The sequence below is a fragment of the Mycobacterium sp. GA-1285 genome (genome assembly GCF_001499905.1).
GTDB lineage: Bacteria > Actinomycetota > Actinomycetes > Mycobacteriales > Mycobacteriaceae > Mycobacterium.
The window spans coordinates 1-115343 of sequence record NZ_LQIS01000005.1 but is presented as its reverse complement, the minus strand read 5'-3'; the positions used below and the strand labels follow the sequence as shown (position 1 = coordinate 115343).

Annotated in this window: 100 protein-coding genes and 3 pseudogenes (1 of these 103 running past the window's edge); 66 read left to right on the top strand and 37 right to left on the bottom strand. The window is 65.3% G+C overall.

Annotation, left to right across the window (positions count from 1 at the left end; translation table 11 throughout):
- Both AU193_RS04705 and AU193_RS04700 read right to left on the bottom strand, forming a co-directional pair.
- Positions 1-206 carry the 5' end (the start) of a nitroreductase family protein gene (locus tag AU193_RS04705; protein WP_064421192.1) on the bottom strand. 409 nt of this gene lie to the left of the window's left edge, so 206 of the gene's 615 nt are visible here — the first part of the coding sequence; its start codon is at positions 204-206; its stop codon lies beyond the left edge, outside the window.
- Positions 207-244: 38 nt separating this feature from the next.
- Positions 245-1327: a hypothetical protein gene (locus AU193_RS04700; RefSeq protein WP_064421191.1), complete on the bottom strand. Its 1083-nt coding sequence runs from the start codon at positions 1325-1327 to the stop codon at positions 245-247.
- A gap of 122 nt (positions 1328-1449) precedes the next feature.
- Between AU193_RS04700 and AU193_RS04695 the strand changes: the two genes are divergently transcribed.
- On the top strand, positions 1450-2358 hold the full coding sequence (locus tag AU193_RS04695; RefSeq protein ID WP_064421235.1) for an enoyl-CoA hydratase: 909 nt from the start codon (positions 1450-1452) through the stop codon (positions 2356-2358).
- An 8-nt stretch (positions 2359-2366) separates the two neighbouring features.
- Here AU193_RS04695 and AU193_RS04690 read toward each other — a convergent pair whose 3' ends face one another.
- On the bottom strand, positions 2367-3377 hold the full coding sequence (locus AU193_RS04690; protein WP_064421190.1) for an acyl-CoA dehydrogenase: 1011 nt from the start codon (positions 3375-3377) through the stop codon (positions 2367-2369).
- Positions 3378-3477: 100 nt separating this feature from the next.
- Here AU193_RS04690 and AU193_RS04685 point away from each other — a divergent pair, with 100 nt between their 5' ends.
- The gene (locus AU193_RS04685) at positions 3478-4638 is read left to right on the top strand and encodes an acyl-CoA dehydrogenase family protein (protein WP_064421189.1); all 1161 of its coding nucleotides are present in this window, start codon (positions 3478-3480) and stop codon (positions 4636-4638) included.
- Here the strand turns inward: AU193_RS04685 and AU193_RS04680 are convergent.
- Entirely contained in the window at positions 4627-5400 is a 774-nt protein-coding gene (locus AU193_RS04680; protein WP_064421188.1) for a TetR/AcrR family transcriptional regulator, read from the bottom strand. The two genes, AU193_RS04685 and AU193_RS04680, sit on opposite strands and share 12 nt — an antisense overlap.
- 183 nt (positions 5401-5583) lie before the next feature.
- Between AU193_RS04680 and AU193_RS04675 the strand changes: the two genes are divergently transcribed.
- On the top strand, positions 5584-6771 hold the full coding sequence (locus AU193_RS04675) for an amidohydrolase family protein (RefSeq protein WP_064421187.1): 1188 nt from the start codon (positions 5584-5586) through the stop codon (positions 6769-6771).
- A 91-nt stretch (positions 6772-6862) separates the two neighbouring features.
- Here AU193_RS04675 and AU193_RS04670 read toward each other — a convergent pair whose 3' ends face one another.
- Genes AU193_RS04670 through AU193_RS04655 form a run of 4 tightly spaced genes read right to left on the bottom strand, consistent with a single transcriptional unit; the run spans position 6863 to position 10770 of the window.
- On the bottom strand, positions 6863-7687 hold the full coding sequence (locus tag AU193_RS04670) for an enoyl-CoA hydratase/isomerase family protein (protein WP_064421186.1): 825 nt from the start codon (positions 7685-7687) through the stop codon (positions 6863-6865).
- Position 7688: 1 nt separating this feature from the next.
- A complete protein-coding gene (locus AU193_RS04665; protein WP_064421185.1) occupies positions 7689-8762 on the bottom strand; it encodes a hydroxyacid dehydrogenase in 1074 nt (357 codons plus the stop codon).
- Positions 8759-9874 carry a TauD/TfdA family dioxygenase gene (locus AU193_RS04660; protein ID WP_064421184.1) on the bottom strand — a complete coding sequence of 372 codons (1116 nt, stop codon included), beginning with the start codon at positions 9872-9874 and terminating at the stop codon, positions 8759-8761. The genes AU193_RS04665 and AU193_RS04660 overlap by 4 nt, the downstream gene beginning before the upstream one ends.
- Positions 9875-9906: 32 nt before the next feature.
- A complete protein-coding gene (locus tag AU193_RS04655) occupies positions 9907-10770 on the bottom strand; it encodes an HpcH/HpaI aldolase/citrate lyase family protein (protein WP_172798215.1) in 864 nt (287 codons plus the stop codon).
- A 5-nt stretch (positions 10771-10775) separates the two neighbouring features.
- Here AU193_RS04655 and AU193_RS04650 point away from each other — a divergent pair, with 5 nt between their 5' ends.
- Both AU193_RS04650 and AU193_RS04645 read left to right on the top strand, forming a co-directional pair.
- Positions 10776-11921, top strand: coding sequence for an acetyl-CoA acetyltransferase (locus AU193_RS04650; RefSeq protein WP_064421182.1), 1146 nt, complete (start codon positions 10776-10778; stop codon positions 11919-11921).
- Positions 11921-12325, top strand: coding sequence for a Zn-ribbon domain-containing OB-fold protein (locus AU193_RS04645; protein WP_064421181.1), 405 nt, complete (start codon positions 11921-11923; stop codon positions 12323-12325). Before AU193_RS04650 ends, AU193_RS04645 begins: the two co-directional genes overlap by 1 nt.
- A gap of 73 nt (positions 12326-12398) precedes the next feature.
- Here the strand turns inward: AU193_RS04645 and AU193_RS04640 are convergent, their stop codons facing one another.
- Positions 12399-13958 carry a class I adenylate-forming enzyme family protein gene (locus AU193_RS04640; protein WP_064421180.1) on the bottom strand — a complete coding sequence of 520 codons (1560 nt, stop codon included), beginning with the start codon at positions 13956-13958 and terminating at the stop codon, positions 12399-12401.
- 55 nt (positions 13959-14013) lie between these two features.
- Between AU193_RS04640 and AU193_RS04635 the strand changes: the two genes are divergently transcribed.
- Positions 14014-14913 (top strand): SDR family NAD(P)-dependent oxidoreductase, encoded by a 900-nt coding sequence (locus tag AU193_RS04635; protein WP_064421179.1) that lies wholly within the window; start codon positions 14014-14016, stop codon positions 14911-14913.
- 3 nt (positions 14914-14916) lie between these two features.
- Here AU193_RS04635 and AU193_RS04630 read toward each other — a convergent pair whose 3' ends face one another.
- Positions 14917-15726 carry an enoyl-CoA hydratase/isomerase family protein gene (locus AU193_RS04630; protein ID WP_371259144.1) on the bottom strand — a complete coding sequence of 270 codons (810 nt, stop codon included), beginning with the start codon at positions 15724-15726 and terminating at the stop codon, positions 14917-14919.
- A 113-nt stretch (positions 15727-15839) separates the two neighbouring features.
- Between AU193_RS04630 and AU193_RS04625 the strand changes: the two genes are divergently transcribed.
- From AU193_RS04625 to AU193_RS04575, 12 genes are all read left to right on the top strand, one after another.
- Positions 15840-17099, top strand: a complete 1260-nt coding sequence (locus AU193_RS04625; protein WP_253867618.1) for a hypothetical protein — start codon at positions 15840-15842, stop codon at positions 17097-17099.
- Positions 17100-17106: 7 nt separating this feature from the next.
- Positions 17107-17913 (top strand): enoyl-CoA hydratase/isomerase family protein, encoded by an 807-nt coding sequence (locus tag AU193_RS04620; protein ID WP_064421176.1) that lies wholly within the window; start codon positions 17107-17109, stop codon positions 17911-17913.
- A gap of 7 nt (positions 17914-17920) precedes the next feature.
- On the top strand, positions 17921-19168 hold the full coding sequence (locus tag AU193_RS04615; RefSeq protein WP_064421175.1) for an acyl-CoA dehydrogenase family protein: 1248 nt from the start codon (positions 17921-17923) through the stop codon (positions 19166-19168).
- Positions 19165-19977, top strand: a complete 813-nt coding sequence (locus AU193_RS04610) for an enoyl-CoA hydratase/isomerase family protein (RefSeq protein WP_064421174.1) — start codon at positions 19165-19167, stop codon at positions 19975-19977. The genes AU193_RS04615 and AU193_RS04610 overlap by 4 nt, the downstream gene beginning before the upstream one ends.
- The gene (locus tag AU193_RS04605) at positions 19974-20774 is read left to right on the top strand and encodes an enoyl-CoA hydratase/isomerase family protein (RefSeq protein ID WP_064421173.1); all 801 of its coding nucleotides are present in this window, start codon (positions 19974-19976) and stop codon (positions 20772-20774) included. The genes AU193_RS04610 and AU193_RS04605 overlap by 4 nt, the downstream gene beginning before the upstream one ends.
- Positions 20771-22216, top strand: coding sequence for a class I adenylate-forming enzyme family protein (locus AU193_RS04600; protein ID WP_064421172.1), 1446 nt, complete (start codon positions 20771-20773; stop codon positions 22214-22216). The genes AU193_RS04605 and AU193_RS04600 overlap by 4 nt, the downstream gene beginning before the upstream one ends.
- A gap of 69 nt (positions 22217-22285) precedes the next feature.
- Positions 22286-22435, top strand: coding sequence for a hypothetical protein (locus tag AU193_RS23055; protein WP_156425120.1), 150 nt, complete (start codon positions 22286-22288; stop codon positions 22433-22435).
- 179 nt (positions 22436-22614) lie between these two features.
- Positions 22615-23274 carry a hypothetical protein gene (locus AU193_RS04595; RefSeq protein WP_064421171.1) on the top strand — a complete coding sequence of 220 codons (660 nt, stop codon included), beginning with the start codon at positions 22615-22617 and terminating at the stop codon, positions 23272-23274.
- Positions 23275-23313: 39 nt separating this feature from the next.
- A complete protein-coding gene (locus AU193_RS04590) occupies positions 23314-23718 on the top strand; it encodes a hypothetical protein (RefSeq protein ID WP_156425124.1) in 405 nt (134 codons plus the stop codon).
- A gap of 1 nt (position 23719) precedes the next feature.
- A complete protein-coding gene (locus AU193_RS04585) occupies positions 23720-24316 on the top strand; it encodes an SDR family oxidoreductase (RefSeq protein WP_064421170.1) in 597 nt (198 codons plus the stop codon).
- Complete coding sequence (locus AU193_RS04580) at positions 24313-25071, top strand: SDR family NAD(P)-dependent oxidoreductase (protein ID WP_064421169.1); 759 nt, start codon at positions 24313-24315, stop codon at positions 25069-25071. Before AU193_RS04585 ends, AU193_RS04580 begins: the two co-directional genes overlap by 4 nt.
- A gap of 194 nt (positions 25072-25265) precedes the next feature.
- Positions 25266-26399: an amidohydrolase family protein gene (locus AU193_RS04575; RefSeq protein WP_082682839.1), complete on the top strand. Its 1134-nt coding sequence runs from the start codon at positions 25266-25268 to the stop codon at positions 26397-26399.
- On the opposite strand, the gene AU193_RS04570 is transcribed toward AU193_RS04575, so the two are convergent.
- From AU193_RS04570 to AU193_RS04555, 4 genes are read right to left on the bottom strand one after another with little or no spacing between them, the layout of a single operon-like run.
- Positions 26396-27994, bottom strand: a complete 1599-nt coding sequence (locus AU193_RS04570) for a class I adenylate-forming enzyme family protein (protein WP_253867614.1) — start codon at positions 27992-27994, stop codon at positions 26396-26398. The two genes, AU193_RS04575 and AU193_RS04570, sit on opposite strands and share 4 nt — an antisense overlap.
- On the bottom strand, positions 27970-29169 hold the full coding sequence (locus tag AU193_RS04565; protein WP_064421167.1) for an acyl-CoA dehydrogenase family protein: 1200 nt from the start codon (positions 29167-29169) through the stop codon (positions 27970-27972). The genes AU193_RS04570 and AU193_RS04565 overlap by 25 nt, the downstream gene beginning before the upstream one ends.
- Positions 29166-30140 (bottom strand): acyl-CoA dehydrogenase family protein, encoded by a 975-nt coding sequence (locus AU193_RS04560; RefSeq protein WP_064421166.1) that lies wholly within the window; start codon positions 30138-30140, stop codon positions 29166-29168. The genes AU193_RS04565 and AU193_RS04560 overlap by 4 nt, the downstream gene beginning before the upstream one ends.
- A gap of 6 nt (positions 30141-30146) precedes the next feature.
- A complete protein-coding gene (locus AU193_RS04555; RefSeq protein ID WP_064421165.1) occupies positions 30147-31340 on the bottom strand; it encodes an amidohydrolase family protein in 1194 nt (397 codons plus the stop codon).
- Between the two features lie 244 nt (positions 31341-31584).
- Here AU193_RS04555 and AU193_RS04550 point away from each other — a divergent pair, with 244 nt between their 5' ends.
- The 5 genes from AU193_RS04550 (at position 31585) to AU193_RS04530 (ending at position 36064) form a co-directional block, all read left to right on the top strand.
- Positions 31585-32721 (top strand): acyl-CoA dehydrogenase family protein, encoded by a 1137-nt coding sequence (locus tag AU193_RS04550; protein WP_064421164.1) that lies wholly within the window; start codon positions 31585-31587, stop codon positions 32719-32721.
- Complete coding sequence (locus tag AU193_RS04545) at positions 32718-33617, top strand: TIGR03619 family F420-dependent LLM class oxidoreductase (RefSeq protein WP_064421163.1); 900 nt, start codon at positions 32718-32720, stop codon at positions 33615-33617. The genes AU193_RS04550 and AU193_RS04545 overlap by 4 nt, the downstream gene beginning before the upstream one ends.
- Positions 33618-33672: 55 nt before the next feature.
- Positions 33673-34308, top strand: coding sequence for an isochorismatase family protein (locus tag AU193_RS04540; protein WP_064421162.1), 636 nt, complete (start codon positions 33673-33675; stop codon positions 34306-34308).
- A gap of 89 nt (positions 34309-34397) precedes the next feature.
- Entirely contained in the window at positions 34398-35594 is a 1197-nt protein-coding gene (locus AU193_RS04535; RefSeq protein ID WP_064421161.1) for an amidohydrolase family protein, read from the top strand.
- The gene (locus AU193_RS04530) at positions 35591-36064 is read left to right on the top strand and encodes a MaoC family dehydratase (RefSeq protein WP_064421160.1); all 474 of its coding nucleotides are present in this window, start codon (positions 35591-35593) and stop codon (positions 36062-36064) included. The genes AU193_RS04535 and AU193_RS04530 overlap by 4 nt, the downstream gene beginning before the upstream one ends.
- 64 nt (positions 36065-36128) lie before the next feature.
- On the opposite strand, the gene AU193_RS04525 is transcribed toward AU193_RS04530, so the two are convergent.
- Both AU193_RS04525 and AU193_RS04520 read right to left on the bottom strand, forming a co-directional pair.
- Positions 36129-38495 carry a CaiB/BaiF CoA-transferase family protein gene (locus AU193_RS04525; RefSeq protein WP_064421159.1) on the bottom strand — a complete coding sequence of 789 codons (2367 nt, stop codon included), beginning with the start codon at positions 38493-38495 and terminating at the stop codon, positions 36129-36131.
- A gap of 88 nt (positions 38496-38583) precedes the next feature.
- Complete coding sequence (locus tag AU193_RS04520; RefSeq protein ID WP_064421158.1) at positions 38584-40041, bottom strand: aldehyde dehydrogenase family protein; 1458 nt, start codon at positions 40039-40041, stop codon at positions 38584-38586.
- A 275-nt stretch (positions 40042-40316) separates the two neighbouring features.
- On the opposite strand from AU193_RS04520, the gene AU193_RS04515 reads away from it, so the two are divergent.
- The 9 genes from AU193_RS04515 (at position 40317) to AU193_RS04475 (ending at position 47692) form a co-directional block, all read left to right on the top strand.
- On the top strand, positions 40317-41489 hold the full coding sequence (locus AU193_RS04515; protein ID WP_064421232.1) for a cytochrome P450: 1173 nt from the start codon (positions 40317-40319) through the stop codon (positions 41487-41489).
- Positions 41489-42670, top strand: a complete 1182-nt coding sequence (locus tag AU193_RS04510) for an acyl-CoA dehydrogenase family protein (protein WP_064421157.1) — start codon at positions 41489-41491, stop codon at positions 42668-42670. The genes AU193_RS04515 and AU193_RS04510 overlap by 1 nt, the downstream gene beginning before the upstream one ends.
- Positions 42671-42685: 15 nt before the next feature.
- On the top strand, positions 42686-43240 hold the full coding sequence (locus AU193_RS04505) for a MaoC family dehydratase N-terminal domain-containing protein (RefSeq protein WP_064421156.1): 555 nt from the start codon (positions 42686-42688) through the stop codon (positions 43238-43240).
- 3 nt (positions 43241-43243) lie between these two features.
- Positions 43244-43657 (top strand): Zn-ribbon domain-containing OB-fold protein, encoded by a 414-nt coding sequence (locus AU193_RS04500; RefSeq protein ID WP_064421155.1) that lies wholly within the window; start codon positions 43244-43246, stop codon positions 43655-43657.
- Positions 43658-43672: 15 nt separating this feature from the next.
- Positions 43673-44785, top strand: coding sequence for an acyl-CoA dehydrogenase family protein (locus tag AU193_RS04495; RefSeq protein ID WP_064421154.1), 1113 nt, complete (start codon positions 43673-43675; stop codon positions 44783-44785).
- Complete coding sequence (locus AU193_RS04490; RefSeq protein ID WP_064421153.1) at positions 44782-45231, top strand: MaoC family dehydratase; 450 nt, start codon at positions 44782-44784, stop codon at positions 45229-45231. Before AU193_RS04495 ends, AU193_RS04490 begins: the two co-directional genes overlap by 4 nt.
- Positions 45228-46397 (top strand): lipid-transfer protein, encoded by a 1170-nt coding sequence (locus AU193_RS04485; protein ID WP_064421152.1) that lies wholly within the window; start codon positions 45228-45230, stop codon positions 46395-46397. Before AU193_RS04490 ends, AU193_RS04485 begins: the two co-directional genes overlap by 4 nt.
- 29 nt (positions 46398-46426) lie before the next feature.
- On the top strand, positions 46427-47029 hold the full coding sequence (locus AU193_RS04480; protein ID WP_064421151.1) for a TetR/AcrR family transcriptional regulator: 603 nt from the start codon (positions 46427-46429) through the stop codon (positions 47027-47029).
- A gap of 99 nt (positions 47030-47128) precedes the next feature.
- Entirely contained in the window at positions 47129-47692 is a 564-nt protein-coding gene (locus AU193_RS04475; RefSeq protein WP_064421150.1) for a hypothetical protein, read from the top strand.
- A 9-nt stretch (positions 47693-47701) separates the two neighbouring features.
- On the opposite strand, the gene AU193_RS04470 is transcribed toward AU193_RS04475, so the two are convergent.
- From AU193_RS04470 to AU193_RS04460, 3 genes are all read right to left on the bottom strand, one after another.
- Positions 47702-48931: a cytochrome P450 gene (locus AU193_RS04470; protein ID WP_064421149.1), complete on the bottom strand. Its 1230-nt coding sequence runs from the start codon at positions 48929-48931 to the stop codon at positions 47702-47704.
- The gene (locus AU193_RS04465; RefSeq protein ID WP_064421148.1) at positions 48928-50148 is read right to left on the bottom strand and encodes a CaiB/BaiF CoA-transferase family protein; all 1221 of its coding nucleotides are present in this window, start codon (positions 50146-50148) and stop codon (positions 48928-48930) included. The genes AU193_RS04470 and AU193_RS04465 overlap by 4 nt, the downstream gene beginning before the upstream one ends.
- A 73-nt stretch (positions 50149-50221) precedes the next feature.
- The gene (locus AU193_RS04460) at positions 50222-50752 is read right to left on the bottom strand and encodes a nuclear transport factor 2 family protein (protein WP_064421231.1); all 531 of its coding nucleotides are present in this window, start codon (positions 50750-50752) and stop codon (positions 50222-50224) included.
- A gap of 136 nt (positions 50753-50888) precedes the next feature.
- Between AU193_RS04460 and AU193_RS04455 the strand changes: the two genes are divergently transcribed.
- Complete coding sequence (locus tag AU193_RS04455) at positions 50889-52496, top strand: class I adenylate-forming enzyme family protein (protein ID WP_064421147.1); 1608 nt, start codon at positions 50889-50891, stop codon at positions 52494-52496.
- Positions 52497-52499: 3 nt separating this feature from the next.
- Here the strand turns inward: AU193_RS04455 and AU193_RS04450 are convergent, their stop codons facing one another.
- The gene (locus AU193_RS04450; RefSeq protein WP_253867612.1) at positions 52500-52889 is read right to left on the bottom strand and encodes a hypothetical protein; all 390 of its coding nucleotides are present in this window, start codon (positions 52887-52889) and stop codon (positions 52500-52502) included.
- A gap of 107 nt (positions 52890-52996) precedes the next feature.
- Here AU193_RS04450 and AU193_RS04445 point away from each other — a divergent pair, with 107 nt between their 5' ends.
- Both AU193_RS04445 and AU193_RS04440 read left to right on the top strand, forming a co-directional pair.
- On the top strand, positions 52997-53785 hold the full coding sequence (locus AU193_RS04445) for an SDR family NAD(P)-dependent oxidoreductase (RefSeq protein ID WP_064421145.1): 789 nt from the start codon (positions 52997-52999) through the stop codon (positions 53783-53785).
- Between the two features lie 19 nt (positions 53786-53804).
- A complete protein-coding gene (locus AU193_RS04440; RefSeq protein ID WP_371259141.1) occupies positions 53805-54884 on the top strand; it encodes a dihydrodipicolinate reductase in 1080 nt (359 codons plus the stop codon).
- Here AU193_RS04440 and AU193_RS04435 read toward each other — a convergent pair.
- A pseudogene (locus AU193_RS04435) lies at positions 54881-55662 on the bottom strand (SDR family NAD(P)-dependent oxidoreductase). The gene AU193_RS04440 and the pseudogene AU193_RS04435 overlap by 4 nt on opposite strands.
- 89 nt (positions 55663-55751) lie before the next feature.
- On the opposite strand from AU193_RS04435, the gene AU193_RS04430 reads away from it, so the two are divergent.
- A complete protein-coding gene (locus AU193_RS04430) occupies positions 55752-56564 on the top strand; it encodes a mycofactocin-coupled SDR family oxidoreductase (RefSeq protein WP_064421143.1) in 813 nt (270 codons plus the stop codon).
- On the opposite strand, the gene AU193_RS04425 is transcribed toward AU193_RS04430, so the two are convergent.
- The 3 genes from AU193_RS04425 to AU193_RS04415 form a co-directional block, all read right to left on the bottom strand.
- Positions 56561-57658 carry a dihydrodipicolinate reductase gene (locus AU193_RS04425; protein ID WP_172798212.1) on the bottom strand — a complete coding sequence of 366 codons (1098 nt, stop codon included), beginning with the start codon at positions 57656-57658 and terminating at the stop codon, positions 56561-56563. The genes AU193_RS04430 and AU193_RS04425 overlap by 4 nt on opposite strands.
- A gap of 63 nt (positions 57659-57721) precedes the next feature.
- Positions 57722-58786, bottom strand: coding sequence for a spirocyclase AveC family protein (locus AU193_RS04420; protein WP_064421142.1), 1065 nt, complete (start codon positions 58784-58786; stop codon positions 57722-57724).
- Position 58787: 1 nt separating this feature from the next.
- Entirely contained in the window at positions 58788-59984 is a 1197-nt protein-coding gene (locus tag AU193_RS04415; RefSeq protein ID WP_156425118.1) for a cytochrome P450, read from the bottom strand.
- Between the two features lie 186 nt (positions 59985-60170).
- On the opposite strand from AU193_RS04415, the gene AU193_RS04410 reads away from it, so the two are divergent.
- The 4 genes and pseudogenes from AU193_RS04410 (at position 60171) to AU193_RS04400 (ending at position 62366) form a co-directional block, all read left to right on the top strand.
- The gene (locus AU193_RS04410; RefSeq protein WP_064421141.1) at positions 60171-60812 is read left to right on the top strand and encodes a hypothetical protein; all 642 of its coding nucleotides are present in this window, start codon (positions 60171-60173) and stop codon (positions 60810-60812) included.
- Positions 60812-61006, top strand: coding sequence for a bacterioferritin-associated ferredoxin (locus AU193_RS22720; RefSeq protein ID WP_082682837.1), 195 nt, complete (start codon positions 60812-60814; stop codon positions 61004-61006). Before AU193_RS04410 ends, AU193_RS22720 begins: the two co-directional genes overlap by 1 nt.
- Complete coding sequence (locus AU193_RS04405; protein WP_064421140.1) at positions 61003-61761, top strand: SDR family oxidoreductase; 759 nt, start codon at positions 61003-61005, stop codon at positions 61759-61761. Before AU193_RS22720 ends, AU193_RS04405 begins: the two co-directional genes overlap by 4 nt.
- A 13-nt stretch (positions 61762-61774) precedes the next feature.
- Positions 61775-62366 (top strand): annotated as a pseudogene (locus tag AU193_RS04400) (SDR family NAD(P)-dependent oxidoreductase).
- 22 nt (positions 62367-62388) lie between these two features.
- Here the strand turns inward: AU193_RS04400 and AU193_RS04395 are convergent.
- Entirely contained in the window at positions 62389-63231 is an 843-nt protein-coding gene (locus AU193_RS04395; protein ID WP_064421139.1) for an SDR family oxidoreductase, read from the bottom strand.
- Positions 63232-63389: 158 nt separating this feature from the next.
- Here AU193_RS04395 and AU193_RS04390 point away from each other — a divergent pair, with 158 nt between their 5' ends.
- Entirely contained in the window at positions 63390-64412 is a 1023-nt protein-coding gene (locus AU193_RS04390) for a hypothetical protein (protein WP_064421227.1), read from the top strand.
- On the opposite strand, the gene AU193_RS04385 is transcribed toward AU193_RS04390, so the two are convergent.
- Both AU193_RS04385 and AU193_RS04380 read right to left on the bottom strand, forming a co-directional pair.
- The gene (locus tag AU193_RS04385; RefSeq protein WP_064421138.1) at positions 64405-65460 is read right to left on the bottom strand and encodes a hypothetical protein; all 1056 of its coding nucleotides are present in this window, start codon (positions 65458-65460) and stop codon (positions 64405-64407) included. The genes AU193_RS04390 and AU193_RS04385 overlap by 8 nt on opposite strands.
- A 12-nt stretch (positions 65461-65472) precedes the next feature.
- On the bottom strand, positions 65473-66711 hold the full coding sequence (locus tag AU193_RS04380; RefSeq protein WP_064421137.1) for a cytochrome P450: 1239 nt from the start codon (positions 66709-66711) through the stop codon (positions 65473-65475).
- A 115-nt stretch (positions 66712-66826) separates the two neighbouring features.
- Between AU193_RS04380 and AU193_RS04375 the strand changes: the two genes are divergently transcribed.
- Positions 66827-67915 (top strand): dihydrodipicolinate synthase, encoded by a 1089-nt coding sequence (locus AU193_RS04375; protein ID WP_064421136.1) that lies wholly within the window; start codon positions 66827-66829, stop codon positions 67913-67915.
- A gap of 39 nt (positions 67916-67954) precedes the next feature.
- Here AU193_RS04375 and AU193_RS04370 read toward each other — a convergent pair whose 3' ends face one another.
- Positions 67955-69100, bottom strand: a complete 1146-nt coding sequence (locus tag AU193_RS04370; protein WP_064421135.1) for an ABC transporter substrate-binding protein — start codon at positions 69098-69100, stop codon at positions 67955-67957.
- Positions 69101-69141: 41 nt separating this feature from the next.
- Between AU193_RS04370 and AU193_RS04365 the strand changes: the two genes are divergently transcribed.
- From AU193_RS04365 to AU193_RS04295, 15 genes and pseudogenes are all read left to right on the top strand, one after another.
- Positions 69142-69774: a TetR/AcrR family transcriptional regulator gene (locus AU193_RS04365; protein WP_064421226.1), complete on the top strand. Its 633-nt coding sequence runs from the start codon at positions 69142-69144 to the stop codon at positions 69772-69774.
- Positions 69775-69893: 119 nt separating this feature from the next.
- Positions 69894-70682: an SDR family oxidoreductase gene (locus AU193_RS04360; protein ID WP_064421134.1), complete on the top strand. Its 789-nt coding sequence runs from the start codon at positions 69894-69896 to the stop codon at positions 70680-70682.
- A 27-nt stretch (positions 70683-70709) separates the two neighbouring features.
- A complete protein-coding gene (locus tag AU193_RS04355) occupies positions 70710-72164 on the top strand; it encodes an aldehyde dehydrogenase family protein (RefSeq protein WP_064421225.1) in 1455 nt (484 codons plus the stop codon).
- Entirely contained in the window at positions 72165-73325 is a 1161-nt protein-coding gene (locus tag AU193_RS04350; RefSeq protein ID WP_064421133.1) for an NDMA-dependent alcohol dehydrogenase, read from the top strand. It abuts the gene before it with no gap.
- Positions 73326-73464: 139 nt separating this feature from the next.
- The gene (locus AU193_RS04345) at positions 73465-75123 is read left to right on the top strand and encodes a PP2C family protein-serine/threonine phosphatase (protein WP_253867610.1); all 1659 of its coding nucleotides are present in this window, start codon (positions 73465-73467) and stop codon (positions 75121-75123) included.
- Positions 75120-76271: a B12-binding domain-containing protein gene (locus tag AU193_RS04340; RefSeq protein ID WP_082682835.1), complete on the top strand. Its 1152-nt coding sequence runs from the start codon at positions 75120-75122 to the stop codon at positions 76269-76271. Before AU193_RS04345 ends, AU193_RS04340 begins: the two co-directional genes overlap by 4 nt.
- A gap of 5 nt (positions 76272-76276) precedes the next feature.
- The gene (locus tag AU193_RS04335) at positions 76277-77092 is read left to right on the top strand and encodes an MOSC domain-containing protein (RefSeq protein WP_064421132.1); all 816 of its coding nucleotides are present in this window, start codon (positions 76277-76279) and stop codon (positions 77090-77092) included.
- A gap of 33 nt (positions 77093-77125) precedes the next feature.
- Positions 77126-77935, top strand: a complete 810-nt coding sequence (locus tag AU193_RS04330; protein ID WP_064421131.1) for an SDR family oxidoreductase — start codon at positions 77126-77128, stop codon at positions 77933-77935.
- 60 nt (positions 77936-77995) lie between these two features.
- The gene (locus tag AU193_RS04325) at positions 77996-78913 is read left to right on the top strand and encodes an ABC transporter substrate-binding protein (RefSeq protein WP_064421130.1); all 918 of its coding nucleotides are present in this window, start codon (positions 77996-77998) and stop codon (positions 78911-78913) included.
- Between the two features lie 12 nt (positions 78914-78925).
- A complete protein-coding gene (locus tag AU193_RS04320) occupies positions 78926-79627 on the top strand; it encodes a queuosine precursor transporter (RefSeq protein WP_064421129.1) in 702 nt (233 codons plus the stop codon).
- Between the two features lie 75 nt (positions 79628-79702).
- A complete protein-coding gene (locus tag AU193_RS04315; protein ID WP_064421128.1) occupies positions 79703-80392 on the top strand; it encodes an allophanate hydrolase subunit 1 in 690 nt (229 codons plus the stop codon).
- A pseudogene (locus AU193_RS04310) lies at positions 80389-81290 on the top strand (5-oxoprolinase/urea amidolyase family protein). Before AU193_RS04315 ends, AU193_RS04310 begins: the two are co-directional and overlap by 4 nt.
- Before the next feature lie 9 nt (positions 81291-81299).
- The gene (locus AU193_RS04305) at positions 81300-81881 is read left to right on the top strand and encodes a GNAT family N-acetyltransferase (protein ID WP_082682834.1); all 582 of its coding nucleotides are present in this window, start codon (positions 81300-81302) and stop codon (positions 81879-81881) included.
- 186 nt (positions 81882-82067) lie between these two features.
- Positions 82068-83216, top strand: a complete 1149-nt coding sequence (locus AU193_RS04300) for a uroporphyrinogen-III synthase (protein WP_064421126.1) — start codon at positions 82068-82070, stop codon at positions 83214-83216.
- Positions 83213-83893 (top strand): sirohydrochlorin chelatase, encoded by a 681-nt coding sequence (locus AU193_RS04295; RefSeq protein WP_064421125.1) that lies wholly within the window; start codon positions 83213-83215, stop codon positions 83891-83893. The genes AU193_RS04300 and AU193_RS04295 overlap by 4 nt, the downstream gene beginning before the upstream one ends.
- Before the next feature lie 86 nt (positions 83894-83979).
- Here AU193_RS04295 and nirD read toward each other — a convergent pair whose 3' ends face one another.
- Complete coding sequence (gene nirD, locus AU193_RS04290; RefSeq protein ID WP_064421124.1) at positions 83980-84327, bottom strand: nitrite reductase small subunit NirD; 348 nt, start codon at positions 84325-84327, stop codon at positions 83980-83982.
- Positions 84324-86891, bottom strand: a complete 2568-nt coding sequence (nirB, locus tag AU193_RS04285; protein WP_064421123.1) for a nitrite reductase large subunit NirB — start codon at positions 86889-86891, stop codon at positions 84324-84326. The genes nirD and nirB overlap by 4 nt, the downstream gene beginning before the upstream one ends.
- Before the next feature lie 212 nt (positions 86892-87103).
- Here nirB and AU193_RS04280 point away from each other — a divergent pair, with 212 nt between their 5' ends.
- Entirely contained in the window at positions 87104-87538 is a 435-nt protein-coding gene (locus AU193_RS04280; protein WP_064421122.1) for an Hsp20/alpha crystallin family protein, read from the top strand.
- Positions 87539-87568: 30 nt separating this feature from the next.
- Here AU193_RS04280 and AU193_RS04275 read toward each other — a convergent pair whose 3' ends face one another.
- Entirely contained in the window at positions 87569-87877 is a 309-nt protein-coding gene (locus tag AU193_RS04275) for a hypothetical protein (RefSeq protein ID WP_064421121.1), read from the bottom strand.
- Positions 87878-87904: 27 nt separating this feature from the next.
- Positions 87905-88663 (bottom strand): isocitrate lyase/phosphoenolpyruvate mutase family protein, encoded by a 759-nt coding sequence (locus AU193_RS04270; RefSeq protein ID WP_064421120.1) that lies wholly within the window; start codon positions 88661-88663, stop codon positions 87905-87907.
- 111 nt (positions 88664-88774) lie between these two features.
- Between AU193_RS04270 and AU193_RS04265 the strand changes: the two genes are divergently transcribed.
- From AU193_RS04265 to AU193_RS23315, 5 genes are all read left to right on the top strand, one after another.
- Positions 88775-89068: a hypothetical protein gene (locus tag AU193_RS04265; RefSeq protein WP_064349304.1), complete on the top strand. Its 294-nt coding sequence runs from the start codon at positions 88775-88777 to the stop codon at positions 89066-89068.
- 45 nt (positions 89069-89113) lie between these two features.
- Complete coding sequence (locus tag AU193_RS04260; protein ID WP_064421119.1) at positions 89114-89953, top strand: hypothetical protein; 840 nt, start codon at positions 89114-89116, stop codon at positions 89951-89953.
- Between the two features lie 33 nt (positions 89954-89986).
- Positions 89987-91936 (top strand): fumarate reductase/succinate dehydrogenase flavoprotein subunit, encoded by a 1950-nt coding sequence (locus AU193_RS04255; protein WP_064421118.1) that lies wholly within the window; start codon positions 89987-89989, stop codon positions 91934-91936.
- Positions 91933-92685, top strand: a complete 753-nt coding sequence (locus AU193_RS04250; protein ID WP_064421117.1) for a succinate dehydrogenase/fumarate reductase iron-sulfur subunit — start codon at positions 91933-91935, stop codon at positions 92683-92685. The genes AU193_RS04255 and AU193_RS04250 overlap by 4 nt, the downstream gene beginning before the upstream one ends.
- A gap of 178 nt (positions 92686-92863) precedes the next feature.
- Entirely contained in the window at positions 92864-93025 is a 162-nt protein-coding gene (locus tag AU193_RS23315) for a hypothetical protein (RefSeq protein WP_172798211.1), read from the top strand.
- A 51-nt stretch (positions 93026-93076) separates the two neighbouring features.
- Here the strand turns inward: AU193_RS23315 and AU193_RS04245 are convergent, their stop codons facing one another.
- Entirely contained in the window at positions 93077-93565 is a 489-nt protein-coding gene (locus AU193_RS04245) for a flavin reductase family protein (protein ID WP_064421116.1), read from the bottom strand.
- Between the two features lie 165 nt (positions 93566-93730).
- On the opposite strand from AU193_RS04245, the gene AU193_RS04240 reads away from it, so the two are divergent.
- Positions 93731-94405, top strand: coding sequence for a GAP family protein (locus AU193_RS04240; RefSeq protein ID WP_064421115.1), 675 nt, complete (start codon positions 93731-93733; stop codon positions 94403-94405).
- A gap of 13 nt (positions 94406-94418) precedes the next feature.
- Here AU193_RS04240 and pe read toward each other — a convergent pair whose 3' ends face one another.
- The 4 genes from pe to AU193_RS04220 form a co-directional block, all read right to left on the bottom strand.
- The gene (gene pe / locus AU193_RS04235) at positions 94419-95561 is read right to left on the bottom strand and encodes an acyltransferase PE (protein ID WP_156425116.1); all 1143 of its coding nucleotides are present in this window, start codon (positions 95559-95561) and stop codon (positions 94419-94421) included.
- 63 nt (positions 95562-95624) lie between these two features.
- Positions 95625-97364 carry an AMP-binding protein gene (locus AU193_RS04230; protein ID WP_082682833.1) on the bottom strand — a complete coding sequence of 580 codons (1740 nt, stop codon included), beginning with the start codon at positions 97362-97364 and terminating at the stop codon, positions 95625-95627.
- Between the two features lie 58 nt (positions 97365-97422).
- Complete coding sequence (locus AU193_RS04225; protein WP_064421113.1) at positions 97423-100431, bottom strand: RND family transporter; 3009 nt, start codon at positions 100429-100431, stop codon at positions 97423-97425.
- A gap of 27 nt (positions 100432-100458) precedes the next feature.
- A complete protein-coding gene (locus AU193_RS04220; RefSeq protein WP_064421221.1) occupies positions 100459-101880 on the bottom strand; it encodes a condensation domain-containing protein in 1422 nt (473 codons plus the stop codon).
- A 219-nt stretch (positions 101881-102099) separates the two neighbouring features.
- On the opposite strand from AU193_RS04220, the gene AU193_RS04215 reads away from it, so the two are divergent.
- Both AU193_RS04215 and AU193_RS04210 read left to right on the top strand, forming a co-directional pair.
- The gene (locus AU193_RS04215) at positions 102100-113133 is read left to right on the top strand and encodes a type I polyketide synthase (RefSeq protein WP_064421112.1); all 11034 of its coding nucleotides are present in this window, start codon (positions 102100-102102) and stop codon (positions 113131-113133) included.
- A gap of 291 nt (positions 113134-113424) precedes the next feature.
- The gene (locus AU193_RS04210) at positions 113425-115260 is read left to right on the top strand and encodes an acyl-CoA dehydrogenase (RefSeq protein WP_064421111.1); all 1836 of its coding nucleotides are present in this window, start codon (positions 113425-113427) and stop codon (positions 115258-115260) included.
- The last annotated feature ends 83 nt before the right edge of the window (positions 115261-115343 follow it).

The window sequence follows — 115343 nt, the reverse complement described above, 5'->3', positions numbered from 1 at the left end:
CCGTAGAACTGCTGGAGTTCCCGCCATGTCCGGTGGGCGGCGGCGGTCACGAGTGCGCGCGCCCGTTCCGAGCGCAACACCACGAACCGCCACGGCTGTTGATTGGCGCCCGACGGCGCCCAACTGGCTGCCTGTAGACACTTCTCCAGCGTGAGGTCGTCGACCGGTTCGTCGCGATACCGCCGTACCGCAGACGCCGTCTCCATCACGGTCCAAATGTCGGACGAGGTGACAGGTCCCCGGCTCATGACACGGTGCCGGGTAGGAAACCTCGCCATGTCCCGCCGCGCACGGGCCCGGTGATCAGTGGCAGGTCCAGTGTCGACAACGCTCCGGGCGGGGCGGCGATCACGGCCGGGATGGCGTTGAGTTCACGCATCACGGTCGCGTACGTCAAGCCACGCATGTTGTTGCCGCGCCCGTGCATTTCGATGTCCACGGTGTACGTGGGAAGCCCGTCGACGATGACGCGGTAGCCACCGTGCGGCGACGGGTGACGCGGCCAGTCCGGGGCCGAACCCTCGCCCATGCGCGTGATGTGTTCGAGCACGACACGTTCCTCGCCGTCCACCATGCCCGCCAGCTTGAACCTCATCCCACCCATGGTGCCTGGCTCGATCCACCCGGAGGCGACCTCGTAACGCTCGGTGGCCAACCACTTGTCGATCGTCGTGTCGACCCGGTCGAGCGGCAGGCCGACGCCGTCGGCGACGAGATGGACCGTCGGCGCCCAAAGAGCTGCGAGCCGCTCGGTCTCGAACAGCGGAGCCGGATGGTCGGGCGGATGACCGAAACCCATGAAGTCGAACATGATGTCAGGCTGGTTGATCGGGCCGTAGTCGAGAATCTCCTGCATGGTGATGGTGTCGACGCGGCTGCTGAAGCCCGTCATCGTCAGCGCGATGACGTCGTTGGCCCACCCCGGGTCCACACCGCTGTTGAAGAAGGTGGTACCGCCCGCCTCGCACGCCGCGGCGATCAGGTCGGCGGTCTGCTTGTCCGCCGCCGGTGGGTAACACATCGGAACCAACGACGTACACACGACATTCTTGCCCGCGCGCAGGCAGCGGGCGATGTCCTCCGCGGCATCCGCATACCGGTAGTCACCCGACGCGAAATAGGCGACCGCGTCGGCGTCGAGCGACAGCGCCGCCTCGACGTCACGGGTCGCGATGACACCGGTTTCGGGCATGCCGCACAGATCGCCCGCGTCCTTGCCGTCCTTGGTTTCGGCGTGCACAACCACGCCCGCGAGATCCAGGCCGGGATGGGCGATCAACGCGCGCAGCGCACCGACACCCACCTGGCCTGGTCCCCAGAGGATCACCCGCGGGTTACGTTGGCAGTCCGACATGTGGCCCCTTCCCGACCGACCCTCACCATCCGTGAGAACATAGCTTCTCAAATATTGATATCACCATTGCCACGATGGAAGAACCGGAGGACACGATGAGCGATTACCAGTTTCTGAAGTGGGAGACATTCGACGAGGGCGAGATCGTGCGGATCTCGCTGAACCGTCCAGAGCAGCGCAACGCGCAGAACCGCGGAATGCTCGTCGAACTCGACGAGGCATTCGCCCGCGCCGAAGCCGACGACACCGTCCGGGTGGTCATCCTCGCGGGTGAGGGACCGATGTTCTCCTCCGGCCACGACATCGGTTCCAAGCAGGCGCGCGCCGAGTTCATGCCGGGACCGGGCCAACATCCGACGGCGGCGATCAACGGTGGCACACGGGAGGGCGCCGAGAAGATCATGCTGCAGGAATGGCACTACTTCTTCCAGAACAACCTGCGCTGGCGCAACCTGCGCAAGATCACGATCGCGCAGGTGCACGGCGATGTGTTCTCGGCGGGCCTGATGCTGATCTGGGCGTGCGACCTGATCGTGGGCAGCGAAGAGGTATGGTTCGCCGACGTGGTGGGCACCCGGTTGGGGATGTGCGGCATGGAGTACTTCGGCCACCCGTGGGAGTTCGGTCCCCGTCGCACCAAGGAGTTGATGCTGACCGGCGACGCCATCGACATCGAGGAGGCATACCGCCTGGGGATGGTGAGCAAGATCTTCAAGCGCGACGAATTAGCCGATCGCACACTGGAAATGGCGCGACGGATCGCCACGGTACCGACGATGGCGGCGCTGCTCATCAAGGAATCGGTCAATCAGTCGGTGGACAACATGGGCTTCTACAACGCCCTGCAGTCGTGTTTCACGTTGCACCAGCTGAACCATTCACACTGGGTCGGCGTCCGCGACGACAAGCGTGCGACCGCCGGTGAGGAACAGGGCGTGCCGAACTGGCGGACCGCTCCCCCGATCGTGTTGTCGGTCAAGGACCGGGTGCGGGCCGAAGCCTGACTCGATGTTCAGCCGGTGACGGGTCCGTAGCGGGCGTCGGCGACGCGGTCCAGGGCGACCGCCGGCTCGCCGTACACCATGGCCCAGCCGCGGACCCGCCGGTAGTACAGCTGGATGTCGCCTTCCATGCCGAAGCCGTAGCCCCCGTGGATGTGCAGGCTGCGATAGGTGGCATCGCGCGCTGTCTCATAGGCGAATGCGAAGGCCATCGCGGCGAGCTCGGTCACGCGATGTGCTTCGTCGGCGAACGCGCATGCCGCTTTGAAGGACAACAGGCGCGCACCGTCGGTCGCCGTGGCGCTGTCGGCGAGCGGGTGGGACACGGCCTGAAAGGCGCCTATCGGGGTGCCGAACGCATGCCGCTGCTTGGCGTAGTCGACGCCGATCTCGACGGCCTTCGCGGCGGCGCCCACCAGAGCCGCGGCGGTGAGGGTGAGCCACAGGTCGACCGCGCCGGAGAACAGCGAGTTAGCGCGCTCGCCTTCGGCGAGGACGGTCGCGTCGTTCTGCATGCTCACGTCGGCCAGCGGTAAGGACCCGAGGTTCTGTACCGGGTTGCGGTTCTGAGTCGACAGCGCGAGGAGACGCCCGCCGACCAGCGCCACCACGGTGTCGGCCACCGCCCCGCCGGGCACGAGTTGCAGAACGTCGCCGTCACAGGCCCGTGGTGCGAAGCTGACGAGTTCGTCGCCCTTCATGGCCGCCCGCAACAGGTCACCGCCGTCACAGGCGGCCAGCAGCCTGGCAGCGATCTGCGCCTCGATCACCGGAGCCGATGCGACCGCCCGCCCGTACTGCTCGGCGATGAGGGCCAGCTCCACCTCGGAAGCTCCCCAGCCACCGTCGGATTCGTCGACGGCCATCTCGACGATGCCGGTCTGGACGAGTGCCTCCCACAGCTTCGGATCGAAGCCGAGAGGTTCGGCCGCCCGCACCCGCTGCGACGTCGACTCGCGGGCATACATCGCTGCGAAGGAGTCGACGAGTTGTCGCTGCTCGCAGGACAGGTTCAGGTCCACCTGGGATCCTTCACATGCGAATATGGTTACTCTCAGTTTTGAGAGTAACATTATCGGCCACGTTGGCCGCACGGGCTTCGCGACAGATTGGTTACCGCTCATGCACTTTCAGTCCGACGCCGCCACCGAAGTGTTCCGCGACGGCGTGCGCGAGCATCTCGGCGACGTGCTGACCCCGGATTTCGAGGAACGGCTCTACCGCGGCGGTGTCGCCCACGACGACGGCTTCGCCAAAGGACTGGTCGCCAAGGGTTACTTCGCTCCGGGTTGGCCTGCGGACTTCGGCGGACAGGATCGCAACGCCTGGGAAGAGCAGGCGCTCAACGAGGAGCTCATGCGGGCGGATGCACCCGTATACCTCTCCGAGACCACACGAATGGTCGCGTCGATCATCCGGCAGATCGGGACACCCGCGATGAAAGAACGCATCCTCGCCGGCGCCCTGAACGGCGACCTGACGATCGCGCTCGGCTTCACCGAACCGGAATGCGGGTCCGATGTGGCCGCGGCAACCACCAGGGCCGTCCGAGACGGTGACGGGTGGGTCATCAACGGGTCCAAGATGTTCACCACGAACGGGCACATCGCCGACTACGTCTTCCTGCTGGCGCGGACGAGCCCTGACAAGCCGAAGCACAAGGGCCTCACGATGTTTCTCGTGCCGACCAACTGTGACGGCTTCGAAGCGCAAGCGGTGTGGACGTTGTCCGGTGAGCGCACCAACATCACCTTCTACAGCGACGTGCACATCGGGGACGAATGGCGCATCGGCGATGTCGACGCCGGATGGCAGGTGCTCGGCCTGTCGCTGCAGGATGAGCATGCGTCGGGATGGGGCCCGCACATCGCCCGACTCCTGCACCACGCCGAAGAATGGGCGTCCAGCGCACCTGTGCACGGTGGGGTCCCGCCGATCACGAAAACAGATGTGCGGCGGCGGATCGCGCGGGTGGCGATGGAGCTCGAGGTGTCGATGCTGTTACAGCGCCGGTGCGTCTGGATGACCGAGAACGGTCAGACGCCGCTCGCCGAGGGGCCGATGTCGAAGGTGTTCTCCACCGAGGCGCTGGTCCGCGCGAGCCAGGACATCGTCGAGCTCGTCGGACCCGATGCGATGCGGGCCTTCTTCGAGCCGACGGCACCGCAGCGCGGCCGCTTCGAACACCTCATGCGTTTCTCGTTGGGGACCACGATCTATGCGGGCACCAGTGAAGTCCAGCGCACCATCATCGCCCAGCGTGGGCTCGGACTACCCCGTTAAATCCTTGGGCTTGCGGCTGGTCCGCCGCCGCGGCGCCGCCTTTTTGGGGGCATTCGCCGGCGGGGTCAACGCCTGCAGGCACCATGCCCACAGCTGATCCTCGGTGAGTTCAGCGCCCTTGACCCCCAGGTGGAACACACCGATCTGGGCGAGCGCGATGAGCGTCGAGTTCAGCAGGGTGGTGAGTTGGGCGGGTGTCAGATCCGTGCGAACCAACCCCGCGCGGGAGCACGACGTGAGGATCTTGGTGAGCAGCTTCTGATGCGGCTCCCAGATCTTGGCGAAGTCGGCGGGCCGTTCAATTTCCAGGCTCAGGTTGTAGATCGTCATCACGCGTCCGCCGATGGCTTCCGACGACTCCGCGCGCGAGAGGAAACCACGACAGAAGGCTTCGAGCTGTTCCATCGGACCGTCCGCGGCCGCGACCTCGTGCCGGATCGCTTCGATGAACTGGCTGGTGGCATTCTCGTAGAGGGCCAGCAGCAGTTCTTCCTTACCCGCGAAATGCTGGTAGAAGGCGCGCAGGCTGAGATTCGAACGGTCGATGAGCGTTTGGATCGTGAAGTCGGCCCGACCGGATTCCTCGACCAGCTCGAGGGCCGTTGCCAAGAACCTCGAGCTGCGGGCGAGTGCACGTGCGCGCGCTTGGCTGAGTCGCCGTTCGATCGTTCGCTCCTGCCAGCTGCCCGGCATCTCGACGTCGGCCTCGACGAGTTCCAGATCGGCTTCCGAGTCGCGGGCGCTCCGCTTCTTAGCAGTCATGATCCCCTGAGAATACGCGTTCCCCTCACCCGATTGCGATTTGTGCGCGTTCTGTTGCGCTGAGCGGTTCCGAAACGCACACAAGCCGCGGGGACGACGAGCTGGTGCGGTACTCTTGGAAACGATCATTCTCGCTTTGCGGGAATGGGTGTTGTCGTAAGCCGTCCCCGAAGGAGTGCAGCGTTGAGCGCAGACATCCTGATCGTCTCGCCGGACGACCATCTGGTGGAACCGGCCGACCTGTGGACCAGCCGGCTGCCCGAACGCTACCGGGGCGTCGGACCGCGGATCGTCCGGCACCGCGGACGGATGGACCCGTCGGTCACCTCCGATGTCGCGTTCATCGAGGACGAGGCCGGCCGCGACGCCGACATCTGGCACTACGAGGATTCGATCATCCCGATCCCCCTCATCAGCGCCGCTGCCGGTTACGAACTCGACGAGCTGTCCACCGACCCGATCACCTACGACGAGATGCGTCCGGGCTGCTACCGACCCGCGGACCGGCTCGCCGACATGGACCTCGCCGGTATCGAGGCCTCCGCCTGCTTCCCCAACACGCTCGTCCGGTTCTGCGGCCAGCGGTTCCTCTACGGCAAGGACAAAGACCTCGCATTGCTCTGTGTCCAGGCCTACAACGACTTCCAGATCGACGAATGGGCGGGCGGCTCGAACGGCCGGCTCATCCCGCTGGGCATCATTCCGCTGTGGGACGTCGACCTGGCCGTCAACGAGGTGCAGCGCGTGGCCGCCAAAGGTATGCCCGCGGTGTGTTTCTCGGAACTGCCTGCGCGACTGGACCTGCCGTCCATCCACAGCGGTTACTGGGATCCGTTCTTCGCCGCATGCGAGAGCAACGATGTCGGCATCATGCTGCACATCGGATCGAGTTCGTCGCTGACGAAGTCCTCACCCGACTCGCCGCACGTCGTCACAAGTGCACTGATGGCGGTCAACTGCACCATCGCCCTGGTCGACTGGCTGTTCTCGGGCAAGCTGAGGCAATTCCCGAAACTCAAGATCGCGTTCGCCGAGGCGCAAGCGGGATGGATCCCCTATTACCTGCAGCGCGTCGACGAGGTATGGGAGGACCGGCGGGCATGGGGCGGAATCCACCCGCTGCTGACCGAGCCGCCGAGCACCCAGGTGCCCGGTCGCGTGTGGTTCTCGACGTTCGGTGATCCGGTCGCGTTCCGAATCCTGGATCTGGTCGGTGAGGACCAGCTGATGTTCGAGACCGACTACCCGCACAACGATACGAACTGGCCCAACAGCATGGACGTCGCGAACAAGGCGACGGAGGGTCTCGACGAGGAGACCAAGCGCAAAGTGTTGTCCACCAACGCGAAGAACTTTTTCGGGCTCGCGTAACGGACGCCTTTCCGCCCGACGGTGCGGTTTCATACCCGACACGCCGCTGCGACCGTATGAGATCGCACAGTCGGCGCTATCCGGGAACGGGCTACCGCGCTTGCCAGTCGGGCTTGCGCTTCTCGAGGAAGGCGCGTGGGCCTTCGATGGCGTCCTTGGTCAGGGCCACCTTCATGCGGTAGTTCTCGGCGAGCAGCTCGGCTTCGTAGATCGGCAGCGTCAAACCCTTGCGCACTGCCATCCGCGAACCCCGAACCGCAAGGGGAGCATTGGAATTCACGATCTCGGCGACCTCCCACGCCCGGTCCATGAGTGTCTCGTGGGCCACCACTTCGGTGAACACACCGAGATCGTAGGCGCGCTGCGCGTCGAGTCGTTCGTGCTTACCCATCAGGATCAGCCGCATGGCCACGGGGAGCGGCAGGATCCGGGCCAGCCGAACCCCCTCGCGACCTGAGGTGACCCCGATGCTCACGTGCGGGTCCATCAGCGTCGCACGTTCGGACGCGATGGTGATGTCGGCCGTCGTGACGAGATCCATACCCGCACCACACGCGATGCCGTTGACCGCACAGATGATCGGCTTGGTCATCTGCAGCCACGGGGGTGTGGCCTCCTGCGGTGCATCCCATTGCCGCATGGAGCTGAGAATGGGTTCGCCTTGGTTGTCGATTCCGGCCGCATTCTCCATGTCGTGGTCGGCCGCCTTGTTGACATCGGCCCCCACGCACAACGCCCGGCCGGCACCGGTGATGATGACGGTCCAAATAGCTTGTGAGCGTTCGATTTCGGAATACACTTCGGCGAGTTCCGCGATCATCTCGTCGTTGATCGCGTTGAGCACCTCGGGCCGGTTCAGCGTCACACAAGCGGTGTGACCGGAAACCTCGAACGTGATGGTGTCGTAATCGGTCATCTCACTCCACTGCCGCAGTGTCACGGGCGGTCGGCCGAATCCCCAGGATCTCTTCGAACCTGTCGCAGTATCGCGGCCACACCTCCGGGTTGAGTAACCGCGGCGGCATCCGCCCGGCGAGAATCGTCTGCCACTGGGTCGCGGTGGCCACCGCGATGTCGCGAGCCGCCTCGACGGTGATCCCCGCGACATGCGGAGTGGCGACCACATTGTCGAGCCGCAGCAGCGGGTTGTCGTGTCTCGGCGGTTCCTCGTGGAACACGTCGAGCCCCGCACCGGCGATCGCCCCGCCGACCAGGGCGTCGTGCAGGGCTCGTTCGTCATGCACAGGGCCGCGTGCGGTGGTGATGAAATACGCCGACGGCTTCATCGCGGCGAATTCCTTACGGCCGAACAATCCTCGTGTCTCGGCGGTCAACGGGCACGTGACCTGAACGAAGTCGGACCTCTCGACCAGTTCGGCAAGCTCGACGCGGGTCGCGCCCCTGGCGCGGGCGGTCGCGTCCTCGACGTAGGGGTCGAAGACCAGGACGTCCATCCCGAACGGAGCGCACAACTCCACGAGCCGTCCACCGATGGCGCCCAGCCCGACGACGCCGAGCGTCTTCCCGAACAACTGAGTGCCCCGCAACGTCAATCGGTCCTCGAGCTGACCGGTGCGCAGCGCCCGGTCCGCGGCGGTGATCTTCTTGGCCAGGTCGAGCATGAGGCCGAGCGCATGTTCGGCCACCGCCTCGGCGCCGGGACCGGAGTTGTTGCACACAGCGATTCCCGCGCGGGTACACGCCTCGACGTCGATCACGTCATACCCCGCCCCCGCCGAGCACACGGCCAGCAGCTCTGGACAGCGATCCACCAGTGCCTGCCCCGCCAGCCACTGCGCACCGTCGTCGATGGATGCGATGTCGCTCCGGGTGGCGACCTGATATCCGTGCGCGGATTCCAATGCTGCCCAGGCCTTGTCGTCAGACCCCTGGAGGTCGAGCTCGACGAGGTCGATGTCGCCCCCCGCCAGGATGTCTCCTGCGACCGGATCGGTCCATCTCTCGTAGACCAGTCTCGGACGGGTTGTCATCGTGTGATTTTGGGCTTCGCTTGAGCCGCCTTGAACATGTCGGCCAATTCGGCGTTGACGTTCTTGTAGTCATTGCGGGCGATCGAGCCGTCGCGTCCCGGAACGGGGTCATAACCCAGGCGCAGATCTTTGTTCTCCATGTGAAAGTACTCGCGCCCGACCGGTAGGCGGCGATCCTCGCGTGGCACTTCCATCCACGCCCGCAGGAAGCAGCGCGCCTTCTTCGGATCGGTGCTGCTGACGAAGTCGGAGCGCGAGTGACACATCGCGAAGTTGTTGGCGACGGCCGCCTCACCGGACTCGAGGCGGAACTCGACCTGTTGTTCGACCAGGATGGTGCGCAACAACTCGATGGCCTCGTTCTGTTCGGGGGTGAACTCGCGACCGAGTGTGTGCATCGCAGGCAGGATGCTGCTGTAGGTGAAGTTGATGCAGATACGACCGTCGACCTGGGAGAAGACCGGCACGTCGTAAGGGGTCACATCCGGTTGGTCGTCGGGTTGCTCGCTGCGCCGGTGGTGCGGGAAGCCCTGGTAGAGCACGGGAAGCAGGTCGGGCCGCTCGCTGAGGATCCGGTTGTGCGCCGCAGGGCCGCTGGCGAACTGGCTTTCGCCACCCTGCGCCGCGGGATACACGCACAGCAGCGACAGGATGTCTGCCGCGTCGTTGTGCATCGCGAGTTCGGCCCTGGACTTGGTGCCCCGGGCCGGCTGTACGCCGTTGGGCAGCACCTCCTCCTGCACGCGCACCATGCGGTGGCCGAAGGAGTTGTTCGACACCAGGTATCCGAGATGCGTGCAGAACGCCCAGTAGATGCGCTCCAGCTCTTCGATCGAATGCTGCTCGACGGGGAACCCACGCACACACGCCAGACCCCTGCCGAACATCAGCTCCCGATACAGCCGCGCGAGATCCTCGTCGAGATCGGGATGCCGGGCGTCCTCGGGCGTGATCTCGTCGCGGTCCTTGTGGCTGGTCTTGGCCAGAACGGATTCCAGCGCCGCCACATTGCGCGACGACAGGTCGAAGGCGAAGTCCTCCTTGCTGGTGAAGTCGGCACCTGTCCATGCCATCGGGTCGGTGACTTGCTCGGTGTAGATCGCGGTGGGCATCCGTCCTCCTGTTGCCGTGACGAGGCTCTCGGTTATCGGCTCGCCGCGCGCCTCTCGAGGTCACGCAGAGCGTGCGCACGGGCGGTGGCGGCCTCGATCATCATCCCGACGTCGGTACCCGCCGAGATGAATCGCAGTCCCAGCCCTGCAAAGCGTTCCAGCAGGTCAACGGACTTGATTCCCGCCACTCCCAGCGCCACGCCGTGTGCACGACAGGCCGCTGCGACAGAGTCTACTGCACGGTGGAAATGCTCATTCTCATATTGCCCGTGGATACCCATCTCGGCCGTCAGGTCGCTGGGTCCCAGCAACACCATGTCGACCCCATCGACGGCCGCGATCTCGTCGGATGCCGCGACCGCGTCGGGGGTTTCGATCATCACCGCCACCACGGTGTGTCGCTCGAGCGTCTCCGTGAGTTCGCTTGCCGGACACGGAACGTAACCGCTCACCGCGTTGGGTCCGGAGATGGACCGATGCCCGACCGGCGGGAATCGAGCGGCGTCTACGACGGCCCGCGCCTCCTGTGCCGAGTTCACGTGCGGGACAATCACTCCCACCGCACCAGCGTCGAGAACACGGGCGATTACGGTCGGGTCGTGCGACGGTACCCGCACCAGACCGGAGATGCCGGCGCCGAGCGCGGCGACACACAGCATTCCCGCCGTTTCGAGCGAGCACGAGGTGTGCTCGAGATCGACGTAGACGGCGTCGTATCCGCAGGCCGCCGCGACCGCCGGGACGTCGGGCGTGCGGGCGTTCAGCAGTGCGAGACACAACACCAGGCGATCACCCCTCAGGGCATCGCGCAGCGCTCCGGGCACCCACCCACGGTAACCGAGCGAGAACGCGGATTCCACCGTGCCGTTAATGCCATTATCGCCTGTGATAACCATTACGTATGTTCGGGAACCGGGTCGCGGTGGTCGGCGCCGCCCTGTCCGATTGCGGGCGGGTGCCCGACAAGACGGCGATGGCGCTGATGGCGCAGGCCGCGCGACGCGCGGTCGCGGACGCCGGCCTCACGAAGGACGACATCGACGGATTCGGCGCGCACGGGACGTTGTTGCCACCTGTCGAGGTGAGCGAGTACCTGGGTCTGCGACCGACGTGGGTCGATGCCACCAACGTCGGCGGATCGTCGTGGGAGGTGATGGCAGGGCATGCCGCCGCGGCGATCGCGGCGGGTGAGATCGACGTCGTCCTGCTGACCTACGGATCGACCGCACGCTCCGACGTCAAGCGCCGGGTGCGGGCGTCGGCCGCAGCGCTGGGCACCGGTGGCGCGATGCAGTTCGAAGCCCCGTACGGGGCCACGCTGATCGCCAAGTACGCCATGGCGGCCAGGCGCCACATGATCGAGTACGGCACGACCGAGGAACAACTGGCCGAGGTCGCCGTCGCCGCGCACGAGTGGGCTGCGATGAACGAGAACGCCTTTGAGCGTGGCCGGATCACCGCCGCGGATGTCGCCTCGGCACCGATGCTTGCCGACCCGTTCACGTCCAAGCACGTGTGTTTGCGGACCGACGGAGGCGGTGCGGTCGTGCTCGCCGGCGAGCGATTCGCGAAGGACTGTGCGAAGGAACCGGTCTGGATCCTCGGCGCGGCCGACGCCGCGTCGCACGTGAGCATGAGCCAATGGCCCGACTTCACGACATCGGCGGCCGCACAATCGGGTCCGCGCGCGTTCGCGCAGGCCGCGGTGACCCCGGCCGACATCGACGTGTGCCAGCTCTACGACTCGTTCACCTCGACCGTCCTGCTGACCGTCGAGGATCTCGGGTTCTGCGCCAAGGGCGAGGGTGGTCCGTTCATCGGCTCCGGTGCGCTTCGTCCCGGCGGCGCACTGCCCACCAACACCGACGGCGGCGGGCTGGCGTCCTGCCATCCGGGTATGCGCGGCATGTTCCTGATGGTCGAGGCTGTTCGGCAACTGCGCGGCGAGTGCGGTGAACGACAGGTCGAGGGCGCTCGCTTGGCATGTGTGCACGCAATGGGCGGCTTCTTCACCCACAGCGCGACGATGATCCTCGGGAGGCAGTGATGCAGTCGCCCAGCGGCCCTGACCGACCGACCATCGACAGCGACAGCGAGGCTTGGTGGGCGGCGGTTCAGGACGGCAGGCTGATGCTCAACGGATGCGGCTCCTGCGGTCGAAGCTCCCTGTACGTCCGCCCGTTCTGCCCGCACTGCTGGAGCGAGGATGTGATTCTGGTCCCGGCCAGCGGACGCTCACGCCTCTACACCTGGAGCGTGGTCCACCAGAACGCCGCGCCTTTCGACACGCGGCTGCCCTACATCGTCGCCATGGTCGACCTTGCGGAAGGCCCCCGGCTGATGACGGAGCTCGTCGACTGCCCTGTCGAAAGCCTCCGTGCCGGAATGGAACTCGAGCTCGACTTCCGCGAGGCCGACGACGGATTCGTCGTACCGATTTTCCGACCCTGATCCTCCGCGAAATTGCATTCCGGCAGGAAAAGTTCGAGTAAATGTCTGCTGGAACGCAATTTCGCGGAACGTGTTACGCAAGGCGGTCGGCAAGGACCCGCGGGCGACCCTTCGAACGCGCGTCGAGCGTGTTGCGTTGCACTTTGCCGTTGGCGTTCAGCGGCAGGGGCTCGTCCCAGAACACCAACTCCTCGGGCAGCTTGTACTTCGGCAGGCCCTCCCCGACCAGAGCGTCCGCCACGCCGGCAAGCGACATCTCGACGCCATCGTCGAGCACCATGGCCACGGCCAACCGTTCGCCGGTGGTCGGGTCGGCGACGGAGTAGGCCGCGCACTCTCGCACACCGGGAATCCGTGCCACCGCCTCCTCGACCTCGGCCGCCGGAATTTTCATGCCGTTGCGGATGACGATGTCCTTGATGCGGCCGACGACGCGCACCCGGTCACCGTTGACTTCGGCCACGTCACCGGTTCGAAACCACTCACCGTCGAACGCGCCGACGTCGTCGTCGGTGTCCGTGTAACCCAGGAATGCATGCGGGCCCTTGATGCAACACTCGGTCGGGTCCCCCACCGACCCGACGCGAACCTCGACGTCCTGCAGCGCCACACCGTCATCCGCGTGCCGAACCGCCCTGCTCTCCGCGCGTAGACCCGACGTGCTGACCGGCACCTCCGACGATCCGTACGCCCGCATCACGACGATCCCGAAGTCGTCCTCGACCCGTTCCACGATGCGCCGGTCGAGCATCGTGCCACCGAGATACACCGCCCGCAAAGGTACGACGCTCCCCCGGGCGACCGCCTCGTCGAGCAGTCGGTCGAGCAGCCGGTCCGGTCCGCCGTACCACGTTGCGCCGGAGGACAACAGAAGATCACACGTGGTGGCGGGATCCCAACGATCTTCGAGCACCACCGGCACGGCGAGCATGGGACCGATGAACAGCGCCTGCAGCACACCGGTCACCGAGCCGAGCGGACTGATGAGGAAGATGCGGTCATCCCGGCCGAGGCCAGCGGCGGCGATGTAGTTGGCCGATGCCTTGGCAAGCGTGCTCAGCGAATGGATGACGCCCTTAGGCCGAGAGGTCGTGCCGGACGTGTAGAGGACGAAGGACGGCTCGTCGGCAGGCCGCGTGGGCCGCAAGGGTGTCGGCGGGTCCGAGGCGGGGGAGGTGTCGACCCAGGCACAGGCGTCACGCAAAGGCGCCTCGGCCGCGGGCGGCCAGTCGGGAGCCACGCCGTACCGAACCCCAGTGCGGGCCACGATGTCGGTGACCTGTGTCGCGCCTGCGGTGTGCGGCACGAGCAGTACCACCGCGTCGACGCGGATCGCCGCGTGTACGGCAACGACCGAGCCGATGTCGTTTCCGACCACGACCACGACGGGCGTCGCCGCGCCGACACCGGCGTCCCGAAGTGCACAGGACGCCTGATCGACCCGTTCATCCAGTGCTGCGTAGGTGATTTCGGTGTCGTGATCGATGAGCGCGGGCCGTGTGGGGCACCGCTGGGCGGCCTCACGTACGACGTCGAGTGGCCGGTCCGACCAGATGCCCGCCGCACGGTATCGAGGCCTGAGGTGGCCCGCTCGTTGTTTTGCGTGGCCCAGCAGCTCGGTGGCCGCGCTCATGGTGTCCTCCGATGCAAATGCAGATTCTCGTCCCCGTAAATGTAACCTCTCATCCATGGCGTCAGCTCATTACTCTTCGCACCAGCGCTCATCGACCCTGACTTTCGATGATCAGGTTGCCGTCGTCACCGGCGCGGGCGGAGGGCTCGGCCGCTGTCACGCACTCGAACTCGCCCGCCGAGGTGCCCGCGTCGTGGTCAACGATCTCGGTACCGCCGTCGACGGAGAAGGCGCTTCGATATCGGCGGCGCAAGCGGTCGTCGACGAGATCACCGCAGCGGGCGGCACGGCGATCGCCAACGGCGACTCCGTCGCGACCGAGGACGGTGGTGCGGCGATCGTCGCTGCGGCGATGGAGGCCTTCGGACGCCTGGACATCCTCGTCAACAACGCGGGCATTCTGCGCGACGCGGCGTTCAAGAACATGACCGCCGAACAGGTGGACGCGGTGATATCCGTCCACCTGTCCGGCGCCTTCAACGTGACGCGCGCCGCCTGGCCCGTCATGCGCGAGCAGAACTACGGGAGAATCGTTCAAACGACCTCCGGCACCGGACTGTTCGGAAACTTCGGGCAGGCCAACTATGGCGCCGCGAAGATGGGACTGGTCGGGATGATGCATGTGCTGGCCATCGAGGGTGCGCGAAACGGCATAGCCGTCAACGCCGTCGCTCCGATCGCTCGGACCCGGATGACCGAGGACATCATGGGCGAGGCAGGCAAGGCGATGGACCCGGAGTTGGTGACGCCCGTGGTCGTCTATCTGTCCCACCGGAACTGTGATCGCACCGCTCACATCTATTCGGTGGGCGCGGGCAGGGTGTCGCGGGTGTTCATCGGTGTCACCAAGGGTATCGAGAACCGCTCACTCACACCTGAATTCGTGGCCGAGTCGATCGACGAGATCGACGACAGCACGACCTTCACCATTCGCGGCGGCCCTGCCAACGGGTGAGCGTCAGCGGCCCTGGAAGATCGGCGGGCGGCGCTCGGCGAACGACCGCAAACCTTCCTGCAGGTCGGCGGTCCACGACACCACCTCCTGCGCCCAAGCCTCTTGTTCGAAGGCCCGGTCGCGGCCCGACTCCGACGACACGGACAGCAGGCGTTTGGTCAGTGCCAACATGACAGTGGGGCCTGCGGCCAGGCGACGGGCCAGTTCCTCGGCGACCGCGTCGGTCTCCTCCGGCGCGACCACGCGGTTCGCCAAGGTGAGTCGCTCGCAGGTCGCGGCGTCGACGGGTTCTCCGAGCATCAGGAGTTCGGTGGCCTTGCGCAATCCGACGATCCTGGTCAGAAGGTGTATCGCGCCCGAATCCGGCAGTATGCCGCGGTGTACGAATGCCTCCACCAGGCGTGCCTCGGTCGACATGACGACCAGATCGCAGGCGAGCACCAGGCTGGCGCCGGCACCCGCCGCGGCACCCTTGACCGCGGCGACGACCGGCTTGTCGCAATCGAGCACAGCCGAGACCAATCGCTGATAACCCTTCTGCAACATCAAGGCGACGTCCCCGGGCCTCTTCTCCGTGGCGGGCGCTGCCGATTGCGGGCCCAAACCCGCACCCGAGCAGAAGTGCCGGTCACCCGTCGCTCGCAGCAACACGCTACGCACGGACGGATCATCGCCGGCCTTCTCGAACGCTTCGGTGAGAGCGTCACGTGCCAACGGAGACAACGAGTTTGCAGAATCCGCGCGATCGATGGTGATCCGGCATACACCGTCAGATCCGACCGCGCTGTCGATGCCCGACTGCTCTTGAGCCAACTCGCTCACCCCTGCGTTAACGACGTTTCCGTTTTTCGGGTATCTTAATTTCCGCGGACGGTCCCACCGACGTTATGTGCCGAACTGAGGAGGCCCGAACTGAGGAGGCATGCGTGACCCAGTCCTCGGCAACGGGCCATATCACGGATGAGGGTCTGGCCAGGTTACGCGCCCGCATCGGCGTCGCCGTCCCGCACACCCAACCGCCGCATTACCGTCGGCCAAACGAAGACACGTTCCGGATCGTCGCGGAAAGCTACGGCGACGCCAACCCGCTGTGGTCCGAGCCCGAATACGCGACGAAATCGGTCTGGGGTGAACCGATCGCGCCGCCCGCACTGATCGGCGGCGACACCCTGATCGGCGAGGACGAGGTCACCGAACTCTCCGAGCATGATCGGGAACTGACGACCGGTGACCCGCTGCGCGGCGTCCACGCTTTCTATGCTGCCTCGTCGCGCGAGTGGTGGGCGCCGCTGCGGGCGAACCGCCGGATTTTCCGGCGCAACGCCCTTGTCGCCGCACTGGACAAGAGCAGCGAGTTCGCCGCCCGCGCTGTGCACGAATGGTCGGCGCAGGTATTCCAGGACGAGGGCGGGGTCCTCCTCGGCGGCCAGTACCGCAACATGATCCGCACCGAGCGCAGCAAGGCCAGGGGACGCAAGAAGTACGAGGCCGTGGAGCTCAAGACGTGGAGCGCCGACGAGATCGCCGAGATCGACGCGCGGTACGCACGCGAGGCACCCCGGGGCACCGAACCGCGGTGGTGGGAGGACATCGCAGAGGGAGACGAAATCGGCCCGCTCACCAAGGGTCCGCTCACCGTCACCGACATGGTGTGCTGGCACGTCGGCATGGGCATGGGCATGTACGGGGTGCGGCCCCTGCGACTGGCCTGGCGCAACAGGCAACGGATTCCGCGGTTCTACACACTCAACGAGCACGGTGTCCCCGACGTCCAACAGCGCGTGCACTGGGACCCGGGCGCCGCGCGCAACGCGGGCAACCCGACGACATTCGACTACGGGCGCATGCGCGAGACGTGGCTCATCCATCTGTGCACCGACTGGATGGGTGACGACGGCTGGCTGTGGAAGCTGGATTGCGAGTTCCGGTTGTTCAACTACGTCGGCGATCTGCACACCATCACCGGCACCGTCACCCGCAAGTACCTCGCCGACGGTGAACGCCCAGCGGTCGACCTGAATCTCGCGGCGACCAATCATCGCGGCCAGGTGACGACGCCGGGACACGCCACCATTCTGCTGCCCAGCAGAAGGCACGGCCCCATACGCCTGCCGGAACCACCCGGCGGGGCAACCAACCTCGCCGATCTGTTGACGGTCGTCTCAGACCGGTTCGCCGAGCGTTGAGCCAGCAGTGACGTACTCGAGCGTTCCCGGACTTCGGGCCGAACAACAGGGGCCGGTTCTGCGGCTGACCCTGGACCGGCCTCAACGTCGAAACGCGGTCGATGACACCATGCTCGACGCGATGATCGGGCACCTGGTCCGCTCCGGAACCGATGAATCGGTCCGTGTCATCCGGGTCGACGCCGAAGGTCCGGACTTCTGCGCCGGCTCCGATCTGGTGGCCAACAACGCCAAGTCGGAACGCAAACCCCGCGTGGGAAGCACGCAGCGACGGCTACCCAACAAAGCCAACAGGCTCATTGCCTTGCTGCTCGAGACTCAGGTGCCTGTCGTCGCTGTGGTTCGCGGCTGGGCTGCCGGATTGGGTTTCCACATCGCCTTGGCGTCGGACTTCTGCGTCGCGGCCGAAAATGCCGTGTTCTGGGAACCGTTCATGGCGCGCGGCTTCACGCCCGACAGCGGTGCGGCCTGGCTGCTGCCACGACTCGTCGGGATGGTCCGCACGCGCCAGCTGTTGATGCTCGGCGAGGAACTGCCCGGGACCACCGCAGCGCAGTGGGGCATCATCCACGGCTCCTACCCCGACGCCGAACTCGAGGATGCGGCAAAGGGCCTCGTCGATCGATTGAGTGCGGCGCCGACGGTGGCGCTCGGACTCACCAAGTGGCTGCTGCACAGCGGCAACGGCCTGGATCTCGATCGTCATCTTCAGAATGAGGCGATGGCACTCGAATTATCCATTCGCAGCGATGATTTCAAGGAGGGTCTGGCCGCCTTCCGGGACAAGCGACGCGCAAAATTCAAGGGTCGTTGAGGCGGACATGACACCACTGCCGATCACCGCCGAGACCACCGCCGACGACGCCGTCGCGGTGGTTCGGCAGTGGGTCGAGGCAGAGGTGCCGTCCGAGTGGCGAGCGGCGGCGGTCGAGGGGTCCGCCGCGTTGCGGGCCGTGCGCACGCCACAGGATTACCGGGACTGGTATCCGGCCTTCGCCCGCTCCGGTCTCGTGGCACCGACTTGGCGACCCGAACACGGCGGTCTCGGAATCGGGAACGACGTCGCTCGCGCCATCGAGAGCGTGCTCGCACCACTACGGCTGACCCGCCTCAATCCGTTGGGCCTGAACAACGCTGCCGCGGCGCTGTTCAGCCACGGAACCGAAGAGCAACGGCGGCGCTTTCTGCCGCCCATCGTCCGCAACGAGGAGAAGTGGTGTCAGCTGTTCAGCGAACCCGGGGCCGGCTCGGACCTCGCCTCGCTGGCGACCCGGGCGGTGCGCGACGGAGACCACTGGGTGATCTCCGGACAGAAGGTGTGGACGACCTGGGCAGATGAAGCGGACTTCGCGATCCTGCTGGCCCGTACGGACCCCGATCAGCCGAAACACAAAGGCATCACGTACTTTCTGCTCGACATGCGCCAACCCGGCGTCGACGTGCGGCCGCTGCGCCAGATCACCGGCGAGGCGGAGTTCAACGAAGTCTTCCTCGACGGCGCGCGCGTGCCCGACGCTCATCGGGTGGGAGACGTCAACGACGGATGGCGGGTCAGCGCGTCGACCTTGTCGAGCGAGCGCCAGATGGTCTCGGGCTCCGGATCCGGCGGCATGGGCCGGCTCGGGGGGTCCAGCGCGGAACGGCTGATCTCACTGGCCAAGGAAACGGGTCGGTGGGACGACCCCGTGGTACGCAACAAGATCATGCGGCTCTGGGCTCAAGAGCAGATCCGCGGATGGACCAACGCGCGTGTGCGCGCGGCGCTCTCGGCCGGTCAGTCTCCCGGCGCGGCTTCCTCGATCGGCAAAGTCCACCAAGCCACGCTCAACCAGCAGATCCAGGACCTGATGGTCGACCTGTTGGGCACCGCGGCGGTGGCGTGGGCCGCGACCGACGATCCGGACGCGATGCCTCGCGAAGTGCACGGCATGATGCGCAGCCTCGCCAACGGCACCGAGGGCGGTACGACCGATATCAACAAGAACATCCTCGGTGAGCGTGTACTCGGTCTACCCAAGGAGCCCGACCCGTGGAAAGGCAAGCCCTGGCGAGAGATTCCACGCTCGTGACCGAATATGCGCGGTTGATCGTCGACAGCTCCGACGGCATCGGGTGGCTCGTGCTGAATCGGCCCGAGGCCGGCAATGCGTTCGACGCGTTGATGCTGGACGAACTAGAGGCCGCGTGGGCAGAGCTGGACGCGGATCCCGATGTGCGCGTCATCGTCAACGCCGCGAACGGCAAGGCGTTCTGCACCGGAATGGACGTGGTGCAGGTCGCCCACGACAAGCAGGCCATGCGGCGTCATTCGCGCCGCACACGTGACGCGGAGCTGAAGATCTCCTCGTGGCATTGCGGAGTGTGGAAGCCGGTGATCGCGGCGGTGAACGGGGTGTGCGCGGGCGGTGGTCTGCATCTGGTGGCCGACGCGGACATCGTGATCGCTGCGGAGGCGGCGTCGTTCGTCGACCCGCACGTCTCGGTGGGGCAGGCGGTCGCGTACGAGGCGATCACCCTCCTGCGTAAGTCACCGATGGAGGCCATCACCCGAATGACGTTGAGCGGCAATGGCGAGCGGATCTCGGTGCAGCGCGCATACGAATTGGGCATCGTCTCACAGGTCGTGCCCGCCGACCGGCTCCGTGCTGAGGCCGACCAGCTCGCCGCGGCGATCGCGACCAACTCGCCCACCGCGATGCGGGCGACCAAGAAGGCGTTGTGGCACTCGCTGGAAGTCGGCCTCTCCGAGGCCAAGGCGGCGGCAACAGAGGAGATCTGGCGGTTGCGGGACCACCCCGACCATGCCGAGGGAGTGCGGGCGTGGCGGGAGAAGCGTCCAGCGCAGTGGCAACGGCTCGAATCGGTGGAGGCTTCGTGACGTATCAGCGGCTGATCGTCGAGCGCCGAGGGCCGGTCGGCTGGATCGTCAACAACCGGCCCGAGCGACTCAACGCCTACGACGCGGTGATGCGCGAAGAGTTTCCCCAGGCGTGGGCCGAACTGGACGCCGACCCCGATGTGCGGGTGATCGTGCACACCGGCAACGGCAGGGCTTTTCAGGTCGGCGCCGACGTCGACGATCTCGACGGTGAAGGCGTGCAGCAATACCGGGAAGCCATGCAGACGTTGGACTTGAAGCTGACCGGCTGGCACTGCAATGTCGGGAAGCCCGTCATCACCGCGGTCAACGGGGTATGCGCCGGTGGCGGCCTGCACTGGATCGCCGACGCCGACATCGTCATCGCGGCATCGGATGCCACATTCGTCGACCCGCACGTATCCATCGGTCAGGTCAGCGCCCTGGAGACGATCGCGCTGATGCGAAAGATGCCCGCCGAGGCGGTACTACGGATGGCTCTGGTCGGCAGCCACGAGCGGCTCAGTGCCCAGCGGGCATACGAACTGGGCATGATCAGCCAGATCGCCGATCCGCCCGACACACTGCGCGATGCCGCGCAGGAATTGGCGGAGAAGATCGCCAGGAACTCACCCGCCGCGATGCGGGCCACCAAACGCGCCCTGTGGGGCGCGCTCGAGCACGGCCTCACCGACGCATGCCGGGAGGGGGCCAAGCACCTGACGTCGATATGGGGTCACCCCGACCAGGACGAGGGGCCAAAGGCGTTCGCCGACAAGCGGACCCCGAACTGGCTGCCACTGGAGTCGGACCCGTGAGCCTCGGCGACCTACTGGCCGGTCTTCCCGACACCGCGGTACACACGCTTGCCGTCGACGTGTCACGCGCGGACCTGATCGCCAGTGCCGACCGGCTCGGCGGTGTGCTGACGGAGGCCGGGTTGACGACCGGTCAGGTGGTCGCGGCGATGTTGCCCAACGACGCCACGACTGTCGCCGCGCTGTTCGGTGTCTGGCGTTCCGGCGGTGTCTACACACCGCTCAATCCCAGGGCGGCCGACACGGAGGTGACCGCCCAGCTCGAAACCCTCGAGCCGGTGGCGGTGATCACGACACCCGAGCTGGCCCAACGCTTCTCGACGGTCGCGTTGCCGGTCATCACCGGGGCGGATTTGGCGTGGTCACTCACCGGGCGCTCCAACTCGGCCAACGAGGCGCGGCGATACGACGCCGATGTGGCGCTGCTGCAGTTCACCTCGGGGACGACCGGACCGCCGAAACCCGTGCCGCTGCGCCACTCGACCGTGCTGGACCTGATCGACCGGCTGCTCGAGAAGCTCCGTGGGACGAAACGTGCCCCTCGCGGCACGGCGCCGATGCCCAACCTCGTGCCGCTGTCGTTGTCCCTGTGGGCCGGTATCTACCAGGTGCTGTTCGCTTTTCGCGCGGGCTCCGGTGTCGTGTTGATGGACCGGTTCTCGCCCGCGGACTTCGCGGCGCTGGTGAAGCGCCACCAACTGCGTTCCACGGTCTTACCGCCCGCTGCGTTGACCATGGTGCTCCACGACGAATCGGTCACGGATCTGTCGCCGCTCAAGATCGTCCGGTCCATCACCGCACCCCTGTCACCGGTTCACGCGGCCCGATTCCGGGACAAGTTCGGTGTGCTCGTGCTGAACTCCTACGGTCAAACCGAACTCGGTGGCGAAGTCGTCGGCTGGTCGGCCGCCGATGCCCGTGAATGGGGTGAGACGAAGCTCGGTTCCGTCGGACGTCCGCTTCCGGGCATCGACGTCACGATCGTCGACGACGAGGTGATGGTCCGCACGCCGACGACGGCTGCCCGCAGGATCGACCCCGCGTTCCTCGACCGGCTCACCGACGAGGGGTGGTTCCACACCGGCGACCTCGGTTGGTTCGACGAGGACGGATTCCTGTGGCTCGACGGGCGCGTGTCGGACATGATCAACCGCGGCGGGCTCAAGGTGTTTCCCGGGACCGTCGAGGAGGTGCTGCTGGCCGCCGACGGTGTGCGGGAAGCCGCGGTGGTGGGGGTTCCCGACGAGCGCCTCGGCGAGGTGCCATGGGCCTTCGTCGTGCGCGGCGACGGCGGGCTCAGCGAGGAAAAGCTGATCGCGTGGTGTCGCGAACGACTGACGCCCTATCGGGTCCCCGTGCGGGTGGTGTTCGTCGAGCGGCTACCGCGCAACGACGTCGGCAAGGTCCTCAAACGGGAACTTCTCAGCCTCGCCGACGCGTGAACCGAAGCCGTCACGACCGGCCCACATCCGCGTCGTGAGTGGAAATAGTTCTTCTCGTTTATGAGAGCGGTGATAATCTCGTTCGGCATCGAGCTTTTCGCGGAGATGAAGGGGCCGGCGGTGTGGCAGGAAATGGTGCGACTGACTCTGACCTGGGTCGTGATGTGCGGACTCGTCGCGTTCTTCTACTGGATGTTGGGCAACATCGGCACGTTCTGACCACGCGAGGTTAGGAGAGTCATGCAGGATCAGGATCGACGGCGTAAGCGGGGCTTGATCGCGTTTCAGATCTTCATCTACGGCGTGCTGATCACGATGTTCGCGATTCAGGTTCAGATGTTCTTTACCAGGGACTGGTAGCGCCGATGACGTCTACGACGCCGAGCCGGTCGCTCACCATGGGTGAGCACGAGGAACAGACGCGTGCGGCCCAGCGACGCGCCGATCGATGGTGTATCGCCGGCACCGCGCTCATGGGCACCCTGGTCCTCGGGATCATCGGACTACCCGTGTTCTGCCGCGGCATCTATCTGCTACGCAAGGCCCAGCGCGAAGGGTTGTCGGTCCGGCCGATGATGGTGACGCTCATCGGATACGTCATCATCCTCGACGCCGCGCTCAACAGCATCGGCTGGGCTCTGGACCTGTTCGCGAACCACGCCCTGATCACCCGCACGGTCTTCACCGCGTGGGGCAATCTCATCGACGCGGGCTACTTCTGGCATTACAACGAACTCTGGATCGGCGGTGCCGGCGCACCCGGGGAGAAAGCGTGGGTGATGGTGTGCGTGCTGATCGCCTTCCCCATGCGAATCGCGGCCGCGATCGCGCTGCTGCAGATGAAGCGCTGGGGCCATCAGTGGACGATCGTAACGTGCTGGTTCGGAATCATCGTGTGGACCGGCTACATCTTCAACATGACGATGTACGCCGACGTCCGCTACACGGCGGTCGGACTGCCGGTGTTCGGGTGGTGGGCGTTCAACATCTTCTACATCACGCCCTTCCTTGCTATCCCGTACCTGCACACCGTCAATCGCGAGATCTTCTCCGACTAGAACGGCAGCCGAGAAAGGACCATCGTGACCAACTCCGCTGTGGAGCCGAAGGATTCGGCCGAGTCGCTACCGCTGGGCACCACACCCACCTGGGCCCGAATGCACAAGTGGCTCAAGCGCGGCCTGTTCGTCTGCCTGTTCGGCCTGGTCATCGAGGGGTCGCTGACCGTGCCGGTGATGGCGATCTGGTACGGGTGGCCGACGTTGTCACTGAACCAAATCTGCAGCGAACTTCTCAAGGTGCGTTTCTCCGATGACAACCTGGAGTGCCAACAGCCCTATCCGATAGGCGGCCCACCGTTCGGCGGAGCACCTGAAGCGGCCGGCCAGCAGACCGCTCGCGACGAGTGGGGCATCCAGCCCAAGCCCAGGTACGAAAGCATCGGGTTCCGCGAATTGGTCAGAATCCACGAAGAACGCGTGGCATCTGCGCCGAGCCGGTGACGTGACCTCCTCCACCGTGGTGACGGGTCTGTCCGGCACGCTATTGAACACGCTCGCAACGACACTCGATGCAGTCACCGTGGCTCCGGGAGGCCAGCTACCGACGGATGTAGAGAGTGTGGTCATCATCGCCGATCCCTGCCCGCAGCCGGCTGACGTTATAGCTGTGAGCGGTGACGATTGGCATCGTCTCGTCGACGCAGCGATGTGGCGCACGCTCACGGCGCTACAACGGGCACGGTCGGCCTTCTCCGACGGCAAGGGGCGAATCGTCGTCGTCGTTCCGACGATCGGGATGGCAGGCGCTCCGGGGCTGTTGGCGTACACCACCGCGGTCGAGGGCATCCGGGCGATGGTGAAATCCGCTGCCCGGCAGTGGGCTTCACAGGGTGTCGCAGCCAACCTCGTCGCCGTGCCGCTGTCCATGTTCTCCGACGACGCGGCTGCGGCCGGCCATCTGACCGTCGCGGCCGTCACGGACGAATCGACACTGATGCATACCGTTGCTGAGTCGGTGAAATTCCTGCTGCGGCCGGACCTCGATCACCTCGCCGGAGAGACGATCGTCGCCGACGGCGGATCGGTGATGCTGCCGTGAACCTCACCGGCTTGACCGCGATGGTCACCGGCGCCGGGGGCGGGGTGGGCCGCGGCATCGCGCTGGCACTGGCTTCGGAGGGAGCCCACGTCGTCGTCGCCACCCGGTCAGAGACCGGACAGGCGGTCGTCGCCGAGATCGCCGCACGAGGTCATCACGCGACGTGGGCGCGCTGCGACGTGACCGACTCTCACTCGGTCGCCGAGGCCGTCGACCTCGCCGTGACGACCACCGGACGGCTCGACGCGGTGGTGCACAACGCCACGAGCAACCTCTCCAGCCAACCGCACCAGTTGACCGACGTCGACCGCGCGCTCTGGACCGACCACTTCGCAGTGTCGCTGGGCGGTGCCCACCACTGCGCCGTTGCGGCGTTCCCTGTGCTCAAGGAGGGTGGCGGAACCTTCCTCGTGATGACCTCGCCGGCGGGCATGGAAGGCAGTGCGACGCTGCCGCTCTACGCCACGATGAAGGGGGCGCTGCGCGGCTTCGCCAAGAGCCTGGCGCGGGAGTGGGCGCCCTACGGCATCACGGTCAATATCGTTTCGCCCCTAGCCTATTCACCCGCCATGACCGCGGCCATCGAGGCCGAACCGGCCATGGAGGAGCGGCTCGCGCGCCGAATCCCGCTGGGCCGCATCGGTGACCCCGAGCGCGATATCGGTGCCGCCGTCGCCTTCTTGGTCGGCCCGCAGGCGCGCTACGTCACGGGTCAAACGTTGGGCATCGACGGAGGCCACTACACCAGCCTCTAGTCGTTGAGTCGGGACTCGAAACTGAAGCTGTGAACGATTTCTCCCGCAGTTTGCTGCAGAACTTCAGTTTCGGCGCCGTGAGAATCGCACTTCTCTTTGTACGATAATGCCGTTACCGTGACGTGGTGGCACAGTGCGAGAGGAGTCGACGGGTGATCGACAAACAGTACGAGGTGTGGGATGCCGACAACCACATGTACGAAACCATCGACGCCTACACGCGCTACCTGCCAGAGAAATACTCGGGAGCACTGAAGTTCGTCGACATCAACGGCCGCAAGAAACTACAGATCCTCGGTGTCATCACCGAGACCATCCCCAACCCGACTTACGAAGTGATCCCGACTCCCGGCGCCTGGGCTGACTACTTCCGGGGCGTGAACCCTGAAGGCAAGACGCTGCGGGAACTGGCCGCGCCCATCAAATGTCCCGACGAGTTCCGCCGTCCCGACCTTCGGCTGGCGTTGATGGACCGCCAGGGCGTCGACGGTGCCGTGATGTTCCCGACCACGGCCGGCATGCTCGAGGAACGCACGAAGTCGGATACCGAACTCACCCACGCGATTACGCACGCGTTCAACCGTTGGCTGCTCGAAGACTGGACGTTCAACTACGAGAACAGGATTTTTCCCGTGCCGGCCATCTCGCTCAACGACCCCGCACTGGGAGTGAAGGAGCTCGAATGGTGCCTGGAGAGCGGCGCGAGGACGGTACTGATCCGTCCGGCCCCGGTCCCGCGCGAAGACGGCACCTCGCGCTCGGCAGCGCTGCCCGAGTTCGATGACTTCTGGCGACTGGTCGAGTCTTCGGGAATCTCGGTTCAGATGCACAATTCGGATTCCGGCTATGAGCGCTACGTCGATGACTGGGAGGACCCAGCGGAGTTCAACGGATTCGCGCTGAGCAAGCTACGGGGTTTCATCTACGAGGAGAGCCGCAACATCTTCGACACCCTCGCTGCCTTCATCGCTCACGGCGTGTTCGAACGCTTTCCGGGGGTACGCATCGGGGTGGTCGAGAACGGGGGCTCCTGGGCGCACCGCCTGTTGGACGTCTTCGACCGCGTGTACCACAAGCGGCCGTACGACTTCAGCGAGCATCCCAGCGATGTCTTCCGCAGACACGTCTGGGTCAACCCGTTCCATGAGGAAGACATGTCGCGCCTCATCGAGATCCTCGGCGCCGACCGCGTGATGTTCGGTTCGGACTACCCGCATCCCGAAGGCCTCGCAGAACCGGCGGATTTCGCCAAGGAACTCGAGGGGTTGCCCGCCGAGACCACCGCCCGGGTGATGGGCGGCAACCTCAAGGAGTTGATCGGGATTTAGGGGTCGATCGGCGGAGCGAGGCTTAACGGATGCGGCGCACCGAATCGCGCACGGAGTTCGTTCTTCAAAACCTTGCCGGTGAGGTTGCGCGGCAACGCCTCCACCAGTTGCAGGCTCTCCGGCGATTTGTGCCGGCTCAGGCCCTGCGCCCGGCAATGCTCGGCGAGTGCGGACAGCGTCACCTCGGCGCCGGGTCGAGGCACGACGACGGCGCACACCCTTTCGCCGGCGCGCGGATCCGGCACCCCGATGACCGCGACGTCATCAACGGCAGGATGGCTGGCCAAGACGCCCTCGATCTCCAGGGCGGAGATGTTCTCCGCGTTGCGGATGATGGCGTCCTTGATGCGTCCGGTGATCACGACGTTGCCGTCGGCGTCGATCCGGCCCCGGTCACCGCTGCGAAACCAGCCGTCGGCATCGAAGGCATCGGCGTCCAGCGCCGCATCGACGTAGCCGAGAAAGCACTGGGGTCCCTTGAGGCGCAATTCTCCCTCCTCGCCGACCCCGACCTCGCGCTCGTTCTCGTCGACCACGCGTATCGAGACCCCAGGCACTGGCCGTCCGACGGTGTGGTCGAGAACCTCCGGTTTACCGTCCGGAGGCGGCGAGGTCACCACCGGAAACTCGGTCAGGCCCCACGAGTTCGCGATTCCCGCCACCGAAAGCGTTTCCCGTGCTTGGCGTCCCAGCTCGGGCGTGATCGGCGCACCTCCCCCGACACACCCGCGCAGATCGGGAAAGAGCGGCTCGGGGCCATGCTCCCGCTGCGCAGCCATATAGGCGACGAAGAAGGGGGTGGCCGAGCCGAGCATCGTCGGACGGTGCGCGGCCACGGCCTTCGGAGTGGAGATCGGATCGAAGGTGTCGAACAGGACCAGGCGCATACCGGTGAGCAGGCTGGCCGCCAGCATCGCGGCGCCGCCGATGTGCGAGACCGGAAACGCGATCGGGTTGATGTCGCTGTTCGAGGCGCCGAACATGCCCACCACCCCGGCCGACCCGGCGATCACCGAGCGGTCACAGTGCCGGATACCCTTCGGCGCCGCGGTCGTGCCCGACGAGTAGTACACCCACCGCGGTTCCTCGGCGTCCGTCGGCGGCGCCGGCAGAAGCGCTGGATCACCCGACGGCAACCGGAGTTCCCCGGTGATCGGCGCGCTGTGGTCGATCACCACGACCGTCATGGGCCGTTCGCGTATCAGCTCCTCGGCGAGCGCGACATGGTCGAATCCGCGCCACAGACCGGGAACGATGAACACCTCGGCACCGAGCTGCGCAGTGACAAAACGGACTTCGCTCTCGCGCCAGATCGGCAACACCGGATTCTGGACCGCGCCGAGACGGGTCAGCGACGCCATCACGACCATCGTCTCCAGGGTGGTCGGCAACTGCCACGTCACCACGGTGCCTCTGGTGACCCCACGTTCGAACAACGCGGCGGCGGTGCGTTCCGCCGCATCGTGCAACTGGCTGTTGGTCAGGCTGCGACCGTAGTCATCGACGAGTACGACGCGGGCGGGGTGGTTCTGGGCCGCCGCTTCGACCAAGTTCCAGTAGGTTTGCGCCATCAGCGCGTCGGCAGCATGAGGCATCGTTTGGCCAGGATGTTGCGCATCATTTCAGAGCTGCCCCCGGACACGGTGTATGCACGGGACCACAGCCAGCATTCTTTCAGACGCTGTTTGGCGAGCGCCACAGCCGGATCGGCGGCGACGGTGCAGACCATCGTCGAGAGCTGCGCGCCGTAGGCCGAAACCCGGTGATACGTCTCGGCGAAGCTGAGCTTGGCGATCGAACCGTCGCCCGTCTGCTCGGCGTCGGCCACCAGCCGTTCGACATGGTCGTCGATGAAGGCTTTCGCGACCTCGACCTCGACCGCCAACTCCGCAACCTGGTGCCGGATATCGGCGTGTTGCAGTGCCGGCATGTCGTCGATCCGACCGTGACCGGCCACCGTGACCAGATCGTCGATGAGAAGTTCCAGCAGGATGACGTTGCCGCCGATACCGAACCGTTCAAAGTCCAGGCCCGCCATGATGATCGACCAGCCCTGGCCGGGCTCCCCGATCAGGCTGTCGGGAGGGATCGTCACATCATCGAAGAAGACCTCGTTGACCTCGATCGCCTCGTTGATCGTGCGGATCGGACGAATCTCGATGCCCGGTGAGGCCAACGGCACGATGAACGCGGACAGCCCGTGATGACGCGACGACGACGGATCGGTGCGGATCAGCGCCAAGCCCATGTCAGCCCAGTGCCCGTCGGTGATCCACGTCTTCTGTCCGTCGATCACCCACGACCCGTCGGGCCGCGGGGTGCCCTTACAGCGCACCGCGGCGATGTCGCTGCCCGCATCGGGCTCGCTGAGCAGCTGGCACCAGACGTGCTCGCTGCTCCGGATCGGCGGCAGCAGAGCGGATTTCTGCTCATCGGTTCCGAAATGCAGCAGCACGTGGGCCGCCAGGTTGACCTGATCGACGGGGCGCGGAGCGCGGGCACGCAGGATTTCCTCGGAGACGATCCGATCATGCAGGGGATGGTGATCGGGCCGGCCGCCGTATTCGACGGGCCAGTCCGCGCCGACGAATCCCGCGTCGAACAGCGAGGCGAACCATGTGCGCAGCAGTGTTTCCTGCTCGTCGGTCTCCGGTGCCCGATGACCCTCTCGGGCCTCGAACGGCGGTGCGTGTTCAGCGATGTGTGCCCGGACGCGGTCCCGAAACTCGGCAAGCTCGGCCTCGGTGGGCCGGGTCCGCGGGGCGCTCACCAGCCGGCCCTGTCGGCGAACAGGGCGCGGCTGGAACGCGCCGTGCCCAGGAGGCACGCGTTCGTGAACACTCGGCGCAGTTCGTGATGCAGCGGGTATTCCCAGGTGAATCCGATGCCGCCCGAAAGTTGCATGCACTCGTCGACCGCCGCCGTGGTGTTCGCCGCGATGAAGGAATGCGCAACGACGGACAGAGTGACCGCATCGCTCGTGACGCTATCGGCGGACAGCGCGCGGGCAGCCTTGGTGAGGACGGCGCGGGCCTTGGCCTCGAACACCAACAGCTCGACCAAACGGTGTTGTACCGCTTGGAAACTCGCGATCGGCGCGCCGAAGGCGGTTCGGTCCTTGAGATAGGTCACCAGCCGCTCGAATGTGGCCGACAGTGCGCCGAGCGAATCCGCACTCAGCAGGATCCTGCCCAGAGCGAGTAGTTGCTCCGCTCGATCGGATCCACCGATGGTCACGTTCTGCGCTCCGGAGAGTTCGACACGCCATACCGGCCGGTTGACGTCCAACAGCTCTTCGTCGACTTCCCGCGGCAGGGTGCTTGCCGCCTCGAACAGCTGAATCCCGTTGGCACCGAGGGTGACAATGATGTCCACCGAGTCGGCGCCCGACACCCGCGTGACATCAGCGGCCAGGGCGCAGGCCGCCGCAGCCGTCCCGTCGAGCATGGCGGGCAACCACCGGTCACGTGCCTCGGGCGGAGCTGAACCCAACGCCGCAGCAGCGATGACACTGCCGAGCCAGTGCGTCGAGTTTCCCGACCGTCCGAGTTCCTCGGCGATGACCGCCGTCTCCACCGGGCGCCACCCGCTGCCGCCGAGATCCTCGTCGACCAGCAGTCCCGTCCAGTCCATCGCCGCGAGGTCTTTGAGGGAGTCGTGGGTGCCGCACCCGGCCAGGTAGTCGCGCGCCGCGTCACGTACCAGTTCGATGTCGATCGAGTCGTCGACCTCGGGGCCCACCGGTGGTCAGCTCCGCAGCAGCAGCTGTTCGGCGTTGTCGCGCATGATGCGTCGCTTCGCCGCGTCGTCGAGCGGGTCGAGGAGCTTGAGGAAATCCGCGGGTTCGGCCAGCCCCTCGGCGTGCGGGAAATCCGAACCCATCACCAGCACGTCGTCATAACCCAGGCTGGTGACGATGCCCGGGATGTCGTCCTCGGGGTACGGGACGACGCGGACGTGCTTCCGGAAGATCGTCGACGGCCGCTCGGTCAGCTTGCCTCCGATCCACGGACCGTTGCGGCCCATGCCGCGGCTCTTGTCCATGTGCTTGAGGAAGAACGGCACCCACTCGGCGCCGTGCTCGGCGACCAACACGTTGAGCTTCGGGAAGCGGCCGAACAGATTGTCGAAGATCAACGCCGAGAGTGTGTCCTCGATCGGCCGCTGACCGTAGATGTTCATCCACTGCCACGCCGACATGTGCCAGGACGCAGGGTCGGGATTGTGGCCCCAGGAAGGCGAGATCGCATTGAAATACCAGAACGGCATGATGTGGTACACCAGCACGCAGCCGGCCTCCTGGAGTCGGGCGTACACCGGGTCGAAATACGGATCGCCCGGCGACCGCCCGTAGGCGGGACCGGTCGGCAGCATCACGAACTTCGCGCCCTCCGCGATGATCGCCTCGGTCTCGGCGATCGCCGAATCGAGGTCGCGCAGGGACAGCAGCGCGGTCGCGTAGATGCGGCCCTCGAAGTCGAAACCCCATTCGTCGTCGATCCAGCGGTTGAACGACCGAAGGTTCGCATACAGCGCCGCCGTGTCGTCGACGTAGTGTTCGGCGGCGAGTGCCATTCCGCTCGGATAGATCACCATCCGCTCGACGTTCTGCTTGGCCATCACCGCGAGCCGCGCGGAACGTTCGATGTATTCCGGTTGCATCGGCTGCGGCTCGTAGGACTCCTCGGGGTTGCCCGAGCCCATCTGGCGCAGCATCTCCTTGAGCGAACCCGGGCGATACGCCACGTCCAGGCCGAGGCCGCCCTCGCTGTTGAACGTCGCGACGCGATGACCGGCGAGTATCACCTCAACTCCGTCGGCCCCCCGCACGGTCGTGATGGCGCGGTCCTTGAACTCTTCGGGTAGGAATCGGGTGAATGCGTCGCGCGTCTCATAGCAGTGCGTATCACAGTCAATGATGCCGTAGTCCAGGGTGGTCACCGCGCTGCTCCTTCAACTTGCGAGAATGCTTATTCTCTCTGACAGGAAAAGATACTATCCTCGATCGGTAATGCCTATCCCGGGATGCCGCGAATGGGTGCGGTCGCTGTCGGCCTGGTCATCACGAAGGTGACCACCGCTGCGCCGACGCGGAAGGAAAACATGGCTGCACCAAGGGTATTGGTTGGGGTATTGGTTGGGATATTGGCTAGCGTATTGGTCGGGGATCTCGTAGGCGGTCTGTGTGTCCACGACTGAAAGTGTCGATCTCGCCGACCTGCGGGAAGCGGTCCGCGATTTTCTTGTCGCCCGATCGCCGAGCAGTGCCGTTCGGGCCGCGATGTATTCCCCCGCGGGTTACGACCACCGGATCTGGCGCGAGCTCACCGCCGACCTCGGCCTGGCTTCGATCGCGGTGCCCGAGGAGTTCGGGGGCGCCGGGGCGGGCATGCGGGAGTTGGCGGTCGTCTTCGAGGAGACGGGTGCGGCCCTGTTGTGCGCTCCCTTCTTCTCCACGGTCGCGCTGGCGATCCCCACGCTGCTCGCAAGCGGTGACGCCGCCGCGGTGCGGGAGTACCTGCCCCCGCTTCTGGACGGTTCGAGGACCGCGACTGCCGTCCTCAGCGGGACCCTCGATGCCTGGGACCGAGGGGCCGCGCCGCTGACGGCGCGCGGCGACGGCGTCGACTATCGGCTCTATGGAGAGGCCGATCGTGTCCTGGACGGGCACATCGCGAATACCATTCTGGCCGCGGCGAATACGGCCGCGGGTGTGTCGCTGTTCGCGGTCAACGCGGATACCGACGAGCTCATCCGCGAGCCGCTGGTGGCGCTTGACCGTACCCGCCGAGTCGCCAAGCTGCGCTTCGACGGGGTTGAGGCCCGGCTGATCGGCGCTGACGGCGGCGCCGCGGCGGGCCTGGAGAGGGCATATCACCTCGCCCTCGTTGCGCTCGCCGCAGAACAGGTCGGTGCAGCGCAGCGATGCCTCGACATGGCGGTCGGCTACGCGAAGGAACGGATCCAATTCGGCCGCGCCATCGGCAGCTTCCAGGCCGTCAAGCACCGCTGCGCGGACATGCTCGTATTGGTGGAGGGTGCCCGATCCGCCGCGCAGCACGCCGCCGAACTTCCCGACGGTGAAGAGTTGGCGGTGGCGGCGTCGGTGGCCAAGATGGCGTGCTCTGAGGCGTTTCTGCAGGTTGCGCTGGACAACATGCGCATCCACGGCGGCATCGGGTTCACCTGGGAGCACGACGCGCACCTCTACGTCCGTCGCGCCAAAGCCACCCAACTGATCTTCGGCACCCCCGACTACCACGCACAACGCCTGGCGACCCTCGTCACATCACGAGCCACTGATCGGAAAGGACGACCGTGACCATTTCGTACTCGCTTGAACTGCCCACCCATCGGGTGGAGGCCGTGCCCGAGTTCGTCACTGCCGAAGCGATCGCGGATATCGCCCGTGTCGCAGAGGCCAGCGGATTCGATGCCGTACACGTCACCGACCACCCGGCCCCCGACGCCAAGTGGCTCGACCACGGCGGACACCACGCCTTGGACCCGTTCGTCGCGCTCGCGTTCGCCGCGGCGGCGACCACCGACGTGAGACTGCTGACCAACGTCTACATCGCCGCCTATCGCAACCCCTTCCTCGGTGCGAAATCGATCCAAAGCCTCGCCGTGCTGTCCGGTGGCCGACTCATTCTCGGCACTGCCGCCGGCTATCTGAAGCCTGAGTTCCGGGCGCTCGGAATCGATTTCGACAACCGTGGGGAGTTGCTCGACGAGGCACTCGACGTGCTGAGCAAGGTGATGACCGGTGCGGACACCGCCCACGAAGGCACATCGTTCAACGCGCGTGGAGTCCGGCTGCGGCCGGTGCCTGTGACACCTCCACCGATTTGGGTGGGCGGCAACAGCAAGCCGGCTGTGCGACGTGCGGTCTCGCGCGCCCAGGGCTGGGCACCGTTCAACACCTTCGGTTACGCGGCCGCGTCACGAACCGCGGAGATCTCCACGCTCGAGGATCTGGAGTCCGCCATCGCGTGGGCCAAGAAATACGCCGCCGAGATCGGCCGCACGGAACCACTGGACATCTGTTTTTCGGCGGGCAACCTCCTCGACGACAGCAAGTCTGCTGACGAGCGGCACGCCACGATCGCCAAGCTCGAGGCACTTGGGGTGACGTGGCTGACCATCGCTCCTGCGGGTTCCGACCGCTCCGAGGTGATCGATCACGCGCGGGCGTTCGCCAAAGAGTTCATCGCGTGACGCCCTCGGCGATGACGTAAACAGAAATTGCCGTAACGCGATAACGTGTGCTCTCATGCCGCAACCACGCCTGCTCGATCTCCTCGATCCCGCCACGACCGCGCTGGTCACCCAGGAGTGCCAGGGCGGAGTGATCGGCCCGCAAGCCGGGCTGCCGATGCTCGCCGAAGAGGCACGGCGCGAGGCGATACCGAACATCGCCAGACTGCTCGACGCGGCCCGCGCGGCCGGCGTCGCGGTGGTGCATTGCCTGATCCAGAAACGCCCCGACAACCGCGGCTCCAACACCAACGCTCGGCTGTTCATGGCCGGCAAGTCATTCGCCGCCGACTTGACGCCGGGAAGTCCAGGCGCCTCCGTGCTGCCCGAACTGGGTGAGGCGCCCAGCGACATCGTCCTCACTCGCCTGCACGGCGTTGGACCGATGACCGGCACCGACCTCGACTCCGTGCTCCGCAATCTCAACATCAGAACCATTGTGGGAGTCGGTGTCTCGGTCAACATCGCGATACCGAACTTCGTGATGGATGCCGTCAACCGCAGCTACCAGTTCGTGCTGCCACGCGACGCGGTGAGCGGGTATCCGCGTGAGTACGCGGAGTCGGTCATCGACAACACATTGGCGCTGCTCGCAACGGTGACCACGACCGACGAGGTGGTCCAAGCCTGGAAAGAGCTTGCCGGCACCTGAGCCGATATGGATGTTGCCAGCGCATGGTGATAACGTCATTCTCAATAACCGTAAACGGTCATATTCGCTGCTCTTAGGAGGTCGGCCACATGCCTACCCGGTCCCTGCCGTACCCGGTCTTCGACATCGACAACCACATGTACGAGACGACCGACGCACTCACGAAGTATCTTCCGAAGCAGCACCGGGGGAAGGTCGGCTACGTCGAGGTCAACGGCCGGCCGAAGCTTGTCGTCAAGGATCACATCAGCCACATGATCCCGAACCCGACATTCGAACGCGTCGCGCGCCCGGGTAGCGCGGAGGACTACTTTCTGGGCAACAACCCCGAGGGGCTGAACTTCCGCGAGTTCGTCGGGGAGCCAATGGAAGTGATCCCGGCCTTCCAGGCGCCCGCACCACGGCTGGAGCTGATGGACGAACTCGGCATCGACCAGTGTGTCATGTACCCCACGCTGGCCAGCCTCATCGAGGAGCGCACCACCGACGACGTCGTCCTGACCCATGCCATCATCCATGCGCTCAACGAGTGGATGCACGAACACTGGACCTTCAATTACCACGACCGAATCTTCGCCACCCCGGTGATCTGTCTGCCTCTGGTCGACGAGGCCATCAAGGAGTTCCGCTGGTGCCTCGAGCGCGGCATGAAGACCTTCCTGGTCCGCCCCGCGCCGGTGCCGAGCCGGTTCGGGGGTTCCCGCTCGATGGGCCTGCCGGAGTTCGACCCGTTCTGGCAGGAGGTCGTCGACGCCGGCATTCCCGTGACGTTCCACGCCGCAGACAGCGGCTACCAGAAGCACCTCATGGAATGGGAGGGCGGCGATGAGTACCTGTCGTTCAAGCCCAGCGCGCTGCGCGAGGTGGTGATGGGCTTCCGGGCGATGGAGGACACCCTGGCCGCGCTGATCTGCCACGGTGCGCTCTCGCGCTTCCCCGACCTGAAGGTCCTCGTGGTCGAGAACGGCAGCGGCTGGGTGCGAAACCTTCTACGTCTGTTGGACAAGGCCTATCGGACGATGCCCAAAGAGTTCGACGAGCATCCGGTCGAGGTGTTCAAGCGCAACGTCTACATCCACCCGTTCCTCGAGGACGACATCAAAGGGATCGTCGAGATCATGGGTGAGGACCATGTGATGTTCGGTTCGGACTTCCCGCACCCCGAGGGCATCGGCGATCCGCTGAGCTTCGTCGACCGGCTGGAGGGGTTGTCGGAAACGACGAAGGCGAAGATCATGGGCGGCAACGCCATCGAGCAGCTCGGCCTTCAAAAAGTCCCGGCATGACGCAGACGACCTCTTCACCGACGGAGTACGACGGGATCGCCGCTTTCGAAGAGCACGTGGGCGAGCATCTGGGGTACAGCGCATGGCGCCAGGTCACCCAGAGGGAGATCGACCTGTTCGCCGAGGCGACGGGTGATCACCAATGGATCCACGTCGACGCCGAGAAGGCCGCGAAAGGGCCCTACGGCAAGACGATCGCCCACGGCTATCTCACGCTGTCGTTGGTGCCGATTCTCGTGCAACAGATCTACCAGGTGACCGGCTTGTCGATGCAGGTGAATTACGGCGTGGACAAACTACGGTTCCCGGCGCCCGTGCCCGTCGACTCACGTATCCGCGCGGGCGCAGAGCTGATCAAGGTGGACCGCGCCGAGAACGGTGCGAGGGCCACGGTGCGGGTCACCGTCGAGGTCGAGGGCTCCGAACGGCCGGCCTGCGTCGTCGACACGATCGCCGCAATGGTGCCGTAGCGCGAGATTGCACTCATGCAGATGTTCTCTCGAACTTTGGCTGCATCACTTCAATCTCGCGAAGCTAGGCGTTCAGTAGGCGTTCACCGATGACCTGCTGCTCGCGCAGGGCCGAGATCTCCTCGCGCGTGAGCCCGAGCGATTCGAGGACCTCGTCGTTGTGTTGACCGAGAGTCGGTGACGGTGTGCGGTGGTGATGCGACGGTCCCGGCGTGATCCGGAACGGCCAACCGGGGAAGCGCTGTCGGCCCGCGATCGGATGGTCGAGGTCTTCGTAGAATCCCCGCGCATCGAGTTGGTCGACGTCGTACATCCGGTCTGCGGTCATCACCCTCTGCGCGGGGACGCCGCGCCCCAGTAGCGCTTCGGCGAACTCCTCGGCGCCCCGCGCGGCCGCGCATTCCGCGATCACCTCGTCGAATTCGTCGTGATGCCGCGAGCGTCGCTCCACCGACGCGAATCTCGGGTCCTCGCGCAGTTCGGGACGGTCGACGACCTCGGTGACGGCGGCCCAGTCGGCGTCGTCGCGTACGGAAAGGGCCACCCAATCATCCTCGCCTGCAGTGGGATAGACGCCCTGCACGTAGTGGCGGTGCCGATTGCCCTCACGTTCACGCACGCGGCCGGTCATCGAGTACTCGATGACGGGTTCGGCCGTGACCGCGGCGCCGACCTCGATCTGCGCTACTTCGATCAGCTGCCCGTCACCGGTCCGTCGCCGGTGTTCGAGCGCGGAGAGCAACGCCACCGCGGCGTGCACGCCCGCGATCGGGTCGGCCGGGCCCTGCAGATTGCACGGCGGACCGTCGGCGAACCCGGTGACCGCCGACATGCCGGCGAGTTGTTCGATGTTCAACGCCCAGCCGACGTAATCGCGCCACGGGCCCTCCAGGCCGAAGCCCGGCATACGGACCATGACCACCCCGGGGTTGACCTTCACCAGTGAGTCGTAGTCCAGGCCGAATTGTTCGACCACCCGCGGGGAGAAGTTCTCGATCACCACGTCGGCATCGGCCGCCAGCCGCAGCGCCAGCTCTCGGCCGGTTTCGGTGCTGAGGTCGAGGGTGATGTCGCGCTTGTTGAGGTTCGTCCCCTGCCACAACGGCCCGATCTCGTACCACTCGTCGCTGTTGCGCAGCAGCGAACCCGAGTACCGATGCCCATCGGGTCGCTGGATCGACTCGACCTTGACGACGTCGGCACCGAACGCGCCGAGATAACACGTGAGATACGCGCCGGCCCAGAACGTGCTGAGGTCAAAGACTTTCAGGCCCGCGAACGGCTGCGAGGCATCGATGTCGATGGCAGCCTCACGCTGGTCTCGAGACTCCCACCGGGCGGAGCCCGGCGTACCAAGAGTCGGCGCGGGCCGCGGAGCGCCCACCGGCGTCTTCGACAACCGAAACGGCGCCCCCGGCCGCCGAAACCGTGCGCCCTCGGGACCGCCATCGACGAAGAATCCGCGGTCGCGGTACTGCGGGCACTCGAGGATCGACGACCCGTCGTTGATAGGGGCGGCCGGGATCCGCATGGCTTGACTCAGTTCGACGAGGTCGGCCACCGAGATCGAGTCCAGCCATGGTTGCGCTTTCGCGAAGAACTCGTCGCGCTCCGGTCCGCCCAACATGATGGCTAGCTGATGTTCGCCGAACTCCGGCAGTCCCACCATGGCGCAGACATCCAGCCAGTGCTGTCCGGTCAGACAGTTGATGCCGATCCAACCGTCGGCGGCCCGGACGATCCCCAACATCGGAGCGGCCTTCGAGTTCGTCGGTAGTCCCATGCTTTTCAACCGCGCAGCCAACAGCATCGGATAGGGCAGCGTGCACAACAACGACTCGAAGGCCGAGATGTCGGCCTCGACGACGCGGTCCCCTTCGACCTCCGCGATTCGCAGCGTGGTCAGCGCCGCGAGCGCCGCGTAACCGCCCACGATGTACTCAGGTATGCGTGCTCCGGCTTGCACGGGCGGCCGGCCGAACTCCCTGACGTTCACCCATCCGGACGCCGCTTGCAGGGTCAGTGAGGTCGACGGCTGGTCACGCCGGGGACCTTCCTGCCCGTAGTCCGAAATCCTCACGACGGCGAGGCCCGGCTTGATCCGTTGTAAAGACTCGCGATCGAGTCCCCAGTCGAACCGGTCGGCCGATCCGGCGGGCAGATCCTCGACCAATAGGTCGGCTTGTGCAATCAGGTCGTGAACCATCGCCAAACCGGGTGGTGTATCGAGATCAACTGTCAGACCCCGTTTTCCGGCGTTGAGATACTCGAAAAGGCCGCCGCCCGGGCCCCAACTCCTGAGCCGATCGCCCCAGGGCGACTCGACCTTGACCACGTCGGCACCGAGGTCGGCCAGGAGCTTCGTGCAATACGGTGCGGCGATGTCGCTGCCCAACTCGACGACCCGCAGCCCGGCCAGAGCGTCACTCACGCCTCGACTCCTCCCCGCTGCGCTCCTCGCTGCGTTCCTCGTTCCTGCGGTACTCGCTGCGATGCTCGCGCGTCGTCGCCTTCGGGACTCACGCCGGGACCCCGATTGCTTTGGGCTCCATGTATGCGCGCAGCCCCATCAGACCACCCTCACGCCCGATCCCGCTTTGCTTGAATCCGCCGAACGGGGCGTCGCCGGGGATGGTGCCGTTGATCGAGACCTGGCCCGTCCTGATGCGCCGAGCGATGCCCACGGCACGCTCCACATCGGCGCCCCACACCGCACCACCGAGCCCGTATGCCGAGTTGTTCGCCACAGCCACCGCCTCGTCGTCGCCGTCATAGCGCAGAACGGTCAGCACCGGACCGAACACCTCCTCCTGCGCGATGTACGAATCGGGACTCGTGTCGGTCAGGATTGTCGGCTCGAAATAGAAACCGCTCGAGCGGTTTTTGGGTCGCCCACCACCTGTCACCACCTTTGCGCCATCGGACTCCGCGCGGTGGACGAAGCCTTCCACCCGCTCGAGGTGCTCCCTGCTGATCAGCGGCCCCATGGTCACCCCCGCGTCGACGGGATTGCCCACCGTCACCTCGCGCGCCAGGTCGGCGAGCCGGGTGACGACCTCGTCGTGCAGTGCGGCGGGCACTACGAGCCGGCTGTTGAGGATGCAGGCCTGCCCGGCATGCAGCGTGCACCCCTCGAACAACAGCCGTTCCAGCAGCTCATCGGTGACCTCGACATCGTCGAGCAGAATGGACGCCGACTTGCCGCCGCATTCCAGCAGAATCCGTTTCATCGTCCCCGCCGCCGCGGCCATCACGTCGCGGCCGACCGCAGAGCTGCCGGTGAAGCTCACCATGTCCACGCGCGGGTCCAGGGTCAGCGCCTTGCTCGCCTCGATTCCGGTGGGAGTGACGACGTTGACAACCCCATCAGGGATGTCGGTCTCGTCGTTGATGATTCGTGCCAGGGCCAAGCCGGCGAGCGGCGTCAGCGGTGAGGGTTTGAGCACGAGCGTGTTGCCCGCGGCCAGCGCCGCCCCCACTTTCATCACGTTGAGGGTGTGCGGGAAGTTCCACGGTGTCATGATCGCCACGACGCCGAGGGGTTCGTACCGCAACAGCGTGGTGCCCGCCGCTCCCCATGCGTCCATGGGTGCCTCGGTCGGCTCGAGCGCGAGCTCCGCGGAGTGCCCCGCCATGAAGGCGGGCCCGTCGACATGGATCAGCCGTTCGTTTGCCGTGCAGCCCCACTCCGTCTGCGCGAGCGCGTATATCTCGTCGCCATGAGCGAGCAGTGCGTCGCTCAACTGCTGCAGGCATCGGGACCGCTCCTGCGGTGTGGCCGTCGGCCATGGCCCGGTGTCGAACGCGGTCCGCGCGGCGGCGATCGCCTGTTCGATGTGTGCCACCCCGGCATCCGGCGCCGACGCGATGACGGCCTCGGTGGCCGGATCGACGACGTCGTATCGGCCGCTTTCGGGCTTCACCCAACTGCCGTTGATGTAGAGGTCGTAGTCGTCGACGAAGGTGGATGCGGCCATCAGATCACTGGACCTTCCTGCTTCCGGCTACCGGCGAGCCGTCGTGTCGCTCAGATTGAACGCCCGACATTTGTGACTTGTGTGTACACCTGGCTGGTGCGACTAGTCAACGTTCGACGCCTCTGTCCTGGGCTGATATGCATTGACATGCTCATCTGACGTGCTGTAGACACAATCTGATCGGACAAATCGGATGCGTTTGTCCGATGACCGAAGTGTTGAGGAGAGCCCGCGTGCCCACTGAATCCACGCCGCGACCCACGTCCACTCATCCTCTGCACTCCCCGGACTTCTACTCCGGCGACCCATACCCGGCCTATCGGGAATTGCGCGCGACGACTCCGGTGGTGTGGAACGACGTCACGAACTTCTGGGCGCTGACCAAGTACGAGGATGTGCGCTTTGTCTCGGGCCACCCGATGTTGTTCTCGTCGACGCACGGCATCACCATTCCGGATCCCAGCCAGCCTGAGCCCGTGCAGGAAGGCAATCTGATCTTCACCGATCCGCCGCGACACCGGCAGCTGCGCAAACTCATCAACGCGGGGTTCACCCGGCGTCAAGTGTCGTTGTTGGAACCCACGATCCGCAAGATCGTCAACGGCATAGTGAACGGCATCGATGCCTCCCGCGAGTACGAATTCGCCGAAGAGATCGCGTCACCCCTACCCACCCGGATGATCGCCGAAATGCTCGGTGCTGCACCGGAAGACTGGGAGAAGTTCCGCACCTGGTCCGATGCGGCCGTCGGTACCGCGGACCCCGACATCGAACTGGACCACCTGGTCGCACTCGGCGAGTTGTACGAATACTTCACCAAGCTGATCGAAGCCCGGCGCTCCGGCGAGGTCACCGGGCAGGACGACCTGTTGAGCATCCTGGCGGCCGCCGAAGTCGACGGGGAACGCCTCACCGACGCCGATCTGCTCAACTTCTCGTTCCTTCTCCTGGTGGCCGGCAACGAGACCACCCGCAACCTCATTGCGCTCGGTACGGCCGTGCTACTAAATCATCCCGCTCAGTTCGCGATGCTTCGTTCGGATCCGACCATGCTGACATGCGCTGTCGAGGAGATGTTGCGCTTCACCAGTCCGGTGACGCACATGGCGCGAAGAGCCATGGCCGACGTCGAGATCCGCGGGCAAAAGATCAGGGCCGGCGACACGGTGGTGATGCTGTACGGCGCGGCCAACCGAGATGAGGAGATCTTCGGGCCCACGAGTGAGGAGTTCGACATCACCCGAAACCCGAACCCGCACATCGCGTTCGGTGCGGGAGAGCATGCGTGTCTGGGCGCGCAACTGGCGCGGCTCGAGGCCAGGATCATGTTCGAGGTGCTCTTCGGCACCTATCCGAGCATCGAACTGACCGGGGACGTGACCCGCCTGCGCGCCACCATGGTGCCGGGCGTCAAACGCATGCCGGTGCGGCTGAGAGCGAGTGTGTGATGGACTTCGACTACACCCCCGAACAAGAGCGACTCCGTGCGGAGTTCCGGGAACGCCTCGAAGCGGTGATGACCCCTGAACGGCGTGCGGCGGTCTCCGGCCTGAGGGAGGGTGGCGCGGCGGTGGCCGAGTGCAGGCGTGCGCTCGGGGAGGCCGGCCTGCTCGGTGTGGCGTGGCCCGTGGAGTACGGCGGCCGCGGGCTCACCGCGCTGGAACAGTACATCTTCGGCGAGGAGGCGCGCCGCGTGCATGCGCCGTTGCCGATGATCACGCTCAACACCGTCGGCCCCACGCTCATCCAGTACGGCACCGAGGAGCAGAAGCAGAAGTTCCTTCCCGCGATACTCAAGGGCACCGTCGACTTCGCGATCGGCTACTCCGAGCCCGGGGCGGGAAGCGATCTCGCCTCGTTGCGAACGACCGCGGTGCGTGACGGCAATGAGTTCGTCATCAACGGCTCCAAGATGTTCACCAGCGGCGCGGAATTCGCCGACTACATCTGGCTGGCGGCGCGAACCGATCCAGAAGCCAAGAAGCACAAGGGCATCACCGTGTTCATCGTGCCCACCGACGCGCCGGGATTCTCGTGGAAACCCCTACACACCATGCCGGGTGTATCGACCTACTACACGTTCTACGACGACGTGCGGGTTCCCGACAGCGCGATCGTGCTCGGTGAGAACCAGGGCTGGAAGCTGGTGACCAACCAGCTGAACCTCGAGCGCGCAGCGCTCGGCAACCTCGGAGCCCTGGAACCGTTGTTCGCCAAGACCGTGGAATGGGCCAAGACCACGCCGCTCGACGACGGACGCGTCATCGACCAGCCGTGGGTGCAACAGGCCCTCGCGCGTGTCGAGGCGCAGGTCGCTGCCTACCGGTTGCTGAACCTGCGGGTCAACAGCACCATGAGCTCTGGTGCGCTCGGCATGGGAGAGGCTTCGGCGGCAAAGGTATTCGGAACGGAACTCACCCAGCAGGTGGCCCGCGAACTCCTCGACGTCGTCGGGCAGGCCGGCACCCGGAAGGGCTCCGACGCACCGCTGAAGGGTGAACTCGAAAGCGCCTACCGCCTCGCCGTCATCAACACCTTCGGTGGTGGCGCAAACGAACTGCAACGAGACATCATCGCCATGGCGGGCCTCGGGATGCCACGCGCACCCCGTGACATGCGAGCGTCCTGAGAAAGGAATCCGGCAGTGACCACAGCGAAAGACGAACTGCGCGAGCGCCTCGACGCGCTCATCGGCAAGCCCACCGACGGTGTCGGCAAGCCGGTACGCGCGCCGGATCCGGTGAACGCCGCCATGATCCGACACTGGGCGTACGCCCTGGGTGACATGAACCCGGCCTACCTCGACCCCGAGTTCGCGAAGAAGTCCCGCTACGGCGACGTCGTGTCACCCCCGGTGATGTTGCAGACCTGGACGATGCCGCCGCCGAAGCTGGAGGGCATCCACGACCGCGGTGGTGTGCCGATCGAGATGAAGGGTGAGAATCCGCTGCAGTTCCTCGCCGATGCCGGCTACACCGGCATCATCGCGACGAACTCCGAGTTCGAGATCGAGCGCTATCCGCGGGTGGGAGACGAGATCACCTCCGAGACGGTCTTCGACTCGATCTCCGATGAGAAGAAGACGGCGATGGGCAACGGGTTCTTCGTCACATGGGTGACCACCTACCGCGATCAGAACGGCGAAGTCATCGGTCGCCAGTGGTTTCGCACCCTGCGGTTCAAGACGGGTGGGCAGTGATCGATGGCCAGCAGACTCGCCCCCTCGATCAGCCCGGACACGGAGTTCTTCTGGTCCGGGCTCAAGGAGCATGAGCTTCGCATCCAGCGCTGTACCGACTGCAAGACCTTCCGCGTTCCGCCGCGACCGATGTGCGGTAGCTGCCAGTCACTCAGCTGGGATTATGTCGTTTCCAGCGGACACGGCACGGTCTACAGCTTTGTGATGCCGAAGTACCCGCCGCTGCCCTTCCTCGAATATCCCTACGTCGTCGCGCTGATCGAACTCGACGAGGGTGTGCGCATCGTGTCGAACCTCTGCGACATCGAGCCAGAAGCGATCGAGGTCGGGATGCCCGTCGAGGTCTTCTACGAGACCTTCAAGGCCCTTCCCAGCGGAGAAGAACTGGCGTTGCACCAGTTTCGGCCGGCCCGCTGAGTAGAGGAACGACACATGGACTTCACCTTCACCGAGGAGCAGGAGACCGTCGCCAAGGTCGCGCGCCAGCTCTTCGAACACCGTGCGACACCGGAGCGTCTGACCGAACTCGAATCCGCAGAAGTCCGGTACGACGCTGAGCTCTGGTCCGAGCTGGCGTCGACCGACCTGCTCGGAATCGCGCTGCCCGAGTCCGTCGGCGGTACCGGCGGGGGTTTCATCGAGTTGGGTGTGCTGCTCAGCGAGGTCGGGTACAGCGTCGCGCCGGTCCCGGTGTACGCGACACTCGTTCTAGGTGCCGATACCATTGCCCGGCACGGTGATTCGGAGCTTCAGCGGCGGTGGCTGCCCGGGGTGGTCGACGGCAGCACCCTGTTGACCGCCGCGCTCGCCGAACCGGGTAATTCGGATCCGACCGCACCGCGAACCACAGCACGGGTCGACGGTGAGGGCTGGCGGCTCACCGGCGTCAAAGAGTTGGTGCCCGCGGCGCAGATCGCGTCGGCCATCGTCGTATCGGCCACGACGGACGACGGACCCGGCTTGTTCCTCGTCGAAGCCGACGGCAGCGGCGTAAGTGTGACGCCTGCGCCCACGACCAACGGCGAGCCCTTCGCCGACGTCGAACTGACCGATGCCATCGGGTCGCGGCTCACCGAGCACGCCGATGCCGACATCGTCCGCGCGTTGTACAGCAGAGCGCTGGTTGGTTTGTGCGCGATGCAGATCGGCGTCGCCGACCGTGCGCTGAAGCTGGCCGCGTCCTACACCAGCGAACGTGAGCAGTTCGGCCGCCCGATCGGATCGTTTCAGGCCGTACAGCAGCGTCTGGCCGACGCATTCATCGACACGGAAGCGATCCGCTGGACCACCTGGCATGCGGCCTGGCTGATCGCCGAAGGCAGGCCCGCTGAGCGCGAAGCGGCCATCGCCAAGTTCTGGGCCGCCGAGGCCGGTGCGCGGATCACCGCGTCCGCGCAGCAGGTACACGGCGGCATGGGCATCGACGTCACCTACCCCCTGTCCCGCTACTTCCTGTGGGCCAAGCAGATTGAGCTCGCACTCGGCTCGGCATCACAGCAGCTGGCTCGGCTCGGCAACGCATACGCGGAAGGACCACACCAATGACCTCGACACTGAACCGCACCACCACGCTCGCCTGGAACGACGTCAACGTCGGCGACGAGGTGACGCCGCTCGACGTGCCAGTCACCACCACCCTGATCGTCGCCGGTGCGATCGCGTCCCGCGACTACATGCCGGTGCACCACGATCGCGACTTCGCCAATTCCCAAGGCTCCAAGGACATCTTCCTCAACATCCTGACGACGAACGGGCTGTGTGTGAGGTTCCTGCACGACTGGGCCGGACCCGAGGCCATGATCAAGAAGTTGTCCATCCGGCTCGGTGTGCCCGCCTACCCGAACGACCCGCTGCGGTTCGAGGGCAGCGTCACCGACAAGTCCGTTGCGGACGGCGAGGGGCTCGTCGAGGTCACGTTCAAGGGGACCAACAGCCTGGGTGACCACGTCAAGGGCACGGCGGTGCTCAGCCTGCTCGAGGGTGTCTCGTGAGAGACGGCATCGGCGCCAGGGCCGCGCTCGTCGGTATCGGCCAGACCGAATTCTCCAAAGAATCCGGCCGCACCGAAATGCAGCTGGCCTGTGAAGCGGTCAAGGCCGCAATCGAGGATGCCGGCCTGAGCCCCAAGGACATCGACGGCATGGTGACATTCACCGTCGATGAGAACGAAGAGATCGAGGTCGCCCGCAACGTCGGTATCCAGAACCTCACCTTCTTCACCCGCGTTCCGCACGGAGGCGGTGCAGCGGCAGGCACGGTGATGCAGGCCGCGATGGCCGTCGCGACGGGCGCAGCCGAGGCGGTGGTCTGCTACCGGGCTTTCAACGAGCGCTCCGGATTTCGATTCGGCGGTGCCGGACGCCAACCCGGCGTCACCCCACTGTGGATGGCCCCGTACGCCCCGTTCGGCTTCATGACACCGGCGGCGTGGGTTGCACTTCATGCTCAGCGCTACATGACCACGTACGGCGTCACCAACGCCGACTTCGGCAAGATCTCCGTCATCGACCGCAAACATGCGGCCAAGAACCCCGATGCCTGGTTCTACGACAAACCGATCACCATCGAACAGCATCAGGAGTCACGCTGGATCATCGAGCCCGTGTTGCGTCTGCTCGACTGCTGTCAGGAGAGTGACGGCGGGGTGGCGATGGTGGTGACGAGTGTCGAGCGGGCGCGCGATCTCGCCAAGCCGCCGGCCGTGATCACGGCCGCAGCCCAGGGCGCCGCCTACGACGGCGAGGTGATGACGAGTTACTACCGCGACGACATCACCGGTCTTCCCGAGATGAGGGTGGTCGGCGACAAGCTGTGGCGCAACTCCGGATTGAAGCCGGACGACATCTCGACCGCGTTCCTGTACGACCATTTCACCCCTTTCGTGTTCACCCAGCTCGAGGAACTCGGATTCTGTGGGCGAGGCGAAGCCAAGGACTTCGTGTCGGTCGACGAGCTTTCGCTGGGTGGCCGGATGCCGATCAACACCAACGGCGGTCTGCTCGGCGAGGCCTACATCCACGGAATGAACGGCATTACCGAAGGTGTCCGACAGATCCGCGGCACGTCGTACAACCAGGTCGACGACGTCGAACATGTGCTGGTGACGTCCGGCACGGGCGTCCCGACCAGCGGCCTGATCCTCGCACCGGACCGCTGAGCGGTTAATGTCGTGCGGTGGCGTCTGACATGACCCAATCGGTGGCGATCGACACCCGGGATGTAATCATCTCGGCTGCCTTCTCCTGCTTCCGGACGCGGGGATTGGCCAAGACGACCATCGTCGACATCGCCCGTGCGGCCGAGGTGTCGCGCAGCACCGTCTACGAGTACTTCCGCGACAAGGAGACGGTCGTCGAAGCCTGCGCCGAGGCGGCGTCACAGCGGTTCTACCGCAACATGGCCAAGGCCATCGACCGCCATGGGGACAGCACGCTGGAGGGACGGTTGGTGTGCGCCGCCGTCTTCGTCGCCCAGGCGCGTCGGGTGGTCGAACCCGAGGCGTACTTCGACGCAGCGGAAGTCAGCCTCATGATGACGAAGAACGCCGCCACCCTCCTGAAGGAATGCGCCGACTTCCTGGCCCCCTACGTGACCGCGGCCAAGCTGACCGGCGAGGTTCGCTCGGACCTCGACGTGCCGTCGGCGTGTGAATGGTTCGCCCGAATGCTGTTCTCACTGTTCACGACTCCGTCAGCAGTGATCGACATGCGAAACGACGACGCCGTGGCCGACTTCGTACGCGCATACGCCGTCAGTGGATTCGTCGACAGCGCTCGGCGCCGACGGTAACGAGTCTTCACTCATGGAGAATTCGGATGGCCTGATGAAAATTTACATTCTCATTATTGGATATTCTCACTATCGTCAGCGCGCTCGAGGAGGGCCCGGGTGAAACCCACCGTGGCGACCGCAACGCCCACACCGAGACAGACGGGGCACCGACCCCAGGACCGGGACCACGCGACACCCTACAAACTGATCGTCCTAGCGCCGGATGCGGCGGAGGCGGTATCGGCGGCCGGCGGACTCGTCGTCGACGCGCTGCGCGCCGGGTGGCGCGTCGCGATCTACCTCGAGAGCGAAACCCATGTGCGGGCGCTGGAAATCCTCGGTGCCACAGGTCATGCGCTGCCGGCCACCTTCGATACCGAGTCGCATCGGCCGGACGCGGTCCTGTTCGCCGCGCCGATGTACCAGCGGCATCGTGGAGTGCGCCGCTTCATCGCCGATACCACGCGGCTACACGGCGTCGATGTGGCGGTGTGGGGCGGAACCTGGCCTGCGGCAACCGCGTCCGTGTCCGAGTTCGAACACCGCCTCAGCTCGGCCGCGTGCGCCTTCAAGCACTATGCGCTGAAAGCGGCCGACACGGAGGCACCTTCGTCCACCAAGGAAGTGTTCACCGGTCGGTTCCACCGTCTCATCGAAATCGAACCCGCGCTTCCGGACTGAACGACCGCCTCAAGAGGTCCGGCGCACCGGGACGTTGGAATAGCCGCAGACATTGGACATCGCCACGCGCCGGAGGCCGTCGCGGTCGACCTCATACTCGGGAATGAGGTCGAGCAGCGCGTCGAGCGCGATGCGGCTTTCCATGCGAGCCAACGCTGCTCCGAGACAACTGTGCACGCCGTAACCGAAGGCGAGGTTGAAGCCCATCTTGCGTTCCCGATCGATGTCCAACCGGTCGGGGTCGTCGAACATCCGCTCGTCGCGCAGTGCCGACCCCGTCACGAGCAATACGGCCGCGTCCTTCGGAATCGTGGTGCCGTGGTAGGTGACATCGCGCGTCGCGGTCCGGATCTGATACTGCGACGGCGCTTCGTACCGCAGGAGTTCCTCGACCGCTGCGGGGATCCTGTTGCGGTCTGCCCGAAGTTTCCGCCACTGATCGGGGAAGTCGGCGAACGCGACCATCGCATTGCCCACCAGTTTGGTGACCGTCTCCGCGCCGGCGCCTCCGAGCATCGTGGCGAAGCCCGTGATGTCGACATCGGTGAGCTTTTCCACCAATCCGTCTCGCTCGATCTCCGTCTCGATGAGACGGCTGATCATGTCGTCCTGGGGCGCCGCCCGACGCTGCCGTACGAGGTCGTAGTAGTAGAGGCCGGTGTTCATCGAGGCCTCGTACCCTTCTCTGGGCACGGCGATCTCGCCGGGACGACGTTCGAGCAGGAGATCCAGCCAGCGGCGGATCTGGTCGCGGTCCTCCTTCGGAACTCCGAGCATGGTCGTGATGACCTCGTTCGGAAACAGGGCCGAGAAGTCGGCGACGACGTCGAACTGGTCCGGGTTCAGCGCTTCGATGCGTTCATAGACCTTCTCGCGCACCATGTCTTCCAGTGCGGCGATCGCGCGGGGGGTGAAGACGTTGCTGACCAGTCGGCGCATCTTCTGATGCTCGGGCGGATCCATCGAGATGATCACCTTGGGAACGGGGATCGCGTCGTCGTGCGCCTTGACCATGTCGAGCGTGGCGCCTTTGGCCGACGAGAAGGTCTCGTGATCCTTGGTCGCGGGCGTTACATCGTCATACCTGGTCAGCGCCCAGAAGTCCCACCTCTCGTTGTAATAGATCGGCGCCTCGTCGCGCAGGCGCCGATAGGTGTCGTACGCGCCGTCGAAGAAATCTTGGGAGAACGGATCGAATTCGACCGGTCCGCCGTCAACCTCGGGCGACGTCGCGTTCACAGAATGGCTCCTGAGTTCTTGAGCTCTTCGATGGTGTCCCAGTCGATTCCGGCGTCCATCAACACTTCCTCGGTGTGTTGGCCATGTTCGGGCGCGCCCGAGGGAATCACCGGATGCTCGTCGAACTGAACGGGATTCGTGGGTAATGAGAACGGGACGCCGTTGACGGTTTCCGTGCGGGCGACATATCCGTTCGCGGTGACGGCAGGATCCTCGCACAGTTCCCCCGGGGTCTGCACGATGCCCCACGCGCCCGACAGCGGTGCCAGCGTGGCGCGCCACTCGGCAAGTGTGCGCTTGGCGAATGCCTCGTCGAGCAGGGAGATCAGGCTGACTCGATTCTCGTATCGGGACGCGGGGTCAGCGAACCGCGGATCGTCGACGAGATCGGGCAGGCCGATCACCCGCATCGCCTCGGCGTAGAACTTGTCGAGTTGCAGCATCATCAGCTGGACGTAACGGCCGTCCTTCGTGCGGTACGTACCCACCAGCGGGTTGGGGGCATCCGCATGCCCGAACTTGGGAATCGCACTCCCGCCGTGAATTTGGCTCACCGCTACGTCTGGGCTGAGGTTCCAGGCCGCCAGCCCGAGCAGCGATACGTCCACAACCGATCCCTCACCGGTCGTCGCTTTCTTGTACAGCGCCGCAGCGATACCGCCGGCGATGGTCATGCCGCCGAGGAGATCACCGAACGCCGGGCGCGAGCGGACGAGCTCGTCGGCGTCTTCGGTCAAAACGGTGGCGATGCCACCGCGCGCCCAGTAGGAGACACCGTCATAACCCGGCTTGTCGGCGTCCGGCCCCTTGGGACCGTGGCCAGATCCCCGGACGTACACGATGCCCGGATTCACTTCGCGAATGTCGTCGACATCGATGCCGAACTTTCTGCGGCGTTCCGGCAGATAGCTGGTCAGGAAGACATCGCAGGTCTTCGCCAGTGCGCGAATCACCTCTTGACCGCCCGGTGTGGTGAGGTCGACGCCGATCGACTTCTTGCCACGATTCGGGATCTCGATCATGTAGTTGACCGAACCGCCACCCTCGTCGACGATCCCCATCGTAACGAGGCCACGCTGCGGATCGCCGCCGTCGCGCGGCTCGACCTTGATGACCTCGGCACCCCATTCGGCGAGCACCGCACCGGCCGACGGCACGAAGGTCCACGCAGCGACCTCGAGAACCCGAACCCCGTTGAGTACGTTGTCGACGGTAATGTCGCCCTCCTACAAGCGTTAACGAACGTTTACGTATTTGAGAATCAGACTATCGGGGCGATCGGTGAACACGCTAGGGCCGCCGGGAGAGCCGTTCTGGAACCGTTGGATCGCCCCTGTCCCAGAATGCTCGCCAGGTCGGCATCCGATGCGGCATCTGCGCGCGAAGAGGCACATCGGTGGGCCACCGGATGAATTCGGGTCCGGGGCGCTCGGTCACGTCGACGGCGTACCAGGGATGCTCTCGTCGCTTGACGAAGTACCAGTCACCGTCGCGACGCTCGTAAACATCGTCGTAGCGCATCGTGATGACGTACCAGCCGTCGCCGTCCTCATGCTCGGCCCGGCAGTAGGTCGACCCGGTCGCGTGGTCGGTGTCGACGAAATCGACCGTATGCCCGCAGATCAGGTGGATGCTTCGATAGAACCTGCGGAGCACCTCGTCATACCACCGTTTGAGTGCTGCCCTGCCACTGCCCTCCGCCCCGGCGGCAACATCGTCGACGAACAATGCCACCAGGGCATCGAGATCACGCGCATCGAGCGCCATGGCGTAGCGGCAGGGCAATTGGGCGATCGCGATGTGGGACTCGAGTCGATCCACCCGGTCGGACATCGACATGGCTGGAGTCTAATCGGCCGCGTAACTCCGCGAGAACCGATATTCTCGGTTTGTGTGAAGATGGCTATCCTGTTGAAACCAGCCCTTCCGAGCACAGGATTGCGAAGGATTTCACGTCGTGCCCTTCCCGATACTCACACCAACGGTGCCCACCCTCGTCAGGTCTGCAGCGCGGTTCGGAGACAAGCCGTTTCTGGTCGCGGATGGTCAGACGCTGACCTATTCCGACCTGGACCAGCGGTCGGCGCGGTTGGCAGGGGCACTGCTGGACGAGGGCTTCGGAAAGGGCGACCACGTCGGCATCCTGATGCCCAACAGCATCGACTGGGCTATCGCCTGGTTCGCGACCACCCGCATCGGTGCGGTTGCCGTCCCGTTGAACACGTTCTACAAGGCGTCTGAGCTGGCGTGGACCGCGCGTCACGCCGATCTGCGCGCAATCCTCGCGCTATCGGATTTCCGTGGCCACAGTTTCCTCGACCGCCTCGAGGAGGCGCTGCCGGGCCTGGCCGACCAGAGGGCTCCCGGGAGGCTGGCCGTGTCCGGCGCACCGTTTCTGCGCACGATCGCCGTGTGGGGGAAGTGCGACCGGCCGTGGGCAACAACGCTACGGGTCAGCGCCGCCGGGACCTACGACGCCGACTTCCTGGCCGAGGTCGAGTCGTGCGTGACGCCGGCCGACGACGTGATGATCATCTACACCTCGGGAAGCACCGGCGACCCGAAAGGCCCTGTGCACACCCACGGGACGTTGGTGCGTCACACGTACAACCTCACCTTCGACTACGGCGTCACGAACACCACCGTGTTGTTCACAGCGATGCCGTTTTTCTGGGTCGGCGGCCTGATCACCGGCATCCATGCGGTGATCCACCACGGCGCGACACTGATCACCCAACCGGCGTTCGACGCCGCCGACGCGCTCGAGTTGATCGAGCGTCATCGCGCGACCATCACGCTGGGTTGGCCACAGCAAGGCAAGTCGCTGGCCGAGCACCCGGACTTCGCGTGGCGCGACCTGAGCTCGGTGCAGCGCACGAGCATGCCCGCGATGGTGCCCCCAGAACGCCGGCCGCAAGGCCCAAATGCGCTGGGGATGACCGAACTGTGCGGCAACCACATCGGTGTCGACCCGTATCCACCACAGCCGCCCGATCGCTCGGTGACCGGCGGATACTCGATCGAGGGGTTGTCGCATGTTCTGGTCGACCCAGCGACGGGAGACCCTGTCCCCCCGGGCGGCGACGGTGAGATCTGGGTGCGTGGCTACTCGCTGATGCAGCGGTTGTACAAGCGCGAACGCGAGGACGTGTTCACGCCGGACGGCTACTACCGAACGGGCGACTGCGGAGTTCAGCACGACGACGGCTGGATCACGTTCACCGGGCGGTTGGGCGACCTGATCAAGACGAGTGGCGGAACCAACGTCACACCGGGCGAGGTGGAGTCGGCCCTGTCGGCATGTGATGGCGTCCTCGAGGCGTATGTCGTTGGCGCGGAGGACAGCCGGAACGGAACGGTCGTTGCGGCGGCGGTGGTGCCGCGCGGTGACGCGGAGCTGGATGCCGAGGCGCTGCGGGCAGATGTGCGCAGCCGCCTGTCGGCATACAAAGTCCCGAAGTTCATTTGGGTGACAGACAAAGAGGCGCTGCCGTTCACTGCCACGGGCAAGGTGAAGAAGTCGGACCTCGCCAAGCAGCTGAGCGGGCTCCTGTCAGACGAGTGAACGTCACGGCAGATTGGTCTCCAGCAGCGTCAGCGGGATCCCGAACAAGGGCTCCAGTTTCACTTCGGTGACCTCGAATCCGTCACCCTCGACATGCTGGCGAAAGTCGGATTCGACGCCGTGACCCATCGCTATGTGCTCGCCCGCTTGACAATCGGCGGTCCGCACGACCACAGAGAACAACCCGTCGCCGCGGCGGGCGAGGAAGTCTGCCGCGGTTCCCGCCTCGGTCGGTGCACCGGGCAGCGGTGAGATGAGTTCGAAACCGCGGTCCCAGTCGAGCCTGATCGCAAGGCCTAATTCCAGGTGTTCAAAAGCCTGGAATTGAAACCCAAGATCGGTGAGATAGTTAGCCGCGCGATCCAGGCGTTCCCATGCGATCGCGAACACCACGTGGTGCAGCAGGGGTAGTGGTCCGGTCACTCCAGTACCTTAAGCCGCCGTGAAAACCGATTTCCGGACTTCGGAAAGTCTTATTCTCGCTGCGGTACATTCGCGATGTGGCGCTTGAACAGTTCCAGCTGGACGGGCAGGTCGCGATCGTTACCGGCGCGGGGCGAGGTGTAGGCGAGGGGATCGCAAAGGTGCTCGCCGAAGCGGGTGCCACGGTGGTCGGAACCGCGCGTACGTCATCCGAGATCGAGTCGACGATCGCGGACATCCAAGCGGCGGGTGGCAACGGCCTCGCGTTGACGGCCGATGCGCTCAACCGCGACGACAGTGAGCGGGTGGTGCAAACCGCGATCGACGAATTCGGCCGCATCGACATTCTGGTGAACAACGTGGGCTTCGCAACCTATGGCCCGTTCCTCAGCCTCACTTCAGACAACCTGCGCGACACGTTCGACTACTGCGTCACCACGGCGTTCGACATGAGCCAACTCGCAGTACCACACATGCTGGCGGTCGGCCGGGGCTCGATCGTCAACATCTCCTCGGGCGCAGGGCGGTTCGGCATTCGCGGCCTGTTGCCGTACTCGGTGGCCAAGGGCGGGTTGGAGGCGTTGACCCGGGCCATGGCGCAGGAACTCGCACCGAAGATCCGGGTGAACGCCATCGCGCTCGGCGCATTCTTGACCGCTGGGTTGCAGTCGAGCTTTGATCTGATGCCCGGCTCGGAGGAGACCCTCAAGGAGCGGACGCCGTTGCATCGCATCGGCGACGTGGCCGACCTCGGACGACTGACCGTCTACCTGTGCACCCGTGACTGCTACGCCACCAATTCGACGTTCATCGTCGATGGTGGTCTCCAAGGGCCGAATTCGGAACTGCCGATCCCCGACCTGTAACCGACAAGGAGCTCAATCCGTGACTGACAAACCATTACGGGTCGCCGTCATATCCACCGGTTGGATCAGCAGCCTGTCGATCCGTGCGATCGTCCGACGGCCGCACCTGGAGCTGGTGGGGGTGTGGGTACACAGCACCGAGAAGGTCGGACGCGACGCCGGCGAGATCGTCGGGTGGGGCCCGATCGGGGTGATCACCACCGGTGATCTCGACGACATCGTCGCGCTGAAACCCGACTGTGTCGTCTACGGTGCGGCGAGCGCCGAGATGGACGCCGCCGCGGTGCGCGACTATGTCCGTCTGCTCAATGCCGGGCTCAACGTCGTGACCACCAACACCCCGGGAATGATGTTCCCCGACAGATGGATCCCGCAGCTGGCCGATCAGGTCCGTGCCGCCGCGTTGTCCGGAGGAGCCACGATCTACACGTCGGGTATCGAACCCGGTTTCGCCGGCGACCAGCTCGCGGTGCTGCTGAGCACGCTGTCGAACACCATCCGGTCCATACGGGCGCAGGAGATCTTCGACTACTCGGCATACCCCAACCGGGACCTCATGATCGACGCGATGGGCTTCGGCAAGCCGCTCGACTTCACGCCGCTCCTCGAACTCGACGGTGCCCAACAGTTCGCCTGGGGACCGCCGATCGGGTTGGTGGCCAAAGCTCTTGGTGTTGAGCTCGAGAAGGTCACCGAGTCCTACGAGCGGGTGCTCACCCCGCGAGATCTGCATGTCGCGTGTGGAACCATTCCCGCGGGAACCTGCGGCGCGGTGCGTGCCGAGACCACCGGGGTCGTCGACGGCCACCCGGTGATCACGATCGAGCACATCAATCGGATGGCGCCTGACTTGGCACCGGAGTGGGCCTCGGCGCCCAACGGCACCTACCGGCTCATCATCGACGGGCAGCCCCATATACGGTGCGACCTGAACCTCGGCACCGAGGACACGCCAGAGTCGGCCAACGCCAACGCGATGGAGGCGACGGCCATGCGGGTCGTCAACGCCATCCCCTACGTCGTCGAATCGGCGCCGGGAATCGCCACGTCGCTGGATCTGCCGATCACGGCACCCCGCAACGCACTTGACTTCGGTTAGACCGTGAACATCGGTCCGCGTGGCGCACCGCGGACCTCGTTTCCTCCGTCGATCGCAAAGCTCTGCCCTGTCATCCAGCCGGATTCGGGTCCAGCCAGGTAGCGCACGCCGGGAGCGATGTCTTCTGACACACCGAGCCGGCCCAGCGGCACCCGTTCCAGGAAACTGCTCGTCAGCTCTTCGAGGTGAATGTAGCCCTGGGTCGTGGCGGCTTCTGTCAGGCCCGGACGTACCGCGTTGACTCGGATGCCGCGCGAGCCCAGTTCTGAAGCGGCGACGCGGATGAACATCTCGAGCGCGGCCTTGCCCGCCGAATAGTGCCCCAGCCCCTCCATCGGAATCTTGGCGACGTTGACGAGATGAACACGATCGAACCGCCGCCCGTCATCAGCGGCGCCGAATAGCGGAGCGCCAGAAAGTTCGAGCGCAGGTTGCCCATCACGAAATTCGTGAACGTTTCGAGGTCCTGTTCGACGAGCGGACCGGTGCCGCCGCTGGCCACCGTGCCGATGACGATATTCAACCGGTCGTGTACACCGTGGGCCGACTGTGCCGCCGCTCGCACGGTGTCTTCGTCTTCGGGGTCACCCTTCTGCAGCACAATCTCCGCGTCCGGTGCGGCCTCATGGATCCGATCGCGCGTCGCCTCCAGCCGCTTCATGGATCGCCCGAGCAGGTACAACGTCGCACCGTCTATCGCCAGCAGTCTGGCTGAAGCCTGGGCGATCCCCGCCGATGCACCGAGAACGAACGCCGTCTGACCGTCGAGCACACCCATGATTGGTGAAGCTATCACTTACGCAACGGCCGCTCTCCAAAAGCGTCAATCCGAATTCTCAGGTGCGGTAGCGTGCGCGTGTGCCAGACATGACCGACAAGGTCGCGCTCATCACCGGGGCGGCCCGCGGACAAGGACGCGCTCATGCCGAAAGACTCAGCGCCGATGGTGCCGACGTCATTCTCGTTGACATCGCCGGCCCGCTACCACCGAGTGTCCCCTACGATTCCGCCACGCCTGAGGATCTGGCCGAAACGGCGGAGACGGTAGCAACCAATGGCCGGCGGGCGGTGACGTCGATCGTCGACACCCGAGACCACGACGGCCTCTGCACCGCTGTCGACGACGCGGTCGCTGAGCTCGGGCGACTCGATGTCATCGTCGCCAACGCGGGAATCTGTGTGCCGGCCGCGTGGGATCAGGTATCGCCACGTGACTTCCAGGACACCATCGACATCAACATCGTCGGTACCTGGAACACGGTGATGGCGGGGGCCAAGCACATCGTCGCCGGCGGGCGGGGTGGCTCCATCATCCTCGTCAGCTCGGCTGCCGGCCTCACGGTCGAGCCCTTCATGATCGCCTACACGGCCAGTAAGCACGCTGTCACGGCGCTAGCCCGGTCGTTCGCCGCCGAACTCGGCAAGTACCACATCCGAGTCAACAGCTTGCACCCCGGCTCGGTGGCGACGCCGATGGGAAGCGGTCGGATGATCGAGGCAATGGCCGAGGCGGCGAAATCGAATCCGGCGCTGCGGCCCGGCTTCACGAAGCAACTTCTGCCTGACGCGATCACCACGGCCGAGGACATCGCCAGTGCGGTCGCGTGGTTGGCGTCTGACGAGGCGAGATTTGTCACGGCTGCCGCCATTCCGGTGGACGTCGGCGTGACGGGCAGCTAAGCGCGGGACTGCCGGGTGACGACGGACGGCCCGGAGAGGGGGCTGGCGATCACGCCGGGCCGGGCTTCGACCACGCTCGGGATGGCGTTCACCGCCGCCAGCGCCGTGGCCGCGACACCGGGATTCACCCGGTCGGTGTCCGATTGCTCGAGGTGCAGTTCGAGATTCATGTTGGGATTTCCGGTGACGCGGAAAACCATTCCGCCCCGGCCTTCCCGCGCCGGCTTGGGCCAACGATCGGGCCACGGCGTACTGCTGACCGTCGCGAAGTATTGAACCGCGACGGCAGGGCGGCCTCTGACGATCCCCGCGAGCTGCCATCGGTGCGCACAGATCGTCCCCTCCGGGATGACACCGAGCGCGGTCGCAAGGTCGGTCGGTGCGAGCAGCGTCTCCCAATCCAGCTCTATCCCATCGAGTTCGAACCCGAGGATGTCGGCGATGTAGGTCACCACCGTGCTCCAGTCCTTGTCGACCTTCCCCGACGCGATTCGAACCGGCACATGGCCGTCGGGCTTACCGAATCCCATCGACTCATGGAGGACGTCCCATATCGGGTATGCCTTGTCGAGGTCGACCGCGTATTCGTCCATCCGGTACGAGTCGACTCGGCCCGCTCCTGCCAGCAGAGCCGTGGGGATGTTCAGGCTGATGAACCCCGGCTCGCTACCGGTGGCATAGAACGTTGAATTACCCTCAGCTGCCGCCCTTTCGAGGTCTTCTCTCCATGGCGCGGGTGCGGCCGGGGGATAGATCATCGGAATCAGCGAGAACGTCACCACATTGACCCCGGCTCTGAGGTACGTGGCGATGTCCGCGATCGCCTCTTCTTCGCGTCGGACGGCGGTCGCGCAATACGTCACGCAGTCGGGTTTCAGCGCGAGAACAGCTGAGAGATCATCGGTCGCACCAACTCCGACAGCTGGTGCACCGCATAGTTCTCCCGCGTCCATCCCGGCCTTCTCCGGTGTCGACACCTTCACCCCGACGAGATCGAGCGACGGGTCCTCGATGACCGCGCGCAACGCCTCCCTGCCGGTCAGCCCGGTGCCGACGTGGACAACCCGGTAGCGACGATCGGAAATGTCGATCACTGTGCTGTCACCCTTCTTACCCCTGCGGGGCAACTGTTCTCGTCACTGTGGGACCGATCCTCCTCACTGGTAGAACGGCCCCGGCTTGCCGGCTTCCTCGAGATGACCATATGGGTCGTACAGGTTCACATCTGGATAGGGGTTTTGGTCGAAGGAGGGCCGCGACAGACCGGCCTCCCGTAGTCCCGACAGCACGGCCAACGGCACAGCGAACGACACCAGGCCCACGCTGACGGATACCAACAACTGCCGAGTCAACGTCACCTTCGGGCGACCCCGCCTCGCGGGCAGCCACCGCGCGAGCCGGTTGATCAACACCAGTTCGCCACTCTCGTCCCGGACGCACATCACGGCCACCATGCCGAAGATCAATGAGTCGTACACCGCCATGATCAGCGGGAAATGGATGTGGCCGATGTGCAGCACCGGCCCGACTGCCTCTGTGTAATAGAAGATTCCGGCTCTCATCCAGGTGAACTGGATGAGCCCGTTGATCGGGACGGCGATGACCGTCGCACCGATGAACACCCGCAGCAGCCTGCGCGGCGCCAGCCAGCCGGTGCGACGCAGCAACGGATCCAGGAGCCCGTCGTGCAGCTTCAGAAAGCCCAGACCGTTGAGCAGGTAATAAGCGGCATAGCCACCCAGGAATGCCAGCGCCGGTTCAAGATTCGGTGAGATGTTCACGTACGGCCAGAACAGGGGGAAGTGCAACATGCGCGGATCGAATATCGCGAACGTCGCCCAGTTCGCCAACGGATCCAGCGCCCCGGTGATCAGGCCTGCGAACGCGATGATGACCGCCCAGTGCAGCTTTCGTTGCCGCCACGACAACCACACCAAGGCGGCGATCAGACCGATCGCCAACGGGATCGAGCTGATGGAGACGGCCAGCGGCCAGCTGTCGAACCCGAGAAACGGCGGATACGGATCAGGACCGGGATTCGGGTTAGCCCTTTTCGGGTCCCCGTGCAGACCTGTCTGAATGTTCGCGATCGTCACGACGGCGAAGACCAGGTAGGTCAGAAAGAACAGCGACCACCCGATCCTGGCAGGCCACGGCGAGAACCGTGGATCGATCCGTCCCCCAGGAACGGAGTTCGCCGTGCTGTCAACGGTATTGGTCATGTCATACCAGCACCGGAAGCGTGGCCCACCCTCTGACGCTGGTGGTGTGAGCGCGTTTTGCCGCCCCGTAGTCGACTTCCCAGTCCGGCCAACGACTCAGAACCTCCTCGAGCGCCACACGCGCTTGCATCCGCGCGAGCGCGGCGCCTAGACAGAAGTGAATTCCGCGGCCGAATGACAAGTGGGTGCCCTGCCGATGGATGTCGAATCGGTCAGCATCCGGGTACTGTCGCTCGTCGCGATTCGCCGAACCGTTGATCAGCAGCATCACCGAGCCCTCGGCCACCGGCTGGCCATAGAGTTCAACATCACGAGCGACATAGCGCGCCTGTACAGGGGACGGGGCCTCATAGCGCAGCACTTCCTCGACCGCCGCGGGAATAAGGGCGAAATCCGCCGCGAGTTCGCGGCGTTGATCTGGATGGTCCGACAACAGTTGTCCGGCAAAGCCGATCAGCCGCGTCGTCGTTTCGTTTCCAGCGCCCACGAGAGTGCCGGTATAGGTCAACACCTCTTCGCGAGTCAATCGCCTGCGATCGCCGTCAGGTTCCTCGATCTCGGCGTTCACCAGTTCCGTCATCAGATCGTCCGACGGGTGGTCATAACGCCAGTCGATGAACTCCTCAAGCATCGAGCCCTGTCGCGTGAGCATGTCGTCGGCCACATCGACGAGTTCACCGCTCTTGAGTTCGAGAAGCCGGTCGGTGTTCCGGCGAATGGCGATCTGCCTGTCCTCCGGTATGCCCAACAGGTATCCGATAGTGCGCATCGGCATCCATGCTCCGAGGTCGGCGATGAAGTCGAATGTCTCAGCGCTCTCGAGGCGCTCCAATGCGCGCTGACAGAACTCCCGCGCCAGCGGTTCGATGGCAGCCATGCGCCGTGGCGTGAACACACCGGACAACAGCCGACGGTGAAAGTCATGGACCGGGGGGTCCTCGAACAGGATGATGCCCGGCGGTACCTCGACCCCACTGAGGATGATGTCGATGGTGGTGCCCTTGCCCGAGCGGTAATCCTGCCAGTTGGCTAGCTCACGGGCGACGTCTGAGTACCTGCTCAACGCATAGAAGCCGTACTTGTCGTTGTGGTAAAGCGGTGCTTCGTCGCGCAGGCGATTCCATACGGGGTAGGGATCGTCGTCGATGTCGAAGTCGAACGGGTCGTAGTACGGCCCAACCTTCACCCTGTAGGTCACACCGTGAGAATAGGCTTTCCCGAGCTCCGTTATGGCGGGTTTCTCGCGGCTCGGCCACCGATTACACGCCCCCGAGCACCCTTGACACGGTCATCTATCGCCTCGCTCTGCCGTATGAGAATATGAATTCTCCCGTCGCGCGAAGGTCGGGCGCACCTGCGAAGAACGGGATCGAAGGAGGCGGGAATGGCCCCAGCCGACGTTCGCAGCTTCATCTTCGCCGTCGAGTTCCGCATCGCCGAATCCCAGCGCGTGGGACCTGTACTCGCGCATCACGAGGAAAGTCTTCGCGATCTCGGCGCCCGGTATGCGTTCGTGTACGAGTCGGTGGTCGACGCCGGGAAGGTTCTGGTCGTCATCGGCATTCGAACCGCGCAGCCGCTGCTGGACCTTCTGCGCTCGCCGTACTTCTTCGAGTGGTTCGACGCGGTCGGCGTCGAAGACCTTCCGGCCGTCTTCGCCGGTGAGGTCGTCGAGCGTTTCGACCTCGGCGATCCGCCCACACCCGGTACCGAGGTGGTGGTCGCCGCCGTCACCCGGGTCGGGGATGTCGAGGTCTTCATGTCGCGCGTACGCGAATCACTGGGCGATTTCGCCCGCGCGGGAATCCGACGCACACTCGTATACCGCGCCTTCGACACCCGGCGCGAAGTGCTCTTTTTTCATCAGCTGGCGACGGCACGCACCGCGTTGCAGTGGGTCTCGCACTCCGACATCGCCTCGGAATGGCTGACATCCGCCGGTGTCGGCGCCTATCCGCCCGTCTTCGTCGGGCGGTTCGTCCATGCGATGCGATTGGCCGAAACGGCCGGGACGGATCTGCACTGATGTATGTCTGCCTGTGTCTCGGCGTCACGATCGAGGCGGTCTCCGATGCCGTCGCCGACGGTGCCAGGACTTCGCGGCAGGTGTCCGAGGCGTGCGGTGCCGGATCGGACTGCGGCAGGTGTCGGCGCACGATCCACTCGATCATCAAGTCTGCGGCAGCGACAACGGAATCAGGTAGGAGAAGCAAGGTATGAGCGATCGATACTCCAACATCGAGGGCGCACGGATGCTCGTGATCGGCGCGTCCTCGGGCATCGGTCACGCTCTCGCGCGGGCGGCTCACGCCAGGGGCGTCCGCGTCGCACTCGCGGCCCGACGGGTTGATCTCCTGTCCGAACTGGCCGAACAGCTCGATGGTTCCGCCCATGAGCTCGACGTGTCCGATCCGCGCGCGATCGAGGGGGTCATCGACGAGGTGGCTGCGACGTTCGGCCAGCTCGACGCGGTGGTTTTCACCAGCGCCGTGGTGCCGTTCGCGCTGATCGAGGAAACCGACGTCACGACGTGGTTGCACGCGTACGCCGTCAACGCGGTCGGTGCCTCGCATGTGCTGCGTGCCGCGCTCCCCCACCTCGCCGACGACGCGGTCGTGCTCGTCGCGTCGAGCCACGATGTCGGCAGGCCACGCGCGGGAGTCGCGGCGTACCACGCCAGCAAGGCCGCCCTGGATGAAATCCTGCGATCGTGGCGGGCCGAGCATCCGGAGCTGGCTGTCATCCGCGTCAGCGTCGGCCCCACGGAGGGCACCGAGATTCTTCGCGGCGCGGACCGCGATCTCCTCGCCGACCTGTACCGGGCATGGGCGCAGGAGGGTCAGATTCCGGCGAAGATGTCCGCCGTCGATGACGTGGCGAACGCCATGCTGTCGCTTATCGCCATGTCTCGCGCGAACCCCACAGTCGTGAGCGACATAGTCCATCTGGCACCCCGAATGAGCACCGGTCGATAGAAGGGGCCAGTCAATGGATTTGGGCTTCGAAGGCGCGACCGCAGTCGTCACGGGCGGCAGTAAGGGGATGGGACTGGCGATCGCCGAAACACTGGGCGCCGAAGGAGCTCGATGACGATGACTGGCGTGCCGCCTTCGACCTGGGCACGATGTCATGCGTCCGGTCCGTGCGTGCAGCGCTCCCGATGCTGCGCGCGGCCGAATGGGCCCGCATCGTGACCCTGTCCGCGCACTCCATCCAACGCCAGAGTCCGCGACTCGTCGCCTACACCGCAACGAAGGCCGCGTTGTCGAGTTTCACGAAGAATCTCTCGAAAAGCCTTGGCCCCGAGGGCATACTCGTCAACTGCGTGTGTCCGGGAACCATCGTGACCGCGAGCTTCACCGAAATTCTCAAGGATGTGCTGGCCGCCGACGGACTGAACTCCGCGAATCCGCACGATGTGATGACGTGGGTAGAACGGACCTATGGTCACCCGTGTGACCTCGGCCGGGCCGGGCTGCCGGAGGAAATCGCCTCGGCGACGGCGTATCTGGCGTCACGCCGTAACGGCTACGTCACCGGTGCCACGCTCAATGTCGACGGCGGCTCGGACTTCATCTGAGTGCGAGCGTACTTGGGGTCGCTCAGCTGTTCTTCGACATCTCGGCGGCGGCCGTGTCGGCCCACTGCGCCTGGTGCCGGCCCATCGTCATGGCGCCGTTCCAGCCGCCGTCGGTCCACAGCACCTCACCGCCGACATAACTGAACCGCGGGCTGCCGAGACAGACCAGCGGCCAGGCCTGTTCCTCGGGAGTCGAATATCGCCCGATCGGTCCGACCGCCTGATCGACGGTGTCCTTGCCCATCAGTTCCTGGAAGGCGGGCATCATCGCCGTCTCGGTCGGCCCGGGGTTGATGCAGTTGATGCGGATGCCGCGGCGGCCGAGTTCGGGATACCACCATCCGACCCACGCGTCGATGATGTACTTCGAATAGGCGTAGCCGCTCCACGACCACAACTTCTCGTTGGCGGTCAGCCATTCGACGGCTCCCTCGAAACCCTTGGTCTCGAGCAGTCCGGTGATGACTTTGATGTGGTCCTGCCAGCCGATCGCGGCCGATGACGAAATCACGCTGATGGCCGAGCCTTCCGGCATTTTCGGCACGAGCTGCTCGGCCAGATGGCGCGCGCCGACGAAGTTGACCAGAATCGTGTCCCATTCGCTGAACGGCGGACCGGGTAGCCCCGCACAGCTGAAGAGCCCGTCGACGGGACCATCGATGTATGCGGCGACCTCGTCGATGCTGGCGCGGTCGCGTAGATCGATCTGTAACGCACGGGCGACGGGAACGGTCGTGGGTTTGATGTCAAGGGCGGTGACCGTCGCGCCGAGATCGACGAGAATTCGGGCGGTCGCCTGCCCCATGCCCGACGCCGCACCGGTCACGACAACCGACTTGCCTCGATACCTCAGCACATCGTCCATGATCCACTCCTGTCGAGAACTTCTTTTATCGAATATGAGAACACACGTTATCACCGGTGCTATCGTCACATCGTGATCGCCCGGAAGCCGGTCGCGTGACCGCAGGCGCCCGTCCACTGCGGATCATCCAGTGGGCCACCGGCGGCGTTGGCACCGAGATGATCACCGCCATCCTCGATCACCGCCCCGACCTCCAGCTGGTCGGCGCGCGCGTATATTCCGACGCCAAGGATGGCGTCGACATCGGGACGCTCGCCAACAGGGCACCGATCGGGGTCACCGCCACCACCGACGTCGACGCGATCCTCGCGCTCGACGCCGATCTGGTGCTGTATGCGCCCTCGTTCACCGACCTCGACGATGTCTGCGCGCTGCTCGAGAGCGGAAAGAACGTCGCGACGCCGTCGTTCTTGTTTCATCCACGCCGCATTCCTGACGCCGACCGGAAAAAGGTGCTGGCGGCGTGCAAGAAGGGCAATAGCACCATCCACGGCAGCGGGCTCAACCCCGGCAATCTCTCCGGCGTGCTGCCGCTGGCGCTGTCGGGGATGAGCCGCACGATCGAGCGGCTGACCCTGCAGGAGAGGGCCGACTGGACGCTGTGGGAGAGCACCGGAATCACCTTCGACGGGATGTGGTTCGGTCGGCCGGTCGACGCGGTGACGCCCACCGCCAACACCTATCTGGCGTTCCTGACGAAGCTGTTCGTCGAGCAGACCTGGTTCCTCTCCGATACCTTGAACGCGGAGATCGACGACGTGTCGGTGACACTGGAAACCGTGCCGGCGAGCAAGGATCTCCAGATCTTCGATCACGTGGTGAGGCAGGGCACGACAGCGGGACAGCGCTGGAACTTCGTCGGCCATCGCGACGGCGAACCGCTGATCGAGTTCGAGATGCTCTGGACCGTCGGCGGTGAATATCCCGGCCACTGGCCCAAGCCGTTGGACGGTTGGACGTTGACCATCGAAGGCGATCCGTCCATGCGAACACACTTCTTTCCGCTCGCGAGCTTCTCGCGTGAGGCCTCGATCGAAGAACATGTTCGGGCCGGCCTCATCACGGTGGCGATGCAGGTAGTCAACGCCATCCCGGCGGTCTGCGCGGCGCCTGCAGGGTTCGCGACGATGGCGGATCTGCCCCTCATTCGCAGTTATACGGGCTTCGGAAACGTCAGGTGAAGGTGCGATTCGTCCAGTGCGCGACGAACGGCGCAATGGTGGACAGGTCGTAGAGTCCGGGTTCGGCGGCGACGACGGTCGGTATGGCGTTGATCGCATGCATCGCGGTGGCCAAGCACCCCTGTTCGGCGTGATCCTCACCGGGAGAACCGATTTCGAGGTGTATGCGCATGTTCGGCTCACCTTCGAAGACGAGGTCGTATCCGATCTCGCCCGGCCAGTGCGGGGCCAAATCGTCAGCCATGCGGGTGAGGTGCTCGACCGATATCGTGGTCTCGCCGCACTCGACGACCACGCCGAACCGCATGGCACCGACGGTGCCCGAGGGAATCTCGCCTGCGGCGACGGCTAAGGCGCGCGGCGTCGTCACGACCTCGCGGAAGCCTTCGACCGCACGAATTCGCAGTCCGAGCGCCTGCGCAAGCACCGTCGCGCTGCCGATCCATGCGCTCGCCGCGTACTCGGCGTTGGCGAGCAGTGGGGTGCTGTCGTCGGGTGCGTGCCCGAAACCCATGGCATTGAAGACCAGGTCGTGACTGGCGTAGGTGGAGTAGTTGAGCACTTCGCGGACGTTGATTCGGCTCGTCTGCTGTGTGAGCCGGGACAGAAGGGGCGCAACCGACTCGCCGAAGAAACCCGGGTACAGCCCAACCCCGAGGAAAGACGATCGGCCTGCGTCACAAGCGGTTTCGATATCGTCGGCCAGCGATTCGTGCAGTGAGCGCGGATGAATGAACCTGCTGCCCGTGGCGACAACATTCTTACCCGACGCGAGCAGGTCACAGACGTCGGTGAAGCAGCCCGGCGTGTCGGTCTCGACCTTCCCCATGTAGAGCACCACGTCGGCGTCGGTGTCGATGATGGCGTCGCGGTCGTCGGTGGTCGACACCCCGGCCTCACCCGTACCGCACAACGTGCCTGCGTCGACACCGGCTTTCGCCGCGTCGTAGACACGGACGCCTACGACCGTGAGTTCCGGCCGGCTGAGGATGTGGCGAAGCGCCATCATTCCGGTGACTCCGGTCGCCCACTGAATCACTCTCGTCATAGGGGTGCTACCTCAATCCCAGACGACGTCGAGGCGAGGGGGCGACCGGAACATGGTTCCGGTGATGTAAGGCGCCGGCGCGTCGGGGTCCAGCCGAAGTCCGGGCAATTCGTCGAACAAGGCGTTGAAGATCTTCGTGGTCTCGAGCCGAGCCAGATGCATGCCCAGGCAGACGTGGGCCCCGTGCGCGAATCCGATGTGCGGCTTGCGTTCCCGGAAGATATCGAACTTCTCCGGTTCGTCCCACCGCGATTCGTCGTGATTCGCGCTGCCGAGGCTCAGCATCATCGTCGCCCCCCGAGGGACCTGCACTCCGCCGATCTCGGTGTCGCGGGTGACCTCGCGCATGAAGTTCAGCAGCGGGGTTTCCCAGCGGATGCCTTCCTCGATGGCCTGTGGCAGCAGGCTGCGATCGGCGCGAACCGCGTCGAGCTGATCGGGATGGGTGAGCAACGCGTAGGCCAGGCTGGCGGTCGACCGTGACGTCGTCTCCGCACCTGCCGGTAAAAGGTTGCGCATGAAACCGTAGATCTGCTCATCGGACATCTTCACCCCGTTGACTTCTGCGGCCGCGAGGATGGACACCATGTCGTCCTTGGGCTCCTTGCGCCGGTCGGCGAGGATCCCGACGAAATACTCCTTCATCTTCGCCGATGCCCGCATAGCGCAGTCCATGTCGCCGCGGAAGCCCAGTAGATCGATCGCGAGCCGGTGGAAATGCAGGACATCGGAATCCGGAAGGCCCAGTAAAGCGGCGATCACGCGTACCGGAATGGGCATGAACACCGCATCGACGAGATCGGCCCGCTTCGCATCCTTGATGCTCGCGATGGTCCGATCCACCAGCGGACCGACAAGTTCAGCGTCCCAACGCTTCATCGATGAGCGGGCGAACGCGAACTCGTGCAGCTTGCGGTAGATCGCGTGCTCGGGGTCCTGCATCTCGAGGATGGTCGGGCCCTGCAGTGGCCGAACGACGTCTTCGTAGCAGCGCGTGCTGAAGGTGATGTTGTCGGTGAAGATCGCCTTGACGGTGTCGAACGTGTACGCCGTGAAGGTCGGCGGGCCGTCTCCCGAATTGCCGATCATGCCCATCTCGGGCCACCCTGCATGCACCGGCGCCTGTGCGCGCAATTCCTTGAGCAACGGGTACGGCGTGGCATCGCCGTCGGCGCCCATGCCCTCGTTGAATCTGTCCTGGGCGTCCCGAATGCTCTGCTCGAGATCCTCGACGCTCGCCGGCTCGAACATGCGACGACTCCTCACTGCGGATCGGCCGCTATCAACATACACCCTGGTGGTTGCTGACCTCCATCATGTACCTTGGCCGGACAGCCACCGTGAAAAGCACACCGGGAGCATTCGATTGGTAACTCGAGTCGTCCAATGGGCCACGGGCGCTGTCGGTCGCGCTGCGCTGGCCGAACTGATCGAAAATCCCGATTTTCAGCTGGTCGGCGTCCTCGTGTACGACCCGGCCAAAGAGGGGCTGGACGCCGGCGCACTGTGCGGCCTCCCGCCGACGACGGGCGTCCTCGCCACCACCGACAAGGGCGAGATCCTCGGCCTCGGTGCCGACGTCGTCATCCACGCCGCCAGCAAGGCCCATGCCGTCGACACCAACGCCGACGACATCTGCCGGCTGCTCGCCGCGGGTACCGACGTCATCACGACGACGTCCTACAACCACCTGCCCACCTACGGCGCCGAGACCGAAACGGCGTTCGTCAAAGCATGTCGCGCGGGACGGTCCCGCTTCCACGCCGCGGGTGAGAATCCGGGTTTCATGTTCGAGCGGCTGGTGGCGACCGTGACGGGGCTGAGCAAGACGATCGACCGAATCGACCTCTACGAAGCCACCGACGTTTCGGCGATCGACAGCCGACCCATGCTCGTCGATCTCATGGGCATGGGCCGACCGCCCGAGGACGTCAGCGTCGACTCGCCGATCATCAAGAAGCTCGACATGGCGTACCGCCAGGCGCTCAACGCCACCGCCGATGTCCTCGGCGTGACGCTGTCGCACGTCGAGGTCGCGGTCGATGCCACCACACTTCCGCACGACATCGAGGTTCTGGCCGGCACCATCGAGGCGGGAACGGTGGTCGGCCAACGGTTCTCATGGGTCGGACACTGGTCAGGTCGCCCGCTGCTGGCGATCCACGAGGAATGGGTCCTCACACGCGACCTGCCCCAGTGGGGGCTCAAGCCGCTGGCCGCCGGAGAGAAGGCGCCGTTGATCCGCGCCGCCATCAAGGGCGAGCCGAGTTTCGAGCTCGCACTCGACGTCGGCTGGGACGGGCAGGTTCCCAGCGGACAGCATGCGCAACCGGGACATCTGATGATCGCGATGGGCGCCGTCCGGGCGATCCCGTACGTGAGGGCCCAGCCACCGGGGATCGTCACGGCGCCGGTGTTCGGGGCTATTCAGCTGGGGAGCCGGCGCCGAAACTGAAGTTCTGCACGTCGATTCACGCGTATTTCGTGCAGAAGTTCAGTTTCGGCAGGAACTCACCGCGCGTGCGATGTTGTCGCTCGGCGCGGCGTGGAATACGTGCCGGGTTCCGTCGGGTATTACTCGTCGCGCGATCAGGTAATCGGAGCCCAGCCAACCCTGTCTGATGTAGCGACCGAACCGGAGAAACGTTCCCGGCGCCCCGCTCGCCGACGGCACGAGCTTCACCTGCTCGATACCGTCCTTGACGCCCTCGCCGGTCAGCGGCCGCGCCGCCGCCAGCCCCCGAGCGATCACCGTCGCGACGTCGTGGCACAGGCCCGGCATCGAGTGCTCCGGTCGACGCCCGTAGCGCGCCTCGAACCGGTCGAGGAACGCCTGACCGACACGGTTGCGCTCGTCGTAGCTGTCCAGACCGATCCAGCCCCGCAGCTGACGCATCCACTCGGCGTTGATGTGCGCCATCTCGAACGCGGTGGTGGTGTACCGCGGTGGATCCCAGCCGGCGTTCTCCAGTGCGTCCGAAAAACCCCACAACCCGTGACCGAACCCGACGTGGACAAGTGCGTCGGGGTCGGCGGCGCGTAGTTCGGCTACCGCCGCCGCCTTGTCCGCTTCGACCTGAGGAATGGCGACCGCGGCGACGACCTTCAAACCCGCGGCGGAGTAGGCCTTTTCGGCGAATGCAAGGTATTCCTTGCCAATGAGCGACGCCTCATAGGCGATGGCGATCCGCGACCTTCCGTCGCCGAGCATCACCGCGGCCAGCATCACCGGCTCCTCGGGCATCGACCCGTTGTTGAGCGCGAACGTCCACTCGCCCAGCGCACCCTCGGACCCCGACAGGATGATGTTCGGGACCTTGGCCACCCGGTTGGCGTGCGCGGTCAACGGCACCGCATTGTCGGAGACGTAGGGGCCGAAGATCGCCAGGCAGCCCTCGGCGATCAGCTCGTCATAACCGTGTTCGACGGCGTGGTACGTGCCGTTGGGCAGGCCGATGACGTCGCGCTGCACCACCTCGATCGGCCGGTCGACGAGCCCGTCCGCGACCGCTTCGTCGAACACCAACCGCAGCGTGTCCAGCGTGTCGTCCTCGGTGCTGGACCTGGTCGGATAGTCGTTGAGCAGGCCGACTTTCAGCGGGGCGACCGAACCGTACGCGCGAACACCTTCGTCTGCCATATCCAGCAACATACAACATGCAGGTTGCTACCATGCTCACCATGGCCAAGCGTGGTGGCACCGATTCCGAACGACGTGCTCGCGGAGATCAAACCCGTCGTCAACTCATCGATGCAGGGCGCATCCTGTTCGTGGAGAAGGGCTACTTCAACACCAGCATCGGCGACTTGGTCACGACGTCGGGCGTCGGTACCCGCGGCGCCTTCTATCACCACTTCAAGGACAAGGCCGAGCTCTTCCGCGCGGTGTTCGTGGAGGTCGAGCGGGATCTCACGTTGCGGTCGCTGTCCTCCCCGCCGCGCGGCGCGGACTCCTGGGAGCGCCTCTGCGCCGGTCTTCACGGTTTCCTCGAGTCGGCACTCGAACCCGAGGTGCAGCGCATCATGTTGGTCGACGGACCCGTCGTCTTGGGCTGGCGGACGCTGCGCGCGATTCAGGAAGACAACAGCATCGCGTTGATCAACGAGATGGTGCGCAACGCCATCGCCGAAGGCAGCATCGACGACCTGCCGGTCGCCGAGCTCACGCACATGCTCGTCGCATCGCTCGAGGAGGGCGCGCTTCTGGTGGCACACGCCAAAAGTCCCGGCCGAGCACGCGGTCGTGCGGCACGGATTCTCGACCGGCTTCTGCTCAGCTTCGCGACGGAGCCGCGCAAGGTGGTCAGGTGGTAGCGGTTGACTCGTGACTCCGGGATCAAGGCTCATCACACGGAAATGGGCATTTCCTTTTTTGATTATTGTTCTTCTACCGAGCTGATAATGTTGTTTCGCCCTCGTCTCAAGGAGATCTGATGCCGGACGCGCCACCGCTGCGAGTCGCCGTAGTCGGAGCGTCTGCGGGGCTGGGCCGCTGCATCGGAATGGGCCTGGCTGAGAAGGGCGCCCGAGTCGCGTTCCTCGCGCGCCGTCGCGACCGCCTCGAGAACGCCGCCAAGGAAGCGGGCAACGGGGCCGCGGCCGTCGCCTGCGACGTCACAGACGCGGACGCCTGTCGGCGCGCCATCGCAGACGTCGTCGACACTTTCGGCGGTCTGGATGCACTGGTGTACACGACCGGCGTCGGTGTTCTCGCCCCACTGACCGAGGTGACGGCCGAACAATGGGCAAACCTGTTCGCCACCAACGTCACCGGGGCTTCACTCATCACCGCGGCGGCCGCACCTCACCTTGCCGCCAACACCGGTTCGGCGGTCTACCTCTCGTCGCTGAGCGCGTCATACTCCGCGCCCTGGCCGCTGCTCGGCGCGTACGCGGTGTCGAAGTCGGCCTTGGACAAGCTGGTCGAGGCCTGGCGCATCGAACACCCGAACATCGGCTTCACACGGCTGGCGGTCGGCGACTGCTTCGGCGGTGAAGGGGACTCCCAGACCGAGTTCAACAAGACCTGGGATCCGCAGGCGCTCGAGAACGCCATCCGGTTCTGGATGGACAACGGCTACATGCAGGGCGGTCTCGTCCAGGCTGATCATCTCGTCGACGTCGTGCACAACGTACTTCGTTGCGGAAACAGCAGTTTCATTCCTTATCTCACCTTGGCTCCCCGACCGTCGGGCGCGGTGGCCGAACTTCGACAGTGGTAAGGACACCTGGTGACACACGAATCACGCATGCTCATCGACGGCAAACTCGTCGAGTCCGAGACGGGCCGGCAGTTCGAGAACATCAACCCCGCAACCGAGGAGGTTCTCGGCGGCACCGCCGACGGCACCCGCGCCGACATGGAACGGGCGGTGGCGGCCGCCCGCCACGCGTTCGACCACACCGACTGGTCGCGAGACGGACAGGCTCGGGCCGCCGGACTGCGCCAACTCCAGGCGGCGCTGGAAGCCGAACGCGAGGAGATCCGCGGCGAGCTCATCGCAGAGGCCGGCTGCCCACTGCTGAGCACCTTCGGACCACAGCTCGACGTGCCGCTCAAGGAAGCCTTGAGTTGGCCGACCGACATGATCAGCCAGTTCCCCTGGAAGCGAACGCTTCCCGACAAGGATGCGTTTGGCATGGGCACCCTCGCCGCACGTGAAGTGTGGAAGGAACCCGTCGGGGTCGTCGGCGTCGTCACGCCGTGGAACTTCCCGTTCGAGATCATCCTCAACAAGATCGGGCCGATACTGGCCATGGGCAACACGATGGTGCTCAAGCCCGCTCCCGATACACCGTGGAACGCCACCCGCATCGGCCGGATCATCGCCGAGCAGACCGACATTCCACCTGGGGTGATCAACATCGTCACCTCATCGGACCATCTGGTCGGCGAGGTGCTCTCGACCTCTCCTCTCGTCGACATGGTGGCCTTCACCGGGTCGACGGCGACCGGGCGGCGCATCATGAAGGCGGCCGCCGACACCGTCAAGCCGACGTTTCTGGAACTCGGCGGCAAGTCTGTGTACCTGGTGCTCGACGACGACGGTGACATCAGCGCAACGGTCGGCGGCAGCGCGTTCATCTCCATGCATGCCGGACAAGGCTGCGCCATGCCGACCCGCCTGCTGGTGCCCAACAAGCGTTACGCCGAGGCGGTCGAGATCGTCAAGGTCGCAATGGAGAAGAACAAGTACGGAGACCCCACCGATCCATCGGTGCTACAGGGACCTCAGGTGTCGAAACGCCAGCAGGACCGGGTGATGGGCTATATCGAGAAGGGCAAGCAGGAGGGCGCCCGGCTCGTCACCGGTGGCAACATTCCCACACACCTCTCGAAGGGATTCTTCGTCGAGCCAACGGTTTTCGCCGACGTCGACAACCGGATGACAATCGCCCAGGAGGAGATCTTCGGCCCGGTGCTGTCGGTCATCGGATTCGAAGACGACGACGATGCGGTGCGCATCGCCAACGACTCCATCTACGGCTTGTCGGGCGTGGTGTTCGCCAAGGACCTGGACCGGGCCAAGTCGGTCGCCGGCCGGATCCGCACCGGGACCCTCGGAATCAACGGCGGTCTGTGGTACGGCGCGGACGCCCCGTTCGGCGGTTACAAGCAATCCGGGGTCGGACGGCAGTGCGGCATCGAAGGCCTCGAGATCTTCACCGAAACCAAGACTGTCGGCTGGCCGAAGGAGTCGTAGATGAGAACACGAGCGGCCGTGTTGCGCGGAGTGGGCATCGATTGGGAAGTCACCGAAATCGAGCTGGACCCACCTCGCGCAGGCGAGGTACTGGTCAAGATGGCGTACGCGGGGATCTGTCATTCCGACGAGCACTTCTTCACAGGCGACAGCGTGCCGAGTCCGGAGATGGAAGAACTGATGCGCGCGTCCGGCGTGCCGGTGCCCGAATGGTTCCCGATGCTCGGCGGCCACGAGGGCTCGGGCGTCGTCGAGGACGTCGGACCCGAGGTGAAGACGCTCAAACCCGGTGACCACGTGGCGATCTCGTTCCTCCCGGCGTGCGGTAACTGCCGCTGGTGCGCCACTGGGCACACGTATCTCTGCGACGTCGGCGCCGACATCTACAGCAAGGCCATGACCACCGATGGCACATGCAGGCGCCATGTCGGCGATGAAGACCTGATGGCCATGATGCAGGTCGGCACCTTCTCCGAGTACGTCGTGGCGTCCGAACGATCGTTGGTCAAGATCCACGACTGGGTTCCGCTCGAGGCGGCATCGCTGGTTTCATGCGGTGTGACAACGGGTTTCGGCTCTGGTTCGGTGGCCGCGGGCACACAGGTCGGCGACACCGTCGTCGTGATCGGCGTTGGCGGCATCGGCATGAACGCCGTGCAGGGCGCGAAGGCCGCCGGCGCCAAACACATCGTCGCCGTCGACCCCATCGAGTTCAAACGCGAGATCGCACCCACCTTCGGTGCCACGCACACCGCCGTAGACGCCGGCGCCGCCCTGGAACTGGTCAAAGAGATCACTTGGGGCGTCATGGCGGACCGCGTCGTGCTCACGCCGGGCGTGGTACCGGTCGACCTCGTGATGGTGGCGATGTTGATGCTTCGCAAGGGCGGAACCTGCGTCCTCACCGGCATGGCGAAGGTCAGCGACATCACCGTCCCGCTGAGCCTGCCTGACATGGTGAGTTCGTGTAAGACCCTCAAAGGTGTTCTCTACGGCGAGATGAACCCTCGCGAAGCCATGCCGAAACTACTGTCGATGTATGAAGCGGGCACCATCAAGCTCGACGAGTTGGTCACCGCGAAATACAAGCTGGACGACATCAACGAGGCGATGAAGGATCTGCGCGCCGGGGCCAACATCCGCGGGGTGATCGCCTTCTGAATAGGCCATCCGGCGGTTCAGGGTAGAGTCGGTCACCTCGGGGGCTGAGCCCACGCCTCGCAGTGGATTTGCTTGTCTGCAGGGGTGTGATGCTTTCCAGTTCCGACGTGGTGCGGTACGTGTCCAGCGGTGCTGACCATTGAGCAGCGACAATTGCCTGAAGAGCGGCGCGCCGATCGAAGACGCCGGCTGGCAGTCCGTTCCGCACCCCGTGCTGGTGGTCGACCGATCCGGCGTCATCCGCGATTTCAGTGTCTCCGCGCGGTCCCTGTTGGCCGATGTCGAAGTCGGTAGCCGGTTGGAGAACGCGGCGCCGCTGTGGCTGGCAAGCGCGCATGACCGGTTCGTGGGAGACGTTTCGGCCGATGCGGCACAGCAGGCAGCCGCCGGGAACCTCGGGGGGCGCGAATTCGAGGCGCGACCCACGGGGCTGCCCGACGGCGAGGTCGCGTGGTGGCTGATCGAGGACACCCACCGGTCGCTGCGCCAGGCGCACGCGGAGTTGGCGAGGGAGCGGGAGCGTGCGGCACTCCTCGACGACGTCTCGGCGGTGTTGATGGCGTCGCTGAACGTCGAACGCTGCATGGAGGCGACGGCGCAGATGGCGGACCGCCATCTGGCGGACGCGGCGGTCGTCGTGGCCCCTGTGAAGGGACATCGGATGCCGGTCGTCTGCAGCGGACCGATCGGCGTTGCCGAACACCGCAGTGTCGAAGCGGATCCGGTCGAGGTGCCGGGCCTCAGCGAGGCGCTTCGCGGGTTCCCACCGGTGCCGTCGCGCTGGATAGATCCCGCATCCGTGCCGGACTGGTTGATCCCCTCACACTTCGCCGGTCCGGTCGGATCGGTCCTCATCACTCCGCTGCCTGGCCACGGTATTTCAGCCGGCGCGTTGGTTCTGCTGCGCCGCGATTCGCACACGGCGTTCAGCGAGAACGAGGAACTCTTCGCCCGGTTGTTCGCGACGCGGGCGGGCGCGGCGCTCTCGGCGGCGCGGCTGTACGCCGAGCAGTCGGCCATCACCCGCACCCTGTTGCGCGAACTGCTGCCTCCGGAGCTTGACCAGAGCGACTATTTCGAGCTTGCCGGCGGCTACCGCGCGTCAGAAGACCATCACCTGGTCGGCGGCGACTTCTACGACGTCCACCCCGCCCAGACGCCGGACGGCGAAACGCTGGTGGTGCTGGGTGACGTCTGCGGTAAGGGCCTGGAGGCCGCGGTGCTCAGCGGCAAGATCCGCAACACCCTGCAGGCGCTGGCACCGCTGGCCACCGAGCACGAAGCGGTGCTCCGACTGCTCAACAGCGCCCTGCTCACCCCCGACAACAGCCGCTTCGCCACCGTTGTGCTGGCCTCGATCGCCCGCCGCGACGACCAGTTGGCACTGCGCCTGACCTGCGCGGGACATCCCGCTCCCCTCATCGTGCGCAACGACGGAACCGTCGAACAGGCGGACACCCGAGGCATGCTGGTCGGCGCGCTGCCACAGTTCAAGGCTCGCTCGTGCGAGACCACTTTGGCGCCCGGTGAGACGTGCCTGCTGTACACCGATGGTCTCACCGAGGCGCGCGGCGGTCCGCTCGGGGCTGAAGTGTTCGGCGACGAGCGGTTGTCCGACGCGATGGCGCAATGCGCCGGGTTGCCCGCCGAGGCGGTGGTCGAGCGGATGATGATGCTGGCGTCGCAATGGGTAACCGGTCGAGAACACGACGACATGGCCGTCGTCGCCATCACGGCGCCGCGCAAGACGCATCTGAGCGCGCTCGACGGCCACACCCCGGGTAGGTACATAGCGTGAGCCGCAACGACACCGTCGCCACCACGGCGACGGATCCCGCCGCTGTCCGCGACCGATTGTGGGAAGCGGCGCTGGGCGGCGACGAGAAGGCGGCGGTTGGCGTCGTCTTCTCCGCGATGGACGCCGGCATGGCGGCCGAGGATGCGCTGCTCGAGGTGATCGCGCCCGTCCAGCGCAAGATCGGCACGGAGTGGGCCGCCAACCGGATCACCGTCGCACAGGAACACGCCGCCACGGCGATCAACGATCGCGTGATCGGGGCGTTGTCGCAGCACACCGCCGACGAAACCGCCGCCCATACCGGTCGCGTCACCGTCGCCTGCGTGGACGGCGAGTGGCACGCGCTACCAGCCCGGCTGCTCGCCGAGGTCCTGCGCCTGCGTGGCTGGCAGGTGGACTTTCTCGGCGCACAGGTGCCGACGCCGCATCTGATCGCACACCTGCACCAGCACGCACCCGATGCCGTCGCGCTGTCGTGCTCGATCCCGACCCGGCTGCCGACCGCCCACGGCGCGATCACGGCGTGCCAGGCTGCGGGCGTCTCGGTGTTGGTCGGCGGTGCGGCGTTCGGCCGCGACGGCCGCTACGCGCGCCTGCTGGGCGCCGATGCGTGGGCGGCGGATGCCCGCACCGCCGCGAAATGTCTGAACGATGGCATCGGTCGACTTCGACTCACCCCGAACAGGCACTTCTCCGAAGATCTGCCTCATCTGGCCGACCAGGAGTACTCGATGGTCAGCACCGCGAAAGCACAACTGGTCAAGACCACCGTCACCGAGTTGCAAGACCGCTTCCCGGCGATGCGCGACTACAGCGAGGCCCAACGCGATCACACCACCGAGGACATCGCCCACATCGTCGACTTCCTCGCGACCGCCCTCTACATCGATGACGACGACTTGTTCACCGGTTTCATCGTGTGGACGGCCGAAGTGCTCAGCTCCCGCGGCGTGCCGGCGACGTCACTGATCCCCGCGCTGGATCTGTTGTCGGCTCAGCTGCAAGACTTCCCACGAGCCCAGCGCCTGTTGGCCGCCGCCCGAACCGCCCTGACCTCCGAGACCGCCCGGCTGGTGGATGCGCTGGAACATCTCACGTCGGGTCCGGACACCGATTCGGACCGCTCGAAGGAAACCGAGATCGGTTGACCGACATGGTTGGACAGGTCACCGCGCTGGAACGCTATCCGGTGAAATCGATGCTCGGCGAGGCACGCGAGCGTGTCCGGGTCGGGCCGCTGGGTGTCGACGGTGACCGTCGGTACGCGCTGATCGACGAGGAGACGGGGCGCGTCGCGACCGCCAAACATCCGCGCCGGTGGAGCGCGCTGCTGCAATGCGCGTCGAGCACCGGAGACGACGGCACCGTCGCGGTCACATTGCCCGACGGCCGCCGCATACCGGTTACAGAAGCCGCCGCGCCGCTGTCCGAACTGCTGGGACGCACGGTGCAAATCGCCGACGAGCGGGCGGCGGGCGCGGTCCTCGAACGGTCCGATCCGCTGGAGGTGCTCGAGCACGGCGTCGACGCCGAATTCGATCCGGTGCTGCTCGAACTCGGGCAGGGCGCGCCCGGCGGCGCGTTCGTCGACCATTCCCCCGTGCATCTGATCACCACGGCCACGCTCGACGCGATCGGCGTCGGCATGGGCGAAGCGCTGCGCTACCGTCCGAACGTCGTCATCGACGTCGGTCCCGAACCCTTCGTGGAGAACGGTTGGGTGGGCTCCGAGATCACCCTCGGAGAGGTCATCCTGCGCGCCACCCTCCCGACTCCGCGGTGTGCAGTGCCGACATTGAAACACGGTGACACCGAACGTCTTTCGGATGCAGTACGGTACCTGTTGGACCATAATCGCGTCGAGGTCCCCGGCTGGGGGAAGTTGCCCTGTGCCGGGGTGTACGCCGAGGTCGTCGCCGTCGGCACGATCAGTGTCGGTGACGAGGTGCGAGTCGATTCGGCCGCCTGATGCCGACTCCGGAAAAGCGGGTATGAAGAGTTGATGACGAAACCCTCCACCTCAGGTAAGTCCGTTTTCATCACAGGGGCCGCCGCCGGTATCGGCCGCGCGACGGCGCTGACGTTCGCCCGCAACGGGTTCGTTGTCGGCGGTTACGACATCGACGAGGTCGGGCTGAAGTCGCTGGCCGACGAGATCGAACAGCTGGGCGGTGTCGCGCACACCGGCCACCTCGACGTCACCGACCCCGACGAAATGGCCACGCGGATACGGGAATTCGCCGAGGCCGCCGGTGACCGGCTCGACGTGATGATCAACAACGCCGGCATCCTGCGCGCCGGTCGCTTCGAGGAGATGGACATCACCGGCCATCACAAGGAGATCGACATCAACGCCAAGGGCGTCGTCAACGGTCTGTATGCGGCGTTTCCCTACCTGCGCAAGACCCCGAACTCGGTCGTCGTGAACCTCTCGTCGGCGTCGGCGATCTACGGTCAGGCCGAGCTTGCCAACTACAGCGCGACCAAATTCTTCGTGCGCGGGATCACCGAGGCGCTGGACATCGAGTGGAACCGCTACGGCATTCGGGTCATCGCGATGTGGCCGCTCTACGTGCAGACCGCGATGACCGACGACGTGAAGACCGGCACGACGGAGTCGCTCGGCATCCGGTTGACGGCCCAGGACATCGCCGACGCGATCGTGAAAGCCACCGAACCCTCGCGGTTGCGGCGGGTGTTGCACCAGGTGCACTTCCCGGTCGGCGCGCAGTCCAGGGTGATGACCGTGAGCTCCCGCTTCTCGCCGGGCTGGCTGACCCGGTACGTCAACAAGAAGCTGTCGCATTCCTGACACTCGGCCTTGCCGCCGTGTTGTTCGAGAACTTCCGAGTCGGTTAGCTACGCTCGCCGGGTGGCCAAGGGGCTGAATCGACGGGGGTTCCTTACTGCGACCGCCGGCGCGGCGCTCGTCACCGCGGGATTCACGGCCGGGTGCGGTTCGGACAAGCCGGGCGCCGTGGCCAAGGACGGATCGGTCACCGTCAGGCACGCGTTCGGCGAGACCAGGATCCCCGGTCCGCCAACGCGGGTGGTCAGCGCCGGGTTGACCGAACAGGACGATTTGCTCGCTCTCGGCGTCGTGCCGGTCGCGGTGACCGACTGGTTCGGCGGCGAACCGTTCGCGGTATGGCCCTGGGCGCGACCGAAACTCGGCTCCGCGCAACCAGCCGTGCTCAGCCTCGCCGACGGTATCCAGGTCGACCAGATCGCCGCGCTCAACCCTGACCTCATCGTCGCGACCAACGCCGGGTTGGACTCGGACACGTACTCGAGTCTGTCGCAGGTCGCGCCGACGGTCGCGCAATCTGGCGCCGACGCATTCTTCGAACCGTGGAAAGACCAGGCCAGCACCATCGGGCAGGCGGTGTTCAAACACGACGAGATGCAGGCACTGATCGTGACCGTCGGCGACAGGTTCATCGCGGTCGCCGAGAACAATCCCGGTTTCGCGGGCAAGACGGCCGCGCTGTTGCACGGTCGGCTGGACGACGGCGAACCGCAAGCCCTGACGCCCGCATGGCGCGCCGAGTTCCTCACCGCGATGGGCCTGAGCGTCACCGACGAACTCAGCGCCGACGTGCTGATCTGGGCCACCGAATCCGACGAGGAACAGGCCGCGCTGCTGGCCGACCCGAAGGTCGCCGAGCGCGGCAAGGCGAACATCTTCACGGGAAAGGAACTCGCCGGCGCGATCGCGTTCGCCTCTCCGCTGTCGTACCCCGTGGTGGCCGACCAACTGCCGCAGCGCATCGCCCAAGCGCTGGCCTGAGAAGATTGCGCGGTGACCGCCGACATCGAGACCGAGCACCGCGGGTTCGCCAAGACGGGATCGGCCTACTATCCGACGCTGGTCGCGGTCTTCACCGGCCTTGTGCTGATCTCGAACGTGGCGGCGACGAAGGGCATCGCCTTCGGTCCGATCATCGGGGATTGGTCGCTGATCACCGACGGCGGCTTCGTCGTCTTTCCGCTCACCTACGTGATCGGCGATGTGCTCTCGGAGGTGTACGGGTTCAATGCCACCCGGCGCGCGATCTACATCGCCTTCGTGATGGAGGCGCTCGCGGCATTCACGTTCTGGCTCACCGCGGTGCTGCCGCCGGCCGACTTCTACACCAACCAGGCGGCGTTCGAGGCCGTGATGAAGCCGTTCACCTTGTTGATCATCGCGGGACTGGCGGGGTTCCTCGTCGGGCAGACGCTCAACGCGTGGGTGGTGGTGAAAATCAAGGCCCGGGTGGGCGAGAAGCAGCTGTGGGCGCGGTTGATCGGGTCGACCATAGTCGGCGAGTTCGCCGACACCCTGGTGTTCTGCAGCATCGCCGCGGCCGCAATCGGGATCAGCACGTGGCGCGACTTCCTCACGTACGTGGCGTTGGGATGGGTTTACAAGACAGCGGTGGAGGTGCTCGTGCTACCCGTGACGTACCGGGTGATCGCCTTCATCAAGCGGCGAGAACCGACGTATCGGCCCGCCGCTTGAGGCATCGCTAAAACTCCTCTGGCAAGGCTCATAAAGCACAGGTGTCGGTAGCTACTCACGGGTAATTTCGGAGACATGACCGTGACAGCCGAGATGGAACGTGACGTGCGGGGCGCCGGCGCCATTCCGATCCGCGACTACGGGGACCGGGCGCTGTTGCTCGAATGCGACACCACCGCCGATGTATTGGCGTGGACCGATGCGATCCGACGGGCCGACCTGCCCGGCGTCCTCGACATCGTGCCGGCTTCCCGCACCGTGTTGGTCAAGCTCGCGGGGCCCCGATACCAGGCGCCGACGCGACAACGCCTCGGCGGACTGCCCATCGACGTCGACCCGCAGGCCGAGTTGAGGCCGCCGGCCGACGGTCGAGCCGACCTCACGATCGACGTCGTCTACGACGGACCCGATCTCGACGAGGTGGCCCGACTGACGGGGCTCACTCGCGACGACGTCGTCGCCGCGCACACCGGCAGCCTGTGGCGGGTCGCGTTCGGCGGGTTCGCACCGGGCTTCGCCTATCTCGTGGGCGGTGATCGACGGCTCGAGGTGCCGCGGCGGTCCGAGCCGCGCACCCAGGTGCCGGTGGGCGCCGTAGGCCTGGCGGGTGAGTTCAGCGGTGTCTATCCGCGGGAGTCCCCCGGCGGCTGGCAGTTGATCGGCCGCACCTCGAAAGATCAAGCGGTGCTGTGGGACATCAAGCGGGACAATCCGGCGCTGCTGACGTCGGGCATGTGGATCCAGTTCCGGGCGGTCGAGTCATGACGACGCTCGAGATCCTGCGCTCCGGTCCGCTGGCTCTGGTCGAGGACCTGGGCCGCCCCGGGTTGGCACATATGGGGGTGGGCCGCTCCGGCGCCGCGGATCGCCGCTCGCACACGCTGGCCAACCGCCTGGTGGCCAACCCCGGCGATCGGGCCACCATCGAAGTGACGTTCGGCGGTTTGGTTGCTCGGGTCCGCGGTGCCGATCTCGCGATCGCGGTCACCGGTGCCGACACCGACCCGTCCGTCGACGGAGTGCCGTTCGGCACCAACAGCATTCACTACGCCCGCGACGGTGAGGTCATCACGCTCGGCGCACCACGCTCGGGGCTGCGGACGTATTTGGCGGTGCGCGGCGGCATCGACGTCGAGCCGGTGCTCGGCTCGCGGTCGTATGACGTGATGTCGGCGATCGGGCCGCAGCCGCTGCAGTCGGGCGATGTGCTGCCGGTCGGCGAGCACACCGAGGACTTCCCCGAACTCGACCAGGCTCCGGTCGCGGCCATCGAGAACGACGTGCTCGAGTTGACCGTGGTGCCGGGGCCGCGGGACGACTGGTTCATCGATCCGGATGTACTGGTCCGCACGAACTGGCAGGCGACCAACAAGAGCGACCGCGTGGGCATGCGGTTGGTCGGGATGCCGCTCGAGTATCGCTGGCCGGACCGGCAACTTCCAAGCGAGGGGGCCACCAGGGGCGCAATTCAGGTGCCCCCGAACGGCTTTCCCGTGATCCTCGGGCCGGATCACCCGGTCACGGGCGGGTACCCGGTGATCGGCGTCGTCGTCGACGAGGACATCGACAAGGTTGCTCAGGTGCGTCCCGGGCAAACCGTTCGGATGCATTGGTCGCGGCCGCGCCGACCGTTCCGGGATCGTTGATCACACCTCGCTGGTAGAAAAGCAGTGTGCATGTTCAGGATCCACTAGCTCCCGTCGTGCGCATCCACAGCGCACGGCTGATCCACACGTCCGACCTCGACCCGTTGACGCGCGAGGACGCCAAGCGCATGGTGATCGACGCCTTCGAAGGCGATTTCACCGAAGTCGACTGGGAGCATTCGCTCGGCGGCATGCACGCGATGATCTTCGACCACGGCGCGCTGATCGCGCACGCGGCGGTGGTGCAACGGCGGCTGCTGTACCGCCACAGCGCGCTGCGGTGCGGTTACGTCGAAGCGGTCGCGGTCCGTGAGGACTGGCGCGGGCAGGGTCTAGCCCGCGCGGTGATGGACGCCGCCGAGCAGGTGATCCGCGGGGCCTACCAGCTCGGGGCCCTCAGCGCGACGGAGGCCGGCAGGCCCATTTACATCGCGCGCGGTTGGTTGCCGTGGCGCGGTCCGACGTCGGTGTTGGCTCCGGCCGGGTTGACCCGCACTCCCGACGACGACAACGCGCTGTTCGTGCTGCCGGTCAGCTTGCCGGACGGTTCGGAGCTCGACACCGCCGCCGAGATCACCTGCGACTGGCGCGACGGCGACGTCTGGTGAGACTCACACCCGTGCCGGGTGCGAGGTGAGGGGAAGTTCACGGCCGGGTCACTGCGCGGCACGTTGACGCAATACCGCCTCGTTAACGTGCGATTTCATGGAGAGCTGCAGGTTGCGGGCGGTGTCGACACGCCTGCGCAATGACCAAGTAATCGCTTGGAAACATGCACTGCCTACACAGGTTCCATGACTGAGCCCGACTGGGCGCCGCTGACCGGATTCCGGGTGGCCGTAACCTCCGCGCGGCGCGCCGACGAACTGAGCGCGCTGCTGCGCCGCCGAGGTGCGACGGTGACCAGCGCGGCCGCGATCCAGATGGTGCCGTTGCCCGACGACGACGAGCTGCGCGCGCACACCGAAGCCCTGATCGACGTGCCACCCGACATCGTGATCGCCACCACCGGTATCGGGTTCCGCGGGTGGATCGCCGCGGCCGATGGCTGGGGGCTGGCCAACGACCTGACCGCCGCGCTCGCCAAGGCGCGCGTGGTTTCTCGCGGACCCAAGGCGACCGGTGCACTGCGCGCGGCCGGACTGCCCGAGGAGTGGTCCCCGGAGTCGGAGTCGTCACGCGAATTGCTGCACTACCTCGTCGAGGGCGGTATCGCCGGGCAGCGGATCGCGGTGCAGTTGCACGGGGCCACCGAGGACTGGGACCCGTTCCCCGAGTTTCTCGACGAACTGCGCGCGGCGGGCGCCGAGGTCGTGCCCATCCGGGTGTACCGGTGGCACCCGGCGCCGCACAACGGCGACTTCGACCAGTTGGTGGCAGGCATCGCCGACGAAAAGTTCGACGCGGTCAGCTTCACCTCGGCGCCCGCGGTCGCGTCGGTGTTGTTGCGGGCCAGGGAAATGGGTCTCGAGAACCAGGTGATCGCCGCCTTCCGCCGCGACGTTCACGCCATGTGCGTCGGCCCCGTGACCGCCCGGCCGCTGGTTCGACTGGGTGTGCCGACGTCGGCGCCTGAGCGAATGCGGTTGGGGGCGTTGGCCCGTCACATCACCGACGAATTGCCGTTGCTGTGCTCACGGACCATTCGGGTGGCCGGGCACCTGTTGGAGATCCGCGGCACCTGCGTGCTGGTCGACGGGGTCGTCAAGCCGGTGTCACCGGCGGGCATGGCGACGATTCGCGCTCTCGCCCACCGACCGGGAGCGGTGGTGTCGCGCGCAGACCTACTACGCGCTCTGCCCGGCAGCGGCACCGACACCCATGCCGTCGAGACAGCCGTCTTGCGGCTGCGAACGGCGTTGGGACACAAGGACATCGTGTCGACCGTGGTCAAGCGGGGTTACCGCCTCGCCGTCGAGGACAGTCTGGCGTCCGCACAATGAGTTATCTGCTGGTCGCGCACGGTACCCGCAAACGAAGCGGTGCCGCGCTGATCGGGAGCCTTGCCGAGCGGGTGGCGGCGGAGCTGGGTTCCCATGTCCACGTCGCGTTCGTCGACGTTCTCGGCCCGACACCGAGCGAAGCGCTGCAGACGCTGCCCGATCGGACGGTCCTCGTGCCGGCGTTCCTGGCGCGCGGGTATCACGTCAACGTCGACATCCCCGCGCACGTCGAGGCCAGTGGACATCCCGGCGTGGCCGTGACCGAGGCGCTGGGTCCGAGCCCTGCGCTGACGCATGTGCTGATGGACCGCTTGATCGAATGCGGTTGGCAGCAAGGCGATTCGGTCGTGCTGGCGGCGGCGGGTACATCGGATGCGGGTGCGTCGTCGGACTTACGGCAAACGTCGGCGCTGTTGTCGGCGGTGATCGGCCATCGGGTCGAGCTCGCGTATGCCGCCACCGGTGAGCCGAGCGTCGCGGACGCGGTGATGCGACTGCGTCGCCAAGGTGCGCGACGGGTGGTGGTGGCGTCGTACCTACTAGCCGAGGGACTGTTCCAGGACCGGCTGCGCGACAGCGGGGCAGATGCGGTGGCCGATCCGCTCGGCACGCATCGCGCGATGGTGCGGTTGATCGCCAACCGGTTCCGCCGGGCCCGCATGCCGCTTGCGGCGTAGGGGTTTTTCCCGCGAAATGGCATTCCAGCAGGTGTTCACTCGAACTTTCGCTGCTGGAATGCAATTTCGCGAATGAGGAGTAGGCGTCAGCCGCGGACTTCGACCTGGCCGTCGGCGGTGAGGCGCGTCGGGTAGACCGGCAGCGCTACGTCGGGATCGTCGAGGCACACACCGTCGTCGAGGGCGAAGGCCTGCTTCTTGATCGGCGACTGTACGGTCGGGCGACCTCCGCGATCGCCGACGATGCCTCGTGACATCACCGCCGCGCCGGAGAACGGGTCGATGTTGCCAATCGCGCGCAGCGACCCGTCGTCCAGGCGGAACAGCGCCGCCTGGCCGCCGTCGGCCAGCAGCACGCCGACACCGCGGTTCGGAATCAGGACGTCGTAACGACAGGCCGCGGTCCAGACCTGAATATCGTTGAGGATTGTCATCTTTGGGGCACCTTCGGCATTCCGATGGGAACGGGCACCTTGCGGCCGGAGCGCTCGGTGAACTCGACAGTGGGATCGGCGACGTCGGGGGCGTTGACGAACGACACGAATCGCGACAGTTTGTCCGGGTCCTCGAGCACGCCCTTCCATTCGCAGGCGTAGCCCTCGACGTGGCGGGCCATCGCGGCCTCGAATTCGGCTGCCAGGCCCAGGGAGTCGTTGCACACGACGTCGCGGAGATGATCCAGGCCGGTCTTACCGGGGAAATCCATCGCCTCCAGCCACGGCGCCGTGCGCTGCAGCCGGTCGGCGGTGCGGATGTAGAACATCAGGAACCGGTCGATGTAGCGGATCAACGTCTCGTCGTCGAGGTCGCCGGCCAGCAGCTGCGCATGCCGCGGCGACATCCCGCCGTTGCCGCACACGTAGAGGTTCCAGCCCTGTTCGGTGGCGATGACGCCGACATCCTTGCTCTGCGCCTCGGCGCATTCGCGCGCGCATCCCGACACAGCCATCTTGATCTTGTGCGGGGCGCGCAACCCGCGATAGCGCATCTCGATCCTGACGGCCATGTCCACGGAGTCCTGCTGCCCATAGCGGCACCAAGTGCTGCCGACGCAGCTCTTGACGGTGCGCAGCGCCTTGCCGTAGGCGTGCCCGGACTCCATGCCGCCCTCGACCAGGCGGCGCCAGATCTCGGGAAGCTGGTCGACGCGCGCACCGAACATGTCGATGCGCTGGCCGCCGGTGATCTTCGTGTACAGCCCGAAATCCCTGGCGATCTCACCGATCAGAATCAGCTGTTCGGGCGTGATCTCCCCACCGGGCGACCGCGGCACCACCGAATAGCTGCCGTTCTTCTGGATATTGGCCAGGAAGTGGTCGTTGGAGTCCTGCAGCGAGGCCTGCTCGCCGTCGAGGATGTGGCCGCTGCTCGTCGACGCGAGGATCGACGCCACGACGGGTTTGCAGATGTCGCAACCTTTTCCGGTGCCGTAGCGTTCGATCAGTCCCGAGAACGTCCGGATCTCGGTGGCGGTGATGATCTCGAACAACTCGGCTCGCGACTGGGCGAAGTGCTCGCACAGCGCCCTGGACTGTTCGACGCCCTCGGCCTCCAGCAGCTGCTTGAGCAGCGGCACACACGAACCGCACGAGGTGCCCGCCAGCGTGCATTTCTTCAGGCCGGGCACATCGCTGCAACCCCCGTCGATGGCCTCCTTCAGATCTCCCTTGGTGACGTTGTTGCAGGAGCAGATCTGCGCGATGTCGGGAAGCGCGCCGACTCCCAATCCCGTTGCGCCACCCTCGGACACGGGTGCGATCAACGACAGCGGGTCGCCGGGCAGCTCGCTGGCGACCATTGGGCGCAACACACCGTAGGCCGACGCATCGCCGACCAGGATTCCGCCCAACAGCGTCTTGGCGTCATCCGAGAGCACCAACTTCGCGTAGGTCTGCTTGACCGGGTCGTTGACCACGACGTCCAGGCAGTTCGGCGTGCGACCCTGCGCATCGCCGAAGCTGGCCACATCGACGCCGAGCAGCTTGAGTTTGGTCGACATATCGGCTTCGGGGAACTCGGCGGCGCCGCCCAGCAGGCGGTCGGCCACCACCTCGGCGCTGGTGTATCCAGGCCCGACCAGCCCATAGCAGCGACCCTCGATCGCGGCCACCTCACCGATGGCGTAGATGTCGGGATCGCTTGTGACACAGGACAGACCGGTCAGCACACCACCGCGTTGGGCGATGTCGAGGCCGGCTTCGCGGGCCAGTTCGTCGCGCGGACGCACGCCGGCGGCGAACACGATCAGGCCGGTGTCGATGTGGCTGCCGTCGTTGAGGGACAATCGCACCGAGTCGTCCCGGTCGGATTTGCGCAGCGGTCGGTTGCGCTGCACCGGCACGATGCTCTCGGTGCCCACGCCGGTGTGCACCTCGATGCCGAGGCCCTTGACCATCCGGCTCAGCAGCGCGCCGCCCGCCTCGTCGAGCTGAGCGGCCATCAGGTGCGGCGCCATCTCGACGACGTGGGTCTTCAACCCGAACGCGCGCAACGCGTTCGCCGCCTCCAGACCGAGCAGACCTCCGCCGATCACGACGCCGACCGGCGTCTTGGACGCGAGCGCCGTGTCGGCGCCGGTCCGGATGGCGTCGAGGTCGTCGAGGGTGCGGTAGACGTGGCAGACCGGTAGGTCGCGGCCGGGCACCGGCGGGACGAACGCGTACGATCCGGTCGCGAGCACCAGGACGTCGTAGGGGATGCGGGTGCCGTCGGCGGTCAGCACCGCCTTCTCCGTCCGGTCGATGGCGGCCACCCGCGTGCCCAGTCGCATCTCGACGAGGTCGTCATCGGGATAGTCGTTACCGGCGAGCGCCAATCGGCCGCGGTCCCAGTGTTCGGTGTATCCCGTGAGCCCGACGCGGTCGTAGGCAGCGTCGGCCTCCTCGGCGAGGATCGTCACCCGCCAGACGCCGTCGGCGTCGCGGGACCGCAGCGCCTCGACGAACCGGTGACCGACCATGCCGTGGCCGACCACCACCACGTTTCTCGTTGACCGCATGCCGCCGACGGTAAGCAGCCGACATTGCCGCAATGTCGCCTCGTGTGAAGCACCGATCACGGTGTGCTCACATCCGCGGGTGACTGCTGTGAGACCGACTAGCGCTGGGTTCGCTCGCAGCGAACGCAAGCCGGGGAACATGAGCGTAGGTCACTCAAGTTTTACAGGATGAGCGACCGGCAGCGGGCCGGTCCGACAGCGAGGAGGACAGTATGAGCACATTGGCATTGCGGACTCGTCCCGCGTGGGATCTGGACCGTTGGGTACGCGACTTCTTCGGCCCCGCCACCGCGGAGAACTGGGCCACGGGGGCGTTCACCCCCGCCGCGGAGATCGTCAGGGACGGCGACGACGCGCTCGTCCGCGTCGAGCTTCCCGGCCTCGACGTCGAGAAGGACGTGAATGTCGAGGTGGACCGCGGGTACCTCGTCATCCACGGCGAGCGTCGGGACGAGCGGTCCGAAGAAAAGGACGGTCGCACGCTGCGCGAGGTGCGTTACGGGTCGTTCCGTCGATCGTTCAAGCTCCCCGAGCACGTCACGGGCCAGGACATCAAGGCCGAGTACGACGCCGGCGTGTTGACGGTGCGGATCTCCAATGCCCATACGGGCCCCGAGACGCAGCGCATCGCGATCGAGAGCAAGTAAGCCCGCGACAACCGCAGCCGGTGGAACCGCTCAGGGTCCACCGGCTGCGTCGTTCGAGCCCTCGGTCGTCGTCGTCGAGGTGGCCGGCGGCGGTTCCGGAGCCCTGACTTCCGTCGTCTCCACGCTCGGCATCGTGTAGCTCGGGGTGGTCGTCGTCGTGGTCGTGTACGTCGGCGGAATCGACGTGGCGGCCGGCGGCGGCACCGACGCGGGAACCGTGGCGGCGTCCGAGGTGCGGATCACCGCGTAGATCAGGATCGCCATCAGCACCACCGCGACCACACCGGCGGCCATGATCAACGACTGGTCGTCCTGCCAGCTCACGTCGTCGTCAGGCATGTCTTCATCCTTGAATCCAGTGGCGTCCTAGACCCAGCGCTGCAACAGCTCCTTGGCCTGTGCCGACAGCGCGCGCTGCAGATACGGCCCGAAGCTGACTCGCGCCACGCCGAGCGGCCCGAACGACGCGGGGTCGTCCTGATCGGGGAGCCCGATCGCGTTCACCGGCAGCGGTAACTCAGACGTCAAGCGCCGCAATGTATCCGGATCATGGCGGCCGACGGGGTAAAGCACGTCGGCTCCCGCGGCCGCGGCCTCGGTCAACCGGGCGATCGCACGGTCGACGCGATCGGATTCGTCGCCGTCCTGGCGCAGGAACAGATCTGTGCGCGCGTTGATCACCACGTGGACGCCGGTCGCATCCGCCGCCTCACGCAGCGCACCGACGAGCTCCGCGTGCTCGGTCGCCGAACGCAACCGGCCGTTTTCGCTGTGCACGGTGTCCTCGATGTTGAACCCGACGCCGCCCGCCTCCAGCAGCCCCTCGATGAGCCGCGCGGGCGGCTGGGCGTAGCCGGACTCGAGGTCGACGGACACCGGCACGTCGACCGCCGCGGTGATCTGCTTTACGCGAGCGATCACGTCGTCGAACGACATGCCCTCCTGGTCGGGCTTGCCAATCGAATCGGCCAGCGGGTGGCTGCCGACGGTGAGCGCAGCAAATCCCTCGTCGACCGCGAGCCTGGCCGACCACGCGTCCCAGACGGTCGGCAGGATCACCGGATTTCCCGGCCGGTGCAGTGCCAGCAGGGCGTCGGCCCGCTCTTTGAGGACCTCGTCGGGCATCGAGCCTTCTCCTTCGGTTTGACGTGATCTGTCTCACGGTGCACTGCATGATGTCGCTAGCATCGGGTGTCGTACTGTGATGCCTGACACCCTTCAGCCCAAGGAGGTCAATTGTCCAGCACTACCGAACTTGCCGAGCTGCACGAGCTAATCGGAAGCCTGCGGCGGTGCGTGACATCGTTGGCGTCGAGGTACGGGGACACCCCGGCGACGCGTCGGATCGTCAACGACGCCGAACGCATCCTCAACGACATCGACCGTCTCGATATTGACGCCGAAGAGCTGGAGCTGGCCCGAGGCGTGGTACACCACCATGCCGGAGACCGCATCCCGATCCCGGACACCCAGTACGACACCGATTTCTGGCGCGGCGTCGACGACGAAGGGCTCGGCGGCGTCCGCTGACGCCGACCCCCGAGTACCGGGACAACTCAACACCGAAAGGCAACAGTGAGCGCACCCACCGCCGACCGCAAGGCGACCGGCGTCTTTTCGCCGAGCCGTGCCGAGATACCGCAACGCACCCTGCGCACCGACCGGTGGTGGCAGTCACCGCTGATCGTGAACCTGGGCTTCGCCGCCTTCCTGATCTACGCCACGGTGCGGGCGTTCATGCAGAAGTGGTACTACGTCGCCGACTACCACTATCTGACGCCGTTCTACTCGCCGTGCATCGCGAAGTGGAACGCCGCCGAGCAGTCCGGCTGTATCCCGGAGTCCAGCCATTTCGGTCAGTTCCTGCCGGACGTGTGGTGGCTACCCTATGCGGCGGTGTCGCTGCCGTTCCTGTTGCTGTTCCGGTTGACCTGCTACTACTACCGCGGCGCCTACTACCGCTCGGTGTGGCAGTCGCCGACGGCTTGTGCGGTGCCCGAGCCCCGGGCGCACTACACGGGTGAGACGCGGCTGCCGCTGGTCATCCAGAACACGCACCGCTACTTCTTCTACATCGCGGTGGCCATCTCGATCATCAACACTTACGACGCGATCGCGGCGTTCCGCTCGGGAGATGGATTCGGATTCGGTTTGGGCAACGTCATTCTCGTCGTCAACGTTCTCCTGCTGTGGACCTACACGGTGTCGTGCCACTCCTGCCGCCACGTCGTCGGCGGCCGCCTCAAGCACTTCTCGAAACACCCTGTCCGCTACTGGATGTGGAGCCAGGTCAGCAGGCTGAACACCCGGCATAAGACGTACGCCTGGATCACGCTCGGCACGTTGATGCTCACCGACTTCTACATCATGCTGGTGGCCAGCGGAGCCATCTCGGACCTGAGATTCATTGGCTGAGCGCTTAATTCAATCGGTAGTGAGGTTTATTTAATGGCGGAATCTGATGCTCTTGGCGCAAGCGGCTCATCGGAGATCGAACGGCACTCCTACGACGTCGTCGTGATCGGCGCCGGCGGTGCGGGTTTGCGCGCGGTCATCGAGGCACGCGAACGCGGCCTGAAAGTCGCGGTGATCACGAAGTCGTTGTTCGGCAAGGCCCACACGGTGATGGCCGAGGGCGGCTGCGCCGCGGCGATGGGCAACGCGAACCCCAAGGACAACTGGCAGGTCCACTTCAAGGACACCATGCGCGGCGGGAAGTTCCTCAACAACTGGCGCATGGCCGAATTGCATGCCAAGGAAGCCCCGGACCGGGTGTGGGAGCTGGAGACCTACGGCGCACTGTTCGACCGCACCAAGGACGGGCGGATCAGCCAGCGCAACTTCGGCGGCCACACCTATCCGCGGCTGGCGCACGTCGGTGACCGCACCGGCCTGGAGATCATCCGGACCCTGCAGCAGAAGATCGTGTCCCTGCAGCAGGAGGACAAGGAGGAGTTCGGCGACTACGAGGCCCGTATCCGGGTCTTCCACGAGTGCACGATCACCGACCTCATCAGAGACGGCGATCGGATAGCCGGGGCGTTCGGCTACTACCGCGAAGGCGGCAACTTCGTCCTTTTCGAGACCCCCGCGGTGGTGCTCGCGACCGGCGGCATCGGCAAGTCGTACAAGGTGACGTCGAACTCCTGGGAGTACACCGGCGACGGTCACGCGCTGGCGCTGCGTGCGGGCGCGACGCTGATCAACATGGAGTTCGTCCAGTTCCACCCGACGGGCATGGTCTGGCCGCCCAGCGTCAAAGGCATTCTGGTCACCGAGGGTGTGCGCGGCGACGGCGGAGTGCTGAAGAACTCCGAAGGCAAGCGCTTCATGTTCGACTACATCCCTGCGGTGTTCAAAGGCCAGTACGCCGAGAGCATCGAGGAAGCCGACCAGTGGCTCAAGGACAACGACTCCGCGCGCCGCACTCCCGACCTGTTGCCGCGCGACGAGGTGGCCCGCGCCATCAACTCCGAGGTGAAGGCCGAGCGCGGCACCCCGCACGGCGGCGTCTACCTCGACATCGCGTCGCGGTTGCCCGCCGAGGAGATCAAGCGGCGACTGCCGTCGATGTACCACCAGTTCATGGAACTGGCCGAGGTCGACATCACCAAGGAGCCCATGGAGGTCGGCCCGACGTGCCACTACGTCATGGGTGGCATCGAGGTGGACCCGGACACCGGTGCCGCGAAGACGCCGGGGCTGTTCGCCGCGGGTGAATGCTCCGGCGGGATGCACGGCTCCAACCGGCTGGGCGGCAACTCGTTGTCCGACCTGTTGGTGTTCGGCAGGCGCGCCGGCATGGGCGCGGCGGACTACGTGCGCGCGCTCGGCGAGCGCCCGAAGGTGTCCGACGCCGCCGTGGAGGAATCGACGAAGCTGGCCCTGCATCCGTTCGAGGGCCCGTCGAACGGCGATGCCGCCGAGAACCCGTACACCCTGCAGCTCGATCTGCAGGACACGATGAATGCCCTGGTCGGCATCATCCGCAAGGCCGACGAGGTCACCGAGGCCATCGACAAGCTCAAGGAGCTTCGCGAGCGGTACAAGCGGGTACGCGTGGAGGGTGACCGGCACTTCAACCCCGGCTGGCACCTGGCCATCGACCTACGCAACATGATCCTGGTCAGCGAGTGCATCGCCAAGGCCGCGCTGGAGCGCACCGAGAGTCGCGGCGGACACACCCGCGACGACTATCCGTCGATGGAATCCAATTGGCGCAAGACGCTGCTGGTGTGTCGCGCCGAAGGCGAAACCACGGCGCCCGACATCGACATCACCCGCCAGGATCAGGTGCCGATGCGCGACGACCTGCTGGAGTTGATCGACATCGAAGAGTTGGAGAAGTACTTCACCCCCGAAGAGCTCGCCAACCACTCGTCTAGGAGAGACGCATGAGCTACCAGGCAAAGATGCGGGTGTGGCGCGGTGACGACAACGACGGCGCGCTGCAGGACTTTTCGGTTGAGGTCAACGAGGGTGAGGTGGTGCTCGACATCATCCACCGGCTGCAGCAGACCCAGGCCGGCGATCTGGCCGTGCGCTGGAACTGCAAGGCAGGCAAGTGCGGTTCCTGCTCGGCGGAGATCAACGGCAGGCCCCGGCTGTTGTGCATGACGCGGATGTCGACGTTCGCCGAGAACGAGGTCATCACGGTGACCCCGTTGAGGACGTTCCCGGTGATCCGCGATCTCGTCACCGATGTGTCGTTCAACTATCAGAAAGCCAGGGAGATTCCGGCGTTCACGCCGCCGAAGGACCTGCAGCCGGGCGAATACCGAATGGCGCAGGAGGACGTCAACCGGTCACAGGAGTTCCGCAAGTGCATCGAGTGCTTCCTGTGCCAAAACGTCTGCCACGTGATCCGCGATCACGAAGAGAACAAAGAGGCGTTCGCCGGCCCGCGGTATCTGATGCGTCAGGCCGAGCTGGACATGCATCCGCTCGACGTGCACGAGCGGCGCGCCGAAGACGCGCAGGAGGTGCACGGTCTCGGCTTCTGCAACATCACCAAGTGCTGCACCGAGGTGTGCCCCGAACACATCAAGATCACTGACAATGCGTTGATCCCGATGAAAGAGCGGGCCGCCGACCGCAAGTACGACCCGGTGGTGTGGCTCGGCGACAAGCTCTTCCGGCGACGGTAGGAGCCGGAACAAAGGGCCTGAGCCGGCGACGGTAGGAGCCGGAACAAAGGGCCGGAGCCGGCGACGGTAAGGCGATTTGTGTGCGTTTCGGAGCGCTCAGCGCAACACGCGCACACAAATCCACGATCACGTGGGTACCCTGCGGGTAGCGGCCAATCAACGACGAAAGGTTGCAACCGTGGCACTTCGACACCCGCATAGCATCAACGACATTCGCACCGCGATCCGCGAGCTCAGCACCCGCGCAGATATCGCCCGCAAGGAAGGCCGCGTCGCCGACGCCGACGAGCTGGAGCGGCGGGTCGCCGGGTATCGCGACGAACTCAGCGCACGGCCTTGATCCGGCGACTTCGGTGCGCTTCCGATCGCTGAGCGATCGGTTAGCACCGGGTCACCCGTTGCCGAGGCGGCGGAACGTACTGCGGTGGAACACGATCGGGGCAACGTCGGCGTGCACTGTGATATCGCGGACGCGAAGAATCACGATCGTGTGATCGCCGGCGGGGACTAGTTGCTCGATCGCGCTTTCCAGCCATACCGCGGTGCCGTCGATGAAGACCGCGCCGGATTCCCGCGACACGGTGTGGAGGCCGGCGAAACGATCGCCGGTCTTGGCGGCCAGTGTGCGCGCGGCTTCGTCGTGCGCCTCGCCGAGCACACTGATTCCCAGTGACGGGAGATCCTTGAGTCGAGGCCAGGTCTCCGAGGTGTTCTGGACGCAGAACGACACCAGCGGCGGGTCGAGGGAGACCGGCACGAACGTGCTCGCCGCCAGCCCGATACGGGTACCTTCCGCCTCCGCGGCGATCGCGATGACGCCCGATGGGAAGTGCCCGAACGCTTCGCGCAGCGTCGCCGGGCTGAGATCAGTTGCGCTCATGTCCCGTCCATTTTCACACGGGCCCGCAATCCGCGGCCACGTCCGCGTCATCCACGGGAGCCGTGAACGCCGTTTCGCGTCGGAATCGTCGTGACCACAACCGGTAGCCTGACGCCCATGCTCGAGTGGCCCGCGGATGACCGCTAGGCCGGGGTCGAAGAACATATGTGGATCCCGCTCCTGCTGATGGCGCTCGCGGTCAGCTTGGAGCCGTTCAGAGTTGGCATGACAGTCGTGATGCTCAACCGGCCCCGCCCTGTACTGCAGCTACTCGTATTCGTCATCGGCGGTTTCGTCATGGGCATCTCGGTGGGCGTCATCGTGTTGTTCGTGCTTCGGCCACCGCTCGGATCGCGACAATCCACGCTGCCGTGGGTGCAGATCATCGTAGGGGCGGTCATCCTGATCAACGCTGCGTTGGTGTACACGGGTCTTCTGGGACGGGCAGGCACCGACGCGCCCCCGGGCCCCGCGATCCGGATGCTGACGCCACTCGCGACATTCGCTCGGCGGCTGCTCGACAGCCGGTCGTTGTGGACGGCGGGCGTTGCGGGCCTCGGCATCGCACTTCCGTCGGTCGACTACTTGGCCGCGCTGGCGCTCATCGTCGCCTCCGGTACCGCGTTCACCACTCAGTTGGGTGCACTCATCTTGTTCAACGTCGTGGCTTTTGCGCTCGTGGAGATTCCGCTGCTGTGCTACCTGGTGGCTCCCACCCGCACCCGCGCGGCACTGTCGGCGCTTTACGACTGGCTGCGGGCGCAGGGCCGTCGCGGGGTCTCCCTGCTGTTGGCGGTGGTGGGCGGTGTGCTGCTCACAGTGGGATTCGCCGGCCTGTAGGCGGCGATCAGGGCTAAGGGGCGTTTTTGAACACGTACCGCATCCCGGCGAGCATCTGCGAGAGCGGATCAGCGGCGCCACCGAAGGCGGCCTGGGTCGCGGGCGCCGTGACGGCCGCAGGGTCATACCCGTTGCCCGGAGCCACGGTGACCGGCGCCGTCAGCGGATTGTCGGCTCGCGAATATCCCGCATCCACATAAGGCTGCAGCACCGCATCGAGCTTGAGCAGCGTCTCTTCGGGGACTCCGATGTATTTGAACGGCAGAACCAACGGAAGGTGCTCCTCGGGGATGAAGTAGGTCGTCGTCTTCGCGCCCCGTGAGTTGACGGTCGTTCGGACGTTCTGCGGCGGCACCATGCTCGGTTTGGTGAACGCAACCGAGGTGTGACCCGACGCGAGGCCAGCAAGCGCATTGATGACTGACATCCAGTTGTCCGGTCGGTCCGGCCAGTCCGCGATGCTGTCATACGCGGTGACGAATTGATAGGTGTCGTACTGGCTCTCCACCGGAGGCGGGACCCGATAGTCGAGGAACGGCGTCAGGGTTCCCACCGGGAACGACCGCGTCAGAAAGCTCTCACCGAACGCGTGCCGCGCCACCGGGTCGCCGTACATTGCGAAGCTCAACTGATCCGGGGGCGGCGCGGCAGGGTCGTAGGCGAGTCGCGCCTGGACCTCATTGAGCACCATCGCGCCCTCGGACAGCCCAAGCACGGTGCCGGGCCCGCCCTCTCGGATCGCATTGATGACGTTCGGCGCTCCTACGTCGACCGACTCGGCCACGCTCGGGCCGTCGAGACCCGCTCCGGGCATGATTTCGTCGTCGAGTCGGCCGATGCCCGGGAACAGTCGTTCCAAGGTGTGACCCTGCACCTGCCCGGAGGGATAGTCGACGATCTGACGGTCCAGTCCCGGAAACCAGTCCGCGCCGGTGCGCATGATGTATTCGTCATAGGGGATGCCCAGGACGCGGGCACCGCCGAGTGCGTAACCCTTGCCCGGGGTCCCCATCGGCAGCGGAACGTCCGCCTGGTTGTCGGGTGTCGGCGGCACGACCGGCGGCTCGTCGGCTGTGGCGGTGCCGATTCCGAAACAGCCTGTTGCGGTGAGGGTCGTCAGGGTGAGGCCACATGCGAGAAGTCGCTTTATGGCCATCTGGCACGCTCCCGCCCAACTCGGCTCCGATGCAACGAACCTTACGCCAATCAACGGTTTCACTCAGGCGTCCAACCGAACGAATTGGTCGCGGCGATACTGCTCGACACACGCCGAGCGTCGTATCTTGCCGCTTGTCGTCGTGGGAATCGCGCCGGGAGCCACGAGCACGAGGTCTGAGACACTGATGCCGTGCGCAGTCGATATCGCGGCGGTGACATCGTTCTTGACCGCGCTGAGCCAGCCTGTGGCGGTTTCGTCGAGCTCCCTTGGCGCCTTTAGTTCGACGACGGTCACCAGTTTCTCGGTGCTGTTCACCGGAACCGCTATCGCGGCGGCCCGGCCGCGGGTGATCTCTTGGACGGTCGCTTCGATGTCCTCGGGATAGTGATTGCGGCCTCGGATGATCAGCAGGTCCTTGATGCGGCCGACGATGAACAACTCGTCCCCGAAGACGAAGCCGAGGTCACCTGTGCGCAACCACGGGCGGTCCGGCGTGCCCGGTGACGGGTCGACAAGTGTTGCGCCAAAACAGCTCTGCTCTTCCGGCGCCTTGCGCCAGTAACCCTCGGCGACGTTCTCGCCGTGCACCCAGATCTCACCGACCGCGTCCGCCGCACACTCTCGGTGAGTCTGGGTATCCACGATACGAACCGATGGGGAAACGGGCAGCCGGTACTTGACCAGCGCCGTTCCGTTCCCGTCGGCGCAGGGTTGGACGCGGCCCACGCCCAGTGCCTCAGTATCGAAGTGAGCCGCCGGTGACGTCTCACTCCACGTGCCCGTCGCGACGAAGACCGTTGCCTCCGCCAACCCATACGCGGGACGCATCATGTGGTCGCGGAAATTGAAGTGCGCGAACCGATCGACGAAGCGATGCAATGTCGCCGGTTCTACCCGTTCGGCGCCGCTGATGATGCCCACCACCCCGCCGAGGTCGAGCCCATTCAGGTCGTCGTCGGACGTCTTGCGGGCGGCGAGGTCGAACGCGAAGTTGGGCGCCGACGACCACGCGTGCGGGTTCTCGGCCAGCGCGCGCATCCATCGCGCCGGTCGTTCCAGGAACGCCACAGGGCTCATCAACGCGGCGCGGCGCCCGCACAGGATCGGGGCGCAGACGCCCAGGACAAGACCCATGTCGTGATAGAAGGGCAGCCACGACACCAGGGTCGCGTCCGGTGGGAGTGGAGAGTCCGCGAAAAAGCCCTTCATCAGCTGCTCGAAATTCACCGTGAGATTGCGGTGCGAGAGCATCACTCCCGTCGGGAGCCGGGTCGAGCCCGAGCTGTACTGCAGGTAGGCGATGGAGGGCCACGCCTCCGGCGCAACGCTGATGTCGTTGCGGGCTTCCAGGTTCAGCGCATCGATCTCGATGATCTGAGGTGTGGCTTTGTCGCGTGCCTCAGTCACGAAATCCCGGACGTGGTCTGCGGACGCTGAGGTCGTGAGGACCACCGACGGCTCGGTGTCGGCGAGTACCGCCCTGACTCTGTCGTGACCTGAACCGGGATGCGGCAGTGGGAGCGGCACCGCCACCAGTCCACCCTGCAGGGAACCCAGGAAAGCCAAGATGTAGTCGAGACTCTGCGGGGCCAGGATCACCGCCCGATCGCCGGGCGAGCCGTGACGCCGGATTTCGTGCGCGACATTCATCGTTCGACGTGCCAACTGCGACCATGTGAGACTCTGGGCAACCGCCGAAGCGTCGATGTAATCGGTGAATGTGAACGCGACGTCGTCGGGGCGCAGGCTGGCCCGTCCGTGCAGCATCGACAGAATTGATGACTGGGTCGTGGTAGTCACAATCCTGGCCGCTCCGCGTGTTGTTCCAATATCTGACCTGTGACCTGCTCAGCCTCGGCTAGCTGATCTCGGCCGGCATCCGGGTACTCGATGATGGCCCTCGAATCCGCGAGGGCCACCAGTTCGCCTTGCCGATCAACGCAGCGACGGCGGGAACCGTGATGGTGCGAACCACGAAGGTGTCCAGCAGAATTCCCACGCCGATCACGAAACCACCCTGGACCACGGTGCCGATACTCGAGAACAGAAGCCCGGCCATCGAGGCGGCGAAAATCAGGCCCGCCGCCGTGATCACACCACCCGTCGAGCTCAAGGTGCGAATGACGCCGTAACGCACGCTGTGGGGCGATTCGTCACGCAGCCGCGACACGAAAAGCATGTTGTAATCGGCGCCCACTGCGACCAGCACCACGAAGGCCAGTGGAGGCACGCTCCAATGCAATTCCTCGCCGCGTATCACTTGGAACGTCAAGACGCCGACACCGATTGCCGCGAAGTAGGAGACCACGACCGAAGCGACGAGATAAAGCGGAGCGACGATCGAACGCAACAGCACGGCCAACGTCAACATGACGACGATGAGCGCCATGAGGATGATGAATCGGATGTCGTTCTGGTAGTAGTCGCGTGTGTCCCGCAGCGCGGCGGGGAATCCGCCCATCGATATCGACGCGTCTGCGAGGGCAGTGTTGGGCTGAGCGCCGTGGGCGACGTCGTTGATCGTCTCGACCTGATCCATCGCCTCAGAACTGAACGGGTTGAGTTTGGTCTGCACCAGGTATCGCACCGAGCGGCCGTCCGGCGAGACGAACGCCTCAGCGGCTTTCCTGAACTCCACTGAGTCCAAGACCTGGGGCGGGATGTTGAACCCCGCCATCGAGGAGTCTGCTGCGTCGTGCCGCATTGTCATCAGGAAAGACGATGCCTGGTCGAGGCCCGTGGCCATCAGCTTGATCTGCTCGACCAGTTCGTCGACTCCGTCGGCCACTTGCTGGCTTCCTCCGGCCAGGCGGTCGGCGCCCTTCTGCAGAGCGGCCAGACCCTCCTCGATACCGCCCGGTTTGTCCAGTCCCATTTCACTGACCGCCTCGCTCACGGCGGTCAGCGCAGCGTTGAGCTTGTTCAGCGTGGCCTTGAAGGCCTGCTCGTTCTCGACACTCTGCAACTCGCCCGCCAGCTGATTGATCTGGTTGCGGCTTCCGTCGTTACTTTCATCGACTATGCGCTGGAACTGGGCACGGGTGGCTCTGCAAGACGGATCGGCATCGCAGACCGCGTTGCCGTCGAGTGCGAACAGCACGGGTCCCATCCAGGCGAACATGTCCTCGACGGCGGCGAATCTCATGCCCGAGGCGGTGCCGAGCTTGTTGAGGCTGTCGATGAGCTTGGCCGCGATTTCGACGTACCGGACCAACGTGTCGCCGCTGTACTGGGCTTTCACCGATGAGACGGCCTCGAGCAGACTGCTGATACTCGGCGCGATGGAATCGATCTGTGCACGAATGTCGACGAGGGAGTCGGCCAGCGTGTTGGCGCCGGTTGCCAATTCGTTCAGATCGTCTGTGCGCTGGGCGATTTGGGCGGAGCCCGCGGACAGCCGGTCACCGACGAGTCCCGCCTGGAATGTGGCCCGGAACTCTCTGGGCACCTCTCCCAGCGGGCGTGTGACACCGCTGACGAGAGAAACATCCGGCAGTTGGGCGATGCGCGACGCCATCTGCTCCAAGTCCGCGAGACCGCGCGGTGTGCGTAGGTCATGCGGAGACTGGACGAGGATGTACTGGGGGATGGACTGACTGATGGGAAAGTGACGTTCCAGGGCCGCGTACCCGACCGAGCTCTCCGCCGACGCCGCCACGGCTTTGCGATCGTCATAGTTGAATCGCGCGAACATTGCGAAGCTGGCCAAAAGGATCAGCACCAGCAGACTGGCGACGAGGTGCGGCACGGGTCGGCGCACGATCCGTATACCTGAGCGTCGCCAGAACCGCGTCGTCAGCTCGCGCCTCGGTCTCACCCAACCGCGCGGTCCGGCGATCATCAGAATCGCCGGTAGTAGAGTCACCGCGGCCAGGAACGCAATGCCGATCCCGATCGCCGACGAGACCCCTATCGTCTTGAACACTCCCATCTGGGTGAAGCTCATCAGCAGAAAGGTGATGCCAACCGTGGCCGCAGATGCGGTGATCACCTTGCCGATCGAGATCAGTGCGGCCGTGACCGCTCGCTCGATATCGGCACCTCTTCGCAGATAGTCGTGGAAGCGGCTGATGAGGAAGACCGCGTAGTCGGTTCCGGCACCCGCCATGATCGCGCTGAGGAAGACGATGGACTGGTTCGAGACGCCAGAACCGGTCAGCTCGGAGAAGCCGGCTACCGCAGCTTGCGCGATCAGTAGCGACGATCCGATGGTCACCAGCGGCAGCATCATCGTGACCAAGCTGCGGTAAACCAACAACAACACGGTGAGGACCAGGACAGCGATCGCGATCTCGATCGGCAGGCGATCGTGCTGGCCGGCGACAGTGAGGTCGGCGACGGTCGCCGCAGGACCGGTGATGTAGACGGTGAGGGCTCCGGTCGCGTCCTTTCCGCCGACGTTGTGCTTGACGACGTCGGACACCCGGTTGAACGACTCGAAGGCCCGCGGTGTCCCCAGCTCGCCTTCGAGGCTGACCGGCAGTACCCAGGTCGTCTTGTCTTCGCTCGTCAGAAACGGGCGCAACTGTGGCGTGCTGAGGAAATCCTGCACCGACACGACGTCGGTGACGTCGTCGTGCAGCGCATCAACCACCTTGCGGTAGGTGCTTTCATTGGCGGGCACCAGTCCGGCTTCGTTGATGAATGCGATCACCAAGAGGTTGTCCGAGCCCGACTCGTCGAAAGCCTCTGCCATCTTCTTGGCGGTGACGCTCGACGGTGCGTCGTCGGGCAGGATGACGAGCGGGTGTTTCTCGGCCATCTCGTCGAGGGAGGGGAATGTCAGCGGCAGCGCCAGTGCCATCGCCAGCCAGACCCCGATCACCATCCAGGGCCACCGCACGACGAAATGGGCTAGCCGCCACATATCTCCCTCACCCCCCGCCGCTCCACGCTATGCGTAACCCCCCCAGTTCCCGCTGTCGGCAACCATTTCCGACACCGTTTTCATCGTGTTCATATAGCGGGCGACCGATTTTCTTGCGACCGAATTATCGGGGTGCAGGATCGCCATCGCCGTGCCCTCGCCGTAGCGGAATATGTAGATGGTGAGTTGATACGAGAAACGACCATCCGGATATATCCCGATATTGTTCGCCAGACCCATGTCGGCGGCCGCCAGGACAGCGTTGAGCGGAGCGGCGCCACCGTGGAAGAAATTCGAGACAGGGAAATTCGGCTGGGGCCAACTCAGCCAAGGCACCAACTCCAGAACGCGGTAGTAGGGCACTTTCGCCATATTCAGATTCGAGTCGAAAGCCGCCTGCGCTGCCCAAGCGGCGTCAGCGAAGGACGCGGCGCCGATCGGCACGGTGATCGGAATCAGGCCGGTGAACCATCCTTGCGTCATGAAATTGTCCGTCGCGCTCCGTGAATCCCGCGGAGTGAGCCCGTAATAGGTGAGGGCACCGGTCAGCTCGTAGTCGACCTGGGCAAGGCAGGCGAACAAGCCGCCGATGAAGCGCGCGCCAGCTGTTGTGCAAGCTGATTCGAAGCGCTCCGTCTGAGCCGGGTCCATGAGCACTTCCGACATCATGTCGCTGCTGCTCGACTCGAGCGGATTACCGAGTGGGAGCGGAAACTCCGGGAAGCCGCCGTTGTTGGCTTCGGCGAAATCGATCCAAGCCCGAACCTCAGGCGAATCCACGGTCAAAGCTGACGTGCGCTCGCGCTCTCGGACACAGAAATCGTCGAAGCTACCGGCATCGGGAAGTGTGAGCGCGTTTCCACTCGCGTTGAACGACGAATACATGCCATTTGCTTCCAACATGGTCGTGCCGATCAATGTCGCGTCTCCGTGAACGTGATCCGCGGCGGCGAAGAAAGTGAAGTAGTCCTCGTTCTGGATGATCCCGAAAGTGAAGCAGGCCCATTCCAGTGGGGTCGGTATGCCCACCACATGGGCGTGTATCTCATCAACGGTCAGGTAGCCGTGATTGACGGGCATGAACTCGATGTCGGCGGGATCCTCGAGGGCATGCCGAATGAACTCCCCCTCGTCGGTGTGTTCGAACCAACTGCGGAAAGTGTCATGTCGCCGCAGATAGGCGTTGACGGCGTGGTCCATCGCCGTGATGTCGCACTGGCCGACGACGTCGCAGCTCGCGATGATCTGTCGGGAGAAGTTCAGCCCCGCGGATGTCCGTTCGCAGAAATTGCGGAGATGCTGGCGTTGCATGTAACTGATGGGCACCGCGCTGACCGGCGCTCGCCGCGCCTTCTCCTGGGCGGAGGCCGTCGGATGCCAAGAGGTGACGGTGCCCGGCTTCAGTGACCATTCGTCAAGTGCGCCAACTGTGATCTTGCCGATGCGCAAAACGCCATCCTCCCGCTCGGCTGCGGAGCCACAACAGCCGTGGTGGATCAACATACCCCCGCTTCGAGCGTGGGCGTCGGCGTTCGCCGAACCTGGGACGCGAAGACGGCCATGCCGCGCGGGGAGATGCCATAGTCTCGGGGGGAGTTGCACTTTCCGGCGCGAGACAGATGCCTCAGCGGCCACCCTCACAGCGCCGCCGCAAGGGAGGACCACGGCATGGTATCCGCCGTAAATCCGTTCGAGCCGGGCTCGCGTCTTGCAGTCATCGGTTACGCAGCGCGCTTTCCGGGCGCCCGGGACGCCGATGAGTTCTGGGAAGTACTGCGCGAGGGCCGCGACGCGGTATCGGAGGTGCCAGAAGACCGGTGGGATGCCGACGAGTTCTTCGACACGGATCCGGACGCCCCCGGCAAGGTAGTGACGCGTCGTGCCGGTTTTGTTGACGACGCAACGGGTTTCGATGCGCCGTTCTTCGGCGTGTCGCCGCGCGAGGTCAGGTTGATGGACCCGCAACATCGGCTGTTATTGGAAACAGCCTGGCACGCCGTGGAGCATTCCGGAACGGCGCCAACGGCTCTAGCCGGCACGAATACCGGGGTGTTCGTGGGTATGTCCACCCACGACTACCTGGGAATGGCGTCCGACGAGCTGACCTACCCGGAGATCGAGGCCTACATGGCGATCGGTACGTCGCATGCTGCGGCAGCGGGCCGGATCAGCTACAGGTTGGGATTGCAAGGACCGGCAGTCGCCGTCGACACGGCGTGCAGTTCGTCCCTGGTAGCCATGCATCAGGCTTGCCAAGCGCTGCGTTTGGGCGAATGTGATCTTGCCCTCGCAGGCGGGGTCAACGTTCTGCTCACACCGGCGACCATGATCACCTTCTCCAGCGCACACATGCTCGCGCCCGACGGTCGTTGCAAGACGTTCGACGCGGCCGCGGACGGCTACGTGCGGGGTGAAGGGTGCGGCGTCATCGTCATCAAGCGGCTCGAGGACGCGGTTCGTGACGGTGACCGGATTCGAGCCGTGATCCGGGGCAGCGCAATCAATCAAGACGGCGCGTCGGGTGGCTTGACGGTGCCCAACGGCGTTGCACAGCAACGAGTTATCACTGATGCGTTGAAGCGTGCCGGTGTCGAACCCGGCGCCGTCGGGTACCTGGAGGCGCACGGCACCGGGACCTCGCTCGGTGACCCGATCGAAGCCCAGGCCGCAGGTGCGGTGCTCGGTGACGGACGAGAAGCAAGCAGGCCGCTGTTGCTCGGGTCGGTTAAGACGAACATCGGTCACTTGGAGGCGGCCGCGGGTATCGCGGGAGTCATCAAGGTCATCCTGTCGCTCGAGAACGAGATGCTGCCGCAGCATCTTCACTTCCAGCAGCCGTCACCCCATATCCCCTGGGACCGGCTCCCGGTGGAGGTCGTCAAGAAGCCGATCGCCTGGGAACGCAACGGCGCGCCACGTATCGCCGGTGTCAGCTCATTCGGGTTCGCGGGCACGAACGCTCACGTCATCATCGAGGAAGCACCACCTGACGAAACAATTAGGGCGGTCGACGATCGTGTCGTTTCCACCCCGGACCGCCGGTTCCACCTCCTTCCACTCTCTGCGCGCACGCCGACCGCTTTGGGGCAGCTCGCCGCGCGTTACCGCGACTGGTTGGTCGCACACACGGAGGCCACGCTGACCGACGTGTGTTACACCGCCGGGGCGGGACGTGCACACCTGGCCCACCGGGCCGCGGTCGTCGCCAACTCGAGGGAATCCGCCATCGAGTTACTGGGTGCACTCGCGGAGGACCGCCCCGCGCCGGGACTGGTCCGCGGAGAAAGCTCCGAGGTGCCGAAGACGGCCTGGTTGTTCACCGGACAGGGCAGCCAGTACCCCGGGATGGCCCGAGAGCTGTTCGATACGGAACCGGTGTTCGCCGCGACCTTGAGACGGTGCGCGGTTGCGGTCGACGACCTTCCCGAAAAGCCCTTGCTCGACGTCATTTTCGATGTCGACAGCCCGACCAAGAATGACACGCTGCGTCAGACCGCGTACGCACAGCCCGCGCTGTTCGCGGTGGAAATGGGGTTGGCCGCTCTCTGGCAGTCGTGGGGTATGGAACCAGACGTCGTGCTGGGCCACAGCGTCGGCCAGTATTCGGCGGCCTGTGTCGCTGGGGTGTTCAGCCTCGAGGACGGGGCGCGGCTGATGGCCGAACGCGGACGCCTCTTCGGCAGTCTGGCCGCGGGCGGCCGGATGGCCGCAATCTTCACCGACGCCGATCGTGTCGAGAGTCGGACCGATGAGTTCCCAAGTCTGTCTGTCGCCGCATACAACGGTACGAACACCGTGTTGTCCGGTCCTGCGGAGGATCTGGAGAAGGCTGTGGCTGGACTGACGGCCGATGGTGTCCGGTGCGACTGGCTCGAGACCAGTCACGCGTTCCACTCGGCTCTGCTCGAGCCAATCCTCGACGATTTCGAGGCGTTCGCGCAGCAGTTCCAGTTCAATCCCCCGCAGAGGATTCTGATCGACAATCGCACCGGTGTTGCGCTCGGCAGGAGCGTGAAGCTGGATGGCAGCTACTGGCGCCGTCATGCGCGCCAACCCGTCGAGTTCGCCAAAAGCGTTCGCACCCTTGCCGATCAGAACTGCAAGGTGCTGCTCGAGATCGGACCGCGACCAGTGCTTACCGCCACGGCGCTGGGAGCGTGGCCGAATCCGTCCACCGCACCGCGGGTGATCGCGTCTCTCCGAGAGAACACCGCCGACCACCGACAGATCACCGAAGCGGTTGCCGACGCCTATGTCTCGGGCCACCTGCTCGACTTCGACGCATTGAAACAGCCGCGTGCTCGGAAGGTCGATCTGCCCCTCTATCCGTTCGAGCACCGCGATTACTGGTATCGAGACAATCGTGAGCGCCCCAACCTACGACAGAACGTCGAGGGACCCCGCACCGAAGCGGTGCGCCTTCTCGAAGACGGCCGAATCGAAGAACTGGCGGCCCTACTCGACGGCGCGAATGACGACCAGCAAACCGTCGATGTACTGAACAGGCTTGCGGCACAACATAACCGACAACGAGCGACTCATTCAATCACCGATGATCGCTACGAGGTGCGCTGGGAGAAGGCAACTACGGCCAGTCCCACCGCGGAAGCCGCTCCAGGTTGCAGTTGGCTCCTCATCACTGACGACTCTGACCCCGTCCAGCCTCTGATCGACGCGCTGAGCGCAGACGGCCACCGCTGTCGGATCGCCACGCTACCTCTATCCGACACCGACGAGGAACGCCTCCTGCAGGAGTTACGCGCTGCGGCGGAGGAACATCCACCGCTCCGTGTCATGTATGTCCCGACTGCCGAGTCACCGTCGATGGAGTCACTGCAGCGGATGCAACATCGCGTCCTGGGCGGAACACGGCGACTCTTTCGCGCGGTGGTCGCGTCGGGACTACGCGCACCCATCTGGCTGGTGACCAGGGGCGCCCAGCGAGTCATCGACGGGGACGCAGTGGCGCCGGATCAGAGTTGTCTATGGGGATTCGGTCGCGCGGCAGCGCTGGAGCTGCCACAAGTTTGGGGCGGGCTGGCGGACCTGCCGCCCGGCAGGGAGATCCGGGCCGACGATTGGTCTCGGTTGGTGAATCGGATTCTGACGTCGACCAATTCCACGGCCAGGAACGACCAACTTGCGCTGCGTGACGATGGGGATTTTGTTCCACGCCTGGTCCGGCGGGCCGATCAGCCGAGTGGTGTACCGATGACACTGCGCAACGGAGCGACGTACCTGATTACCGGCGGCCTCGGTGCAATAGGACTGGAGATCGCCGGATACTTCGCTACACACGGCGCGACGCACCTGGTACTGACCAGCCGACGCGTTCCCAACGACGCCGTTCAGCGTCGCATCGACGCTTTGAGTGAACGTCACGGTTGCGAAATCCGCGTCGTCGCCGCCGACGTTGCCGATGCCCACGCCGTTGCAAGCCTGTTGAGCACCGTGCGCGCCGAGGGCCCGCCCCTGGCCGGAATCGTCCATGCAGCGGGAGAGGTCGGCACCACTCCCCTGAGCGACGCTGACTTCGAAACCCTGCAAGCCGAAGTCGACCGTGTGTTTGCGGGAAAGGTCTGGGGTGCCTGGCATCTGAGCGAAGCAGCGGTTGACCTCCGACTCGACTTCTTCATCAGCACCTCGTCGATCGCGTCGGTGTGGGGCGGATACGGCCAGACCGCGTACGGTGCGGCGAACGCCTTCCTTGACGGGCTGGCATGGCGTATGCGTGAGCGGGGGATCTGCGGGTCCAGCGTCAACTTCGGTCCGTGGTCGGCAGGAATGGCCGACGCGGAGTCCCGCGCACGATTGGATCAGCGCGGGGTGAAGACTCTGTCGCCCGCCGATGCACTGGCGGGTCTTTCCGATGTCGTCTCAGCTTCAGCCGCACAAGGAGTTGTGGCCCGGATCGATTGGGCGCGGTTCCTGCCGCTCTACCACCAGACGGGGAAACGGGCGTTTCTGGCCCATTTGGAAGACGAGGTGCCGACCGAGCTGTCGGCGCAGGCTGTGTTGCCTTCTGGCAACACTCAATTCGTCGAGCAGTTGATCAACGCTCCGGTGCAGCAGCGCAGGAAGCTCGTGAGCGACTACCTTCGTGGCGCGGTAGCAGAGGTGACGCGGGTAGACGCCGCCCAGATACGCGAAGACGCGGGTTTCTTCGACCTCGGCATGGATTCGCTGATGGCCGTCGAGTTGCGCAGACGCATCGAACAGGCTGTAGGTCATGAGATTCCGATCACGCTCGTCATGGATCACCCTCGTCTGTCCGATGTCGTCGAGTACCTACTCGGCGATGTACTTGGCCTCACTGAGCAAGCTGCTGCCGCATCGCCGGTTGCCTCAGCCGTGACGCGTACCGACGAACCGATCGCCATCGTCGCAGTGTCGTGCCGTTTCCCCGCTGCGCCGGATCCCGAGGCTTTCTGGGAATTGCTGTCGGGCGGTGTGGATGCGATCCGGGAGGTCCCGGAGGACCGCTACGACATCGACGAGTTCTACGACCCCGATCCCGAGGCTCCGGGCAAGATCTACTCGCGCTTCGGTGGGTTCCTCGACGAGATCGACGGATTCGATCCCGAATTCTTTGGCATATCCCCGCGTGAGGCCGTTTGGATCGAGCCGCAGCAGCGCCTGACGCTCGAAACGGCGTGGGAGGGACTGGAGCGAGCCGGATACGCGCCGTCCGCGTTGCGGGGCAGCCGGACCGGCATCTTCATGGGCGTCGCGGCCAATGAGTACGCGCACCTGCTGTCCTCCGAGTCGGTCGACAAAATCGAGCCGTACTTCATCACCGGCAACGCGCTCAACGCCGTTTCTGGTCGCGTCGCCTTCGCCCTCGGACTCGAGGGACCGGCTGTCGCGGTAGACACCGCATGTAGTTCGGCGTTGGTGGCCGTCCACCAGGCGTGCCAGGCATTGCACGCGGGTGATTGCGATATGGCGTTGGCCGGCGGAGTGAACGTCTTGTTGAGCCCGGTGACGGTGATCGCCGCATCTCGCGCCAGGATGCTTTCTCCCGTCGGGCGGTGCAAGACCTTCGACGCTTCAGCAGACGGGTATGTGCGCAGTGAAGGCTGCGGCATTCTCGTGCTGAAGCGGTTGAGCGACGCGGTCCGCGATGGCGACCGAGTACATGCGGTGATCTCCGGCAGCGGTGTCAATCAGGACGGCGCTTCCAGCGGGCTGACCGTGCCCAACGGTGGCGCACAGCAACGGCTTATCGATGCCGTGTTAGCTCGTGCCGGAGTGGCGGGTGGTGATGTCGACTACCTCGAGGCGCACGGGACCGGCACACCGCTGGGTGATCCGATCGAGGTGCAGGCGGCGGCAGCCGCCTACGGCGCCGGGCGCGACCCGAACCGACCACTGCTGATGGGATCGGTGAAGACCAACGTCGGTCACCTCGAATCAGCGTCGGGGTCCGCAGGTCTGATCAAGGTCGTTCTATCGCTGCAGAATGGACTGCTACCGCGGAGCCTGCACTTCGACAACCCTTCACCGCATATCCCTTGGGGCTCATTGCCGGTCCGCGTCGTCGACGAGACGATTCCGTGGCAGACCAACGGCAGGCCGCGCCGCGCCGGCGTGAGCTCCTTCGGGTTCACCGGCACCAATGCGCATGTACTGATCGAGGAGGCGCCAGCGACCGAGCGCGCTGAAGACTCGGCAGGCATGGCGACTGAAGATTCCCCGCAGACCGCCGCGGGTGAGCAGCCGGTCCACGTACTGACGCTGTCTGCGCGGTCACCCGAAGCGCTGATCGCGTTGGCCCAGCGATATGGCGCTTGGTTCGAGAGGAATTCGACCGCCGACCTCGCCGACGTGTGCCTCACCGCGGGTACGTGCCGTTCCCACTTCGAGCATCGCGCCGCGCTGGTCGTCGATTCGGTTCAGAGCGCCCGCGAGGGCCTGGCCGAGTTGGCGGAGAACCGACAGCGCCCCGGTTTGTTGCGCGGCGAGTGCGCCGATCGCCCGACCACTGCGTGGTTGTTCACGGGGCAGGGCAGCCAGTATCCGGGTATGGCGCGCGAGTTATTCGATGCTGAGCCGGTTTTCGCCGAAACGGTGAGACGTTGCGCAGATGCGGTTGACGGTATGCTTCCGCGCTCGTTACTGGATGTCGTCTTTTCCACCAACCGTGACGATGCACAAGTGTTGCAGCACACGTCGTTTGCGCAACCGGCACTTTTCGCCGTCGAGATGGGCCTTGCCCGCTTGTGGCAGTCGTGGGGCGTCGAGCCTGACGTCGTCCTCGGCCACAGCGTCGGGCAGTACGCCGCGGCTTGTGTGGCAGGGGTGTTCAGCCTGGAGGACGGGGCGAGGTTGATGGCTGAGCGCGGCCGGTTGTTCGGGAGCCTTCCCGAAGGCGGGCGCATGGTGGCGATATTCACCGACGCGAAGCTCGTCGAGGAAATCGCCGGCGACTTCCCCCGGGTGTCAGTCGGTGCCTACAACGGGCCGAACACTGTACTTTCTGGCCCCGGCGAGGATCTCGAACAAATAGTCGCCAAAATCAGTGACGAAGGAATCCGCTGCACCTGGCTCGACACCAGCCACGCCTTCCACTCCGAACTGTTAGATCCCGTACTCGGTGAATTCCAGTCATACGCCGAGCAATTGCAGTTCGCCGCTCCGACGCTTCCGCTGGTATGCAACCGCACGGGTGCCGTGCTTACACCACAGACTCCGCTCGACGCTCAGTACTGGCGGCGACACTCCCGCCAGCCGGTGCAATTCGCCGAAAGTGTACGCACCGTAGCCGCGCTCGGCTGCTCGGTGTTGATGGAGATCGGTCCGCAACCGGTGCTGACCGGCGCCGCGGTGCAGGTCTGGCCGGAACATATGCCGGCGCCGCGGGCGGTGGTCTCGCTGCGCAAAGGTATTGACGACCGACGCCAGATCGCCGAGGGGCTGGCCTCGGCTTACGTCGGTGGCCACCGCCTCGATTTCGCGGCGCTGCATCGTCAGCGCTCCAGCAGAGTCGAACTACCCACATATCCGTTCCAGCGCCGCCGCTTCTGGCCCAAGACGTCTGGTATCACCGTGGACGGCCCGGCGGTTTCCGGATTACTGGGAAGCGCGAAGGATCTCGCCTCGGGCGACTCCGTATACACCACCAGGCTGTCGGTCAAGTCGCAGCCTTGGTTGTCCGATCATGTCATCTACGGGACGGTGGTGGTTCCCGGTGCCACGTATGTGGCGATGGTCCTGGCCGCCGTCGGCGCGCCGAACCGGGCGAAGGACATCTTCTTCTATGAACCGATCATCCTGCCTGACAAGAGCTCTCGTGAAGTACAGTTGACGCTGCATCCGCTCGACAACGACGGCGAACTGAGCTTCACACTTCATAGTCGCCCCTTCGGGGTTCGTGATGCCGAATGGTCGCTCAACGCCGACGGGACCGTCGTGGGAACTGATCCCACTGCCACCGACGAGCCGGTCTCGCAGAGCGAGGAGCCGATCAGCGAAGCGGTCGAGCGACTGGGCCGCATGCGAACACAAGACTTGTTCGAAACCTTCGCCGATGCGGAACTCGTGTGGGGACCCACCTGGTCCAGTTCCCTCAAGTCGCTCTGGGTCGGTGAAGGTGAGGCGATCGGCGACATCCTCGTCGGCGAGGATCTCACCGATCACCTCGGGACCGAGCCGATGCATCCGGTGCTGATGGATCTGTGCACCGGCGTCACCTTCCCGGCGTTCCCGTCACACCTCGCACTCGAACGAGGCGTCAACGACATGTTCCTCCCACTGCGGTACGGACAGGTCTGGCTGAACGAGCGAATCCCCCGCAGGTTCTACTGCAGGGCGAAGTGGCACGCCAGCGGTGTCGACAATGAAACACAAGTCTTCGATTTGGATTTCGTCGATCGGGATGGCCGGCTACTGGGGGGAATCCGTGAATTCACTGTCAAACGCGCACCGCGCGAAGCGCTGCTTCGCGGCCTTGGTGGGGATGTCACCCGACTGCTTTATACCCTTGGCTGGCACGAGGTGCCGCTACCGCCGCTGAGTGACGACGCCGCCCCGACAAACGGCACTTGGTTGATCGCCGGTTTCGACGAACTGGCCAGCACGGTGCCCGGTTGCATCCCCTTCGACCGGACCACCGATTCGGCGACGTTGGGAGCGTTGCTGTTGGACGCGTATGACCGCGGCGTCGGATTCTCCGGGGTTGTCTGGCGTGCAACCGTACCCCAGACCGACGAGTCGAGCGCCGAGATCGTCGCGCGGCTCGAAGCCGAGATCGTCAATCTCCTCAGCGCTGTGCACGCGGTGCAAGGTGGTTCGGGGAAGGAGGGCGTGAAACTTCCGGGTGGCATGTGGATCGTCACCGAGCGGGCAGTGGCCACCGAGTCGGGCGAGCCGGTCGACCCTGTGCAAGCTGCGTTGTGGGGCTTTGGGCGCACCGTGATCAACGAGGAACCAGCGCTGCGCTGCAAACTGGTCGACGGCGACGGATCACCGGAGGCTGTGCGCGTACTGGTGAGCCTGTTGGCCAAGCCGATCGACGAACCGGAACTGGCGCTGCGACAAGGGAAATTACTTGCCTCGCGGTTGTTGCCCTGGGCGCGCAGCGGTCACCTCACCGTGCCGCGCTCATCCGACTACATCCTTGCGCCCACCGAACGCGGCGCGATCGACAATCTGCGGTTGACCGAGGCCGACGTTCCGCCGCCCGGCGAAGGCTACGTGCAAGTCCAGGTCGAGGCCGCGGGCCTCAACTTCCGAGATGTGCTCAATGTGCTGGGCCTCTACCCCGGTGACCCCGGACCCATCGGTGGCGACTTCGCCGGCATCGTCACGCAGCTGGGTGACGGAGTCACAGGCATTGAAGTCGGCCAGCGCGTCTACGGGTTCATGCAGGGCGCATTCTGCAGCCGGTTCAATGTCCCGCTCCAGTTGGTGGCACCAATTCCCAAGGGCCTGGACGCGGTTGCGGCGGCGACCATTCCCGCCGCGGCGCTGACGGTTCGGCTCGCGTTCGACTGGGCGCAGTTGAAAGCAGGCGACCGCGTGCTCATTCACGCAGCAAGCGGTGGCGTCGGCCTATACGCGGTCCAGATGGCGCAGCAACACGGCGCCGTCGTCTTCGCAACCGCCAGCAAGTACAAGCGCTCGACACTGCGCAAGATGGGCGTGAAGTACGTCTACGACTCGCGTACAACGGATTTCGCCGATCAAATATTGGCGGACACCGACGGTGCTGGAGTCGATGTCGTTCTCAACAGCTTGACCAATGAGGGATTCCTCGAAGCCACCGTGCGGGCCACCGCCCACAACGGGCGCTTCGCCGAGATCGCCAAGCGCGACATTTGGACGCCCGAGCAGATGGCGGCGACTCGACCCGATATCGCGTACGAGATCATCGCGTTGGATATGACCGCTCTGCAGAATCCCGACCACGTCAAGCGCTTGCTGACCGAAGTCTCGGACGGGATGGCCAGCCGCGAGTGGAAGCCGCTGCCCGCCGAGATCTACCCGATCACCGAGGCAAGGGCCGCGTTTCGCCGCATGCAGCAGGCGCGCCACATCGGCAAGATCGTGCTACAGATTCCGAACCCGTTGCAACCGAAGCCGAATCGGAGCTATCTGGTCACCGGCGGACTCGGGGCGATCGGTCTGCGCATGGCGGCGCACCTGGCGCAACTGGGAGCCGGCGACATCGTCCTGACCAGCCGTCGCGAAGCCGACGCGGCTGCGCAGCGCACGATTGACGAGATTACCGAACGCTACAAGTGCCGCATCCACACCTTCCCCGCCGACGTCGGCGACGAGGAGGAGGTGGCGGGGCTGCTCGATCGGATCCGCGCGGATCTGCCGCCGCTGGCCGGTGTGGCGCACCTGGCTGGGGTGCTCGACGATGCCCTGCTATCCCAGCAGGAAATCGGCCGTTTCCGGACTACGTTGCGGCCCAAGGCTTTCGGCGCCTGCCACTTGGACCGGTTGACACAAGCCGACGATCTCGACTTCTTCATCGTGTCATCGTCGGTGTCCAGCATCTTCGGATCACCTGGGCAGGCCAACTACGCGACGGCCAATGCGCTGCTCGACGGCTTGGTCGCGAGGCGTCGTGCGGCGGGATTGCCGGCCACGGGTCTCAACTTCGGGCCGTGGTCCGATGGCGGGATGGCGTCCTCGGAAGCCGTGCGCGCCAACCTCAACGCGCAGGGCCTGGTGCCGTTGGAACCGTCGACGGCGCTGAGTGCACTGGCCGAGGTGGTCGCGAACGGCACTGGACAGGCAACGATCGTCAAAGCCAACTGGCAACGAGCCGCGAAGCTGTTGGGCGCGGCCCGGCCCCCGATCCTCGATCTCGTCCTGCCTCGCCCCGAGGGAGAGGTGACCGGCGACAGTGAGCTGCTCCGCCAGTTGCAGGAGATCCCGGTGCCGCAGCGGGCGGGCTTCGTCACCGAGTTCCTTCAGCGCGAGGTTCAAAACTTCCTGCGGCTGGCGCAGCCGCCCGCAGCGACCAGTCGCTTCTTGGATCTCGGAACGGATTCTCTGATGGCGATCGAGCTGCGCAACCGGCTGCACAGTCAGTTCGGCGGCGCGTTCACCATCAACGCGACGGCGGTGTTCGACTACCCGACCATCGGCGGGCTCGCCGAGTACCTCGTCGGTCAGCTGCCCGACGCCGATGCGCCCGAGGAAAGCGTGCCCCAAACCGTGCTTGCGGCCGAACCGGGCGGAGACTGAACTCAGTCGGCCCGGCGCTGCGCCCGGACCTCGGAGGAGCGCTAGCGGCACCGCAAAACCCGTTCTCGGGGACCGCGTGACGATTCTCACATTGCGCCGAAACACCCGGTCAGAAGGCTGCAAGCTGCGGATTTCCGGTCCCCGACCAACCCGTCGGTTAGTTAGCCGGCGGAAATTGTTTCGACGTGGTTTGAGTTGAAGTTACTGATGGGTATAGTTCGGGCAGTTACTGGTGGGTAACTTAAGCAAAAAGTACCCAACCGACAGTGGCCGTCTCATCGAGGAGGAATCGTGAGCCACTATAAGAGCAACGTTCGGGACCAGGTGTTCAACCTGTTCGAGGTCTTCGGCGTTGACAAGGCGCTGGGCGAGGGTGACTACGCCGACCTGGACGTCGACACCGCACGCGAGATGCTCGGCGAGATCGCGCGGTTGGCTGAGGGCCCGATCGGCGAGTCGTTTTCCGACGCCGACCGCAATCCGCCTGTCTTCGACCCCAATACGCACACGGTGACCCTCCCGGAGTCATTCAAGAAGTCGGTGCGCGCGCTGGTCGACGGGGGCTGGGACAAGATCGGCGTTTTGGAGGAACTCGGCGGAATGCCGATGCCGCGGGCCCTGCAGTGGGCTCTGGTCGAGCATGTGCTGGGCGCCAACCCCGCCGTCTATATGTACGCGATGGGCGCCGGCTTCGCGCAGATCTTCTACAACCAGGCCACCGAGGAGCAGAAGAAGTGGGCCGTGCTGGCCGCGGAACGTGGCTGGACCTCGACGATGGTGCTCACCGAGCCCGACGCCGGCTCGGATGTGGGCGCCGGCCGCACCAAGGCCGTGCAGCAGCCCGACGGCACCTGGCATATCGAGGGCGTGAAGCGCTTCATCACCTCCGGTGACGCCGACGATCTCGGCGAGAACATCATGCACCTGGTGCTGGCTCGCCCCGAGGGCGCCGGACCCGGCACCAAGGGCCTGTCGTTGTTCTTCGTGCCGAAGTTCCACTTCGACCCCGAGACGGGTGAGCCCGGCGAGCGCAATGGTGTGTTCGTCACCAACGTCGAGCACAAGATGGGCCTGAAGGTCTCCGCAACCTGCGAGCTGTCGTTCGGGCAGCACGGTGTTCCCGCTGTGGGCTGGCTGGTCGGCGAGGTGCACAACGGCATCGCGCAGATGTTCGAGGTCATCGAGCAGGCCCGAATGATGGTGGGCACCAAGGCTATTGCCACGCTGTCGACCGGCTACCTCAACGCGCTCGAGTATGCCAAGGAGCGGGTGCAGGGCGCCGACATGACGCAGATGACCGACAAGACGGCTCCGCGCGTGACGATCACCCACCACCCCGACGTGCGTCGTTCGCTGATGACCCAGAAGGCTTACGCCGAGGGGCTGCGCGCGCTGTACCTGTACACCGCGACATTCCAGGATTCCGCGGTGGCCAAGGCTGTGCACGATGTCGACCCCGAGCTGGCGGTCAGGGTCAACGACCTGATGCTGCCGATCGTCAAGGGTGTCGGCTCCGAGCAGGCCTACGCCAAGCTCACCGAGAGCCTGCAGACCCTTGGTGGTTCGGGCTTCCTGCAGGACTACCCGATCGAGCAGTACATCCGCGACGCCAAGATCGACTCGCTCTACGAGGGCACCACGGCCATCCAGGCGCAGGACTTCTTCTTCCGCAAGATCGTCCGCGACAAGGGCCAGGCGTTGGCGTACGTGGCCGGCCAGATCGAGCAGTTCGTCAAGAACGAGTCGGGCAACGGCCGCCTCAAGGCCGAGCGTGCCCTACTGGCGACCGCGCTGGAGGACGTCCAGGCGATGGCCGCCTCGCTCACTGGCTACCTGATGGCCGCGCAGGAGAACCCGACCGAGCTGTACAAGGTCGGCCTGGGCTCGGTGCGCTTCCTGATGAGCGTCGGCGATCTGGTCATCGGCTGGCTGCTGCAGCAGCACGCCGCCGTGGCCGTCGACAAGCTCGACGCGGGTGCCAGCGGCGACGACCGCGCCTTCTACGAGGGCAAGGTCGCGGTGGCGTCGTTCTTCGCGAAGAACTTCCTGCCGATGCTCACCAGCACGCGTCAGATCATCGAGAACCTCGACAACGACGTGATGGAACTCGACGAGGCGGCGTTCTAAAGCCTTCTGCCGCTCTTCGAACAAAACGCCCCCGGTCTCTTCCCGGGGGCGTTTTGTTCGAAGAGCGGCAGAAGGCTTTAGAA

What these genes read in the sequence shown, in the direction of transcription:
- AU193_RS04535 (WP_064421161.1), top strand. Translation starts at nt 34,398, where the DNA reads ATGCCTACCCGGTCCCTGCCGTACCCGGTCTTCGACATCGACAACCAC.
- AU193_RS04225 (WP_064421113.1), bottom strand. Translation starts at nt 100,431, where the DNA reads ATGTGGCGGCTAGCCCATTTCGTCGTGCGGTGGCCCTGGATGGTGATC.
- AU193_RS04520 (WP_064421158.1), bottom strand. Translation starts at nt 40,041, where the DNA reads ATGGCCGCATCCACCTTCGTCGACGACTACGACCTCTACATCAACGGC.
- AU193_RS04595 (WP_064421171.1), top strand. Translation starts at nt 22,615, where the DNA reads ATGGGTGAGCACGAGGAACAGACGCGTGCGGCCCAGCGACGCGCCGAT.
- AU193_RS04490 (WP_064421153.1), top strand. Translation starts at nt 44,782, where the DNA reads ATGACCTCGACACTGAACCGCACCACCACGCTCGCCTGGAACGACGTC.
- AU193_RS04540 (WP_064421162.1), top strand. Translation starts at nt 33,673, where the DNA reads ATGCCGCAACCACGCCTGCTCGATCTCCTCGATCCCGCCACGACCGCG.
- AU193_RS04695 (WP_064421235.1), top strand. Translation starts at nt 1,450, where the DNA reads ATGAGCGATTACCAGTTTCTGAAGTGGGAGACATTCGACGAGGGCGAG.
- AU193_RS04240 (WP_064421115.1), top strand. Translation starts at nt 93,731, where the DNA reads ATGTGGATCCCGCTCCTGCTGATGGCGCTCGCGGTCAGCTTGGAGCCG.
- nirB (WP_064421123.1), bottom strand. Translation starts at nt 86,891, where the DNA reads ATGCGGTCAACGAGAAACGTGGTGGTGGTCGGCCACGGCATGGTCGGT.
- AU193_RS04330 (WP_064421131.1), top strand. Translation starts at nt 77,126, where the DNA reads ATGACGAAACCCTCCACCTCAGGTAAGTCCGTTTTCATCACAGGGGCC.
- AU193_RS04510 (WP_064421157.1), top strand. Translation starts at nt 41,489, where the DNA reads ATGGACTTCGACTACACCCCCGAACAAGAGCGACTCCGTGCGGAGTTC.
- AU193_RS04245 (WP_064421116.1), bottom strand. Translation starts at nt 93,565, where the DNA reads ATGAGCGCAACTGATCTCAGCCCGGCGACGCTGCGCGAAGCGTTCGGG.
- AU193_RS04660 (WP_064421184.1), bottom strand. Translation starts at nt 9,874, where the DNA reads ATGCCCACCGCGATCTACACCGAGCAAGTCACCGACCCGATGGCATGG.
- AU193_RS04430 (WP_064421143.1), top strand. Translation starts at nt 55,752, where the DNA reads ATGACCGACAAGGTCGCGCTCATCACCGGGGCGGCCCGCGGACAAGGA.
- AU193_RS04640 (WP_064421180.1), bottom strand. Translation starts at nt 13,958, where the DNA reads ATGAGCGCGGCCACCGAGCTGCTGGGCCACGCAAAACAACGAGCGGGC.
- AU193_RS04420 (WP_064421142.1), bottom strand. Translation starts at nt 58,786, where the DNA reads ATGACCAATACCGTTGACAGCACGGCGAACTCCGTTCCTGGGGGACGG.
- AU193_RS04570 (WP_253867614.1), bottom strand. Translation starts at nt 27,994, where the DNA reads ATGCCTCATGCTGCCGACGCGCTGATGGCGCAAACCTACTGGAACTTG.
- nirD (WP_064421124.1), bottom strand. Translation starts at nt 84,327, where the DNA reads ATGACAATCCTCAACGATATTCAGGTCTGGACCGCGGCCTGTCGTTAC.
- AU193_RS04385 (WP_064421138.1), bottom strand. Translation starts at nt 65,460, where the DNA reads ATGACGAGAGTGATTCAGTGGGCGACCGGAGTCACCGGAATGATGGCG.
- AU193_RS04655 (WP_172798215.1), bottom strand. Translation starts at nt 10,770, where the DNA reads ATGGTTATCACAGGCGATAATGGCATTAACGGCACGGTGGAATCCGCG.
- AU193_RS04530 (WP_064421160.1), top strand. Translation starts at nt 35,591, where the DNA reads ATGACGCAGACGACCTCTTCACCGACGGAGTACGACGGGATCGCCGCT.
- AU193_RS04500 (WP_064421155.1), top strand. Translation starts at nt 43,244, where the DNA reads ATGGCCAGCAGACTCGCCCCCTCGATCAGCCCGGACACGGAGTTCTTC.
- AU193_RS04300 (WP_064421126.1), top strand. Translation starts at nt 82,068, where the DNA reads ATGACTGAGCCCGACTGGGCGCCGCTGACCGGATTCCGGGTGGCCGTA.
- AU193_RS04680 (WP_064421188.1), bottom strand. Translation starts at nt 5,400, where the DNA reads ATGACTGCTAAGAAGCGGAGCGCCCGCGACTCGGAAGCCGATCTGGAA.
- AU193_RS04650 (WP_064421182.1), top strand. Translation starts at nt 10,776, where the DNA reads ATGTTCGGGAACCGGGTCGCGGTGGTCGGCGCCGCCCTGTCCGATTGC.
- AU193_RS04390 (WP_064421227.1), top strand. Translation starts at nt 63,390, where the DNA reads ATGATCACCGCCATCCTCGATCACCGCCCCGACCTCCAGCTGGTCGGC.
- AU193_RS04575 (WP_082682839.1), top strand. Translation starts at nt 25,266, where the DNA reads ATGTACGAAACCATCGACGCCTACACGCGCTACCTGCCAGAGAAATAC.
- AU193_RS04350 (WP_064421133.1), top strand. Translation starts at nt 72,165, where the DNA reads ATGAGAACACGAGCGGCCGTGTTGCGCGGAGTGGGCATCGATTGGGAA.
- AU193_RS04335 (WP_064421132.1), top strand. Translation starts at nt 76,277, where the DNA reads ATGGTTGGACAGGTCACCGCGCTGGAACGCTATCCGGTGAAATCGATG.
- AU193_RS22720 (WP_082682837.1), top strand. Translation starts at nt 60,812, where the DNA reads ATGTATGTCTGCCTGTGTCTCGGCGTCACGATCGAGGCGGTCTCCGAT.
- AU193_RS04645 (WP_064421181.1), top strand. Translation starts at nt 11,921, where the DNA reads ATGCAGTCGCCCAGCGGCCCTGACCGACCGACCATCGACAGCGACAGC.
- pe (WP_156425116.1), bottom strand. Translation starts at nt 95,561, where the DNA reads ATGGCCATAAAGCGACTTCTCGCATGTGGCCTCACCCTGACGACCCTC.
- AU193_RS04495 (WP_064421154.1), top strand. Translation starts at nt 43,673, where the DNA reads ATGGACTTCACCTTCACCGAGGAGCAGGAGACCGTCGCCAAGGTCGCG.
- AU193_RS04275 (WP_064421121.1), bottom strand. Translation starts at nt 87,877, where the DNA reads ATGCCTGACGACGACGTGAGCTGGCAGGACGACCAGTCGTTGATCATG.
- AU193_RS04365 (WP_064421226.1), top strand. Translation starts at nt 69,142, where the DNA reads ATGGCCAAGCGTGGTGGCACCGATTCCGAACGACGTGCTCGCGGAGAT.
- AU193_RS04395 (WP_064421139.1), bottom strand. Translation starts at nt 63,231, where the DNA reads ATGGACGATGTGCTGAGGTATCGAGGCAAGTCGGTTGTCGTGACCGGT.
- AU193_RS04255 (WP_064421118.1), top strand. Translation starts at nt 89,987, where the DNA reads ATGGCGGAATCTGATGCTCTTGGCGCAAGCGGCTCATCGGAGATCGAA.
- AU193_RS04670 (WP_064421186.1), bottom strand. Translation starts at nt 7,687, where the DNA reads ATGACCGATTACGACACCATCACGTTCGAGGTTTCCGGTCACACCGCT.
- AU193_RS04480 (WP_064421151.1), top strand. Translation starts at nt 46,427, where the DNA reads ATGACCCAATCGGTGGCGATCGACACCCGGGATGTAATCATCTCGGCT.
- AU193_RS04665 (WP_064421185.1), bottom strand. Translation starts at nt 8,762, where the DNA reads ATGACAACCCGTCCGAGACTGGTCTACGAGAGATGGACCGATCCGGTC.
- AU193_RS04355 (WP_064421225.1), top strand. Translation starts at nt 70,710, where the DNA reads ATGCTCATCGACGGCAAACTCGTCGAGTCCGAGACGGGCCGGCAGTTC.
- AU193_RS04685 (WP_064421189.1), top strand. Translation starts at nt 3,478, where the DNA reads ATGCACTTTCAGTCCGACGCCGCCACCGAAGTGTTCCGCGACGGCGTG.
- AU193_RS04380 (WP_064421137.1), bottom strand. Translation starts at nt 66,711, where the DNA reads ATGTTCGAGCCGGCGAGCGTCGAGGATCTCGAGCAGAGCATTCGGGAC.
- AU193_RS04615 (WP_064421175.1), top strand. Translation starts at nt 17,921, where the DNA reads ATGACACCACTGCCGATCACCGCCGAGACCACCGCCGACGACGCCGTC.
- AU193_RS04635 (WP_064421179.1), top strand. Translation starts at nt 14,014, where the DNA reads ATGGCGTCAGCTCATTACTCTTCGCACCAGCGCTCATCGACCCTGACT.
- AU193_RS04315 (WP_064421128.1), top strand. Translation starts at nt 79,703, where the DNA reads ATGACCGTGACAGCCGAGATGGAACGTGACGTGCGGGGCGCCGGCGCC.
- AU193_RS04360 (WP_064421134.1), top strand. Translation starts at nt 69,894, where the DNA reads ATGCCGGACGCGCCACCGCTGCGAGTCGCCGTAGTCGGAGCGTCTGCG.
- AU193_RS04370 (WP_064421135.1), bottom strand. Translation starts at nt 69,100, where the DNA reads ATGGCAGACGAAGGTGTTCGCGCGTACGGTTCGGTCGCCCCGCTGAAA.
- AU193_RS04270 (WP_064421120.1), bottom strand. Translation starts at nt 88,663, where the DNA reads ATGCCCGACGAGGTCCTCAAAGAGCGGGCCGACGCCCTGCTGGCACTG.
- AU193_RS04405 (WP_064421140.1), top strand. Translation starts at nt 61,003, where the DNA reads ATGAGCGATCGATACTCCAACATCGAGGGCGCACGGATGCTCGTGATC.
- AU193_RS04250 (WP_064421117.1), top strand. Translation starts at nt 91,933, where the DNA reads ATGAGCTACCAGGCAAAGATGCGGGTGTGGCGCGGTGACGACAACGAC.
- AU193_RS04215 (WP_064421112.1), top strand. Translation starts at nt 102,100, where the DNA reads ATGGTATCCGCCGTAAATCCGTTCGAGCCGGGCTCGCGTCTTGCAGTC.
- AU193_RS04410 (WP_064421141.1), top strand. Translation starts at nt 60,171, where the DNA reads ATGGCCCCAGCCGACGTTCGCAGCTTCATCTTCGCCGTCGAGTTCCGC.
- AU193_RS04280 (WP_064421122.1), top strand. Translation starts at nt 87,104, where the DNA reads ATGAGCACATTGGCATTGCGGACTCGTCCCGCGTGGGATCTGGACCGT.
- AU193_RS04295 (WP_064421125.1), top strand. Translation starts at nt 83,213, where the DNA reads ATGAGTTATCTGCTGGTCGCGCACGGTACCCGCAAACGAAGCGGTGCC.